Source organism: Nocardia rhizosphaerihabitans (genome assembly GCF_014646295.1).
Lineage (GTDB): Bacteria > Actinomycetota > Actinomycetes > Mycobacteriales > Mycobacteriaceae > Nocardia > Nocardia rhizosphaerihabitans.
Genome location: NZ_BMNE01000003.1, coordinates 762,422 through 872,522, shown reverse-complemented (window position 1 = coordinate 872,522; position 110,101 = coordinate 762,422). Strand labels below are relative to the sequence as shown.

General features: G+C 68.7%; 116 protein-coding genes (1 of these 116 only partly in view). 63 read left to right on the top strand and 53 right to left on the bottom strand.

Annotated features, from left to right (window positions below):
* On the top strand, nt 1-131 hold the 3' end of the coding sequence (locus IEY60_RS16885; RefSeq protein ID WP_189029094.1) for a class I SAM-dependent methyltransferase. 643 nt of this gene lie to the left of the window's left edge; the window shows 131 of its 774 coding nt (coding positions 644-774); the start codon falls outside the window, past its left edge; it ends in the stop codon at nt 129-131.
* A 163-nt stretch (nt 132-294) separates the two neighbouring features.
* Here the strand turns inward: IEY60_RS16885 and IEY60_RS16880 are convergent, their stop codons facing one another.
* The 3 genes from IEY60_RS16880 to IEY60_RS16870 all read right to left on the bottom strand — a co-directional run bounded on the left by IEY60_RS16880 (nt 295) and on the right by IEY60_RS16870 (nt 2,061).
* Nucleotides 295-942 carry a fasciclin domain-containing protein gene (locus tag IEY60_RS16880; RefSeq protein ID WP_189029092.1) on the bottom strand — a complete coding sequence of 216 codons (648 nt, stop codon included), beginning with the start codon at nt 940-942 and terminating at the stop codon, nt 295-297.
* Nucleotides 943-1,060: 118 nt separating this feature from the next.
* Entirely contained in the window at nt 1,061-1,471 is a 411-nt protein-coding gene (locus IEY60_RS16875; RefSeq protein WP_189029090.1) for an FAD-binding domain-containing protein, read from the bottom strand.
* Nucleotides 1,468-2,061, bottom strand: a complete 594-nt coding sequence (locus IEY60_RS16870; protein WP_189029088.1) for a lipocalin family protein — start codon at nt 2,059-2,061, stop codon at nt 1,468-1,470. The genes IEY60_RS16875 and IEY60_RS16870 overlap by 4 nt, the downstream gene beginning before the upstream one ends.
* 181 nt (nt 2,062-2,242) lie before the next feature.
* On the opposite strand from IEY60_RS16870, the gene IEY60_RS16865 reads away from it, so the two are divergent.
* From IEY60_RS16865 to IEY60_RS16850, 4 genes are all read left to right on the top strand, one after another.
* Complete coding sequence (locus IEY60_RS16865) at nt 2,243-3,079, top strand: MerR family transcriptional regulator (protein WP_189029086.1); 837 nt, start codon at nt 2,243-2,245, stop codon at nt 3,077-3,079.
* A 404-nt stretch (nt 3,080-3,483) separates the two neighbouring features.
* Nucleotides 3,484-5,295, top strand: coding sequence for a multicopper oxidase family protein (locus tag IEY60_RS16860; RefSeq protein ID WP_189029084.1), 1,812 nt, complete (start codon nt 3,484-3,486; stop codon nt 5,293-5,295).
* Between the two features lie 148 nt (nt 5,296-5,443).
* Nucleotides 5,444-6,682, top strand: coding sequence for an oxygenase MpaB family protein (locus tag IEY60_RS16855; RefSeq protein ID WP_189029485.1), 1,239 nt, complete (start codon nt 5,444-5,446; stop codon nt 6,680-6,682).
* 17 nt (nt 6,683-6,699) lie between these two features.
* On the top strand, nt 6,700-7,764 hold the full coding sequence (locus tag IEY60_RS16850; protein WP_189029082.1) for a lipocalin-like domain-containing protein: 1,065 nt from the start codon (nt 6,700-6,702) through the stop codon (nt 7,762-7,764).
* A gap of 9 nt (nt 7,765-7,773) precedes the next feature.
* Here the strand turns inward: IEY60_RS16850 and IEY60_RS16845 are convergent, their stop codons facing one another.
* From IEY60_RS16845 to IEY60_RS16835, 3 genes are all read right to left on the bottom strand, one after another.
* Entirely contained in the window at nt 7,774-8,400 is a 627-nt protein-coding gene (locus IEY60_RS16845) for a TetR/AcrR family transcriptional regulator (RefSeq protein WP_189029080.1), read from the bottom strand.
* 121 nt (nt 8,401-8,521) lie between these two features.
* Nucleotides 8,522-8,896, bottom strand: coding sequence for a hypothetical protein (locus IEY60_RS35815; RefSeq protein WP_229739892.1), 375 nt, complete (start codon nt 8,894-8,896; stop codon nt 8,522-8,524).
* 114 nt (nt 8,897-9,010) lie between these two features.
* Nucleotides 9,011-9,160, bottom strand: coding sequence for a hypothetical protein (locus IEY60_RS16835; protein WP_189029078.1), 150 nt, complete (start codon nt 9,158-9,160; stop codon nt 9,011-9,013).
* A gap of 185 nt (nt 9,161-9,345) precedes the next feature.
* Between IEY60_RS16835 and IEY60_RS16830 the strand changes: the two genes are divergently transcribed.
* Nucleotides 9,346-9,513: a DUF4236 domain-containing protein gene (locus tag IEY60_RS16830; protein WP_189029076.1), complete on the top strand. Its 168-nt coding sequence runs from the start codon at nt 9,346-9,348 to the stop codon at nt 9,511-9,513.
* A 1-nt stretch (nt 9,514) separates the two neighbouring features.
* Here the strand turns inward: IEY60_RS16830 and IEY60_RS16825 are convergent, their stop codons facing one another.
* Nucleotides 9,515-9,904, bottom strand: coding sequence for a VOC family protein (locus tag IEY60_RS16825; protein WP_189029074.1), 390 nt, complete (start codon nt 9,902-9,904; stop codon nt 9,515-9,517).
* Nucleotides 9,905-10,085: 181 nt separating this feature from the next.
* Between IEY60_RS16825 and IEY60_RS16820 the strand changes: the two genes are divergently transcribed.
* Nucleotides 10,086-10,949 carry a DNA/RNA non-specific endonuclease gene (locus IEY60_RS16820; protein WP_189029072.1) on the top strand — a complete coding sequence of 288 codons (864 nt, stop codon included), beginning with the start codon at nt 10,086-10,088 and terminating at the stop codon, nt 10,947-10,949.
* A gap of 222 nt (nt 10,950-11,171) precedes the next feature.
* Here IEY60_RS16820 and IEY60_RS16815 read toward each other — a convergent pair whose 3' ends face one another.
* Nucleotides 11,172-12,014 carry an acyl-CoA thioesterase domain-containing protein gene (locus IEY60_RS16815; RefSeq protein ID WP_189029070.1) on the bottom strand — a complete coding sequence of 281 codons (843 nt, stop codon included), beginning with the start codon at nt 12,012-12,014 and terminating at the stop codon, nt 11,172-11,174.
* Between the two features lie 233 nt (nt 12,015-12,247).
* On the opposite strand from IEY60_RS16815, the gene IEY60_RS16810 reads away from it, so the two are divergent.
* Nucleotides 12,248-13,267 (top strand): alpha/beta hydrolase, encoded by a 1,020-nt coding sequence (locus tag IEY60_RS16810; protein ID WP_189029068.1) that lies wholly within the window; start codon nt 12,248-12,250, stop codon nt 13,265-13,267.
* Between the two features lie 23 nt (nt 13,268-13,290).
* Here IEY60_RS16810 and IEY60_RS16805 read toward each other — a convergent pair whose 3' ends face one another.
* Nucleotides 13,291-14,436, bottom strand: a complete 1,146-nt coding sequence (locus tag IEY60_RS16805) for an AI-2E family transporter (RefSeq protein WP_229739891.1) — start codon at nt 14,434-14,436, stop codon at nt 13,291-13,293.
* A gap of 131 nt (nt 14,437-14,567) precedes the next feature.
* Between IEY60_RS16805 and IEY60_RS16800 the strand changes: the two genes are divergently transcribed.
* Nucleotides 14,568-16,172, top strand: coding sequence for an FAD-binding protein (locus tag IEY60_RS16800; RefSeq protein WP_229739890.1), 1,605 nt, complete (start codon nt 14,568-14,570; stop codon nt 16,170-16,172).
* A 55-nt stretch (nt 16,173-16,227) separates the two neighbouring features.
* On the opposite strand, the gene IEY60_RS16795 is transcribed toward IEY60_RS16800, so the two are convergent.
* From IEY60_RS16795 to IEY60_RS16785, 3 genes are all read right to left on the bottom strand, one after another.
* On the bottom strand, nt 16,228-17,772 hold the full coding sequence (locus IEY60_RS16795) for an acyl-CoA carboxylase subunit beta (RefSeq protein ID WP_189029064.1): 1,545 nt from the start codon (nt 17,770-17,772) through the stop codon (nt 16,228-16,230).
* Between the two features lie 124 nt (nt 17,773-17,896).
* Nucleotides 17,897-19,678: a hydroxysqualene dehydroxylase gene (locus IEY60_RS16790; protein WP_189029062.1), complete on the bottom strand. Its 1,782-nt coding sequence runs from the start codon at nt 19,676-19,678 to the stop codon at nt 17,897-17,899.
* The gene (locus IEY60_RS16785) at nt 19,671-21,086 is read right to left on the bottom strand and encodes an NAD(P)/FAD-dependent oxidoreductase (RefSeq protein ID WP_189029060.1); all 1,416 of its coding nucleotides are present in this window, start codon (nt 21,084-21,086) and stop codon (nt 19,671-19,673) included. The genes IEY60_RS16790 and IEY60_RS16785 overlap by 8 nt, the downstream gene beginning before the upstream one ends.
* Nucleotides 21,087-21,288: 202 nt before the next feature.
* Here IEY60_RS16785 and IEY60_RS16780 point away from each other — a divergent pair, with 202 nt between their 5' ends.
* Nucleotides 21,289-21,927, top strand: coding sequence for a TetR/AcrR family transcriptional regulator (locus IEY60_RS16780; RefSeq protein WP_189029058.1), 639 nt, complete (start codon nt 21,289-21,291; stop codon nt 21,925-21,927).
* A 12-nt stretch (nt 21,928-21,939) separates the two neighbouring features.
* Here IEY60_RS16780 and IEY60_RS16775 read toward each other — a convergent pair whose 3' ends face one another.
* Complete coding sequence (locus IEY60_RS16775) at nt 21,940-22,725, bottom strand: alpha/beta fold hydrolase (RefSeq protein ID WP_189029056.1); 786 nt, start codon at nt 22,723-22,725, stop codon at nt 21,940-21,942.
* 184 nt (nt 22,726-22,909) lie between these two features.
* Between IEY60_RS16775 and IEY60_RS16770 the strand changes: the two genes are divergently transcribed.
* The 4 genes from IEY60_RS16770 to IEY60_RS16755 are packed head-to-tail and all read left to right on the top strand — an operon-like array spanning nt 22,910 to nt 24,867.
* Nucleotides 22,910-23,407, top strand: coding sequence for an anti-sigma factor antagonist (locus tag IEY60_RS16770; RefSeq protein ID WP_189029053.1), 498 nt, complete (start codon nt 22,910-22,912; stop codon nt 23,405-23,407).
* A 17-nt stretch (nt 23,408-23,424) separates the two neighbouring features.
* A complete protein-coding gene (locus tag IEY60_RS16765; RefSeq protein WP_189029051.1) occupies nt 23,425-24,120 on the top strand; it encodes a hypothetical protein in 696 nt (231 codons plus the stop codon).
* A gap of 26 nt (nt 24,121-24,146) precedes the next feature.
* Entirely contained in the window at nt 24,147-24,380 is a 234-nt protein-coding gene (locus IEY60_RS16760) for a metallothionein (RefSeq protein WP_189029049.1), read from the top strand.
* Nucleotides 24,381-24,414: 34 nt separating this feature from the next.
* Entirely contained in the window at nt 24,415-24,867 is a 453-nt protein-coding gene (locus IEY60_RS16755; protein ID WP_189029047.1) for an SRPBCC family protein, read from the top strand.
* A gap of 17 nt (nt 24,868-24,884) precedes the next feature.
* Here IEY60_RS16755 and IEY60_RS16750 read toward each other — a convergent pair whose 3' ends face one another.
* The 4 genes from IEY60_RS16750 to IEY60_RS35810 form a co-directional block, all read right to left on the bottom strand.
* Nucleotides 24,885-25,952 carry an NAD-dependent epimerase/dehydratase family protein gene (locus tag IEY60_RS16750; protein WP_189029045.1) on the bottom strand — a complete coding sequence of 356 codons (1,068 nt, stop codon included), beginning with the start codon at nt 25,950-25,952 and terminating at the stop codon, nt 24,885-24,887.
* Nucleotides 25,953-26,053: 101 nt separating this feature from the next.
* A complete protein-coding gene (locus tag IEY60_RS16745) occupies nt 26,054-27,679 on the bottom strand; it encodes an FAD-dependent monooxygenase (RefSeq protein WP_189029042.1) in 1,626 nt (541 codons plus the stop codon).
* 94 nt (nt 27,680-27,773) lie between these two features.
* Complete coding sequence (locus tag IEY60_RS16740; protein ID WP_189029040.1) at nt 27,774-28,247, bottom strand: hypothetical protein; 474 nt, start codon at nt 28,245-28,247, stop codon at nt 27,774-27,776.
* An 88-nt stretch (nt 28,248-28,335) separates the two neighbouring features.
* Nucleotides 28,336-30,045 carry a glycoside hydrolase domain-containing protein gene (locus IEY60_RS35810; protein ID WP_229739889.1) on the bottom strand — a complete coding sequence of 570 codons (1,710 nt, stop codon included), beginning with the start codon at nt 30,043-30,045 and terminating at the stop codon, nt 28,336-28,338.
* Nucleotides 30,046-30,254: 209 nt separating this feature from the next.
* Here IEY60_RS35810 and IEY60_RS16725 point away from each other — a divergent pair, with 209 nt between their 5' ends.
* Genes IEY60_RS16725 through IEY60_RS16710 form a run of 4 tightly spaced genes read left to right on the top strand, consistent with a single transcriptional unit; the run spans nt 30,255 to nt 33,239 of the window.
* Entirely contained in the window at nt 30,255-31,010 is a 756-nt protein-coding gene (locus IEY60_RS16725; RefSeq protein WP_189029038.1) for a prolipoprotein diacylglyceryl transferase, read from the top strand.
* A complete protein-coding gene (locus IEY60_RS16720) occupies nt 31,007-31,414 on the top strand; it encodes a hypothetical protein (protein ID WP_189029036.1) in 408 nt (135 codons plus the stop codon). The genes IEY60_RS16725 and IEY60_RS16720 overlap by 4 nt, the downstream gene beginning before the upstream one ends.
* A 5-nt stretch (nt 31,415-31,419) precedes the next feature.
* Nucleotides 31,420-32,970 (top strand): radical SAM protein, encoded by a 1,551-nt coding sequence (locus tag IEY60_RS16715; RefSeq protein WP_189029477.1) that lies wholly within the window; start codon nt 31,420-31,422, stop codon nt 32,968-32,970.
* Nucleotides 32,967-33,239, top strand: a complete 273-nt coding sequence (locus IEY60_RS16710) for a hypothetical protein (RefSeq protein ID WP_189029034.1) — start codon at nt 32,967-32,969, stop codon at nt 33,237-33,239. The genes IEY60_RS16715 and IEY60_RS16710 overlap by 4 nt, the downstream gene beginning before the upstream one ends.
* A gap of 14 nt (nt 33,240-33,253) precedes the next feature.
* On the opposite strand, the gene IEY60_RS16705 is transcribed toward IEY60_RS16710, so the two are convergent.
* From IEY60_RS16705 to IEY60_RS16680, 6 genes are read right to left on the bottom strand one after another with little or no spacing between them, the layout of a single operon-like run.
* Nucleotides 33,254-34,861: an acyl-CoA synthetase gene (locus IEY60_RS16705; protein ID WP_189029032.1), complete on the bottom strand. Its 1,608-nt coding sequence runs from the start codon at nt 34,859-34,861 to the stop codon at nt 33,254-33,256.
* A 24-nt stretch (nt 34,862-34,885) separates the two neighbouring features.
* Nucleotides 34,886-36,136 (bottom strand): hypothetical protein, encoded by a 1,251-nt coding sequence (locus tag IEY60_RS16700; RefSeq protein ID WP_189029030.1) that lies wholly within the window; start codon nt 36,134-36,136, stop codon nt 34,886-34,888.
* Nucleotides 36,130-36,681, bottom strand: a complete 552-nt coding sequence (locus IEY60_RS16695; RefSeq protein WP_189029028.1) for a Cif family virulence factor — start codon at nt 36,679-36,681, stop codon at nt 36,130-36,132. Before IEY60_RS16695 ends, IEY60_RS16700 begins: the two co-directional genes overlap by 7 nt.
* Entirely contained in the window at nt 36,681-36,908 is a 228-nt protein-coding gene (locus tag IEY60_RS16690) for a ferredoxin (protein WP_189029026.1), read from the bottom strand. Before IEY60_RS16690 ends, IEY60_RS16695 begins: the two co-directional genes overlap by 1 nt.
* Nucleotides 36,905-37,708 carry an SDR family oxidoreductase gene (locus IEY60_RS16685; RefSeq protein ID WP_189029024.1) on the bottom strand — a complete coding sequence of 268 codons (804 nt, stop codon included), beginning with the start codon at nt 37,706-37,708 and terminating at the stop codon, nt 36,905-36,907. Before IEY60_RS16685 ends, IEY60_RS16690 begins: the two co-directional genes overlap by 4 nt.
* Nucleotides 37,708-38,913 carry a cytochrome P450 gene (locus IEY60_RS16680; RefSeq protein ID WP_189029022.1) on the bottom strand — a complete coding sequence of 402 codons (1,206 nt, stop codon included), beginning with the start codon at nt 38,911-38,913 and terminating at the stop codon, nt 37,708-37,710. The genes IEY60_RS16685 and IEY60_RS16680 overlap by 1 nt, the downstream gene beginning before the upstream one ends.
* A 181-nt stretch (nt 38,914-39,094) precedes the next feature.
* On the opposite strand from IEY60_RS16680, the gene IEY60_RS16675 reads away from it, so the two are divergent.
* The 9 genes from IEY60_RS16675 to IEY60_RS16635 are packed head-to-tail and all read left to right on the top strand — an operon-like array spanning nt 39,095 to nt 47,789.
* Nucleotides 39,095-40,126, top strand: coding sequence for an ABC transporter permease (locus tag IEY60_RS16675; protein WP_229739888.1), 1,032 nt, complete (start codon nt 39,095-39,097; stop codon nt 40,124-40,126).
* A complete protein-coding gene (locus IEY60_RS16670) occupies nt 40,126-40,992 on the top strand; it encodes an ABC transporter permease (protein ID WP_189029020.1) in 867 nt (288 codons plus the stop codon). The genes IEY60_RS16675 and IEY60_RS16670 overlap by 1 nt, the downstream gene beginning before the upstream one ends.
* 4 nt (nt 40,993-40,996) lie before the next feature.
* Complete coding sequence (locus tag IEY60_RS16665) at nt 40,997-42,055, top strand: MlaD family protein (protein ID WP_189029018.1); 1,059 nt, start codon at nt 40,997-40,999, stop codon at nt 42,053-42,055.
* Nucleotides 42,055-43,053 carry an MlaD family protein gene (locus IEY60_RS16660; protein ID WP_189029016.1) on the top strand — a complete coding sequence of 333 codons (999 nt, stop codon included), beginning with the start codon at nt 42,055-42,057 and terminating at the stop codon, nt 43,051-43,053. Before IEY60_RS16665 ends, IEY60_RS16660 begins: the two co-directional genes overlap by 1 nt.
* Nucleotides 43,041-44,063 carry an MlaD family protein gene (locus tag IEY60_RS16655; protein WP_268241477.1) on the top strand — a complete coding sequence of 341 codons (1,023 nt, stop codon included), beginning with the start codon at nt 43,041-43,043 and terminating at the stop codon, nt 44,061-44,063. The genes IEY60_RS16660 and IEY60_RS16655 overlap by 13 nt, the downstream gene beginning before the upstream one ends.
* 2 nt (nt 44,064-44,065) lie before the next feature.
* Nucleotides 44,066-45,166 carry an MlaD family protein gene (locus IEY60_RS16650; protein ID WP_189029014.1) on the top strand — a complete coding sequence of 367 codons (1,101 nt, stop codon included), beginning with the start codon at nt 44,066-44,068 and terminating at the stop codon, nt 45,164-45,166.
* Nucleotides 45,163-46,239 (top strand): MlaD family protein, encoded by a 1,077-nt coding sequence (locus IEY60_RS16645; protein ID WP_229739886.1) that lies wholly within the window; start codon nt 45,163-45,165, stop codon nt 46,237-46,239. The genes IEY60_RS16650 and IEY60_RS16645 overlap by 4 nt, the downstream gene beginning before the upstream one ends.
* Nucleotides 46,236-47,192, top strand: coding sequence for an MlaD family protein (locus IEY60_RS16640; protein ID WP_189029012.1), 957 nt, complete (start codon nt 46,236-46,238; stop codon nt 47,190-47,192). The genes IEY60_RS16645 and IEY60_RS16640 overlap by 4 nt, the downstream gene beginning before the upstream one ends.
* 18 nt (nt 47,193-47,210) lie before the next feature.
* On the top strand, nt 47,211-47,789 hold the full coding sequence (locus IEY60_RS16635; RefSeq protein WP_229739885.1) for a hypothetical protein: 579 nt from the start codon (nt 47,211-47,213) through the stop codon (nt 47,787-47,789).
* 5 nt (nt 47,790-47,794) lie between these two features.
* Here IEY60_RS16635 and IEY60_RS16630 read toward each other — a convergent pair whose 3' ends face one another.
* Nucleotides 47,795-47,941 (bottom strand): DUF1059 domain-containing protein, encoded by a 147-nt coding sequence (locus tag IEY60_RS16630; protein ID WP_189029009.1) that lies wholly within the window; start codon nt 47,939-47,941, stop codon nt 47,795-47,797.
* Nucleotides 47,942-48,028: 87 nt separating this feature from the next.
* Here IEY60_RS16630 and IEY60_RS16625 point away from each other — a divergent pair, with 87 nt between their 5' ends.
* Nucleotides 48,029-48,685, top strand: a complete 657-nt coding sequence (locus tag IEY60_RS16625; RefSeq protein WP_189029007.1) for a class I SAM-dependent methyltransferase — start codon at nt 48,029-48,031, stop codon at nt 48,683-48,685.
* Between the two features lie 7 nt (nt 48,686-48,692).
* On the opposite strand, the gene IEY60_RS16620 is transcribed toward IEY60_RS16625, so the two are convergent.
* From IEY60_RS16620 to IEY60_RS16595, 6 genes are all read right to left on the bottom strand, one after another.
* Nucleotides 48,693-49,718: a prenyltransferase/squalene oxidase repeat-containing protein gene (locus IEY60_RS16620; RefSeq protein ID WP_189029005.1), complete on the bottom strand. Its 1,026-nt coding sequence runs from the start codon at nt 49,716-49,718 to the stop codon at nt 48,693-48,695.
* Nucleotides 49,715-50,434 carry a class I SAM-dependent methyltransferase gene (locus IEY60_RS16615; protein WP_189029003.1) on the bottom strand — a complete coding sequence of 240 codons (720 nt, stop codon included), beginning with the start codon at nt 50,432-50,434 and terminating at the stop codon, nt 49,715-49,717. The genes IEY60_RS16620 and IEY60_RS16615 overlap by 4 nt, the downstream gene beginning before the upstream one ends.
* Complete coding sequence (locus IEY60_RS16610) at nt 50,428-51,684, bottom strand: glycosyltransferase family 4 protein (protein WP_189029001.1); 1,257 nt, start codon at nt 51,682-51,684, stop codon at nt 50,428-50,430. Before IEY60_RS16610 ends, IEY60_RS16615 begins: the two co-directional genes overlap by 7 nt.
* Complete coding sequence (locus IEY60_RS16605; protein ID WP_189028999.1) at nt 51,684-52,940, bottom strand: cytochrome P450; 1,257 nt, start codon at nt 52,938-52,940, stop codon at nt 51,684-51,686. The genes IEY60_RS16610 and IEY60_RS16605 overlap by 1 nt, the downstream gene beginning before the upstream one ends.
* 41 nt (nt 52,941-52,981) lie before the next feature.
* Entirely contained in the window at nt 52,982-54,334 is a 1,353-nt protein-coding gene (cyp51, locus tag IEY60_RS16600) for a lanosterol 14-alpha demethylase (RefSeq protein ID WP_189028997.1), read from the bottom strand.
* Nucleotides 54,335-54,435: 101 nt separating this feature from the next.
* Nucleotides 54,436-55,029 carry a TetR/AcrR family transcriptional regulator gene (locus IEY60_RS16595; RefSeq protein ID WP_189028995.1) on the bottom strand — a complete coding sequence of 198 codons (594 nt, stop codon included), beginning with the start codon at nt 55,027-55,029 and terminating at the stop codon, nt 54,436-54,438.
* A gap of 118 nt (nt 55,030-55,147) precedes the next feature.
* Between IEY60_RS16595 and IEY60_RS16590 the strand changes: the two genes are divergently transcribed.
* From IEY60_RS16590 to IEY60_RS16570, 5 genes are all read left to right on the top strand, one after another.
* Nucleotides 55,148-56,617, top strand: coding sequence for an aldehyde dehydrogenase (locus IEY60_RS16590; protein WP_189028993.1), 1,470 nt, complete (start codon nt 55,148-55,150; stop codon nt 56,615-56,617).
* A 31-nt stretch (nt 56,618-56,648) separates the two neighbouring features.
* Nucleotides 56,649-57,398: an SDR family oxidoreductase gene (locus IEY60_RS16585; RefSeq protein ID WP_189028991.1), complete on the top strand. Its 750-nt coding sequence runs from the start codon at nt 56,649-56,651 to the stop codon at nt 57,396-57,398.
* A complete protein-coding gene (locus IEY60_RS16580; RefSeq protein ID WP_189028988.1) occupies nt 57,395-58,282 on the top strand; it encodes an NAD(P)-dependent oxidoreductase in 888 nt (295 codons plus the stop codon). Before IEY60_RS16585 ends, IEY60_RS16580 begins: the two co-directional genes overlap by 4 nt.
* Nucleotides 58,279-58,659: a carboxymuconolactone decarboxylase family protein gene (locus tag IEY60_RS16575; RefSeq protein ID WP_189028986.1), complete on the top strand. Its 381-nt coding sequence runs from the start codon at nt 58,279-58,281 to the stop codon at nt 58,657-58,659. Before IEY60_RS16580 ends, IEY60_RS16575 begins: the two co-directional genes overlap by 4 nt.
* A gap of 63 nt (nt 58,660-58,722) precedes the next feature.
* On the top strand, nt 58,723-59,316 hold the full coding sequence (locus tag IEY60_RS16570) for a TetR/AcrR family transcriptional regulator (RefSeq protein ID WP_229739884.1): 594 nt from the start codon (nt 58,723-58,725) through the stop codon (nt 59,314-59,316).
* A 38-nt stretch (nt 59,317-59,354) separates the two neighbouring features.
* Here the strand turns inward: IEY60_RS16570 and IEY60_RS16565 are convergent, their stop codons facing one another.
* Both IEY60_RS16565 and IEY60_RS16560 read right to left on the bottom strand, forming a co-directional pair.
* Complete coding sequence (locus IEY60_RS16565; protein ID WP_189028984.1) at nt 59,355-59,912, bottom strand: TetR/AcrR family transcriptional regulator; 558 nt, start codon at nt 59,910-59,912, stop codon at nt 59,355-59,357.
* 67 nt (nt 59,913-59,979) lie between these two features.
* Nucleotides 59,980-60,504, bottom strand: coding sequence for a hypothetical protein (locus IEY60_RS16560; protein WP_189028982.1), 525 nt, complete (start codon nt 60,502-60,504; stop codon nt 59,980-59,982).
* Nucleotides 60,505-60,584: 80 nt separating this feature from the next.
* Between IEY60_RS16560 and IEY60_RS16555 the strand changes: the two genes are divergently transcribed.
* Nucleotides 60,585-60,977 (top strand): PPOX class F420-dependent oxidoreductase, encoded by a 393-nt coding sequence (locus tag IEY60_RS16555; RefSeq protein ID WP_189028980.1) that lies wholly within the window; start codon nt 60,585-60,587, stop codon nt 60,975-60,977.
* Nucleotides 60,978-61,217: 240 nt separating this feature from the next.
* Here IEY60_RS16555 and IEY60_RS16550 read toward each other — a convergent pair whose 3' ends face one another.
* The gene (locus tag IEY60_RS16550) at nt 61,218-62,999 is read right to left on the bottom strand and encodes a thiamine pyrophosphate-requiring protein (protein ID WP_189028978.1); all 1,782 of its coding nucleotides are present in this window, start codon (nt 62,997-62,999) and stop codon (nt 61,218-61,220) included.
* A 212-nt stretch (nt 63,000-63,211) separates the two neighbouring features.
* Here IEY60_RS16550 and IEY60_RS16545 point away from each other — a divergent pair, with 212 nt between their 5' ends.
* Both IEY60_RS16545 and IEY60_RS16540 read left to right on the top strand, forming a co-directional pair.
* Nucleotides 63,212-63,484, top strand: coding sequence for a hypothetical protein (locus tag IEY60_RS16545; RefSeq protein WP_189028976.1), 273 nt, complete (start codon nt 63,212-63,214; stop codon nt 63,482-63,484).
* Nucleotides 63,485-63,849: 365 nt separating this feature from the next.
* The gene (locus IEY60_RS16540; protein ID WP_189028974.1) at nt 63,850-64,371 is read left to right on the top strand and encodes a DUF2231 domain-containing protein; all 522 of its coding nucleotides are present in this window, start codon (nt 63,850-63,852) and stop codon (nt 64,369-64,371) included.
* Nucleotides 64,372-64,665: 294 nt separating this feature from the next.
* Here the strand turns inward: IEY60_RS16540 and IEY60_RS16535 are convergent, their stop codons facing one another.
* Both IEY60_RS16535 and IEY60_RS16530 read right to left on the bottom strand, forming a co-directional pair.
* Nucleotides 64,666-65,202 carry a DUF488 domain-containing protein gene (locus IEY60_RS16535; protein ID WP_189028972.1) on the bottom strand — a complete coding sequence of 179 codons (537 nt, stop codon included), beginning with the start codon at nt 65,200-65,202 and terminating at the stop codon, nt 64,666-64,668.
* Between the two features lie 9 nt (nt 65,203-65,211).
* Nucleotides 65,212-65,970: a uracil-DNA glycosylase gene (locus tag IEY60_RS16530; RefSeq protein WP_189028970.1), complete on the bottom strand. Its 759-nt coding sequence runs from the start codon at nt 65,968-65,970 to the stop codon at nt 65,212-65,214.
* Nucleotides 65,971-66,049: 79 nt separating this feature from the next.
* On the opposite strand from IEY60_RS16530, the gene IEY60_RS16525 reads away from it, so the two are divergent.
* Entirely contained in the window at nt 66,050-67,576 is a 1,527-nt protein-coding gene (locus tag IEY60_RS16525; protein ID WP_189028968.1) for a carboxylesterase/lipase family protein, read from the top strand.
* On the top strand, nt 67,573-71,076 hold the full coding sequence (gene car, locus IEY60_RS16520; RefSeq protein WP_189028966.1) for a carboxylic acid reductase: 3,504 nt from the start codon (nt 67,573-67,575) through the stop codon (nt 71,074-71,076). Before IEY60_RS16525 ends, car begins: the two co-directional genes overlap by 4 nt.
* Here the strand turns inward: car and IEY60_RS16515 are convergent.
* Together IEY60_RS16515 and IEY60_RS16510 are read right to left on the bottom strand one after the other, a co-directional pair.
* Nucleotides 71,033-72,457 carry an NAD(P)/FAD-dependent oxidoreductase gene (locus IEY60_RS16515; RefSeq protein ID WP_189028964.1) on the bottom strand — a complete coding sequence of 475 codons (1,425 nt, stop codon included), beginning with the start codon at nt 72,455-72,457 and terminating at the stop codon, nt 71,033-71,035. The two genes, car and IEY60_RS16515, sit on opposite strands and share 44 nt — an antisense overlap.
* A gap of 97 nt (nt 72,458-72,554) precedes the next feature.
* A complete protein-coding gene (locus IEY60_RS16510) occupies nt 72,555-73,481 on the bottom strand; it encodes an oxygenase MpaB family protein (RefSeq protein WP_189028961.1) in 927 nt (308 codons plus the stop codon).
* A 118-nt stretch (nt 73,482-73,599) separates the two neighbouring features.
* Here IEY60_RS16510 and IEY60_RS16505 point away from each other — a divergent pair, with 118 nt between their 5' ends.
* Nucleotides 73,600-74,271, top strand: a complete 672-nt coding sequence (locus IEY60_RS16505; protein WP_189028959.1) for a TetR/AcrR family transcriptional regulator — start codon at nt 73,600-73,602, stop codon at nt 74,269-74,271.
* Between the two features lie 2 nt (nt 74,272-74,273).
* Here the strand turns inward: IEY60_RS16505 and IEY60_RS16500 are convergent, their stop codons facing one another.
* The gene (locus IEY60_RS16500; RefSeq protein WP_189028957.1) at nt 74,274-74,882 is read right to left on the bottom strand and encodes a GDSL-type esterase/lipase family protein; all 609 of its coding nucleotides are present in this window, start codon (nt 74,880-74,882) and stop codon (nt 74,274-74,276) included.
* A gap of 36 nt (nt 74,883-74,918) precedes the next feature.
* Entirely contained in the window at nt 74,919-75,482 is a 564-nt protein-coding gene (locus tag IEY60_RS16495) for a TetR family transcriptional regulator (protein WP_189028955.1), read from the bottom strand.
* Nucleotides 75,483-75,574: 92 nt separating this feature from the next.
* Here IEY60_RS16495 and IEY60_RS16490 point away from each other — a divergent pair, with 92 nt between their 5' ends.
* From IEY60_RS16490 to IEY60_RS16480, 3 genes are read left to right on the top strand one after another with little or no spacing between them, the layout of a single operon-like run.
* Nucleotides 75,575-76,045 carry a DUF4334 domain-containing protein gene (locus IEY60_RS16490; RefSeq protein WP_189028953.1) on the top strand — a complete coding sequence of 157 codons (471 nt, stop codon included), beginning with the start codon at nt 75,575-75,577 and terminating at the stop codon, nt 76,043-76,045.
* Nucleotides 76,045-77,133 (top strand): NAD(P)-dependent alcohol dehydrogenase, encoded by a 1,089-nt coding sequence (locus IEY60_RS16485; RefSeq protein WP_189028951.1) that lies wholly within the window; start codon nt 76,045-76,047, stop codon nt 77,131-77,133. Before IEY60_RS16490 ends, IEY60_RS16485 begins: the two co-directional genes overlap by 1 nt.
* Nucleotides 77,134-77,164: 31 nt before the next feature.
* A complete protein-coding gene (locus IEY60_RS16480; RefSeq protein WP_189028949.1) occupies nt 77,165-77,803 on the top strand; it encodes a TetR/AcrR family transcriptional regulator in 639 nt (212 codons plus the stop codon).
* 12 nt (nt 77,804-77,815) lie between these two features.
* On the opposite strand, the gene IEY60_RS16475 is transcribed toward IEY60_RS16480, so the two are convergent.
* Entirely contained in the window at nt 77,816-78,475 is a 660-nt protein-coding gene (locus IEY60_RS16475) for a TetR/AcrR family transcriptional regulator (RefSeq protein WP_189028947.1), read from the bottom strand.
* Between the two features lie 141 nt (nt 78,476-78,616).
* Here IEY60_RS16475 and IEY60_RS16470 point away from each other — a divergent pair, with 141 nt between their 5' ends.
* From IEY60_RS16470 to IEY60_RS16450, 5 genes are all read left to right on the top strand, one after another.
* Complete coding sequence (locus IEY60_RS16470; RefSeq protein ID WP_189028945.1) at nt 78,617-79,417, top strand: alpha/beta fold hydrolase; 801 nt, start codon at nt 78,617-78,619, stop codon at nt 79,415-79,417.
* A complete protein-coding gene (locus IEY60_RS16465) occupies nt 79,414-80,862 on the top strand; it encodes a flavin-containing monooxygenase (RefSeq protein WP_189028943.1) in 1,449 nt (482 codons plus the stop codon). Before IEY60_RS16470 ends, IEY60_RS16465 begins: the two co-directional genes overlap by 4 nt.
* Nucleotides 80,859-82,523, top strand: a complete 1,665-nt coding sequence (locus IEY60_RS16460) for a GMC oxidoreductase (RefSeq protein WP_189028941.1) — start codon at nt 80,859-80,861, stop codon at nt 82,521-82,523. Before IEY60_RS16465 ends, IEY60_RS16460 begins: the two co-directional genes overlap by 4 nt.
* A gap of 20 nt (nt 82,524-82,543) precedes the next feature.
* A complete protein-coding gene (locus tag IEY60_RS16455; RefSeq protein WP_189028939.1) occupies nt 82,544-83,077 on the top strand; it encodes a DUF4334 domain-containing protein in 534 nt (177 codons plus the stop codon).
* Nucleotides 83,078-83,153: 76 nt separating this feature from the next.
* The gene (locus tag IEY60_RS16450; protein WP_189028937.1) at nt 83,154-83,456 is read left to right on the top strand and encodes an NfeD family protein; all 303 of its coding nucleotides are present in this window, start codon (nt 83,154-83,156) and stop codon (nt 83,454-83,456) included.
* A gap of 56 nt (nt 83,457-83,512) precedes the next feature.
* On the opposite strand, the gene IEY60_RS16445 is transcribed toward IEY60_RS16450, so the two are convergent.
* The gene (locus tag IEY60_RS16445) at nt 83,513-84,160 is read right to left on the bottom strand and encodes a TetR/AcrR family transcriptional regulator (RefSeq protein ID WP_189028935.1); all 648 of its coding nucleotides are present in this window, start codon (nt 84,158-84,160) and stop codon (nt 83,513-83,515) included.
* 100 nt (nt 84,161-84,260) lie between these two features.
* Here IEY60_RS16445 and IEY60_RS16440 point away from each other — a divergent pair, with 100 nt between their 5' ends.
* The 4 genes from IEY60_RS16440 to IEY60_RS16425 all read left to right on the top strand — a co-directional run bounded on the left by IEY60_RS16440 (nt 84,261) and on the right by IEY60_RS16425 (nt 87,741).
* Nucleotides 84,261-84,635 (top strand): nitroreductase family deazaflavin-dependent oxidoreductase, encoded by a 375-nt coding sequence (locus IEY60_RS16440; RefSeq protein WP_189028933.1) that lies wholly within the window; start codon nt 84,261-84,263, stop codon nt 84,633-84,635.
* 49 nt (nt 84,636-84,684) lie between these two features.
* On the top strand, nt 84,685-85,941 hold the full coding sequence (locus tag IEY60_RS16435) for an MFS transporter (RefSeq protein WP_189028931.1): 1,257 nt from the start codon (nt 84,685-84,687) through the stop codon (nt 85,939-85,941).
* Nucleotides 85,942-85,979: 38 nt separating this feature from the next.
* Nucleotides 85,980-86,171: a hypothetical protein gene (locus IEY60_RS16430; RefSeq protein WP_189028929.1), complete on the top strand. Its 192-nt coding sequence runs from the start codon at nt 85,980-85,982 to the stop codon at nt 86,169-86,171.
* A gap of 91 nt (nt 86,172-86,262) precedes the next feature.
* Nucleotides 86,263-87,741 (top strand): hypothetical protein, encoded by a 1,479-nt coding sequence (locus IEY60_RS16425; RefSeq protein WP_189028927.1) that lies wholly within the window; start codon nt 86,263-86,265, stop codon nt 87,739-87,741.
* Nucleotides 87,742-87,952: 211 nt separating this feature from the next.
* On the opposite strand, the gene IEY60_RS16420 is transcribed toward IEY60_RS16425, so the two are convergent.
* Entirely contained in the window at nt 87,953-88,351 is a 399-nt protein-coding gene (locus tag IEY60_RS16420; protein ID WP_189028925.1) for a MerR family transcriptional regulator, read from the bottom strand.
* A gap of 50 nt (nt 88,352-88,401) precedes the next feature.
* Here IEY60_RS16420 and IEY60_RS16415 point away from each other — a divergent pair, with 50 nt between their 5' ends.
* Complete coding sequence (locus tag IEY60_RS16415) at nt 88,402-89,286, top strand: NAD(P)-dependent oxidoreductase (protein ID WP_189028923.1); 885 nt, start codon at nt 88,402-88,404, stop codon at nt 89,284-89,286.
* Nucleotides 89,287-89,337: 51 nt separating this feature from the next.
* Here IEY60_RS16415 and IEY60_RS16410 read toward each other — a convergent pair whose 3' ends face one another.
* Together IEY60_RS16410 and IEY60_RS16405 are read right to left on the bottom strand one after the other, a co-directional pair.
* Entirely contained in the window at nt 89,338-89,994 is a 657-nt protein-coding gene (locus tag IEY60_RS16410; RefSeq protein WP_189028921.1) for a CPBP family intramembrane glutamic endopeptidase, read from the bottom strand.
* Nucleotides 89,995-90,037: 43 nt separating this feature from the next.
* Nucleotides 90,038-90,763, bottom strand: a complete 726-nt coding sequence (locus tag IEY60_RS16405) for an SIR2 family NAD-dependent protein deacylase (protein ID WP_229739883.1) — start codon at nt 90,761-90,763, stop codon at nt 90,038-90,040.
* Nucleotides 90,764-90,855: 92 nt separating this feature from the next.
* On the opposite strand from IEY60_RS16405, the gene IEY60_RS16400 reads away from it, so the two are divergent.
* On the top strand, nt 90,856-91,599 hold the full coding sequence (locus IEY60_RS16400; protein ID WP_189028919.1) for an SCO6745 family protein: 744 nt from the start codon (nt 90,856-90,858) through the stop codon (nt 91,597-91,599).
* A gap of 1 nt (nt 91,600) precedes the next feature.
* Here IEY60_RS16400 and ppk2 read toward each other — a convergent pair whose 3' ends face one another.
* A complete protein-coding gene (gene ppk2 / locus IEY60_RS16395; RefSeq protein ID WP_189028917.1) occupies nt 91,601-92,536 on the bottom strand; it encodes a polyphosphate kinase 2 in 936 nt (311 codons plus the stop codon).
* Nucleotides 92,537-92,717: 181 nt separating this feature from the next.
* Between ppk2 and IEY60_RS16390 the strand changes: the two genes are divergently transcribed.
* Nucleotides 92,718-94,196: a sugar porter family MFS transporter gene (locus IEY60_RS16390; RefSeq protein WP_189028915.1), complete on the top strand. Its 1,479-nt coding sequence runs from the start codon at nt 92,718-92,720 to the stop codon at nt 94,194-94,196.
* 4 nt (nt 94,197-94,200) lie between these two features.
* On the opposite strand, the gene IEY60_RS16385 is transcribed toward IEY60_RS16390, so the two are convergent.
* Nucleotides 94,201-95,145, bottom strand: a complete 945-nt coding sequence (locus tag IEY60_RS16385) for an AraC family transcriptional regulator (protein ID WP_189028913.1) — start codon at nt 95,143-95,145, stop codon at nt 94,201-94,203.
* A 262-nt stretch (nt 95,146-95,407) separates the two neighbouring features.
* Here IEY60_RS16385 and IEY60_RS16380 point away from each other — a divergent pair, with 262 nt between their 5' ends.
* From IEY60_RS16380 to IEY60_RS16365, 4 genes are all read left to right on the top strand, one after another.
* Nucleotides 95,408-96,628 carry a hypothetical protein gene (locus IEY60_RS16380; protein WP_189028911.1) on the top strand — a complete coding sequence of 407 codons (1,221 nt, stop codon included), beginning with the start codon at nt 95,408-95,410 and terminating at the stop codon, nt 96,626-96,628.
* Between the two features lie 37 nt (nt 96,629-96,665).
* Entirely contained in the window at nt 96,666-97,751 is a 1,086-nt protein-coding gene (locus IEY60_RS16375; protein WP_189028909.1) for a metallophosphoesterase, read from the top strand.
* A 39-nt stretch (nt 97,752-97,790) separates the two neighbouring features.
* The gene (locus IEY60_RS16370; RefSeq protein WP_189028907.1) at nt 97,791-98,402 is read left to right on the top strand and encodes a class I SAM-dependent methyltransferase; all 612 of its coding nucleotides are present in this window, start codon (nt 97,791-97,793) and stop codon (nt 98,400-98,402) included.
* A 65-nt stretch (nt 98,403-98,467) separates the two neighbouring features.
* Entirely contained in the window at nt 98,468-98,980 is a 513-nt protein-coding gene (locus tag IEY60_RS16365) for an OsmC family protein (RefSeq protein WP_189028905.1), read from the top strand.
* Here IEY60_RS16365 and IEY60_RS16360 read toward each other — a convergent pair.
* The 5 genes from IEY60_RS16360 to IEY60_RS16340 are packed head-to-tail and all read right to left on the bottom strand — an operon-like array spanning nt 98,884 to nt 104,046.
* Nucleotides 98,884-99,828, bottom strand: a complete 945-nt coding sequence (locus tag IEY60_RS16360) for an STM4011 family radical SAM protein (RefSeq protein ID WP_189028902.1) — start codon at nt 99,826-99,828, stop codon at nt 98,884-98,886. The two genes, IEY60_RS16365 and IEY60_RS16360, sit on opposite strands and share 97 nt — an antisense overlap.
* A 2-nt stretch (nt 99,829-99,830) precedes the next feature.
* Nucleotides 99,831-101,168: an STM4012 family radical SAM protein gene (locus IEY60_RS16355; RefSeq protein WP_189028900.1), complete on the bottom strand. Its 1,338-nt coding sequence runs from the start codon at nt 101,166-101,168 to the stop codon at nt 99,831-99,833.
* Nucleotides 101,165-102,001: an STM4013/SEN3800 family hydrolase gene (locus IEY60_RS16350; RefSeq protein ID WP_229739882.1), complete on the bottom strand. Its 837-nt coding sequence runs from the start codon at nt 101,999-102,001 to the stop codon at nt 101,165-101,167. Before IEY60_RS16350 ends, IEY60_RS16355 begins: the two co-directional genes overlap by 4 nt.
* On the bottom strand, nt 101,998-103,059 hold the full coding sequence (locus IEY60_RS16345; RefSeq protein ID WP_189028898.1) for an STM4014 family protein: 1,062 nt from the start codon (nt 103,057-103,059) through the stop codon (nt 101,998-102,000). Before IEY60_RS16345 ends, IEY60_RS16350 begins: the two co-directional genes overlap by 4 nt.
* Nucleotides 103,060-103,065: 6 nt before the next feature.
* The gene (locus IEY60_RS16340; RefSeq protein ID WP_189028896.1) at nt 103,066-104,046 is read right to left on the bottom strand and encodes an STM4015 family protein; all 981 of its coding nucleotides are present in this window, start codon (nt 104,044-104,046) and stop codon (nt 103,066-103,068) included.
* 154 nt (nt 104,047-104,200) lie between these two features.
* Here IEY60_RS16340 and IEY60_RS16335 point away from each other — a divergent pair, with 154 nt between their 5' ends.
* Nucleotides 104,201-104,527, top strand: coding sequence for a DUF8820 family protein (locus IEY60_RS16335; protein ID WP_189028894.1), 327 nt, complete (start codon nt 104,201-104,203; stop codon nt 104,525-104,527).
* Between the two features lie 20 nt (nt 104,528-104,547).
* Nucleotides 104,548-105,549: a DUF6745 domain-containing protein gene (locus tag IEY60_RS16330; protein ID WP_189028892.1), complete on the top strand. Its 1,002-nt coding sequence runs from the start codon at nt 104,548-104,550 to the stop codon at nt 105,547-105,549.
* Between the two features lie 6 nt (nt 105,550-105,555).
* Here the strand turns inward: IEY60_RS16330 and IEY60_RS16325 are convergent, their stop codons facing one another.
* Nucleotides 105,556-106,398: an alpha/beta fold hydrolase gene (locus tag IEY60_RS16325; protein ID WP_189028890.1), complete on the bottom strand. Its 843-nt coding sequence runs from the start codon at nt 106,396-106,398 to the stop codon at nt 105,556-105,558.
* A 56-nt stretch (nt 106,399-106,454) separates the two neighbouring features.
* Between IEY60_RS16325 and IEY60_RS16320 the strand changes: the two genes are divergently transcribed.
* Nucleotides 106,455-107,069, top strand: coding sequence for a TetR/AcrR family transcriptional regulator (locus tag IEY60_RS16320; RefSeq protein WP_229739881.1), 615 nt, complete (start codon nt 106,455-106,457; stop codon nt 107,067-107,069).
* 3 nt (nt 107,070-107,072) lie between these two features.
* On the opposite strand, the gene IEY60_RS16315 is transcribed toward IEY60_RS16320, so the two are convergent.
* A complete protein-coding gene (locus IEY60_RS16315) occupies nt 107,073-108,020 on the bottom strand; it encodes an endonuclease/exonuclease/phosphatase family protein (RefSeq protein ID WP_189028888.1) in 948 nt (315 codons plus the stop codon).
* 143 nt (nt 108,021-108,163) lie between these two features.
* Here IEY60_RS16315 and IEY60_RS16310 point away from each other — a divergent pair, with 143 nt between their 5' ends.
* A complete protein-coding gene (locus IEY60_RS16310; protein WP_189028886.1) occupies nt 108,164-109,525 on the top strand; it encodes a M20/M25/M40 family metallo-hydrolase in 1,362 nt (453 codons plus the stop codon).
* A 27-nt stretch (nt 109,526-109,552) separates the two neighbouring features.
* Nucleotides 109,553-110,080 (top strand): YbhB/YbcL family Raf kinase inhibitor-like protein, encoded by a 528-nt coding sequence (locus tag IEY60_RS16305; RefSeq protein WP_189028884.1) that lies wholly within the window; start codon nt 109,553-109,555, stop codon nt 110,078-110,080.
* Nucleotides 110,081-110,101: the final 21 nt, after the last annotated feature.

Here is a 110,101-nt window from a genome sequence, read left to right as displayed (position 1 = left end):
TTCCCGGCTTCTCCGTCGCGGCTTATCACGATCGTCTCCGTGAACTCCACGACCAGATCGTCGCCGACGGCCCGTTCATCGCCCACTCGGCGCGCTTTCTCATCGAGGCCCGCAAGCCACAGATCCGCTGAGCCGGCGCGAGCTGACACCGCCGGTCAACGGACCGTCACGACGCGGGAGTGCCTGTCGGTTGCCCCGTCGAGGGATTTCGGACAGCCCGCGGGTCCGGATGGGCGCCGCCGGGACAATTCTCGCCCGACTCTACGGTCCGCGGCGGCGCGACCATCGTCGACATCACGCCGCGGGCGGCATGAGCACGCTGTCGATCATGTACACGGCGGCGTTCGCGGTGCGGACACCGCCGCAGACCACGTTCGCGTCGCCGACCTTCAGCGCGTCACCGGACCCGGTGACCGTGACATCGGCGCCCTCCACGGTCTGGTGGGTGCCTGCGATGCTCGATGGCGCGATCTGGCCGGGCACCACGTGGTAGGTGAGGATCGCGGTGAGGGCGGCCGAGTCGGTCTTCAACGTCTCGACGGTCGCCGGATCGATCTTCGCGAAGGCCGAGTCGACGGGCGCGAACACGGTGAACTGGCCGTCGTTGAGGGTGCCGACCAGGTTGACGTCGGGGTTGAGCTCGCCCGAGACCGCCGACACGAGGGTGGTGAGCATCGGATTGTTGGACGCGGCGACCGCCACCGGATCCTGAGCCATCCCGCTGATCGAGCCGGGACCGCTCGGAACCTGGGCGGCGTATTCCGCGCACCCCGGCCCGACCAGGCCGGACGCGGCGTCCGCGCCGATGGTGTTCGGTGCTGTGGGCATCGGTGCGGAGGAGGTCGCCGTGGTGGTGCTCGCGTCGTCGTCGGAACAGGCCGCCACGCCGAGCGTCGAGCCGAGGAGCATGGCCGCTACGAGGGTTCTGCGCAGATATCGCATGATCTTTCCGTCACTTCCGTCGGCGTGCGGCACGATGCCGCACGGTGTGGATGCCACAAAGTTCGGCTGGCCCGGCCGCTCGGATGGCTACCTGTTTGCGCTCAAAGAATTGCCGGCCTCACCGCCCGACAGCATCGATGATCGGCACGGGATAGGTTGCCGGATCGACGTTCTCGCGCCAGGGACGATGAATTCGCGCGCCGGGCAGGTGTGCCGGCTCGGGCAGCCATCGCCGCACGTAGGTGCCGTCGGGGGCGTAACGGTCGGCCTGGCGCAGGGGATTGAGGACCCGGTTGGGGCGGGTGTGGGTGTGGGTTCCGGTGCCCGCGACCCACTGCCGCTCGCCGTCCAGCTCGGACAGTGCCGCCGCGAGGAAGTGTGCGCGATTCGGCGGGCAGCGTGGGGGTACCAGTGCCTTGTCGACGACGAACAGCGGTACCACTTGGTCGGCTGTCCTGGCCGCTGCCGCGAGTACCGGGTTGTCGTGCACCCGCAGGTCACGGGTGAACAGTGCGATGGCGACGCTCATCGCGCGCAGAGGGGTCGTATATCGCCACGGCCGCCGGTTGTCGGCGAGGTGAGATACACGCACGGGTCCTGGCCCGCTGCCCGGATCGCGTCGTCGACCTGCTGCCAGGTGGTGCCGTCCAGTGCCGGGGTGCGCGAGAGCACGAAACCGGACAGCCTGCTCGGGGAGGTGACCAGGGCCCACGAGTAGTCAGGGCCGAGCGCGGTCACCACATAGTTGGTGGGGCCCTCACGCCCGTCCTGGCCGGGAACGCCGGGGAAGCTCACGTGCAGTTGTGCGTTCGTCACCGGGTCGTTCACTGTGGCGGTGCCACGGATCTCGTCGACGCCGCCGGTCCAGGTGTGGCAGCGGTTGTGGACACCGATATCGCCCTGGGGGTCGAGGGTGTAGACGGCGGTCGTGTCGCGGGCGCAGTTGAGGTTGAACACCTGCGGAATCGCCGCGAGCTGTCGCCATTCGCCGAGATAGCGATCCAGATCGAGCCGCGGTACGGGGGCGGGTGGTGCGGCGGCCGCGGCGCCCGCCCCGGTGAGGCTCGCGGTCGCGGCGAGTGACAAAGCAGCGATCCATGGGTTACGTCGAGTGCGCACGGGAAGCTCCTCGCGATCGTTGGTGCTGCCAGACTATCAGAAAACGATGCATAATTGATTCATGAATCGGACGGTTCGCCGGGATGCCCCGGCGCTGGACCGGCCTACCGGCGCGGCCACGCCGATGCGCGCGGACCCGGCCGTGGCCTGCCGGGCGGGGTGTTCGGGGCGGAATGAACCGATGCCCGTCGGTTCTGCTCCCGCCTCTGCCGTGGCCGGTTACACGGTGCGCGCGGTGGCCGAACACCTCGGCATTCCGACCGCCACCCTCCGGAGCTGGAACCGCCGCTACGGGATCGGGCCGGCGCAAGATCGCCCGGGTCGCCATCGGCTCTACTCCGACGCCGACATCGCCGTGCTCGAGCACATGCTCGAACTGATCGGCGGCGGCGCCAGTCCGGCGGGCGCGGCCGCGGCGGCGCGTGGGCCCGCGCCGGTGCTCGGAGACCGGGCGGCCCTGCTCGACGCGGCGTTCGGATTGGACACCACCGCCGCCTGCGCTCATCTGGACGCACACGTGCGGGCCTACGGTGTCGTGCAGACCTGGGAAGCGTTGTGCCGCCCCGCCTTTGCCGACATAGTCGCGCGCCAGGGTGCAGGCGAGTCGTGTATCGATGTCGAGCACCTCCTGTCGTGGTCGATCGCGGCGGTCATGCAGCGGGTGACGCCCGCGCCGGGTGGTGCGCCGGTGCTGCTGGCGTGCACCAGCGGCGAAACGCATTCGCTGCCACTGGATGTTGCGCGCGCCGCGCTGGCGCAGGCCGGGGTCGGGGCGCGCACGCTGGGCGCCGACGTTCCCGCCGATGCGTTGTCCGGCGCGCTGGCCCGGCACGCGAGCGCGCCTACCGTGCTGCTGTGGTCCCAGCGTGAATCGACGGCACTGACCTCGGCGGTGCTGGCCTGTGTAGCGGCTGGGGCGCGGGTGCTCGTCGGCGGGCCCGGCTGGGACGCGGTGATGCTGCCCGAGCCGGTGGAGCGAATCGATGGCCTGGCCGCCGCAATCGATGCCCTCAGCTGACTAGCCCCGATGGTTCGACAGGTCGGTAAACGATGCATAATTGATGCAACGTGGAGGGGTGGCTCGGCGCCGCGACACTCACCCTTCCTGCGCCCTTCGAGCTTGTAGATCCGGCGGCACCGGGGAGTTGGGTGCCCGGAAGTGGGATTCAGTCGCCACCGGTGGATGTCGTGGTCCGGCCGAGAAGATGACGCAGGGTCTCCTCCAGTCCCGCTGTGCGGAAGGTGCCCGGCGTTGGTCGGCCGTGACGGAATCACCCGCTGTTTCGCCTCGGCGAGTGTGGCTCCACAGTAGCCATCACCTTCGGTCGCGGAACCGCTACATCCAAGGGGGTACTGCCAACTGTACCCGATGGTATGGTCGCCCATCGTGCATGCAACGGTGCAGCACGGAAGGGCTCGACCATGGAACATCCGATCGAACGCCGCCGGTTTCTGCGTGCCGCCGGCGCGGGTCTGCTCGGCGCGGTGCTGATCGAGGCGCCTGCCTCCGCGGCCCCCGTCGCACCGCCCGGGGTACGCAGTCCACTGCTGTTCCACTCCCCAGCAGTCGAACCGTTCGTCGACGAAATGCCCCGAATTCCCGTGGTGCGCGGCGACCGGCTCGACCTCGTCGCCGCGACCACCACCCACCGCTTCCACCGTGACCTGCCGGAATCACCGGCGCTGGGCTACAACGGGATGAGCTATCTGGGGCCGACGATCGAGCATCCGGTGGGGTCGCCGCTGCGGGTGCGCTTCGAGAACCGGCTGACCACACATCCGCTCGCCGCCGACATGGACACGAGCCTGCACGGTGTCGCCGAGAGTTTCCGTGCCGCGCCACCCTCCTCGCTGCATCTGCACGGTGGTGTGACACCGCCGGACAGCGACGGGCATCCCGAGCAACTCGTCTACCCGGGCGGCGGCATCGACCACGATTTCCCGTTGGCCCAGGATGCCGGTCACCTCTGGTACCACGACCACGCGATGGGCATCACCCGCGTGAACGTCTACGCCGGGCTGGCCGGAATGCTGCTGCTCCGAGACGAATTCGACACCGGCGAACCCGGCAACCCGCTGGGTCTGCCCGCGGGGGAGTTCGAGCTTCCCCTGGTGTTGCAGGAGAAACTGTTCACCGCCGACGGGCGTCAATCGGTCCGGTCGACACCAGTGGTGCCGGAAGGCGGCTGGGAAGGCGGGGCGGTCGGCGACATCGGCCTGGTCAACGGCAAGATCTGGCCGTATCTGCCGGTCGCGCGCGGTCTCTACCGCTTCCGGGTGCTGAACGCCGCGTCGTTCAGTGTGTGGAATCTGTTCTTCGGCAACCGGATGCGGTTCTGGGTGATCGGCAACGATCACGGCCTGCTCGACGCGCCTGTCGCGGTGCACGAGCTGCGGTTGTCCCCGGGCGAACGAGTGGATCTGCTGGTCGATTTCACCGAACTGGACCCTGGCGAGACGGTCGAACTGCGCAACGACGAGGCGCCGGTGTTCCAGGCCGCGATCCTCGGTGAGGTCGCGATGCCGCTGTTCTGCCAATTCCGGGTGCAGGATCGGCCGGGCTTCTCCGGTGGTGTGCCGGAGCGGTTGCGCGGCGGCACATTCGGGCCGCCGCTGCTGCCCCCGATCGAGACGCCGACGGTGATTCGCACCGTCACGGTGAGTCAGCCCTACGAGTTGCGGGTGCCGCCCGCGATCATGTCGCTGAACAACCTCACCTTCGCCAGCCCCGACATCGAAATGCCACGCCAGGGCACCGTCGAGCAGTGGGACATCGTCAACATCACGCCCGACCCGCACCCGATCCACCTGCACCTGGTCACTTTTCGCATTCTCGGCCGGACGCCACTGCGGACGGTCGACTATCAGCTGGCCCATCCGCAGCCGCCGGTCGGGCAGAAATGGGCGCCGTCGCCGCACGGCTTCCTGGCCGGTCCGAGGCAGCCGCCGCAGCCATGGGAAGCGGGTCGCAAAGACATCGTGCGGGTCGACGGCGGGACGGTCACCAGCATCATCGTCCGGTTCCCGACCGCGGCGGAACTCGGCTTCGATCCGGATGCGACCTTCCCGCGTCGGTCCGCGACCGAACTCGCAGGGGCGGACGGCCATGGTGGGCACCGCGTCGCCGACCACGCGGGGCATCACCCCGATGACCTGCAGGGTTACGTCTGGCACTGTCACCTGCTCGATCACGAGGACCACGACATGATGCTGAAATTCCGCATCGTGCCCTAGGAGCGCAGGCATTCCATACTTTCGGGTACGGATATGTGTGCTTAGTAGTATGGTCGGTGCATCGCGACGCCGATCGCAGTCGATGAGCGAATTGAACGTCAGGAGGCCGACAGTGGCCGATATCGTCGAAGATCATGTCCAGCCACCCGTGAAATGCCCCACCGCTTTTCGCTATTGGCAGGCACGCGGCACGCCGACGGTGCGCCGGATCGAACGCATCTTCACGGCCGTGACCCGGCAACCGCTGTTCCCCAGCGACGAGCAGGCCGCTGCCCTGTCTGAAGACCTGTTCACCGGCGACCCGGTGGCCGAACGGTTCGTCGCCGAGGTCATGCACGGCGCGATCGGCTCGAAAGCCGGTCGCCGGATGCTGGACACGGCCCTCGCCGAAGGCATCGATGCGGTGCCGGACGCACCGGAATCCATGCGCGCGCTGTTCGCCGAGTTCGAGACGGTGCCCGACTGGGTGGTGCCCGAGCTGGTGGAACAGGGCGCGGCGATCTGGCGGCGCTGGGGGACCATGCTGTTCAGCTTCGCCGGCGCCGAAACCCTCGAGATGTACACCGAAGCCGCGGTCGCGACCCCGCTGTCGCTGGCGGGCGGGTACGCCGGGGACAGCGCGCTGCGCCGGTTCCTGGAGACCACCCGCTTCTGGATGGACGTCTCCGCCCGCGACGCGCTGCTCACCCCCGGCTCGGCGGGCCGGGCCACCGCGCTGAAGGTGCGGGTCATGCACGTGTCGGTGCGGGCCAAGGTCGCCGACCATCCCGAGTGGGACATCGAACGCTGGGGCCTGCCGATCAGCCAGACCTACCAGATGCTGACCCTGCTGGGCGGCAGCGTGACGCCCGGCCTCGGATTGTGGGCGCTGGGCTATCAGACGACACCGTCGGAAATCCGTGCGCTGCTGCACTTTCAGAAGTACATGGGCCATCTGCTCGGCGTGCGCTTGCGCTGGTACCCGGAGACCGTCCTCGACGCGCTGCGGGTGCTGGCCATGACGATCGCGTCGCGGTCCTACGACGCGGGGCAGCACGGGACCGAACTGATCGAGTCCTATCCGGCGGCGTTCGCCCCTCGTGACGGTCACCGTGGCCTGACCCGGTTGCGCGAGATGTACAACTACCGGATCAATTCCGTCTACTCCGCCATGTACATGGCGCCCGGCACCCGCCGCCACTACACCATGCCGCCCGCGTTTCCGTGGATCGTCATTCCGATCGTGCGCTTTCCGCTGATCACCACGATGGAGATCGTGCGTCGGGTCTGCCCGCCGTTCGCGCGCGTGCACGAGAAGCTCATGCTCGCCCATCGCGAGAACTGGTACCGGGCCCAGATGCAGGGTCGCGAAGCGGCCTTCGACGCCAGTGGCGCACTGCGCCGATGAACCCACCGAAAGCAGCCATGACTACCGCAGACATCGTCGAAGTATGGAACGGGCCGGGACGCCAGGACGGCGTGCTGACACCGGTCGAGCCCCGGCACAACGGATTGCATCCGTCCCCGAGCAAACTGGCCTTCGAACACTGGTATTTCGACGCGCACCTCGACACCGGCCATGTGGTGATCGGCTTCCTGACCAAACGCCGCCCCGAGGATCTGCCCTTCGCACGGCCGTGGGTGGAGATGATGGTCTACGCGCCCGACGGCACCCGTCGTCAGGTGTCGCAGCGCTATCCCCGCTCGGCCACCTCGTTCTCCACCGACGGCTGCGACGTGCGCGTCGGCCACAACACCGCGCGCACCGAATTCCGGACCGACGGACTCCCGACCCACCACCTGCGCATGGCCGAGGACGACCTCGTCTTCGACCTGCAGTTCCACAACGAGGTGCCCAGCTGGATGCCGGGCAAGGGCGAAACCCGCTTCGGCACCAAGGATTCCTTCGGCTGGATGGTCGGCGCCCCGCGGGCGCGGGTAACCGGCGCGATCGAACTCGACGGTGTGCGGCACGAGGTCACCGGGCGTGGGTATCACGACCACAACTGGGGCGTCGGCGACATGAAGAAGATCATCGAGCGCTGGCATTGGGGACGGCTGTACGTCGAGGACTACTCGTTGCTGTTCGCCTCGGTCCTGACCCAGCAGCGCCGAGGCGGACACGAGATCAGCCCGCTGATGCTCGCCCACCACGACGAGATCGTGCTGTCCACCGGCGAGACCAGGCTCACCGAGGGACCGGCGCGTTTCGACACCACCGCGGGACGGACATACCCCGAGTGGGTCGAGCTGCACGTGCCGGACCGGCTCGAGCTGCGCCTGGACGTGGTGCGGGTCATCCATGCCCACGACCTGCTCGACGATCTTCCCGTGGTGCGGTCCGGCCTGGTCAAGCCGCTGGTGCAGCGGCTGGTCGGGCATCCGGGCTACTTCCGGTTCGAATCCACCTTCGATCTCACGGTGCGCACCGAGGCGGGAACCGAGCGTCGAACCGGTTCGACCCTGCACGAACTCGTCGCGCTGACGTGAACCGGCGCGTCACCGGGGCGTTTCCTTGCTGGTGATGAAGCGGAAGAACTCGCGGCGCTGATCCTCGGTCGGCACGGGCAGATTCTGGTTCCCGTGGACGAAGCCGATCCCGGCGAAGCACATCAGACCGGCCCGCATCTCCGCTTGTTCCGCGGAGAACCCCATGTCGACGAGGGTGTCGGACAGTGCGTGGAAGATCCGCTGATCCAATGCCTTCACAGCCTCGGCGACCTTGGCGTTCGTGCGGGCCCAGTCCCGGACCGCGAGTTCGACCTGCCATACCCGCTCCGCGGTGAGCAACTCACCCATGCGGGCCAGGCGTTCCTGCGGGGGGAGCTCGTCGAGGCCCTGGAAGCCGCGGGCCGCGTCGTTCTGATCGGCGCACCAGAACTGGGCCGTGGTTTCCAGGAGTTGATCGATGCCGTCGAAGTGCCAGTAGAAGCTGCCTTTGGTCACCCCGAGTTCGTCGCACAGCTTGGCGATGGTGATCGCGGCGACGCCGTCGCGCAGGAGCACGGTCAGTGCCGCGGTGGTCCAATCCTCGACTCCGAGCCTGCGGGCGGCGCGGCCGGCTGCCGCTGCCTTGCGCTTGGACACCGGTGCGGTCGGTCGCGGGTTGCTGGCACCTTCGGTCATGGTCGCCTTCCGTGTCGGCACCGCGCCAGCCTATCGCCCAGCGGAGCTGTGACCGGGGAGCGGGCAGTTGGCCGTACACCATAGTACGGCCAGACCTACCTGAAGGTATGGATTGTCGTCGTTACGCGCCGAGGAGGCCGATATCGGTGTCGAGAACGGCCGCCTGTTCGACGAGTACGCGGGCCTCCGGCGCGTCGCCGACGCGCTCGATGAGGTCGGCGCGCGAGATGACGAGCAGACCACCGTCGTCGTCCCCTGGACCGGATCGGATACCGACGCGGCCTTCCGAGAGCACCAGGCGTGCGTCGGGCGCGTCGTCGCCGAGCAATCGGCGCAGGGTGGCTTCGGTGACATGGCCGCCCGACCCGGGGGCGCCGGTGTCGTCCATGGCCTCCGCCAGTTCGCGGCGCAATCGTTGAACCGCTTCTTGGTCGCCGGCGTCGCCGGCGGTGGTGATGTCCTGTCGCAGTTGAGCGACGATGTCCCGAGATACCACGGCGTTCTCCTTTGCTGCCGGCATGGCCATCGATGGTGGCCGTCGGAGAGCGGCCACATGGTGGCGGTACCGCGGAATCCAGGTCCTAAACAGACTTGGTGCCGGTTCGGCGCGTCAGGTCGTCACCCGGGTCGTGATGACCATGGCGGCCGCGAGTCCGAGACTTCCGGCGGCGGCGAGCAGGAGGGATTCGGTGAGGACGGACAGGCCGGCAAGGAAGAACACGCAGGTGGCCAGCACGATGGCGATGCTGGGCAGATCCATGCTCGTCGTACTCGGATTCCGACTACGTGAGTTGGTCATGGCTATGGCATGCCCGGATGACCAGTGGGCAAACGTCATTCGCACGGACGGTTGTTTTGCCATCTCATTGCGAACCGGCTCGCGCGGTGAAAGCCATGGGGCTCAACCGGATCGGCTATCCTGGGTACGATTCAGGAAGGCTTCTCATGCCCATCAGATTTCGTCAGCGCAAGTCCTTCGGCCCGCTGAAGCTCAATTTCACCCAGTCCGGACTGTCCTCGTGGAGCATCAAGATCGGTCCGTGGACCTGGAACTCCCGCACCAGGAAGAACAGCGTCGACCTTCCCGGCCCGCTGAGCTGGCGTCAACGCTGAGCTAGGTGCTCTTCACCGCCTCGACCCGGCGCCGCAGCAGGCAGAATTCGTTGCCCTCCGGGTCGGCCAGCACGTGCCACGTTTCGGCGCCGGTCTGTCCGATGTCGACCTTGCGCGCACCCGCGTCGAGCAGCCGCTGCAACTCCGCATCCTGATCGCGGTCGGTGGGACTCACATCCAGGTGCAGCCGCAGCTTTTCGCGCTTCGGCTCGGTACCGGGGCCGAACACCAGGGTCGGTTGCGGCCCGCCGGATCCGGTCCCGGGTGGCCCGATCTCCACATAGCCGTCCTCCTGGTCGATTTCGACGTAACCGAGGACTTCACACCAGAAGTCCGCCAGCAGTCGCGGGTCGGCGCAGTCGATGACGAATTCGGTGATCCGGCAGGCCATGCCTGCGACAGTACGCGCGCACGCCGTCCGACACGGCGAATCTCTCCGACATCGTGGGGACGAGCCCACGACGGAATGCGGGTAGTCGACTACTCGTGAGGTTGTCGATCGGCGCGGTGACGATGAGGTGCACGCGCGGTGCGCGTGCAGACAGCATTCCGTCACGTCGAAAGGGCTGACGATGACCGCCGACATGAATACCAGCCGGATCGGCGACTCCGTCGTGGTGAACGAAGCGGTGTCGACCGGGTATGACCGTGGCTTCCTCGGGACCGGCATCGCGGTGCCGGAGCTCGATGCGGCGGTGCGCGGGGACGCGGTGCGCCTCGATGGTTCCGAAGTCATCGAGTACACGCATTTCTCGTTGGCACTGAGTGCCGTGCGGCGCTTCGCGTTCTGGGTGGGCTGGAATATCGATGGCGGGGCGATGAAGCGGATCGGGCGTCGAGGTATCGACTTCGTCAAAGACTCGCGCATCCCGGCCGACATGCAGGTGGGTAATGAGCTCTACCAGGGCAACCGGCTCGACCGTGGGCACCTGGCGCGGCGCGCTGACCTGCTGTGGGGCACCGAGAGCGAAGCGGAGCGGGCCAATATCGACTCGTTCTTCTACACCAACATCACCCCGCAGATGGACGACTTCAACCAGAGCAGCCGCCGCGGGGTATGGGGTCAGCTCGAAGACGCGGTGTTCGCCGATGTCGACGTCGACGACCTGAAGGTGACGGTGTTCGGGGGACCGGTCTTCCGCGCCGATGACCGCGTCCACCGCGGGGTGGCCTTGCCGCGGGAGTACTGGAAGGTGATCTGCTTCGTCGAGGCGGGCAGGCTCACCTGCCGGGCATTTCTGCTCACTCAGCAACTCGACCTGCGCGAAGCGCTCGAACTCGACGAGTTCCGGGTATTCCAGGTCGCGCTGACCGAGATCGAAGAGCGGACGCGGCTCCATTTCCCGACTGCACTGCACGATGCCGACACCCTCGCGACCACCGAGCTGACAGGTGTGCGCGAACCGCTGGAGTCCACCGCCGATATCCGGTGGTAGCCCTCGAACGGCTGCCGGGTCGTCCTGGCAGCCGTTCGAGGGCGTGGTGGTGGCGGTTGCCGGCCCGGTATGAGCAGCGCCCGGTGGGCGCGCTGGGTGCGCGGCAACCGCCTGCCTGCCGGTCCAGGAGAACGGCCATCCCGTCCCCGGCGGCGGTCTGTGGGTTGATCCAGATCGGCGATACCCTGCCGTGCTGACTCGAAACAGGCAGTGGTCACGAACCTACAACGACGCGTTCGGCTTTGCCCCGATGACAGTGAGGTCGGCGGGGCCTCGCGCGTTGGCGAGTGAACTGACCGTCGTGGTGCCGAACACACCCTTGCGGTCGTAGACCGCCGCCGTGCCGATCACGATGCCGTCCTGGGCGATCCGGTCGAGGCAGATCAGCCCGGCCTCGCCGCCCTCCGGTAGCCGGGTCAGGGTGAGCGTCGCGTCGGCATTGATGTATTCGAGGCCGTTGCTGCCGAGATTGGTGATCACGTTCGTCACGTCGGCCAGTCCCGCGACGAACTGGAACGGCGTCGGTTGCTCACCGGCCACGACCGTGATCGGCTGGTGCCAGATTCCGGTGCGCCCGGTGTTGTGGTGGGTGCGCGGATCCGGACCCCAGCCCGTGTCCTCGCTGAAATACACCCGATCCTGGCCGGGGGCGGGAAGTCGATCGGTCGGCGGGGGATCGGCGGTCGTGTCGGGTGACCAGCAGAGGCCGTCCGGCGCTGGCCCTGGGCGCAGATACAGCGCGCCGGCGCGGGCGACCGGTCTGTCGTCCTGGATCAGGACGGCGTCGAACAGCGCCAGTCGTCGCCCGTCGCGAACCACGGTGAGGCGAGTCCGGCAGGGGCGCATGAACACCGGGCGGAACAGGTCGAGGGTCCACCGGACCGGGCGCAGGTCGGTGCGGCCCCTGGCCGTGACCTCGCGTTCGACCGCACGTGCCAGCGCGGCGCCGACGGCCATGCCCCGCAATTGGCCGCCGTCCCAGCCGCTGCCCGCCTGCGGCTCCGGGATCAGCACCTCGGCGTGTGTGCGCGAATCGGATATGGCGCGAAAGAATGCGTGGCTCACCGGCGGACTCCTTTGCGGTATCGGCAGTCTCGCCTGACACGCGGCGTCGGTGGCGCGCGACTCACAGCAGGTCCCCGTGGTGGTGAGTCGGCGAATACTTCATCTTGCGCCCGATCTGCACGGTTCGCTACCCGGGCGACCGAAATCATCGGTGCCGGTCGGTTCGGTGGGACAGAATCAGGTCCGAGCGCGCTGGAACGATCAGCGGGCCGGACGAAAGCCATGGTGGAGTTGTGTCGTTGCTGGAAACCGTTGTTCGTGGTGCCGCCGGGAAGGTGTTGTCCGCGCCCGGCGCGGTCTTCGACCTGCTGCCGATTCGCCGTCCTGTCGTCGACGGGCAACGGCTCAGCGGCCGGATGCAGATGTTCTCCGCCATCGGCAAGCGCGACCTGCTGGCGCTCACGCCGCCGACCGCTGCTCGGCGCCGACGGCTGGACTGGTTCATGAGCCTGGCGACCGCCGTGCCGACCGGCCCGGTCGAAACCTCCGAGATCGCCATCCCCGGTGCCCTGCGCGCGCGGATCTACACGCCACACAGCGCGGACGGCGGGCTGCTGGTGTTCATCCACGGCGGCGGATGGCATGTGGGCAGCATCGACGGCTACGAGGGGCTGGCCCGATTTCTGGCCGACCGGTCCGGTGTCACGGTGCTGGCGGCCGATTACCGGCTCGCCCCGGAACACCCGTTCCCGGCCGCCTACGACGATGTCACCGCGGTGTTCCGCTACGTGGTCGACAATCCCGAAGCGCTCGGTGTCGACCCCGCCCGGATCGGCATCGGCGGCGACAGCGCGGGTGGGAATCTGGCTGCCGCGGTAGCGTTGCATCTGCCTGCCCGGTATCGCCCGGCACACCTGTCGCTGCTGTACCCGGTCGTGGACGGTGACCTCGAGCGCCACGTCTCCAGCGACCTGTTCACCACCCCGCTCGACAAGGGGTGCGTCGAACGGGCCATCACCTGGTACGCCGACACCGAGCAGCATCGCGGGGACCCACGCTTCTGCGTGCTGTCCGCCGACGATGTCGGCGCGCTGCCGCCGACCTATGTGGCCACCGCCGGGATGGATGTCCTGCGCGACCAGGGGACGGCCCTGGCGGATCGGCTCCGCACCGCAGGCGTCCCGGTCCGGCTGCGCCAGTTCGACAACCTCCCGCACGGCTTCGCCAGCACGCTCGTCGATCCGCAAGCACGCTCGGCGGCCACGGAATTCGCCGAGGCCGTTCGCGCCGGGCTCGGGTCGAGCGAGGCATAGACCGCGCTGAGCGCCGGAACGGTTCAGTCGTCGGCGGGTGCTTTCGCTGACCGTTTCCGGCGCGCTGTCGTCTGGTCGATGCGCGGATCCTCGGTCACCGCATAGTGTTTCACGTACTCGGACAGGAACGCCTGGACCGTCGCGGTGGCCGGGATGGCCAGCAACGCGCCGACGGCGCCGAGCAGCGCGCCACCGGCCAGCACCGCCAGCAGCGCGATCGCGGCATTGACGTCGACGGTGCGCGCGGTGATCCGCGGCTGCAGCAGATAGTCCTGGACCCACTGGTACACCACCGCGAACGCGATGACCCAGACCGCATCGAGCGGATCGACCGACAGTGCGACGAACACAGGCAGGATCGCGGCGATGTAGGTGCCGATGGTCGGGATGAACGCGGAGATCACGCCGAACCACACGCCGAGCGCGATGGGGTTGGGCAGGCCGAGGATCGCCAGGAACGCACCGTGCACGATCGCGGAGACGATGGCGAGCAGTAGCCGCGAATACAGGTAGCCGCCGGTTTTGTCGATGGCGAGATCCCACGCGTGCAGGAAGGTCCGCTGATGGGCGGGTGGCAGCATCGAGCAGACGGCGCGCCGCACCTTCGGCCCGCCGGCGGTGAGGTAGACGCTGAACAGCGCGATGGTCAGGACCTGCGCCAGCCCGCCGAGCACGGTCGTCGACACGCCCCAGACATTGTCGGCGGCGGTGCGGGCGTAACCCTCGATCAGGTCGGATTCGCGCAGCAGCCGCTGACTCAGCTCGTGCATCGTGAAGTGCTGGCCGAAGGCGCGATTGACCCAGTCGATGCCCTCCTCGAGCAATCGCGGTGTCTCGTGGGCCAGATTCGTCGTCGTCTCCACCAGCAGCGTCACCAATGCGGCGAGGAAGGCCAGCACACAGGCGAAGGTGCCGATGAACACCAGGCCGGTGGCGAGTCCGCGCGGCAGGCCTCGCCGCACCAGCACCGCGACGGCAGGCTCCATCGCCAGGGAGATGAAGAAGGCGACCACCAGGATGATCAGGATGCCGAGCAGCCGGTGGAACGCCCAGTCGGCGAGCAGGAACAGCCCGAAGAAGACCAGGGCCAGCGCCATCGCCCGGGGGAGCCACGGCGGCATCCCGGTGCGCGTGCGCGGCGGCGGCTGCTCCGGGGAATCGTTGTCCACGGCTTTCAGTGTCGCCCGGGACGGGCCGAGTCCCCGGCACCGACGCGGCCCTGGAAGCATTTCTAGAACACGTTATAGTTTTCTCGGGCGGCGACCATGTCGACGACACGTCCGCCCGGAAGGTGGTACAGGTGCGGACCTGGGATTTGTCAGCCGACGTCGTTGTCGTCGGATACGGCGGCGCCGGTGTGGTGGCGGCGCTGGCGGCGCGGGAGGCGGGCGCCGACGTTCTCGCGATCGACCGCTATCTGGGCGGCGGTGCGACGGCGCTGTCCGGTGGCATCGTGTACGCGGGTGGCGGCACCTGGGTGCAGCGTGCCGCGGGCATCGACGACGACGTCGAGAACATGCTCGCCTATCTGGAGGCCGAGGTCGGTGACGCGGTGAGCCCGACGACGCTGCGCCGATTCTGCGAAGAATCCCCGGCGTTGATCGACTGGCTGTCCGCGCACGGCGTGCCGTTCGAGCCGTCGGTGTGCCCGTACAAGACGTCGTACCCGACCGACGACTACTACCTCTACTACTCGGGCAGCGAGAACTCCGGCGGCTACCGGGAACTCGCGAAGCCGCGGCAGCGCGGCCATCGTGCGCACGGCCCCGGTGTGTCCGGCAAGGCGCTGTTCGGACCGCTGGCCGAGTCGGCGGCCAGGCGTGGTGTTCGCGTCCGAACCGGTTCCAGGGCAACCCGTCTCGTTGTCGAGGACGGGCAGGTGACCGGTGTCGAGGCCGTCACGATCGACGGTGCGCCCGCTGCGGTGCGGCGCCGGTTCGCCGTACTGGCGCGCATCTCGGCCAAACCCGGTGTGTACCACCCGGGTCTGCGCCGGGCTGTGGAGTCGCTGCTGGCCCGCATCGAGCGCAAGCACGGACGGCCGGTGCGGATCCAGGCGAGATCCGGGGTGGTGCTCACAACGGGTGGGTTCATCGCCAACCAGGCGATGGTGGCCCAGCATGCCCCCGCGTACCCGTGGTCGCAGGGGCTGCCGCTTGGCACCGCCGGTGACGACGGCAGCGGCATCACCATGGCGCAGGACATCGGCGCGGCGAGCGGCAAGATGGCGGCGATGTCGACCTGGCGCTTCATCGCACCGCCCAGTGCGCTGTTCGGCTCGATCGCCGTGAATCGCCTGGGACAGCGGATGATCGACGAATCCCGCTACGGTGCGGCACTGGGCGCGGCGATCGCGACCAGTCCCGGCAACCGGGCCTGGCTGCTCGTCGACGCCGAGCTGGAAGCCGAAGCCCGCACCCAGATCGGTCCGCAGTCGGTGTGGTTCCAGCGTATGCAGACCGAGCGGCTGTGGCGGATCGGGCGAGTCTCCGGCCGTACCGTCGAGGAGGTCGCCACCCGCGCCGGCATCGACCCGGTCGCCCTGCGCGACACCGTGGACGCGCACAACCGGGCGATCGAGCACAACCTGCCCGATCCGCTGGGCAAGCCCGACGACATCCGCCGCCCGATTCGCACCGGACCCTTCGTGCTGCTGGACATCTCGTTCACCGCACGGCTCACCTACCCGATGCCGATGCTCACCCTCGGCGGCCTGCTGGTCGACGAGGACACCGGCGCCGTCCGCGCGGAATCCGGCGGCGTCGTCCCCGGCCTCTTCGCGGCGGGTCGCGCGGCGGTCGGTGTCTGCTCGAACTCCTACGTCAGCGGCCTGTCCCTGGCCGACTGCGTCTTCTCCGGCCGCCGTGCGGGCGCACACAGCGTCCAGCCTGCCCCGCGCAGCTGACCGGAACCGCGAATCAGTCTGGGCAGGTGCGTGATTCGCACCTGCCCAGACCGGTTCACAGCGGCAGGAGGTGGTGCTTGCGCGGGTAGCGCACGACCTTCTTGTCGCGCAGCAGATGCAGGGCGCGGCGGATTTCCAGGCGGGTGGTCGACGGCTCGATGACGCGGTCGATGTAGCCGCGCTCGGCGGCGATCCACGGAGTGGCGATGGTCGCGTTGTAGAAGTCGATCATCTGCTGCCGGATCGCGCCGCGCTGGTCCTCGGGGGTCGCGTCGAGGATCTTGCGCTGGGTCAGGCCGACGGCACTCTCGGCGCCCATGACCGCGATGCGCGCGGTCGGCCAGGCCAGGTAGGCGTCGCAGCCCAGCGCCTTGGCGCCCATGACGGCCCAACCGCCGCCGTAGGCCTTGCGGATCACGACGGTCACCTTGGGGACGGTGGCCTCCACGTAGGCGAACAGGAACCGGCCGCCGCGCTTGATGACGCCCGCCTTCTCCTGCTCCACGCCGGGCAGGAAGCCGGGGGTGTCGACCACGAGCACCAGCGGGATCTCGAAGGCGTTGCAGATGTGGATGAAGTGCGAGGCCTTGTCGCTGGCCTTCGCGTCGAGCGCGCCTGCCAGCACGGTCGGCTGGTTGGCGACCACGCCGACGGGCCTGCCGTCGACCCGGGCGAAGCCGGTGATGATGTTCTCGGTGGCGGCCGCGCCGATCTCGTGGAACTCGCCGTCGTCGAAGATCCGCAGCAGCACGTCGTGCATGTCGTAGACCATGTTGTCGGAGTCGGGGACCAGCTTGTTCAGCGTGAGGTCGGATTCGGTGACCTCCGGCTCCAGACCGGGATTCACGACCGGCGGGAGTTCGGTGGAGCTCGACGGCAGGTAGCTCAGGTAGTTGCGCACCCATTCGAAGGCGGCGGGCTCGTCCTTGGCGACATGGTGGATGTTGCCGTAGGCGGCCTGGTTGTAGACGCCGCCCAGTTCCTCCATGTCGACCTTCTCACCGATGGCGTCCTCGATGATCTTGGGACCGGTGACGAACATGTGCGCGCTCTCGGTGGCGACCACGACATCGGTGCAGATCGGCTGGTACACCGCACCCGCCGCGCAGTTGCCCAGGATGAGCGAGACCATCGGCACCGCACCCGAGAGCGGCTCCATCATGGTCGCCAGCTCGCCGTACCAGCGCAGCGACGACACGGCCTCCTGCACGCGCGCGCCGCCGGAGTCGTTGATGCCGACCAGCGGACAGCCCATCTTGCCCGCGAGATCCATGATCGCGGCGACCTTGCGGCCGAACATCTCACCGATGGTGCCGCCGTAGACGGTCTGGTCGTGGGAGAACACGGCGACCGGACGCCCGTCGACCAGGCCGTGCCCGGTGACCACACCGTCGCCGTAGAGGGCGTTCTTGTCGGTGGGGTTGCGCACGAGGGCGCCGATCTCGATGAACGTGCCCGGGTCCATCAACATGTTGATGCGATCGCGGGCGGACGGGATGCCTTTGCGAGCTCGCTTGGCGGCCCCCGCCTCTCCGGCCGGTTCCTGCGCAAGCGCCAGCTTTTCCCGCAGGTCGGCAAGCTTTTCGGCAGTAGCACTCATCTATTACATCCAGATTGTCGCAGTGGGCGCCGTCACCGCGTCCGGTGGGCGTTTCGCCACACTACCGGGGCCGCCGGGGAAGGCCCAGTCGCCCGGGGTTGTGAGCCTTCACCACCACGCATGCTCAGCCGTCGAGCAAGTGGGGGAGGCCGGCTCGAAAGCGGTCTGCGTCGATGGCTTTGGCCGCGGCGAAGGCAGGCGGGGAGACCAGCGGGAAGATCTGGGCGCGGGGCGCGGGGTCGTCGGCGGCGTCGAGGATGGCGTTGGCTGCGGCGCGGCCGGATTCGTTGGCGCCTTCCATCGTGGCCAGGTCGATATGGCTGCGAACGTGGTCGCCACCGAAGTAGAGGTTGGGAATCGCGCAGTGCGCGTCGGGGCGGTTGTCGTACGAGCCGACGGTGTTGACCAGCAGTGGGGTCTCGTTGTGGATGCCGCCGCCGGACCAGGTGATGCCGGGATCCAGGTGCCAGGAATGGATGTCCTCGCCGCGCAACCAGCCGGTGCCGGTGTTGAGCCAGGCCTCGAGCTGGGCCCAGGTTTCGGCGGCGATCTCGTCCGCACTGCATTGCTTGGCGGTGCGGCCGTAGAGGATTCCCGGTGTGTCCCAGTCGGAGATGTCGACCGACAGGCATTCCAGCACCGAGCCGTCGCCGTAGGTGGCGGGGAAATCGCCGACCCACATGGGGGCTTGGCGCAGCGCGGTCAATGCCCAGGGCGAGCCGAGCGCGGCGATGTGTCCTTCGGGAATGTCGGTCGGGCGGCGCAGGTAGTACTGGATGCCGACCATCCAGTCGGTGACCAGGTTTCGCATCCCCTCCAGGCGCGGATCGGCGTCGAGGATCGACCCGTCGAGCAGGTCGACGGCGCGGTCGACCGGCATGGCGCACAGGTAGTGATCGGCGGTCACCGTGGCGGTGCCACGCGTGCCGGTCACCGTCGCCGAGGCGATGCGGCCGCCGGCCAGCTGCACTGCGGAAACCCCCTGTCCCATCACGAAACGCACCCCGAGCGAGCGCAGGTACTCCACCCACGGATCGATCCACGCGGCGTTGGTCGGGCGGTTGAGGATCCGGTCGACGCCACCGGAGAACTGCGGGACCGTGCCGGAGGCGGCCAGGACCAGTGCCTCGCCGATCGTGCCGATGGTGCGCGCCGAGCTCGTCTGCGGCTTCGCGGCGACGGTGATCCGGGTGAGCGCGTTGACCAGGTACTTCCGGTACGCGGGCGACTTGCCCTCGGCGTGCATGATCTGTTCCCAGGTCACGTATTCCCACTGGCCGAAGCGCCGTTCGGTGCTCGAGGTGAACCACACGAGCATCTGTTTGGCGAAGAACGACAGCTCGTGCGCCGGCAGGTCGGGGACGAAGCCGAGCGCGCCGATGATGCTGTTCTGCACCAGTTCCGGCGTCAGCTGGCCCAGTCCACCCAGCTCGACGGGTGTGAAGATCGGCGGCAGGCCCCGGAATCCGGCGACCGTGCCCTCGACCCGCACCAGGTTGTCGAGCACGCCGTTCGGGTTGCCGGGGAACGGAATTCGGCTCATGGTGTCGGGAACGTGCTGATAGCAGCCGGGGAAGAACCGGAATCCGTGCTCGCCCGGCAACTCCGCGCGACCGGGTGACGCCGTTCCCGGCACACCCATGCTGCGGGCCTTGCCGCCGAGGAACGCCGGTTCGTAGACGGTGACCTCGTATCCGCGCTCGGCCAGTTCGTGTGCCGCGCTCAGACCGGCCATGCCGCCGCCGAAGATGGCGACCGCCTTGCCGCCGGATCGCAGCAGTGGCGAGCGGCGGGCGGCCGAGGCGCCCGGGGGAGCGGCCGCGAGTGCGGCTCCGGCGACGAGTCCGGCGCGCAACGCGGTGCGCCGGGTGATCGGTGCTGACAACGGTGTCGGCTGATCAGGCATGGTGTTCTCCTGGACCTGCGGTGGTGAGGGTGGCGCGCGGCGGGAACGGTGCCGCGGAGCGAGGTACGGTGCCACGCAGGGTCGTTCGCGTGGTGCGCCATTCGCCGGTCGCGTCGCGAAGCTCGCGGGCCAGATCGGCGAGGACGGCGGGAGTGGACTGATGGCGCAGCGCGCTCCCGGCCAGGCGCAGCGCCCGGGCCGGGGTGTACAGCTCGGCGGGCCTGCGGGTGCGGGAGAAGATGCCCGTGGTGATCTCCGCCAGTTCCGGATCGTCGACGGCTGTGCGATAGAGCTCGATCTCCAAGGGCCGCATGGCCTCACCGCGTGCGAGGCGATTGGTCCAGTGGAAGATCTCGCGGCACTCGGTGATGCGACGGCGCTCCCACTCCGTCAGCGCCGCATCGAGGGCGCGCGGGTCGTCGAGGACCTCGACGACCGACTCGGCGAGCGTGCGTCCGTAGTGCAGTGCGTCCCGGATGCCCTGCGCCGTGACGGGATCTTTGAAATGTCCCGAGTCGCCGGGCAGTGCCCACCCTGAACCCGCGGAGCGCCGGAAGTAGGAGGAGATGCCGGTGGCGGAGCGGACGCGACCGACCCGCGCACAGCCGCGTAGTCGCTCGGTCAGGTCCGGAATCCGTGCCAGGGCTTCGGCATAGCGACGTTCCGCTGCACCGGGCCCGCGTGCGCCACCGGCGACAGCGGGCGGCTGCACCAGACTGAGTACCAGTCCGTCGTCGCACGGGAAGGCGGTGCCGAGGTCGGCGCCCTCGCGCCACTGGGCAGCGATGTGGCGCGCAGCGTCGGCGGTGTCACGCCAGTAGGCGAAGTAGCAGTCGCGCCCACTGGGCACGGTCAGGAACGGTTGCTCGGCGCCCACCGCCCGCGCGATGGTGCTGCGCCGCCCGTCCGCCCCGACGACGAGCGCCGCGCGGATCTCCACGACCCGGCCCGCGCTGTCGAGATAACGCACACCGGCACAACGGTTTCCGTCCCACACCACCGAGGTGACCCGGCAGCGCGGCCGAACGTCGGCGCCTGCGGCCACCGCCGTGCGCACCAGCGCCGCGTCGAGTCCGGTCCGGCGCACGCACATCGCGTAGTCGATGCCGTCGACCGCGGGAAATGCCGAACCGACGCCGTAGCCGGCGCCCTGCGCGAAGGCCGTCGTCAGCCGTGGCGCACCGAGGGCTTCGACGGCGGCCAGCGCGTCGAGACGCTGTAGTTCGGCCAGACCGGCGGGCCAGAGCAGATGGGTCGACAGCGTGTCCGAGGGAAAGGCGGCGGCATCGAGGACGACGACATCGCGACCCGCCCCTGCCAGCGTCGCCGCCGTCGCCGACCCGGCGCAGCGCGCGCCGACCACGACGACATCAGCCCGTTCGACCGCTGTGGCAGGGGAATCGACCATGAGAACCGCCTCGGTCAGCAAGTCTCGGACAGTGTGTCCGATTGATGATGAGCTGACCGGCGCGACGGTGTCAATAGCGAACCCGCGCAACGGGATTGCCAGTGCCTGTACCCGGCCGCCGAACCGGCCCGGTACGCGACGGGCACAATGGGCACATGGTCAATGCCAGCGCACCAGCCTCGACACCGGCAACGGTCCGCCGATGCCTTCGCTGACCCGGGTCCCGCGATCAGCGCGCAAACCCGCCGACGACCGGCGCGCCGAATTCGAGCGCCGCGTCCTGACCGCGGTCGAAGACCTGCTCGCCGACGGCACGCCGTTCACCGAGATCGCCGTGCAGAAGATCGCCGCCGCCTCCGGTGCGGCCAGATCCACCTTCTACCGCTACTTTCCGGACAAGAGCCAGTTGCTGATCCGGATGGCGGAGCTGGCGACCACCGATCTGTTCGCGGCGGCGGAACTGTGGTGGAGCGCCGAGCACACCGATCAGCAGGCCGGTGTCGTGCAAGCGATGCGGGCGATGATCGGCGGTTTCCGCGACCACCGCTATCTGCTGCTCGCCCTGAGCGAAGTCGCCTCCTACGACCGGGAAGTCGGCGCCTACTGGCGCTCGCGGGTGACGACCTTCGCCGAGCTGGTGCGCGCGCGGCTCGAGGCCGAGCGGGCAGCGGGCCGCGTCGGGCAGCAGCTCGATCCGCGGGCCACCGCGCTGGTGCTCACCTCGATGGTCGAGCGCACGATTTCCGTCGCGTTCGCCGCCGAAACCGGTATCGGCGACGAGGAATTGGCCGAGGCGCTGGGCCGCGCGATCTGGCTCGTCATCTACGGCGACGCGCCCTAGCCGGGATGCCGGTCAGGCGTTCACCGCCGCTTCCCGCAGAATCGGCAGCAACGCCCTGGCGCCGACCATGTGGTTCTGTCCGGCCAGCAGGCGATGGGTCGCCTGGGGGATGGCTTCGGCCAGCTGACCGGCCACCTGATGCAGGCCGGGCGGGCTCTTCTCGCCGACCGCGACGAGCACGGGCGCGTCGATACTGGTGAACCGCTCGAGCGGTGGCAGAACCTCGGTCAGACCGATGTCGTACATCAAGGTCGGCGCGAGGGCCTTCATGGTCTTCCAGCCGGGGAACAACGGCAACAGCGCGACGAACGCGCGCGGCATGCCGATTCCTCGGAGGAAGACTTTCAGCGCCCGCGCGTTCTTGTCGGCTGCGAGAAGGGCGCCCACCTCCTCGGCCAACCGGGCGTAGGAGACCCGTTCGGCCTCGTCGTGCACGTAGGACGCGTCGTAGATCGCCACCGCGGCGATCTTGTGCGGCATCCGCGCCGCGGCTTCGAGAGCCAGGGCAGCGCCCGAGGAATGGCCGTAGAGAATCGCGGTGCCGCCGGCGGCATCGACCAGCGCCTCGATATCGTCGACCTCCCGCTGCTTCGCGTACGGCATCGTGTTCCCGCTGTCGCCGCGGCCACGGCGGTCGTAGTTGTAGACGGTGAACTCCGTGGCGAACACCGCGGCGTCGGTGGCGATGGGCCGGAACTTCCGGAAGCACGTCGCGCCGGTGATGTAGATCAGCGCTGGACCGTCGCCGGCGACGTCATAGGCGAGTTTCGTGCCGTCCTGCGATGTAGTCGTCCTCATGGTGGTGATGACGGGCCCGAACGCCGAAACTCATCGGATCCCGCGATTCCGGTGCTCCGCATCAGGTGGATCACAACCGATGACAGCGCCGATCCGGCGTGCTGGAATGGGGAATCCAGCCGATCTCGAGCAGCCAGGACCGGTGGGGCCGTGCGAGCTTGCCGGTGCCGAGGAATGGGTACGTGTGGACACCACCAATTCCAGCCGCGGTGACGACCAGCCCGTCGACCTCGCGACACGCTTGCGCGCCGAGACTGTCCTCGGCGGCGCGGCCACTGTGCTGCGGGTGTACGGGGAGATCGATGCCTGTACCGCGGCTCGGTGGCGGGACATCCTCGACGACGCGGTGCGGACCGCGGGGGATCGCGGGCACCTGGTGGTCGACATCAGCGACGTGACATTCATGTCGTGTCGTGCCATTTTCGACATGGCCGCCTGCGCCAAGGCCTACCGCTGCGGCGGCGCGCGGATGAGCGTGATCAACCCCGCGCCCTCGACGATCGATCGCATCGTCACCGCCGCCGGCCTGACCGAATGGTTGCCGCTGTACACGGACCTGGCCGATGCCACGGGTGCTCGTCCCGCGCTCACGGACCCGGCTGCTCGGCCACCGTCGGAGTACCCGACTCGGCCCGAACCCGGTGTGCCGAAATCGGCGACAACGCGATTCGGGTTCCCGTGATCGGGTACGCGCGCGATGTGACTGACATGAACCTGCTCGAGATAGCGGAGCGGCGCGGGCCGTTCGCCGTCGTGTACATGGACGCGTCACCCGACACCGAGGACTCCGCACAGCCGTGGGACCTGCGCTGCCGATCCATCCGGGAACGGCTGGTGACCGCGGGCGCGGGCCAGGGAATGCTCGATCAGTTCGACCGCGCGATCACCGACAGCCCGCCGGGGCGCGGCCGGGCAGGCAGGCTGCTGATCCTGGACGAGAACACCGTCCACGTCGACGAGTACCTGCCCGAACCACCCGCACGGGAGGTCGTGCGAGTCTCGGCGCTGCCGTATTTGATACCGCTGCTGCCTCAGCACGCGGTGCAGCAGGAGGTCCTCGACACCTTCGCCGCCGAATTCGGCCGCGAAGGCGGCTTGGCTGTCACCGGCCTCGGCGCGACTGCCGAGGCGCTGCGAATGGCCAATGTCGATCGCCTGCTGATCGACCCGGACCGGCTCGGTGACCGCACCGTACAGGTCGGCGCCGACCGCGCGCAGGTGGTCGCAGGCCCGGACGGTCCGGCGAGCTGGACCGCGGGCACAGCACCACACCAGACCTGCCGAGCCGATGAAGCTCTTCCCGTCGCCGCGCTCCTGATGGGGGCCGAAGTGACCACGGTGTCCGGTGGCTTACCGTCGGAAGACGGCGTAGCCGCGCTCGTCCGTCAACGCTGACATCGATCCGAGAGAGGTGATCACCCATGGCCATTTGCGAAACCTGCGGTAACGACTACGCCCGATCCTTCACCGTCAGCCGTAATGGCGACAGCTGGACCTTCGACAGCATCGAATGTGCCGCATCGAAACTCGCACCGAGCTGCGCGCACTGCGGCTGCCGGATCCTCGGCCACGGCGTCGAGGCGACCGGCACCGTGTACTGCTGCGCCAGCTGTGCCCGCATGGCAGGCCACAACGAACTGGTCGACAGCGCGTGAGAAGAGCGAGGACCTCCCGGAAATCGGAGGAAACATGGTCGAGGTGACGCACAGGGCGCAGGCCTCTGTGAACGACGTGTTCGCCGTGCTCGCCGACGGATGGCTGTATTCGGGCTGGGTGGTCGGCGCTTCGCACATCCGCGAGGTCGACGATGCGTGGCCCGCGGTGGGCGCGCGGATCCATCACAGTGTCGGACCGTGGCCGTTGACCATCGAGGACACGACCTCGGTCCGATCCGTCGACCCGCCGCACACGCTGGAACTCGAAGCCAGGCTCTGGCCGGTCGGCGCCGCCGTCGTACGGCTGGAGTTGCGCGAGACCGGCCCGGCGTCGTGCGAGATCACGATGAGCGAGCGCGCGGTACGCGGGCCCGGCCGGTTGATCCCGCATGCGGCCCAGGCGGTTCTGCTCGTGCCGCGCAACCGCGAATCCCTCACCCGCCTTACCGACCTGGCGGTCGGCCGTAACCCGAGCACGACGCCGTAGCCGCCCTGCGGGATACCTCAGACCCGCAGAGCGGCGTCCTCCCGGCTCCCCATTCCCGTGGTGAATTCGTGGATGCGCAGCGGTCCGCCCGCATGCGGATCGAGCGGCGGTGTATCGCTGCCCGCACCGCTGCGCAGCCCGCCCAGCATGTGGTGGATCGCCTCTTCGGAGCTGAAACGGGGCTGCCACCCGAGTTCGGCCCGTGCCCGGCCGGTGTCCATCAGGGGCAGATGCAACATCGCGTCGAACAGGTCCGGTGAGGCCGGGACCAGGCGTGCGTGCCATCCCGTCGCCAGCGCGGTGCGCACCAGCATCGGCGGGATCTCCACGGTGCGGGCTCCGAGAGCGGCGCCCAGCGCGGCTCGGTCCACCACCGGCTCGGCCGCCAGATTGAACGGGCCCCGGGCCTCGGTGGTGACGGCGAGCGCGTAGGCCTTCCCGACATCGCGGCTGTGCACGGCTTGGAACCGCAGCCCGCGAGGGAGTAGCAGGATCGGCATCATGCCGGGCCGGACGAGTCTGTTCGGCAGCAACGGGCCGAGGAACAGCCGCCGCTGTTCACTCGCGGCCTCCCGCCGGAAACTGAACGCCGGTCGCATCCGCACGACCCGGCGGTCGGGATATTCGGCTTCGAATCGGTCGAGAAGCCGTTCCACATAAGCCTTTTCGCGCATGTATCCGGCGGCGGGCCAGCCGTCGGTCGGCCAGCTCTCCGGCACCCTGCGGTCGTCGTCGCACGGTGAGTACGCCCCGACCGAGGAGGCATAGACCAGTGCGGGAACCTGCGCCGCGGCGACGGCACGCAATACCCGTTCGGTTCCGCCCACATTGGCGCGCCAGGTCGTGAGCGGTTGATGGGACGGCTGGAACAGCCAAGCCAGGTGCACGACCACGTCCGCGCCGTGGAACAACGACTCCAGGTCGTCGGTGCGAACGTCGGCGTGCTCCCACCGCACGCCGGGCCGCTCGTCGGCGGGTATCCGGCGGGCGACACCGACTATCTCGTCGACCTGTGCATCCCCTGCCAGCGCTTCGATGACGCTGGTTCCGATATTTCCGGTGGCTCCGACAATCACGACACGCATGCTCACTCCTCACGTCGTCAGCGAACCCCCTCTTTCCTGCGCGCCTACCCGCAGCGGCCGAGGCGAAACCGGCTCCGCGTAGGGCCTCGCGCGGGGGCGGGTCAGGCTGTTCTCAGCGGGGCGAAGATCGTTTCGAGGTGGTGGGTGACGTCGTCGGACGAGACAGGGCAGGCGGCGTATCCCAGGTAGCCGTCGGGGCGCACGACGTAGACGGCGCCCGGACCCGCGTGGTACCGACGGGCAAAGTCGCCGTCACGGTCACGGATGATCGGCAGCGTCGTCTGCGCGATGACGGCGTCGGGTGCGGCGACCAGGTAGGTATCGAGCCTGCCCCCGGTCACCGTCCGGATGCGCTCGACCCAGGCTTCGACGGTGTCGATCGCCGTCGCGTCGCAGGTGCCGTCGACATAGGCGAGGACGGTGTGGTCCGGGCCGGTGAGCAGGGTGAACAGCCGGAAGGGGTCGGTCACCGCCGCACGGGTCAGGCCGGTCGCGTCCGGGGCGCGGCTGCCCGCCGACGGCGCCGGTGCGCCGGCGGCGGATTCGGCCACGACGGGACTGTCGCGATAGTCGATCAGCAGTTGAGCTTCGCGCCGCAGCACCTGGACGGGGTCGGTTTCCCCGGCACCGATGCCCTCCCTGGCATGGCGAACCGTGCGGCCTACGACTTCCTCCCCGACAGGCCTGCGTTCCGCGTCATAGCTCGCCAGCAGGTCCGGCGCGGCCACCCCCGCGACCGCGAGCGCGAGTTTCCAAGCGAGGTTGTGCGCGTCCTGGATGCCGGTGTTCATGCCCTGAGCGCCCGTGGGCGGGTGAATATGGGCCGCGTCGCCCGCGACGAAAACCCGCCCCCGCGAATAGGAGTCGACAATGCGGTGGCTGATCCGGAACACCGACGACCAGCGCATCCGCGACGCCGTCGTCGGCTCGGGTGCCAGCCGGTCCAGGACCGCCTGGATGTGTGAGAGTTCGGGCGCCGGCCCGCTGCTGATGCCGTGCGCCACCTTGTCGCCGTCGGCGATCTCGAGCTCCGGCGGAACGCGCATGGACACCCGGTAGCGACGGTGGCCCGGCAGCGGGATGCAGACCAGCACGTCGTCGGTGACGCCGTCGGTCCGGTGCATCGCCCGCACGCCGTAGCCACGCGGTTGCGACCAGTCCAGTTCCACATCGCCGAGCATGTACTGCTCGGTGAACGCGGCACCTTCGAAGTTCAGGCCCAGTGTCTTGCGGACGGTGCTGTGCGCGCCGTCGCAGCCAACCAGATACCGCGTCCGGACGGTGTGCTCGCCGTCGGGCCCGCGGAGTGTGGCTTCGACGCCGTCGTCGTCCTGGGTGAACCCGGTGAGCGTGACGCCACGCTCGATACGCGTCCCCATCGACGCCAGCCGCTGCCACAGAATGCGCTCGGTCTCGTACTGGGGGATGCCGATGAACCCGAACGGCACGTCGGGCGGCAAGCTCAGCTCCAACCGATCCGCTTCGACCCCGTTGACGTAGACGATCTGCCCGCGCAGCCGGATCGAGGCGTCGAGGATCTCCCGCAGGACACCCATCGCCTCGAAGAGTTCGAGCGTGCGTGGCTGGATTCCGACCGCTTTCGCATACCGCGGTGGACTGGCCAGCGCGTCGACGATCCGGCAGCGCACCCCGCGCCGAACCAGTTCGACGGCCGCTGCCGATCCCACCGGACCGGCGCCGACGATGAGGACTTCGGTGTCCACCATGCGACATCACCTCGTGCTGGAAGAATCCGCGTCAGTGTTGTGTGCCGATCGTACGCCGGGGGGTCGTGGGGACACTACGACCGAATTCGGCCGCTCAGGGCATTTCGACCGTTTCGGCCCTGGCGATCTCGTCGATGGCCCGCCGAACGCTGTCCTGTGCGGGTACCCGTGCGAGCCCGGCCAGGTAGGCGATGAGCAGCACCGCGGCAGGCTGCGGGTTCGGCGCGGCGTGGTCGGGTTCGTTCGCGTCGTCGACCCCGAGTGCGCCGGTGAGCGCGCCGACGACAGCGGTGGCGTCGATGCGGGAGAACCACGTCGCCGACTGCCGCACCACCGTCTCCAGCACGGCCCGCACGTCGTCGCCGGTGAGCCCGTCGGGATGCGCGATCTCCAGCAGTTCCCGCACGATCGCGGCCAGCACCGAGCTCACCTGGTCGGCGGGGAGCTCGGCGAGGTCAGCGACGGCCTCGGTGAACGCGGGTTCGTCGGCCGCGTGGGCCGCGGCGACGGCGGCCTCGACGGCGGAAGCGATCGTGCGAGCTGACGACGGCCAGTCGGTCGGCCACATGGCGCGGTTCTCCTCACGGGTCGGCGTGCCACGTCCGTGCGCGGCACGCCGCCAGCGTAGTCAGTGCGGCGACACCGTTGCTCGGCTGTCACGCGGGACGCTCGAGCGGTGTGTCGGGGTCGCCGGAATTGCGCAGCGCGAGAATCTGTTCCGGCACCCAGTAGATGCGGCCGAACTCGAACTCCTGGTAGACGCCGTCGTCGTGGGTGATCTCGTCGGAGGCGGGCCAGCCGAGCTCACCTTTCTCGAATCCGGCCGCCGACCACCGCGCGCCGATCGCGCCGTGGACGCGATACCCGGGTTGCCCGGCCCGGCGGTAGACGGTGCCGCCCTGGAAGGTCTGCGCGAGACCGGGACCGGTGCCGCGCGGGTCGGGCAGTTCGGTGTGCTCGGCGACCGGGTAGCCCAACGGGCCTGCCTCCCAACCCAGTTCGGCGTACTTGGTCATGATCGCCGTCGGGATCGCGTGGGCGTCGGTGTCCGGGTGCCAGTAGACGTACCCGTGTTCGAACTCGGCGAAGCGGCCGACGCCGTCGGGAGTCGCGAGTTCGCCGTCGGTGCGCCGGGCGCCGAGCCAGGGCGATGCCGCCGCCCTGTCATCGATGGCGTTGGGGGCCGTGCCGGCGAAGGCGGCGACATAGCCCGCGAAGACGTCCCAGGGAAAGTTCGGGCCTACGTCGGTGTGCGTGCCGATGCCGAGCGCTCGGGTCACGTACTGGTGATCGGCGATGCCGTCGCCCACGTGGTAGTCCGGGGCGATGACCGCCGTCGAATAGCCGTGCCGGTGTGCGCTGCGGACGGCGAGGTAGGCCGCGATACGCAGGTCGTCGTCGATGGCCAGCCAGGCCGCCCGCGACCACGCGACCCGGCTACCCGCGAAGCACAGGTTCACCGTGAACGGATTGGCCGAGAGCACCGACCAGGAAGCCAGTTCCTCCGGCACGACCCGCACCACGATCGCGTCACGCAGCGTGTAATGGTAGGAGACGCCGTTGGCGGGGTTGTTGAGATAGGCGGCCAGCGATTCGGCGGTGCCGTTGCCCTCCTGGGTGTGCAGGAGGAAGTTGGTGATCCGCGCTCCGTCGCGCGATGAGTGCGAAGGCCCGAGCCGGTCGAGCTCGGTGAACTGCGGTATCGGGACCGAGCGATCCAGGTTCCACTGCCCGAAGTCTGGTGCCAGGACGTCGTTGACATCGACATGGGTGCCGTCGATCAGCGGGCCGGGATTGCTCGGTGTGTCGATGATCCGCTGGTAGAGCACCGCTCTGGGCTCGCGCTCGGTGCCCGACCAGGCGCGGGTCTGCCACACCCAGCTGAAATCACCGCGACGGCCGACCACGTTGTCCTCGATCGCCCACGCGCATACCCGCGAATGCCCGTAGATGCCGGTCCATTCCGTGCCGAGCACCGCGTTGACACCGCGGAAGAACTCGACGGCCGTCTGATTCCACTGCGCGAGCGAGATGTCCTCGTCGACGGCGAAGAAGATCGGGGCCTGCCGCGGCCCGCCCACGCTCAGATGGGTGGACAGCGCCTGCTCGGCCATCCGCCTGCCGCCGTCGAACCCTGTCGTCCAGTCCGACGGGGTGGCATTGCCCGGTTTGCCGTACTGCCAGATGGATACGACATCCAGGCCGGCCGCGGCGAGTGCGCGTGCGTATTCGGCGGTGATCGGTTTGGCGCCGAAATTCGCACCCGGTCTGCTCGGTGCGACGTAGGCGAGGACCGCCGAGTGCCCCGCGGCCGCGATCGCGGCGGGATCGATGAGACGGGCGGCGAAATCGACAGCAGTCGACATGATTGACCCCCTGCATGACTTCATCATTGTTGGCATGGCTCACGCTGGTGCCCGAGAATCGGCACCGGGTGACCGAGGATCTCACCCAGCACCCATTCTAATCGAAACATTCAGCACCGCATCAAGATTCATAGACGATCCGTCTGACACTGTGGACTTACGTAGTTTCACTCACGCGCCGCCGCGGTGCCGACGGCTAACCTTTCGCCATGGTGCCGCAGCTGATGTGGGGGATCCCGACCCACGGGTTCTTCGTCGCCCTCGGGGTGGCTGTGGCGGCGGTGGTCTTCACGCTGGAGTGCAGGCGTCGCGACGCGCTGCGGGAGGAGTCGCTGGTCGCGGTGACCGGCGCCCTGGTCGGCGGGGCGATCGGGATGCGGTTGTCGAGTCTGGCCGAGACCCTCGATCCGGTCGAGAGCTGGATGTTCGGTGCGCGCAGTGTGCTGGGCGGGCTGCTCGGCGCGTATGGCGGGGTGCTCGTGGCGAAGCGGATCATCGGCTACCGGGAACGAACCGGTGACCTGTTCGCGCCCGCGGTGGCCCTCGGCATGGCGGTGGGTCGCGTCGGCTGTCTGCTCACCGAGGCGCCGGGTCGTCCCACCGACCTGGCGTGGGGGATTCACGCGCCCGGCACCGTGCCGCAATGCCCCGGCTGCGCCACGGGCGCGGCGATGCACCCCAGTTTCGCCTACGAGATCGCTTTCCAGCTCGCGGCATTCGCCGGGCTGTGGTGGTTGCGGGATCGGATCACCACACCGGGGGAGCTGTTCACCCTCTACGTGGGGGCGTACGCGACCTTCCGGTTCCTGGTCGAGTTCACCCGCGCGAACGACACAGTGTGGCTCGATCTGACCCGCCCGCAATGGTTCCTGCTGCCCGGACTGGTCCTGGTCGCGGTTCGCTGGACGATCGGCTACCGGCGCGGGAACTACGACGGAGTACTTCGACGAAAGGTCGCGGCATGAGCTTGCCCCCTGGACCGCCACCGAACATGCCACCGCCACCACCGAACGTGCCACCGCCGGGCGGGAAGCCGCCGGGACAGGGCGGTCAGGTCGCGGCGATGGCGCTGGCCGGGGCGACGACCTTCATCGTGGTGAACGCGATCGCCGGGTTTGCCGTGTTCCTGATCGCCGCGTCGTCGAACGACACAACCGTGGCCAAGGTCCTGCTCGCCCTGACCGCGGTGGTGAGCGCGGCTTCGGCATTCGGGGGTGGTTGGCTGCTGATCCGGCGCAAACGCCCCATGCCCAAGGGATTCGGGATGGGTCTGATGATCGGGTGGTCGTTGGTGACGGTGTGCACGGCGGGACTGTGCACCGCCATCAATCCGGAGCTGTACACCTCCATGTTCGGGATGGCGCGATGAGCGGCATGCCGCTGCGCGGCGACCGGATCCTGCGGTATGTCACCGCGTTCTGCCCGCACTGCCACGACGACGACCCGGAACGTCCACTGGCCGAGGTACCACGGCTGTCGGGCTGGCTGGCCGAGCGGGACGGCCGGGTGTTCCTGGAACGCGGGTGCGCCCGGCACGGCATGGTGCGCACCCTCTACGACGAGGACCCCGAGATCCTGGCCTACCTCGAGCAGTGGACCGCGCCGACCAAGGCGCACCTGCCCGACGTGGCAGGCAACTTCGACCCGGTGCCCTCGGCCTACCTGCGTGGTCTCCCGGAAATGCAGACCCAGCACACCTGCATCCTGCTCGAAGACATCATCGACAGCTGCAATCTGCGCTGCCCCACCTGTTTCGCCGATTCGTCCCCGGATCTGCGCGGCGTGGTGGCCGTCGAGGACGTGCTCGCCAATGTCGACCAGCGGCTGGCGCGGGAGAACGGCAAGCTCGACGTGCTGATGCTCAGCGGCGGCGAACCGACCCTGCACCCCCACCTGTCCCGGCTGCTCGGTGAACTCACCGCCCGGCCGATCACCCGAATCCTGCTCAACACCAACGGCTTGCGGATCGCCGTCGACGACGCGCTGATGGCCCTGCTGCGCGACCATCGCGACCGGGTCGAGGTGTACCTGCAATACGACGGCGTGTCGGCGGAGGCCTCACGCCATCATCGCGGCGGCGATCTGCGTCTGCGCAAGACTCAAGCGCTGGAGCGGCTCTCGGCAGCGGGCATCTTCACCACACTGGTGATGACGGTCGCGCTCGGCGTGAACGACGACGAGATCGGCGCGGTGCTGCGCACCGCGATGGACACGCCGTTCGTCGGCGGGGTATCCATCCAGCCCCAATTCGGTTCGGGGCGTTCGGGTGCGCTCGACCCGATGAACCGGCTCACCCACACCGGTGTGCTGCGCAGGCTCGGCCCGCAGACCGACGGCCAGGTCACCTGGCGCGACCTCACCGCGCTACCGTGCTCGCACCCGCACTGCTGTTCGGTCGGCTATCTGCTGCGCGACGACGCCGGACAGTGGCGGTCCCTCGTTTCGCTGATCGGACACGAACAGCTCAAAGAACAGCTGGGGCTCGTGTCGAACCGGATCGCGGACTCGGCGCTGCCCGCCGAACTACGCCTGGCCGTGCGGGAATCGCTGCTCGGCCTGCTCTCGGATCAGTCCTCGCTGTCGCATCCGGAGATCGGGCGGGTGTGGCAGAACATCTGCGAGAACTGCGATCTCGGCATGTCGACCCTGCTGACGCTGGCGTCCTCGGCGCTACCGGGCCGGCGCAAGCGGCTGCGGGCCCTGCTCGGGGAACGGGTCGTGCGGATCACGGTGAAACCGTTCATGGATATGTCGACCATGATCGAGGAACGGCTCACCCAGTGCTGCGTGCACGTCGGCACCAAGGCAGACGCCGACCAGTGCGCGCCGTTCTGCGCGGTGCAGGCATGGCCCGCGCTGTCGCGGCAGCGGCTGTCCGCGGCGGCGCCCGCGGGCCGGGCACTGCTGCCGGTGCAGGTGCGATGAACGAGCAACGCGGCGTCTACTACGAGGAGGCGGTGCGGCGGCAACCGCACGACCCGCTGACCCTGTGTGTGGTCGCGACCGTCGCCCTGCTGACGTGGTTGATCGGACCGTGGGCCGTGCTCGGCTTCGGTGTTCTCGCCTTCGTCGGTTACTGGCGGGCATGGCGGGCGGGGTTGCGGCGCAGTCGATGCTGGCTGCGCGACACCAGGCTCGTCCTCGTCTACCTGGCGGCGATTGTCGCGATCGGGATGTTCGCCCTCCTGCGGTAACCAGGCGCAGTGGGTCAGTCGGCCGCGTGATCGGCCGCGCGCCCGGCGACGTACTCCTTGGCCCACCGGTAGTCCGGTTTGCCGCTGGGCGAGCGCGAGATGCTCTCGACCACCCAGATCCGCTTGGGCACTTTGTATCCCGCGAGATGCGAGCGTATGTGAACCCGCAGGGCGTCGAAGTCCACCGACCTGCCTGGACTCGCGGAGATCACGGCGGCGACCTGCTGACCCCACCGCTCGTGCGGAACCCCGACGACGACCGCGTCGTAGACGTGGTCGTGCGATTTCACGACCGCCTCGACTTCCTCCGGAAACACCTTCTCGCCGCCGGTGTTGATCACCATGTTGCCCCGGCCGATCAGCGTGATCGAGCCGTCCGACTCCGCGCGCGCCCGGTCGTCGGTCACCACGATCCGCGCCCCGTCGACCGTCTTGAACAGTCGCGCCGTGCGCTCCGGGTCCTTGTAGTAGCCGAGGGGAACCGCGCCGGTCTTGGCCAGCCAGCCCTCGTCACCGGGCGCCACGACGCGGCCGTCCGCATCGACGACGACCGCGCCGCGCCCGGTCTGCACTCGAGGTCCCCGCGCGGGATTGTCGTCCTTCTGCGCGAAACCGATACCGCCGAAACCGGTTTCGGAGGACCCGATCGAGTCCGAGACCATCGTCGACGGAAACTTCTCCAGCAGCGCGTTCTTCACCGGCTGCGACAGCAGCGCCGCACCGGAGGCGATGACCAGCAGCGAGGAGGCGTCCACCGGTTCGGCGTCGAACGCGTCGATGAGCGGTCGGGCCATGGCGTCGCCGGTGATCACCATGACGTGTGGACGCTGGGCGGCGACAGCACGCCACACCCGGACCGGGTCGAAACGCGGCTCGAACATCACCGCATTGCCCGACCACAGGGCGGTGAAGGTGGGCATCATCGCCGCCGCGTGGATCAGCGGCGGCAACACGAACCAGATGCTCGGCACCGCCTGCGCGCCGGTCTCGGACTGCTGGAATTCGTCGCGCACCGGTTCCCCGGAGTAGAAGTCGACACCGCCGCCCAGGACCCGCCACATGTCCTCTTGGCGCCACATGACTCCCTTGGGCATGCCGGTGGTGCCGCCGGTGTACATCATGAACAGGTCGTCGCCGGTGCGCTGGACGGCGGGCCGGAACGGTTTGCCTGCGGCAAGCAACGACTCGTACGGGATCGCGTCAGGGGCGGGCGCGTCGAGGAGATCGTCGTCGACGCAGATGGACCGGCGCACGGTGGGGGTGAGTGCGAGGGCGGCGCCGACGGCGTCGGCGTAGGTGGCGTGATACACCAGCACGTCGAGGTCGGCATTGTCGTAGACGTAGGCCAGTTCCGTCGGCTCGTAGCGGTAGTTGATATTGATCGGGACGGCGGCGAGTTTGAAACAGGCGATCAACGTCTCCATGGTCTCGATGCTGTTGTGCATCTGGAAACCGACGTGGGTGCCGCGCCGGACACCGATCTCGGCGAGCCGGCCGGCCAGCCGGTTGGCCCGGATGTCGAGCTCGCGGTAGGTCGTTCGGCGATCGCCCTGGATCAGCGCCACCCGGTCGGGCATGGCGTCGACGGAGTGTTCGAACAGGTCGGCGAAGTTGTTGGCCATGTCAGTCCATCTCTCGGCGACCGCTCACACGACGGTGAGCGGCAGGGGCTTCCCGCGGTCGGTGAAGGCGAAGCCGGCGCCGGTGCTGAACCGGGTCACGGCCACCTCGGACGCTTCGCGGAAGGGTTCGTCGGCCAGGTCGATCGCGACCGTCCAGCCGTGCTCGTCCACCGCGCCTGCCTGGGCGACGAAGCGCGGGTTCACCCCGCGGACCAGAGCATTCAGGGGGCGCAGGTCGTCGGGCGTCAGCAGGGCGGGCCATGCGCCGTCGTCCAGTGCGCCGCTCGCGCGCGGAAAGCGCAGGCGCACACCCGAGGACACGACCGAGATGTCGATTCCCGTGTAGCTCACCGGGTTCAGTGCGGGATGGACGCGCAGGACGGCGGCGAGCGCGACTGGATCGTCACCGAGCGCCAGGCAGCGCCGGATCCGTTCCGAGGTGAGTCCGGCGATCCCGGCGAACTGTTTGCGCCCGATGCCGAGGGCGGTCGCCGCATCGGCGCGTTCCCGGATCGCGACCAGGAAGCCGAGGGTCAGCAGATGCTGCTGCAGGCAGACCTCGTCGGCCATCCGCCGCAACGCGGAATGCGAGAAATCGGTGAAGCGCAGGTCGCTCAGCAGCGGGCCGGTGTAGTCGGCCATCCCTTCGTCAGCCGGGTCGATATCGGCCAGTTCCAGCTTCGCCGCAACGGAATTCGCCAGGATCGCGGCATTGCGGGGGACAGCGGGCGGAACGTGGGCGGGGTCGATGACGACCGTCCACGCACACACCGGAGTGCGGTCGGCGGGTATGCGAGGAGGGCGGTGCACGGGCCGTACCTGGGCGCGCGGGTTGGTCGCCAGTGCCGTCGCGTCGAAGGTGGGGTCCTCGATGTCGTGGCACATCGCCACCACGAAGTCCTCGCCCATCGGTTCGACATCGGCCAGCGCGCCACAGTGGTCGAGCCAGAACTCGCCGTGATCGTGGTCGTCGACCCGGAAGCGGAAATCCATGAACTGCGGCGGCGCACCGATATCGAGTTGCAGCCCTTTGAAGATCGTCTCGACGCCGTCCCCGGTGATGCCGAGAGCACTCCGCATCCGGCGCGTGTAGACGGGACTGGCCAGCTGCCATTCCTCGATGGCGACCGCGGTCATCCCCTCCCGGCCGAAGGCGGCGATGGTGTGCGCCATGCCGGACCGGTCGATGAGGTGACCGCTCAGTAGCAACTCCGGGACCAGCGCCGCCAGCTGGTCCCGGGACAGGTCGGCGAACCTGCTCACGGGTGTCACCACAGAGACGCGGGAGATTCGCCGACGCGGTACCACCCGGGGAGCGGGTCACCCGACACCGAGCGCTCGATGCGCTTCTGCATGCCGGGAGACAGGGCCCGGTCGGTGATCATGTCGAGGAACAGGGCCGAGACATTGCCGAAGTCGAAGAAGTCGCGCTGCCACGACCATTGGAAGTCGCCGCCGTAGCGGAACCAGCTGCCGCCGATGCCCTCGGGGGAGTAGTGGCGGCCGTCGGGCCGTATGCCCTCGTTGATCTGCTTCCAGAACCCGATGACGGTGCCGCTGCGGTCGTCGACGACGAATTCCTGGTACGGATAGGTCCAGCCCTCGAGGCCCGCCATCTCCTGGCCGAGCGCGAGGTCACGGATCTCCTCGCGCCCCACGGCCATGAACTCCTGCTTGGGGCCGTAGTTCCACCCGTAGGTCGCGTCTACCGTGTACATCTCGGCGAGGGGCTTCCAATCACCCTTCTCCTCGCACCGCTGGTTCTCCACCACCCAGCGCCGAACCATCTCGTCGAGTTCGGCCCGCTCGAAACCTGCCATCAGACTGTGCCTTTCGATGTGGAGTCGGCATCGCCACCGTCGGCGATCGACAACGCTTGCGTGGGACACCAGCGGATCGCGGCCTGGACGGCATCGCGTTCGGCAGGCCCCGGGCTGGGATCGGTGATCTGAACCGTGCCGCGCTTGGGCACCGTGAAGACCGCGGGTGCCTCGTCCTGGCACACCCCGTGCCCCTGGCACAGGTCCGCGTCGACCACGATTCTCATGACGAGCTCCCTTCCTCGGTCGGCAGCGGACGCAACGGCGCCTCGGGCTGCACTTCGACGAGCACCATGTGGGCGCCACGCGGCACCGAGACCACGGTCGCGACCGCGTCGGCCAGATGCTCGGGCCGCAGCATGTACGGGTGACGGGCGAAACCCCAGTCCTTCCAGTCCTGCAGCAGGGGCCCGACGACCTCGGGTGTCGAGTCCATGCCCATGCCCGTCAGGGTGGGGCCGGGGCGCACCAGGGAGGCCCGGATGCCGGAGCCCTCGAGCTCCATCCGCAACTGCCCGACCATGGCTTCCAGGCCGTTCTTCGCCGCGCTGTAGGCGCCGCTGCGCGGGCGCGGATTGTCGGCGCAGTCGGAGCTGATCACCACGAGATCACCGCGCCTGCGCGCCGTCATCCCGGGCAGCACCCGGTGGATCAGTCGCTGCGCGCCGACCAGATGGACCTGCACCTGGTGCAGGAATCGTTCCGGATCCATCTCGCCGACGAGCGCGAATTCGATGTCGCCCGCACCGGATACGAGGATCTCGGTGGGCCCGAGCGCGTCCTCGGCGGCGGTCACGAAGGCGTCCACGGACGCGGCATCGGTGACGTCGAGATGATGGGCGAAGGCCTCGCCGCCACCCGCGCGGATCTTGGCGGCGAGGTCTTCGCACCGCTGTACCCGGCGGGCGCCCAGCGCCACCGGATGGCCGAGCTCGGCCAGGGCCACCGCGGTGGCGGCGCCGATGCCGGAGGACGCGCCTGCCACCAGCGCGGGCCTGCGTTCGGGGTTCGGTTCGAATCGGGGCACTAGCGGACCTCTACTGTGATGGGGAGTTTGGCGAAGCCACGGACATTGGTCGAATGCACGCGCACGATCCCGTCGGGGTCGACCGCGAAACTCGCGACGCGGGTGGCGAATTCACCGAGCACGACGCTCGCCTCGAGCCGGGCCAGGTGCGCGCCGAGGCAGAAGTGCACGCCCGCACCGAAACTCGCGAGGGTGCCACCGTCGTTGCGGTCGATGCGGTAGCTGTCGCCGTCGGTGAAAGCCGCCGGATCCCGGTTGGCCGAGCCGATCAGCAACAGCACCTTCGCCCCGGCCGGGATCGTCCCGCCGTGGTAGTCGAGATCGACCGCCGCGGTGCGGGCGACGATCTGGCTCGAGGTGTCGTAGCGCAGGGTCTCCTCGACCCAGTCGGCGACCAGGTCGGGGTCGGCGGCGACCTTGGCGTATTCCGCGGGGTCGGCCGCGGCCCAGTAGAGGGCATTGCCGAGAAGCTTTGTGGTGGTCTCGTTTCCGGCGACGACCATCAGGAACATGAAGCCGATGATCTCGTCGTCGGTGAGGGTGTCGTCGTCGATCTCGGCTTCGAGCAGCGCCGAGGTCAGGTCGTCCTGCGGCTCGGCCCGGCGCTGGGCGACCATGTCGGCGTAGTAACCGAACAGGCGGATCGAGGCGTCGATCGCGTCGGCGGGCACGTCGAGGACGCCCTCTTCGCGGTGCACCACCAGATCGGCCAGCCTGCGGATCTCGCTGCGATCCGGCTCGGGGACGCCCATCAGTTCGGAGATGACATCCATCGGCAGCTTGCCCGCGACCTCGTCGATCCAGTCGAAGCTGCCGCGCGCGAGGGCGGGTTCGAGATGCTCCAGTGTGATCTGCCGGATCCGGTCCTCCATCTCGGCGACGCGTTTCGGGGTGAATCCCTTGAAGACGAGTCTGCGCATGCGCATATGCCGTGGATCGTCCATTGCCAGGAACGACATCACCCGATGCGCGTGTGGTCCCCACGCCGCCGGATCCAGGGAAACGCCATTGGCGCTGGAGAGCCGATTGCTGTCCCGAAAAGCCGCGATCACATCGGAATGGCGGGAGAGCGCCCAGAAATCGAGATCCGGATTGTGGTAGAGCGGCGCTTCGGTGCGCAACCGATGGTAAGTCGGATACGGATCCTCGTGGAATCGATAGTCGTACGGGTCGAAATGCACGGGCTCCACAGCGGCGCTGGTCATCGCGAACACCCCGGTTCCGATCGGACGTCCCCGACAGCATCGGGACTGATCGGACCCGAAAGAGACACGTAGCTGGACATGTGTCTGGACGCTACCACCGACATGCGCGCGACACAACGGTTTCGGGGGGAGGGTGGCCGGAGGGCCTGCGTGGGTGCCGGGCCGTCGTCTGTGATCAAAAGTGCTGGTACTGAACATATTCTCGCTCACGAGGCGAGGCTGGATTCGGGTAGTTGCGCTCGATCTGGAAGCTGGTCAGCAATCTGGAACAGTGTCTAGAATGTGGTCTAGATCATATGGTACGGTCACCGGCATGGCACGCGTAGACGGCGAAGTCGCACCGGCCGGCGGCGGTGCGGCGGGGCACGGTGGCCTGGATGTGCCGGAGCCGGATCAGGGCAGCGCCGCGCAGATTGTCCGGCGGAATTTCTCCGTCACCGTCCTTTCCAGCGTGGCCACTCTCGGCCGTGCACTGCGAATCGGAGCCGGTGCCGTCTACATCGGTACCGCGGATGCGCTGCGGTGCCGTTTCCAGGTCCACGAAACCCTCGCGCAGGCCTGGTTTCTGATCAGGGTCACGGCGGTACCGAGCATTTTGATGGCCATTCCGTTCGGTGTCATCGTTTCCGCACAGGTCGGCAATATCGTGTCCGAACTCGGCGCCGATTCGATGATCGGCGCGGCGGGCGGGCTCGGTGTCATCAAACAGGGTGCGCCGATGGCCAACGCGATGCTGCTCGGTGGTGCGGGCGCCGCCGCCATCGCGGCCGATCTGGGCGCGCGGACCATCCGGGAAGAGGTCGACGCACTGCGGGTGATGGGGGTCGACCCGGTGCAACGCCTGGTCGTGCCGCGCATCGCGGCGATGATGCTGGTCGCGCCGCTGCTCAATATCCTGATCATCTTCATCGGCGTCGCTTCCGGTTTCGTGGTCGCGGTGTCGGCGCTGAACGTCACGCCGGGCAGTTACTGGCAGTCGTTCGGGTCCTTCACCACGCCGGTCGACCTGTGGGTGTCTCTGGTCAAAGCGGTGATCTTCGGTTTCCTGGTCGTGGTCATCGCCTGTCAGCGGGGGCTGGAGGCCACCGGTGGGCCGCGCGGTGTCGCCGACGGTGTCAATGCCGCCGTCGTGATGTCCATCGCCGCGGCCGTCGTCCTCAACACGGTCATCACGCAGGTGGTCACCATGTTCTTCCCGGTGCGGATGGCGTGATGACAGCGGCTCCCTACTATCCCGTCGGCCTGCGCTGGGTCGGTCGGCTGCGGCGTGCCAGGATCCGGCCGCTCGGCCCGATCGAGTCCCTCGGCTTCGTGCTCGGATTCGCTTGGCAGGTGCTGTCTTCGGTGCCGTACACGCTCATGCACTACCGCCGTCAGACGCTCACGATGGTGACGGACATGACCTGGGGCCGCGGCTCGGTGATCATCGGCGGCGGTGTGGTGCCGCTGATGCTGTTGCTCGGCGCCGCCATGGGCGCCTCCATCGGCATCGAGGCCTTCAGCGCGCTGAACCTGCTCTCGCTCGGTCAGCTCAGCGGACTCATCTCGGCCTTCGGTGTGACGCGGGAGCTCGCGCCGATCGCGGCCGGGATCGGGTTCGCGGCACAGGCCGGATGCCGGATGACCGCCGAGATCGGGTCCATGCGTATCTCCGAGGAGATCGACGCACTCGAATCGCTCGGCATCCGGTCGGTGCCGTTCGTCGTGACCACCCGGGTGATCGCCGGAATCATCGCCGTCGCACCGGCATTCGTCGTCGCCCTGATTCTGAGCTACGCCTCCTGCGCGCTGATCGTCACCACGATCCACGGCACGCCGACGGGAACCTACGACCACTACTTCGATCAGTTCGTGGTCGGCTGGGACGTGTTCGCCGCGACCGTGAAGGTGATGGTGTTCGCGGTGGCCGTCGTGCTGATCCACTGTTACCAGGGCTATTTCGCCACCGGCGGACCAGAGGGTGTCGGGATCGGCTCGGGGCGGGCCATCCGGGCCAGCCTGGTGGCGATCATCGCCCTGGACATGGTCGCCACCATCGTCCTGTGGGGATTCCAGTCTCCCGTCACGTTCACCGGATGATGCCATGCCTGCCTATACCCTGCCCGGAACCGAAGTGGGGCCACGTCGCGCCCGGATACTCGGCGCGAGCGCTGTCGTCCTCGCGTTGCTGGCTCTTGTCGCCTGGCGCGTCGCGCCCGACAGCCGCCCCCCCGACGAGATCCGGGTCGCGCTGCTGGTCGGCCAGATCGGTGCCGGCGTCGGACCGGGGACCGATGTCCGGCTCGACGGTGTGCGGGTCGGATCGGTCGACGCGATCGAGTTCGCCGGACGCGGCACCCAGCGCATCGGCCTGACACTGGACGGGTCTCAGCTGTTCGGGCTGACCGACAAAGTGACCGTCGACTATGCGCCGGGCAACCTCTTCGGCATCAGCGCCGTCGAACTGCATTCCACCGAGGGTGGCGCCGCCTTGGTCGACGGATCGACCGTCGACCTGACCGACCGCGATGCGGGCCGGGTACGCGATGCCACGCTCTCGGCGCTGCTGACCGCCACCGGGCAGCTCACCGACGAGGTTCTCACACCGAAGCTCGTCGAACTACTCGCCAAATTCTCACGCGACCTCGACGCATTCACCCCACTGTTGCAGGCCATCGGCGCGACCGCGCGCTCGTTCGCCGAAACCCAGCAGCTGCCACCGTCGTTCCTGTTCGAACAGTTCGGCTCGGCACTCACGGGCCTCCCACCGATGCTGACGGGCGGTTTGACGCTGCTGTACGCCGACTACACCAACGAGTATCTGAGTACACCCGAGCACCTCGAGAAATTCGGCCGGATGTTCTCCGACATCCAGTACCAGCTGCTGCCCACCGTGACCCAGCTGCTCAGCACCTCCCGGGTGCATTTCGGCGGATTGCTACCCATGGCGACCCTCGTCCTGGACCAGCTGTCCGGGTCGGTCAGCACGCCCGAGCGTTCCGCCCAGCAGCTCGCCGAACTCCTCGCCCGGCTCGGCACGTCCTTCCAGGACACCCCGCGGGGACCGGTGCTGCGCGCCGCGGTCGAACTCGAGGTGGTGCCCGGACTGACCGCGCCGCTGGCCGCCACCCTCGGACTGCCTCCCGTGGCGGGTGGTCGCTGATGACGACACGATCGCTGCTGCTTAGGGTCGCCGTGGCGACGGCGCTGATGGGCCTCGTGCTGGTCGGCGTGCTCCGGGTGATCGAGCGGCCCGTCGACGGCGAAACCGACACCTACACAGCGATGTTCACCGATGCGAACGGGCTGCGTCGCGGCGACGACGTGCGCCTCTACGGCGTGCAGGTCGGCAAGGTGCGTGAGGTCGAACTCGACGGTGCGCTGGCCCGCGTCCGTTTCACCGTGGTGCGCGACCGGGTGCTGTACACCGACGCCACCATCGCGATCCGCTACCAGAACCTCACCGGTTTCCGGTACCTGGAGATCCGGCAACCGGCGCAACCGGGTGGTCGCCGTGACCCCGGGGCGGTCTTCGGCACCGCCGAAACGGTGCCGGACTTCGACATCACCCGATTGTTCAAGGGACTCCAGCCGGTCCTCGCGCAGCTGTCACCGGATGACCTCAACCGCTTCGCGACGAGCATTCTCGCCGTGATCCAGGGTGACGGTACGGGTTTGGGGCAGGCGCTGGGCGCCATCGACACGTTGAGCCGCTACGCGTCCGACCGGCAGGCCGTCCTGTCGACGCTGGCCGCGAACCTCGCCCAGGTCGCCGATCATCTCGGCGGAAAGTCGGGCAACGCGATGAAGCTGCTGACCAATCTGACCAACCTGTTCATCACCATCACCGAGAAACTGCCGGGCCTCGTCGACTTCGCCGCCGGGATTCCCGTGGTGCTGCAACCACTGCGCAGCATGCTCACCGTGCTCGGGGTCACCGGTGAGCGGGACAGAGATCTCGATGCTGCCCTCCAGCGGGCCTTCCCCGATCCGCACGACGCGGTCGCGGCGTTCGAAAGCCTGCCCGGCCTGATCCAGGCCATGGCCCAGGCCGTTCCGCAGACCGGGCCCGACCTCGTCTGCACGCACGGCAACACCGCGACGCCGGAGCCACTGCACGTGCTGCTGGCCGGGCAGGGAGTCGTGCTGTGTCGCCGATAACGTTGCGCAGGAACGGTTCCCGATGTGTTACCCGTGACCCACACGCCGGCGATCTGCGCTGGGGGATCGCCGGACTGTGCGCGGCCGCGCTCCTGTTGATCGCGATCGGCGCGGTGTACCTCACCGGAACCTCGCCCGAGCGCACATATTCCGCAGAGATGACCCAGGCAGGTTCGGTGCGTCCCGGCGACGACGTCCGCATCGCGGGCATCCCCGTCGGCAAGGTAACTGCACTGACGTTGCTGCCCGATCGAGTCCGGATGGATTTCACCGTCGCCGCCGACGCGTTCCTCGGCGATCAGACCACCCTCGACATCCGGATGCTGACCTTCGTCGGCGGCTACTACGTCGCCGTTCTCCCGGCCGGCACGAAACCGCTCGGTGCGGCCGTGATCCCGCAGGAGCGAGTCAACCTGCCCTACAACCTCACTCAGGCCTTCCAGGACGCGGTGGACCCGGTGCGCCGCATCGACGGGAACGTGCTGCGTCAAGACCTGGCCGCACTGTCCACCTCGATCGACAAGAGCCCGCATGCCGTGCGGGCCGCGGTGCGGGCGGCAGGCGATGTGGTCGCCATCCTGGACGAGCAGAACGCCGACATCTCGCGCACCCTGGCCATCGCCGACGAGTACCTGACCGCCCTCGACACGAACGCCGATGTGCTGGCCAAGCTCCTCATCACCCTGGGCACTTTGGAACAGATCATCCAGACCAACAAGGTGCAGGTGGCCCAATCGCTGCGAGACCTGGCGGTGGTCCTGCAGGACGTGACGCCGCTGGGCCGGGCCTGGGATGCCTCGTTGAAGCAGCGCGCGCAGCCGCTGGCCGACGCGATCCCCGCGCTCGAACAGCTCGGCGGCCGGCTGGGGGAGCTGCTGGATGCCGTTCGCGCGCTGCAACAGCGGTTGCTTCCGCTGCTGCCCGCCGACGGCGGAGTGACCGTCGACCAGTCCGGTGCGACCATCCCGGTCCCCGCCGTGTGCATTCCCCTACCGGGAGGCGGGTGTTGACGATGAAGTCGATCCTGGGATCGCGGGGATTCATGTCGGTCGCCGTGGTGTTCACGCTCGTGCTGGCGGGTGCGCTCGGTCTGCGGCTGAGCACGCCGAGCCCGCCGATGCGCGGCTACTGCGCCGACATGCCCGACAGCATCGGGCTCTACGAGGGCAGCGCGGTCACCGTCATGGGCGTCCCGGTCGGCCGCGTCACCGACATCCGCATCGCCGGAGCGTCGGCCCGCGTCGAATTCACCGTCAGGGCCGACCGCAAGCTGCCACCCGATGTCGGGGCGGTGACAGTCAGCGACACCTTGATCGCCGATCGGCGGCTCGCGCTCATCGGCGCCGAACCGGCGGGACCCGGCCGCCCGCCGGGGGAGTGCATCACCAAGACGCTGACACCCAAGAGTCTGTCCCAGACCTTCGACGCCATCGCCGGACTGGCCGATCAGCTCAACGGCGCAGGAGATCCGGCGCAGCGCAACGCTTTCGGCGCAGGACTGGATGCCTTGGATCGTGCCACCGCGGGGTCGGGCGAGCAGATCAACGACATGATCATCGCCCTGAGCCGGGCACTGGCGGCACCCGACGCGGCGATCGGGCACCTCGGTCAGCTCCTCGACGCCCTCGCCGAACTCGCCCACCGAGCGCGCGGTGGCTGGTCGCAGGCCCAGACCACGGTCACCGGGCTGCCGCAGACGTTCGACGACATCGTCACCATCGCGTTCCCGCCCATCATCCAGATCGTTGCCACCCTCGCCGACCTGCTGCCACAGCTCAACGACGTGATCATGATGTTCGGCTCACCCGCCCTGCGCGCCCTGGACAGTGTCCCCGACCTGTCGCGCATGATCGCGGCAGGCGTCGCCTCGCTGGCCGACGTGATCGCGATGACCCCGGCCGTCGCCACCGGATTCGCCGGAGCGATCGACCCGGTGAGCGGACAGCTGAGCATCGGTTACGCACCACCGAAACTCGCACTCGCCCAGCAGGACACGATCCAGATCTGCGCGGCGGTGCAGGCCGTCACCGGTCAGCGATGCGAAGCCTCCGCCGACGGCACGGCGACGATTCCGGCGCTGCCGGTACTGCTGGCGGGGGTGAGCGCGCGATGACACGTCTCCGGCGCACCGCGGTCCACGGCATGCTGGTGCTCGCGATGATGTTCGCGGGCACCGGATGCGCGTTCCAGCCCGCCGATCTGCCGATGCCGGGTTCCGGTGTCGGCGGCCCGGCCTATCACCTGCGGATCGAGTTCGCCGATGTGCTCAATCTGCCGCAGGGCGCCAAGGTTATCGCGGCAGGCGTCCGGGTGGGCAGGCTGACCGGTGTCACCCTGGTCGACCCTGTCGCCGCCACCTCGGGGCCGGGCTATGTCGTGGCCGAGGTCGAGATCCGGCAGTCGGTGCAGCTGCCGGTGGGCACGACCGCCGTGCTGCGTCAGGAGACACCGCTCGGTGACGTGCACATCGCGCTGAGCGAACCGGCCGACGCGACCAGAGGCACCCTGAAACCCGGCGCGACCATCCCGCTGTCGGACACCACCCAGGCGCCCCCGATCGAGGACATCCTGGCCGGGCTGTCCACCTTCATCGGCAGCGGCGCGGTCAGCGACTTCCAGAGCATCATCCGCACGGCGAACGGCATCATGCCCGAGGACCCACGCGACACCGCGCGCATCGCAGGCATTCTGGGCGCCGACCTCACCGACCTGGGCACGCACCTGGGCTCGGTCGACGCCCTGCTCGACGGAATGGAAGCCACCGTCGAGGAAGGGATGCAGCAGAACCTGCCGATGCTCGACGAACTCCTCACCCCCTACGGTGTCGACCACACCACCGACGCCGTGAACGCTCAGATCGGCGTCATCTTCGTCCTGACGGCACTCGGGCCGGTCGCGCCCAGCGCGCAATGGCTCGGTCCGCTGCTGTCCTCGCTCGACGACACCACCCGCGCTGTGGTACCGATGCTGTTCGGCAGCAGCGTGTTCGACACCGGCTCGCCGTCGAACATGAAGACGCTCGTCGACCTGATCAACACCAAGCTCGTGCCCTTCGCGGCGCGCGGTCCGAAGGTGGACCTGGTGCACATCGGTATCGCCCCCACACCGGGCCAGACCGCGATCACCTCGGAGGAACACACCGCCCGCATCGTCGACACCCTGCGGATGATCGGAGCGGTGCGATGAATCTTCGTGCGGCGGTATCACTCTCCGCGATCGCGGCGGTCCTCGTTCTCGGCGTCGGGTACATGTCGGTCGGAGTGCTCGGCTTCGATCCGCGACAGAACTTCATCACCGCCGACATGCACCTGGACAACTCGGGCGGTCTCGGCCCGAACTCCCCGGTGCTGCTCGCCGGAGTCCGGGTGGGCCGGGTGGAGTCGGTGCGCACCCGATCGGCCGGTGTGCTGGTGCGCCTGCGGATCGACAGCAGGCATCGCATCCCGATGTCCAGCGGTGTCCGGATCGAACAGTTGTCGGCGCTCGGCGAGCCGTATATCGCCTTCGCGCCGGAATCCGATGCCGGGCCGTATCTGGAAAACGGACAGGTCGTGCCGACGAACCGAATTCAGCTGCCGATGACGATCACAGCCCTGTCCGCCAAGCTGGTCGCCCTGCTCGACCAGATCCGGCCCGAGGCGATCGCGAACCTGGTGGACACCTTCGACCGCGCGCTCGCAGGCACCGACACGGCGATGCAGACGCTGCAGCGGTCCTCGAACCTGCTCGCCGCCACGCTGCTCAGCCGCACCGACGCCATCCGCCGCCTGTTCGCCGACATGCAAGCACTGGGCGCCGACATGGACTGGCTCGGACCGTCCTTGGGCGCGGCGGGCCCGAAGTTCGGCGAGTTCGGCGTCACGCTGAGCGCCATCGTCGAATCGGGGTCGGTGCTCGTCGAAAGCCGTCCGCTCGACGACTACGTCACCGGCGACGGACTCGTCCCGTTCCTCGCCCGGCTGACGGACCTGATCAACGAGATCGGGCCGAGCATCGCCCCGCTGGGACAACTCCTGGGACCGGTGGTGACCGACGCCGTGGCGCGGGCACCCGCCCTCGACATCAGCACCCTGATCGACCAAGCCCTGCAGAGCGTGGGCGCCGACGGCACCGTGCATTTCCGCATCGCCGTCAAGTAGCCCGACGAAGGACAGAACATGAGCACAGCGACCGCCGAAGCCGCCACCACGACCGACACCGGCGACCGGCAGCCGCGCACGGTGTCGTTCCGGCTCTCGACCGTCCTGGTGGTCGTCACCATCGCGGTACTCGCGACCGCGGCCGTGACATTCGCGTCGCTATACCTCTCGGCGCGGTCGACGATCGCCGAGCGCGACGCCCGCGTGGCCGACCACCGGCACGCGGAGCAGATCGCGACGGACTACGGCGTCGGCGCGTCGACCATCGACTACCGCGACGTCGCCGCGTGGTTCGGCCGGCTGCGATCCGGCACCAGCCCGCAATTGGCCGCGAAGTTCGAGGCCACCGCACCGCAGCTCGAACAGATTCTGCTGCCCCTGCAGTGGACCTCGACGGCGACTCCGCTGTCGGCGACCGTCACCTCGGAGTCCGGCGGAATCTACAAGGTCAACGCGTACTTCACCGTGGTCTCCACGAGCGCGCAGACGCCCGGTGGATCGGCGACCACCGTCACCTATTCGCTGACCATCGACCGCAATGCGGGGTGGCAGATCACCGAGGTCGGCGGGCTGCAGAACACGCTGCCGGCGAAATAGCCGGATCAGTAGGCGATGAAGAGGATCTCGTCGCGGGTGTAGTCGTGGTCGGGATGGTTCTCGCGGAGGTGCGCCTGGGTCTGCGTGACCAGGTGGTCTTCGTCGACGCCGGTGATCAGGGCTCCGCAGGGGCAGTTGAGGCGGGTCTTCATCGGTGTTCTCCTGTGCGGTTCGACGTGTCCGGCGATCTGCTGGACAGTAGTCCGGATTGTATTCCAGTTCCTGTGTTAGCGTGAGGCATGGGACCTGTAGACGAGATTTCCGCCGAGGCCGGTGCCCTGTTCGCCCTCGCCGAGCAGGTCACCGGATTCATGCCTGCGGAGGAGGGGCGCGCGCTGTACGCGGCCGCCCGCGACTACGTCGGCACCGGAACCATCATGGAAATCGGCACCTACTGTGGCAAGTCGGCGATCTACCTGGGCGCCGCTGCCAGGGAAACCGGCGCCACGGTGTTCACCGTCGATCACCATCGCGGTTCCGAGGAGCATCAGCCGGGCTGGGAGTATCACGACACCACGCTGGTCGACCCGGAGACCGGCGTCTTCGACACCGTGACGGCCTTCCGGCGCACCATGGTTCGCGCCGGCCTGACCGATACCGTCATCGCGATCATCGGTTCCTCCTCGGCCGCCGCGCGCATCTGGCGGACACCGCTGCGCATGCTGTTCGTCGACGGCGGGCACACCGAGGAGGCGGCCCAGCGCGACTACGACAACTGGGTGCACTGGGTGGCAGGCGGTGGGCTGCTGGCGATCCACGACGTCTTCCCCGATCCGGCCGACGGTGGCCGCGCCCCGTTCAACATCTATCGCCGCGCCCTCGACAGCGGAAAGTTCCGCGAACTGTCCGTGACCGGCTCCCTGCGGATCCTGCAGCGCACCGCCGCCTGCACCTGACCCGAGGTCAGTCGCAGCCGCCGTCGCGGAAGATGCCGTTGGCGGCCGAGGTTCGGCTGAGCGCGTCGGCCGCCAGCACGACCGCCGCCGCGGTCCAGGTGGTGCGCTCCTCCGGCCAGCGTTTGCCGTCGGTGAAGACCAGTCCGGTCCAGTAGGAACCGTCGGAGTCGCGCAGATGCTGTACATCGGTGAAGAGTCTAGTGGCCGTGACGGTTTCGCCGATGGCGTCGAGGGCGAGCACCAGTTCGCAGGTCTCCGCGCCGGTGACCCATGGTGCGTCGGACACGCACCGGATGCCGAGGTCGGGGACGACGAACTCGTCCCAGTGCCGGGCGATCCGCTCCTGGGCCGCCGTGCCGCGCACCGCGCCGCCCAGGATCGGGTAGTACCAGTCCATCGAGTAGCGGCTCTTGTCCAGGAACGCCTCCGGGTGATGGCGTAGAGCCTGGCCGAGCCGCCGGCGCGCCGCCACCCAGTCCGGGCGGGGGTCGCCCATCCGCTCGGCGAGCGTCACCGCGCAACCCAGACTGTGATAGATGCTCGAGCATCCGGTCAGGAGTGCTTCGCCGGAGGTCCCCGATTCGTTGGCGGACCAGTGGATCTCGCCGTGGGTGCCCACTTGCAGGCTGAGCACGAAGTCGATCCCGGCGCGGACGGTCGGCCACAGCTCGGCGGCGAACCCGGTGTCGCCGGTGATCGTGAGCGCGTGCAGCACACCTGTCGCGAGGTAGGCGCAGAAGTTGGCGTCGGCGTCATGGTTCTCGACCACGCCTTGGCGCACCTGCATCGGCCACGAGCCGTCCGAGCGCTGCGATTTCGCGGACCAGATGTAGGCCTCGCGTGCCTCGTCCCACAATCCGGCCACCGTCAGCGCCATCGCGGACTCGATGTGATCCCACGGATCGGTGTGGCCACCGGTGAACCAGGGGATCGCGCCGTCGGGTTCCTGTGCGGCGGCGATGGTTTCGGCGGTGCGGCGGATCTCCCGCGATGAGACGGCGCCGGGAACGGCCGGTAGGTCGGTGGCCATCACCGGACCGTCGGCTTCGTGAAGTAGAGGGCCACCGACTTGCCCACCAGCGGATTCAGCAGCCGTTCCGTCGTGCGGGTCAGCGCGGGCGCGGACATCATGTCCCACACCAGCAGACGGTGGTAGGCGCGCACAAGGGGGTTGTCGTCGTCGCGTACGCCCACCGCGCACTTGAGCCACCAGTACGGCGAGTGCAGCGCGTGCGCGAAATCCTGGTGGTCGTAGCGCAGGCCGTGCGCGGTGATCTTGTCGCGGAGCTCGTCGGCGCGATAGATCCGGACATGGCCGCCCTCGTTGGCGTGATACTCGTCCGACAACGCCCAGCAGATGCGTTCGGGCAGCCAGCGCGGCACCGTGACAGCCAGCGAGCCACCGGGTTTGACCACCCGTGCCAGCTCGGCGACGGCCCGGTCGTCCTCGGGGACGTGCTCGAGGATCTCCGAGGCGATGACCACGTCGAATTCGCCGTCACCGTAGGGCAGATCGAGGGCGTCGCCGCGCACCGTCTCGGCTTTCGCGAACTCCGGTGCCTCAGCCGCCGCGGCCATGGCCTCGAACATGACGTCCACGTCCGCCAGATCGGCGGCGTTCTGGTCGAAGGCCACGACGTCGGCGCCACGACGGTAGGCCTGGAACGCGTGCCGTCCCGCGCCGCAGCCGACGTCGATCACCCGCGTTCCCGGGCCTACGCGCAGGCGGTCGAAGTCGACGGTCAGCATGGGGTCACCTGTCGGTTGGGGGAGTCGGGGGAGTGGTAGCGCTCGATCGCGCGCTCGTAGACGGCGACGGTCTGCGCGGCGACGGCCGCCCAGCTGAACAGGTCGAGGACCCGCCTGCGGCCCGCCGCACCCATCCGCTCCCGCCGGTCCGGGCTGTCGAGGAGTTCGCCCAGTACCCGGGTCAGCGCGTCGACGTCGCCGGGTTCGATCAGTTCCGCGCAGTCGCCGACCACCTCGGGCAGCGCACCGGCCCGGCTGGCGACCAGCGGGGTCCCACTCGCCATCGCCTCGACCGCGGGCAGCGAAAACCCTTCGTACATAGAGGGAATGCATGCGATCTCGGCGGAGGCGAGCAGCTCCGCCAGCTGTTCGTCGCTGACTCCGCTGACGGGTGTGACGATATCGGCGAGGCCGAGTTCGGCGATCAGCTTCTCGGTCGGCCCGTTCGGCTCGAGCTTGGCGACCAGGCTGAGCTCGACCTCGTGGTGATGACGCAGCCGGGCAAGGGCATTGAGCAGATGCGCGATGCCCTTGAGCGGCTTGTCGGCACTGGCGACCGCGACGATCCGCCCGCGTACCCGGGGCGTTTCGCGGGGCCGGAACAACGTGGTGTCCACGCCGAGGGGGACGGTGCGCAACTGGCCGGGCGCCACCCCGAAGTCCTCGGCGATGTCCGCCGCGGACGAGGAGGACACGGTGATCAGGTCCGGGATCTGACGTGCCACCTGCTGTTGCATGCCGAGGAACCCGTACCAGCGCCGGACGAAAGGCCGCCGCCGCCACGGGGTCGCGGCGAGGTCCACCGCCCGGTCACGGGTGATCGGGTGATGGACCGTCGCGACCAGCGGTAGCAGGCGGGCGATGTCGAGCAGGCCGTAGCCGAGGCACTGGTTGTCGTGCACGACGTCGAAATCCTGTGCGCGCGTGGCCAGCAGCCGGGCGGCACGCAGGCTGAACGTGCGGGGCTCGGGGAAACCCGCGGTCCACATGGTGGCGAGCTCGAGCAGGTCGATCCGGTCGCGGATCTCGCGGGGATGCGGCGTGCGGAACGGATCGTCGTCACGGTAGAGGTCCAGGCTCGGCACCTCGGTGAGCCGCACCCGGGGATCGAGGTCCTCGGGATAGGGCTGACCGGAGAACACCTCGACCTGATGGCCGAGCTCGACGAGCCCCTGGCTCAGGTACCGGATGTACACCCCTTGCCCACCGCAGTGGGCTTTGCTCCGGTAGGACAGCAAGGCGATCCGCATCAGCGCGCCCCGGTCCCGTAGTCGACCTGCCAATGTTTGATGCCGTTGATCCAGCCCGATCGCAATCGCTGCGGCTCGGCCACCTGGGTCAGGTTCGGCATGGCCTCGGCGATGGCATCGAAGATCAGACCGATCTCGAGCCGGGCCAGATTCGCGCCGACACAGAAGTGCGCGCCGGTGCCGCCGAAGCCAAGATGTGGGTTGGGGTCGCGCAGGATGTCGAAGCGGAACGGCTGCTCGAAGGCGTCTTCGTCGAAATTGGCTGAGCTGTAGAACAATCCGACCCGATCGCCCGCGCGGATCCGCTGTCCACCGAGCTCGGTGTCCGCGGTCGCGGTGCGCTGGAACACCGTCACCGGCGTCGCCCATCGCACGATCTCGTCGGCCGCGGTGGCGGGACGGTGCTGTCGGTAGAGCTCCCACTGCTCCGGATGGTCGACGAAGGCTTTCATGCCGTGGGTGATGGCATTGCGGGTGGTCTCGTTGCCCGCCACCGCGAGCAGGATGACGAAGAACCCGAACTCGTCCGAGCCCAGCGCCTCCCCGTCGAGATCGGCGTGCACGAGCCGGCTGACGATGTCGTCGCGCGGGTCGGTGCGGCGCTGTTCGGCCATGTTCCAGGCGTAGCCGAGGATCTCCATCGCCGCGGTCGAGGAGGAATCGGTGGTCGTGGCATCGCCGTATTCGGGGTCGTCGTAGTTGAGCATCTGGTTCGACCAGTCGAACAGCTTGCGCCGATCCTGCTGCGGGACACCGAGGAGCTCGGCGATGGCCTGCAACGGCAGCTCGCACGCCACCTGCTCGACGAAGTCGCCGCCGCCCGTCTTCGCGGCCGCGTGCACGATGGCGGCCGCCCGCTCGGCCAGGGCCGCGCGCAGCCCCTCGACCGCGCGCGGCGTGAAGCCCTTGGCGACGATGCGCCGGATCTTGGTGTGCTTGGGCGGGTCCATGTTCAGCAGCAGCGCGCCGGTGAGCTCGATCTGCTCGGGCGTCACCTCACCGGGCAGCCGGATGACCGAGCCCTTGCGCTGCGAGGAGAACAGGTCGGGATTGCGTGAGATCTCTTTGATGTCTTCGTGTTTGGTGACCACCCAGTAGCCGCCGTCACGGAAGCCGCCCGACTGCGCGTCGGTCTGCGGGTTCCACCAGACCGGTGCGGTCCGGCGCAGTTCGGCGAATTCCTGGACGGGGTTGCGGGTTTCCCAGAGTGCCGGATCGGTGAAATCGAATCCGGCGGGTAGCGACGGCGCTGACACGTTTCCTCCTGGAGGCCGACGACGGTGTGGACCCGGGGCGTTCAGCGGTGCCTGCGGCGGTAGCGGACGCGGCAGGGCTGTTGCAGCTGGACGACCATCTTGGAATGGTCGTTGCGGTAGGTGTCCGACGGCTGCGCCAGTTCGAATTCCCAGTCCCGCAGCAGGATCGAGAAGATGGCCTTGAGCTGCATGAGCGCGAACGGCGCCCCGACGCAGCGATGCCTGCCCGCGCCGAAGGGGATCCAGGTCCACCGGTTGACGATGTCGTCTTGGCGCGGATCGAGATAGCGGCCGGGATCGAAGGCGTCCGGGTCGGGAAAATCCTCCGGAATCCGGTTGGAGATCGCGGGCGTTGCGGCCACCATGTCACCCGGTGCGATCCGGTGCCCGCACACCTCGAACTCACCGCGCGCCAGGCGCATGAGCACGATCAGCGGCGGATGCAGTCGCAGGCTCTCCTTGAGCGCGGCTTCCAGATACGGAATCTGGCGCAGCGCATGGTGACTGACCTCCGACCCGTCGGCATACAGCTCGTCGAGTTCGGTGACGACATCGCGCAGCGTCTCGGGATGGCGCAGCAGTTCGATGATCGTCCAGGCCGCGGTCCCCGAGGTGGTGTGATGACCGGCGAACATCATCGAGATGAAGATGCCGGTGATCTCGCTCGCCGGGAATCGCGGGCCGCCGTCCTCGTCCGTGACCGACATCAGCACATCGAGCATGTCGCGTTCGGCCTTGCCGGTCGGCGGGTTGGCCGCCCGCTGATCCATGATCGCCTGCACCAGCTCGACCAGCGCCGCCCGAGCGGCATCGCGCCGGGCGAAACTCTCGATCGGCGCATACGGGTCGACGTAAGCCAGCGCGTCCGTGCCCTGCTCGAGTTCGTGATAGAGGTGCGCGAAGCGAGCATCGAGCTGATTGCGGAACTTCACGCCGATCAGGCAGGCCGAGGAGGTGTAGATGGTCAGCTCCGCGAAGAACTCGAGCAGATCGATCTCGTCCTCGTCGTCCCAGCCCGCGATCATCCGATCGACCTCGCGGGAAATCGTCCCCGCGTGCCCGCGCATATGGTCCGCGCGCAGCGCCTGATTGTGCAGCATCTCCTTGCGCCGTTCGGGCGGCGCGTCGAAAACCACCCCCTCACCGAAGATCGGCTTCATGAACGGGTAGGCCGCGCCCTGATCGAGATCGTCGTCTCCGGCCCGGAAGAAGAACTCGTTGGCCTCGGCCCCGGACAGCAGAACGACAGTGCGTCCCGCGAGCTCGAACGTCCCGACATCACCACATTCGGCACGCACCCGCCGCATGAGCGCGATCGGATCGGTACGGAACTCTGCCAGGTGCCCGTGCTCGTCTTCGCCTCCGGACACGCGCCGCGGTATGACCAGCGTCATTGGGGAATCCTTCCGGAACACTGTCCAGATATTTAATGGACACGTGTCTGGACAGTACTACGGTTGACGCTGTGCGACAAGGAGTGGCGGAGCCGGACGTGCTAGTCGCCGACCGCCGGATCGGCGAGCATCCGGCGGGCGCAGACCTCGAGCAGGTCGGCCACTTCCGCGTAGGAGAGCAGGCCCATGCCGCCCTGGAGTAGTGCGCCGGAGTACAGAAGTTCCAGCGCTGCAAGCTGTTCCGGGTCCTTCGTGCCGAGGGCTTGCGCGAGTCGGTGCCGGATCTCCTTGCCGATACGCAACCGCAGGTGCTGTACGTCGGGATCGTCGCCGAGCAGGGCGCTGCTGACGGCGCCTGCCAGTGCGGGTTCGTCGGCCACCAGCATCGAGACTTGCCGCAGGACGGCGACCACCCGCGTGGTCGGGTCGGCGTCGCTGTCGTCCAGGGGTGGCATGGCGACGAGGCGACGCCAGAAGACCTCGGAGATGAGGTGCTCTTTGGAGGAGAAGTATGTGTAGGCGGTGGCGGTGCCGACGCCGGCCGCCGCGGCGACGAGCCGGATCGTGGTGCCGGAGTAGCCCTCCCTGGACAGCACCTCGACCGCTGCCACGGTGAGGCGGTCCACGGTATCGGCCTGTTTCTCGGTCAAGCGTCGTCGAGTTGCTTCGATGCCGGTAGGCGCGATTTCGGACATGTGTCTGGATGCTACTACAGCCTGGTGTATGGACAAATCGCCGCGCTGACCCTTGCGCCTGTTCTAGACTCCGAACTATATTCCGTACACCTGTCCAGACATGTATCGGAGCCTTGCTATGAATGGCCTCGTCCCTGCCGAAGGCACGCCCCTGCTGATCGGCGGCAAGCTGATCCCGGGTGGCTCCGGCGTCTTCGCGACGATCAACCCGGCGACCGAGGAGGTGCTCGGCTACGCCGCCGACGCCTCGGCCGACGACATGGACGCCGCCATCGGTGCGGCGCGCACCGCCTTCGACGAGACCGAATGGTCGCGCGACCCCGCGTTCCGCGCCCACTGCCTGCGGCAATTGCGTGACGTCCTGGGCGAACACCTCGAGGAGCTGCGGGCGATCACGATCGCCGAGGTCGGCACCCCGGTCATGCTCACCAGCGGACCGCAGCTGGAAGGCCCGATCGCCGATCTGTCCTATGCCGCCGATCTGGCCGAGAACTACACGTGGGAAACAGATCTCGGCACCAGGGACCTGATGGGAGTCGCCAGCCGCCGGGTGATCCGGCGCGAGGCCGTCGGTGTCGTCGGCGCGATCACGCCGTGGAACTTCCCGCACCAGATCAACCTGGCCAAGATCGGTCCCGCACTCGCCGCAGGAAACACCGTCGTGCTCAAGCCCGCACCTGATACACCGTGGTGCGCAGCGGTTCTCGGCCCGCTCATCGCCGAGCACACCGACATCCCCGCGGGCGTGATCAATATCGTCACCTCCGCCGATCACGGCATCGGCGCACAGCTGGTCGACGATCCGCGCGTCGACATGATCACCTTCACCGGGTCGACCAGGACCGGTCGCTTGGTGATGGCAGGCGCCTCGGCCACCCTCAAGCGCACCTTCCTCGAACTCGGCGGCAAGTCGGCGGCGGTCGTGCTCGACGACGCCGACATCGCGGCGGCCGCGAGCTACACCGCGTTCACCGTCGCCGTTCACGCCGGCCAGGGCTGCGCCCTCACCACCCGGCTGCTGGTGCCGCGCGCCGCCTACGACGCCGCGGTCGCCGCGGCGGCCGGGACGCTGTCCGGGCTGGCGGCCGGTGATCCGACGAACGCTGGAACCGTCTGCGGGCCGGTCATTTCCGCGCAGCAGCGCGCCCGGGTGGAGCGCTACCTCGAGATCGCCGAAGCCGAGGGTGGGCAGATCGTGGTCGGCGGTGGCAGGCCGGCGAACCAGGACCGTGGCTTCTTCATCGAGCCGACGCTCATCAGCGGACTCGGCAATACCGCGACCGTCGCGCAGGAGGAGATCTTCGGGCCGGTGCTCGTCGTGATTCCGCACGACGGCGACGACGACGCGATCAGGCTGGCCAACGAATCGCCCTACGGTCTGTCGGGTTCGGTCTGGGGCACCGATCCGGATCGCGTGGAGCGAGTGGTCGCGGGAGTGCGGACCGGGACGCTGAGCGTCAACGGCGGGCTCTGGTACCACGCCGACGCGCCGTTCGGCGGCTACAAGCAGTCCGGCATCGGCCGGGAGATGGGCGTCGCGGGCTTCGAGGAATATCTCGAGACCAAGCTCGTCGCCACTCCCGCCTGACACCGACACCATTCACAGGAGCTGAACAACCATGGCACGTTTCACCGGTCGCACCGCGATCGTCACCGGCGCGGCACAGGGCATCGGCGCGGTCTACGCCGGCGCACTCGCCGCTGAGGGGGCCAATGTCGTCGTCGCCGATCTCAATGCCGAGCGCGGAGCCGAGGTCACCGCGAAGATCGTCGCCGAGGGTGGCACCGCCGCCTTCTGCCGCGTCGACGTTTCCGATCCCGAATCCGCCGTAGCGCTGGCCGAATTCACCGTCGCCGAGTTCGGCGCCATCCATCATCTGGTGAACAACGCCGCGATCTACGGCGAGATGAAGCTCGACCTGCTGCTCACCGTGCCGTGGGACTACTACAAGAAGTTCATGGGCGTGAACTTCGACGGCGCGCTCAATGTGACGCGCGCGGTGTGGAAGCCGATGATGGCGGCGGGCGGCGGTTCCATCGTCAACCAATCCTCCACTGCCGCCTGGCTGTACTCCGGGTTCTACGGCCTGGCCAAGGTCGGGATCAACGGGCTCACCCAGCAGCTGGCGACCGAGCTCGGCGGTTCGAAGATCCGGGTGAACGCCATCGCGCCCGGCCCGATCGACACCGAGGCCACCCAGACCGTCACGCCAGGAAACCTGGTGAAGGAGATGGTGTCCCGCATTCCGATCAAGCGGATGGGCACGCCGCAGGACCTCGTCGGCGCCTGCCTGTACCTGCTCTCGGACGACGCGAGCTGGGTCACGGGACAGATCCTGAATGTCGACGGCGGGCAGATCATCCGATGACGACCGAAACGGACTGTCTCCCGGTCGGATTCATCGGACTGGGCAATATGGGCACGCCGATGGCCCGGCGACTGCTGCAGTGGCCGGGCGGTCTCACCGTCTGTGACGTCCGCGCCGAGGCCACCGCGCCGTTCGTCGAGGCGGGTGCGCGGGCGGTCGCCGATCCGGCGGCGCTGGCGACGGACGCGCGGGTCATCTGCGTGACGGTGGTGGACGACGCGCAGGTGCGGGAGGTCGTCACCGGCCCGGCGGGCATTCTGCGCACCGCGGTGCCCGGCACCGTCGTCGCGGTGCATTCGACCATCGGCGACCGGACCGCGGAGGAACTCGCCGCGCGATGCGCCGAGCAGGGGGTCGATTTCGTCGATGCGCCGGTCAGCGGTGGCGCGCCCGGCGCCACCCACGGCAGCCTGGCCGTGATGGTCGGCGGCAGCGCTGCCGCGGTGGACCGGATCAGGGCGCCGTTCGGGTGCTTCGCCGACCTGATCGTGCACGCCGGCGAGGTCGGCGCGGGCACGCGAATGAAGCTGGCGCGCAATCTGTTGCACTTCATCTCGTTCACCGCCGCCACCGAGGCCCAGCGCCTGGCCGATGCCGCCGGGCTCAGTCTCACCGCGCTCGGCAAGGTGGTCCGCCACTCCGACGCGGTGACCGGCGGACCGGGCGCGATCATGCTGCGCGACACCACCGCACCGCTGGACCCCGACGACTTCTGGTTCCCCATCCTCGGCCATGTGCGCGACCTCGGCGAGAAGGACCTGTCCCTTGCCCTGGAACTCGGTGACCGGCTCGGGGTCGATCTACCGCTCGCGCAACTCGCCATCGTCCGGCTTGCCGGTGGGCTCGGCGTCGCCGGTTCCGTGCTCGACAAGGAGACATCATGACCACCAACGGAAATACCCCGACCGATGCCAGGCAGCGTGGGCTGGCCAAGATGAGCGAGGTCTACGGCTGGGACTTCTCCGACGGCCCCGGTGACTACTTCGCGGTCACCGCCGACCACCTGTTCGGCGAGATCTGGTCGCGCCCCGCGCTGACCGTGCGGGAACGGCGACTGCTGCTGCTCGGCGCGCTGACCGCGCAGGGGCATCTGGATATCGCCGAGATCCAGATCGGGGCGGCGCTGCGCAACGGTGAGCTGTCGGAGGAGCAACTCCGCGAGATCGCGCTGTTCCTGTGCCATTACGTGGGGTGGCCCGCCGGCACGAAGCTCGACGGCGCCGTCGGCAAGGTAGTCGCGCAGGAACGCCGCAAGAAGTAGCCGACGGCGCCGGCACGGTGTGGTCGGACGACGGCGCTGGATCGCCGAGTAGCATCCAGACGCATGTCCGAAAGCGATTCCATCAGCCTCGAAGCGACCCGGCGGCGTTTGACCGACAAGCAGGCCGACACGGTCGACCGGCTCACCAAGGCCGCGCTGCGGGTGCTGGCCCGCGACGGCTTTTCCGGCATGACGATCCGGCTGGTCGCGGCCGAGGCCGGCGTCGGCACGGCGACCGCGTACACCTACTTCTCGTCCAAGGAACACCTGGTCGCCGAGATCTTCTGGCGGCGGCTGCTCGCTTCGCGGTCACCTGCCAGCGAGGATCCGGACTCGACCGTGCGTGTCCTCGCCGAGCTCCGCAATATCGCTTTGCTGGTAGCCGACGAACAGGAGCTGTCGGGCGCGGTGACCAGCGCGCTGCTCGGAGGCGACCCGGATGTCGAGCACCTGCGCACCCGCATCGGGATCGAGATCCGCGGCAGGATCGCGCGAGCACTCGGCCCGGACGCCGACGAAGAAGTGATCGAATGGCTCGAAATGATCTACGCGGGGGCGCTGGTGCGGGCCGGGATGGGCTACGAGTCGTACTCCAAGATTGCCGACCGGATCGAGCGGGCCGCCCTGCGGATTCTGCAGAGCCCGGCTGCCGATTGATCTGATTCGGCGGTCACGTTCAGTTGCCATGCGTGTGCTCACAGGAGGTGACGTACGGCTTCGACGATCGCGCGGCGGCGGTCGTCGGTGCTCTCGGCCTCGGTCGCGGAGGCCGGCATGCTGGTGGCGTTGCTCGGGTTCCACGCAAGAGCAATGCTCAGAACGAGGGTCAGCAGCGCTGTGGGGGAGAAGTCGGAGCCTAGACCGCTCTCCTTCTGCACTGCGGCAAGCGCTTCCAGCTTTGCCTCGCGCGCCGGCGACGTGCCGGCCGGGTCCCGGTCGGGACGTTCCAGGCGGTGCCAGGTGGCTAGTCGGATGACCTCGGGGTGCTGCTGGCAGTAGTCGAAGATCTGTCCCGCGTATTCGGGGAGGTTGTCGGGGGTGAAGGGGACCGAGTCCAGGCCGTGGGTGACGTGGGCGTCGAGGACCGCGTCGAAGAGTTGCTCCTTGCTGCAGAAATAGACGTAGATGAGGTTCTTGTTGGCCGCCGCCGTCTTGGCGATCCGGTCCACCCGGGCTCCGGCGATTCCGTACATGGCGAACTCGTCGGTGGCGGCCTGGAGGATGCGGGCCTTGGTGGCGTCGGCTCGGGACATAGGGGCCATCGTATTGGGACCAACTAGTTAGTTGCGCGCTCCTGGGGTGCCCCGTCAGTCCGCCGTGTCAGCCGATCCCGAAGACGGCGAAGGCTGCATCCGACGCGAACAGCAGCACCGTGCACCACAGGGCGATCCCGGTCATCAGTGCGCGGATCAGCCGCCAGCGGGGGATGCCCAGCGCGGCACCGAGCAGGGCTGAGCCCCAGGTGCCGAAGAGGGCGGGTCCCGCGATACCGAAACCCACCACGCCGTACCGGTCGAGGACCCGCCGTGCCCGTCGCCCCGCGCGGCCGGAGAGGCGGGCGTCGTCGGCGGGCGTGCCTCCGAGAGCCGCACCGACGGCGAATGCGCCGTCCGCGCCCTTCGCCGAACCGGCTGGTACTGCGGCCGAATTCCGGCGGGCACGCCAGGACTGCCAGTGCAGCCGGACGCGTTCCATGGCGAACACCGCGAAGACGACACAGCACGCCGCCCCCAGCAGCACCGCGAACAGCGCGACCGGGCCAGGCAGGGAGAGCGAGAGGCCGATGGGGACCGCGGGGGTGCCGAGCGCAAAGCCTGCGAGCAGGGTCCAAACGAATCGCCCCATACGGATTCCTTTCAGCTGCATCGTGCACCGTTGAGCGGCTCCGACGACCACTTACTTTACTAACTGGTTAGTATCTTTCCATGGAACACATCGACACGGTGCTGAACGAGTTGGCGGCCGGCAAGTACCTACTCCTCACCACGTTCCGCCGGGACGGTAGGGCGGTCCCTACCCCGGTCTGGGTGATGCGCGACGGCCAGGCGCTGGCGGTGTGGAGCGCGGCGGACACCGGCAAGGTGAAGCGGATCCGCAACGGGGGCCGGGTGACGGTCGCCTCCTGCGACTGGCGCGGCAAGCCGCTCGGCGCCTCCGTACCTGGATGCGCCGAGGTGCTGGCGCCGGACGCCAGTGCGCACTTCATCGTTCTGATGAAGCGCAAGTACGGGCTGGCCGCTCGGGTCGGACTGCTGGGCAGCATGCTGCGCGGGGGCTCCGAGCGCATGGCCGGCATTCGGATCCGTCTGGACGGGTAACTATGCGGTTGGTTGCTGCGACGGCGGTGCCATGGTCGGGATCGGGGGAATGGGGTCTGGGCTCGGGCCGGGTGGGGCCGGGTCAGGGGCAGGCCCGGGTGGGACCGGTGCGGGGGGAACGGGGTCGGGGCGGGGCGGGGGAGGCTGGGCGGGCTCCGGTGGTGTCGGCGGAATGGGTTCCGGCGGGTTGGGGAGTGGGGGTTGGGTCATCGACATCGGCCTCCTAGGGGTGGTGGGCGGTCAGCGGAACAGTTCTCGCGCTTTGGTTTTCGCGCCCTGGACCAGCAGGTGCCAGGCGTTGGGGTCACCGCGCAGGACAGCCGCCGCGGTGTGCTCGATTTGTTCGAGGGTGGCGTGTGGCGGGATCGGTGGCACTTCGGGGTCGCAGCGCACGTCCAGCAGGACAGGTTCGCCTGCGCTGAGCGCCTGGCCCCACGCCGGTCCGACCTCCTCCGGACGGTCCACCGCGATCGCGGTCAGGCCCTCCGCGCTGGCGATCTCTGCATACGACACATCCGGAAGCGCCTGTGAATCGGTGAATTTCGGTGCTCCCGACATCGCGCGCAGTTCCCAGGTGACCTGGTTGAGGTCGTTGTTGTGGAAGACACAGACCACCAGCCGTTGGTCGGGCCAACGGTCGCGGTAGCGGCGGATGGTCAGCAGTTCGGTCAGTCCGTTCATCTGCATCGCGCCGTCACCGACCAGTGCGATCACCGGGCGATCGGGATGGGCGAATTTCGCGCCGATCGCATAGGGCACCGCCGCCCCCATCGAGGCCAGTGTGCCCGACAGTGATCCGCGCATTCCGTGCCGCAGCCGCAGACAGCGGGCGTACCACGTGGTCGAGGACCCGGAGTCCGCGGTGACGATCGCGCCCTCGGGCAGCCGGTTCGACAGCTCCCACACCACCCGCATCGGATTGACGGGGTCGGCATCGATCATGGCCTGGCGTTCGACGGTCTCCCACCAGCTCGCCACGTTCTTCTCGATCTGGTCGCGCCAGCTCGGGTCGCGATCGGTGGAGAGCTGTTCGGTCAGTGCGGACAGGGTCGAGGCGGCGTCGCCGATCAGGTTCACCTCGGTGGGATAGCGCATGCCGATGCGGGTTCCGTCGGCGTCGATCTGGACGGCCTTGGCGGTGCCCGGTTCGGGCAGGAACTGGGTGTAGGGGAAGTTCGAGCCGACGATGAGCAGGGCGTCGCAGTCGCGCATCATCTCGTAGCTGGGCCGGGTGCCGAGCAGGCCGATCGAGCCGGTGACGAAGGGGATGTCGTCGGGCAGGACGTCCTTGCCCAGCAAGGCTTTCGCCACGCCTGCGCCGAGTCGCTCGGCGACGGCGAACACCTCGTCGGCCGCGCCGCGTGCGCCCTGGCCGATCAGTATCGCGGGCCGGGTGCAGTGGTTCAGTAGTTCGGCGGCCGCGGCGATGTCCTCCCTCGGCGGCAGGGCGCGGGCTTCGTGCAGATCGCCGGGCGGGCTCGAACCGACATGTCCGAAGCCGACTTCCGGCGGTCGGAACTGCTCCTGCTGCACATCGGCGGGCACGATCACCACCGCCGGTGCGGACCGGGTCATGGCTACCCGGATCGCGCGGTCGAGCGCGGCGGGCAGCTGGTCCGGTGCATCGATTTCCACGAGGTATTCGGAGGCGACGTCCTTGAACAGGCTCTGCAGGTCGATCTCCTGCTGGAAACCGACGCCGCGGGCGCCGCGTGCGGTCTGGCCGACCAGCGCAAGCACCGGTGCGTGATCGAGTTTGGCGTCGTAGAGGCCGTTGAGCAGGTGGATCGCGCCCGGTCCGGAGGTGGCCGCGCAGACACCGATCCGGCCGCTGAACTTGGCGAAGCCGGTCGCGGCGAACGCCGCCATCTCCTCGTGCCGGGTCTGCACGAACGCCGGGCGGCCTGCCCGGCCGAACGCGGCGACCAAGCCGCCTATCCCGTCACCGGGATAGGCGAACACCTGCTCGACTCCCCACTCCTGGAGCCGGGCGACTATGTGGTCGCCCACTTCGATACCCATGGCCACCTCCAGTTGTTCGGGAGCCGCGTCGGCAAGACCCCATCGGCCGTCTACGGATCGGCATGTCTTCTGGTGCCGATATGCCCAGGTCGGCGCCGACGAAACCGCAGGCCCCGAGCGGGGTGGGTGATTAGGCGACGGCCGCCCGGGTATGTGCCGGTTGCTGAATCGCCGACAGCGAATGCCGATCTTCGGTGCCCGAAAGGATTTCCATGAGCACTCAGGAACCCCCGAACGATCATTTCCCCGACGACGCGCGAACCGCACGCCCCCATGCCGGCGAATCGATCGAAGACACCCGCAACTGGCCGGGCCTGATCCTCGTCGCCCTCGGCATCGTCCTCCTGGGGGTGACCCTGACCGGCGCAGGCTACGGATTCGAGGGCTGGGCGTTCATCACCGGCGCCCTCACCGCCGTCTGCCTGATCGGCGGCGCCCTCCTGGTCTATGGCGAACACCGCCGGGTAAAGGCCCGCGAACGGTGACAGACCAGCTAGGGACACCGCCGCGGAGTCCGCGACCCTAGCCCCATGCCCGCCCAGCCTGAACATTGCTCGGCCGCTCGGATCAGCAGCCGATGTAGCCCGATCAAGGGTTGCTGTCGACGCCGCGCGAGGCCGTCCGGAACCGCCCGATCGAGGCGGTGCGCGGTGCATGATCGCATCGATTCGGGGTAGGTCGAAGGTGGGCTGGATTTGGGGTTAGGAGGTGATCCTGATGATGATGCCCGAGATGTGTATGCAGATGATGAACATGTTCATGGGGCTGTTGAACATGCTTCCCGGCATGCCGATGATGTGATCCAGAGCGCCATCAGTCGCAGCATTCACCGACGAATACGGAGGTTGTTGTGAACACTGATTCCGGGCAGGCCAAGCGGCCGGTCAATGCGGTTCTTGCGGGTCCGTATGGGCACCCGTTTCATCCGATCCTGGTCACGGTCCCGATCGGGGCATGGGTGGCGAGTCTGATCTTCGACGTGGGTTCCCGCATTGTGGATGATCCTGCGTTCCTGGCTCAGGGCGCACGGTGGTTGATCGCCATCGGGGTGCTCGGTGCTCTGGTCGCCGCCGCGGTCGGCTTGCTGGATCTGCTGGCGATTCCGACCGGCACGCCCGCGTTCCGCACCGGCCTGGTTCATATGGGTTTGAATCTGGTCGTGACGATCGCTTTTGCGATCGGTTTCTGGTGGCGAGCGTCAGAGGTGTACGGGCCGGTCCCCGTCGGTCAGCTGGTGCTGTCGGCGGTGAGCCTGGCGGTTCTTGGTGCCTCCGGCTACCTCGGCGGAAAGCTGGCCTATCACTACGGCGTTCGTGTGGCCGACGAAACCACCCAGGCCGCCGGATTCAGACGGGACACACCACTGCACTGACTGTCGACCTGCACCGACCGCAACTACTTCATAAGTCTGCTTGCACATTCCAGAACCCCTGGGGGAGTGGGGGAGTGGCGACGGGCGTTCAACTTCGGGGGAGGGTGGGGTGTGGCGGTCGCGGGCCGGGAAGGCGCGCGCCGTGCAGCGACCCGTTGGTACCGGGAGATCGACCCGGGCGACCGTACGGATGACGGACACTAAAACATATTGATACGTGGATATGCGCATCTACTTATGAAAATCCTATTCAGCCCGGTCGCCGACAAACAGACCAACCGACACAAAACAAGCTCAGGACGGCAGGGGGTCAGCCGGGGAAGGGTAGGTGATGGTTGTCCCCTCGACATGGGCGAAGTTCGTCAGCTGATGTTCCGGTGCGCGGGTGGCCGACATGATGTCGAGCACGCGCACGTCACGGACCAGCAGCGCATCGCCGACGAGCGAGCGATGACACCGCCACGGAACGGCTTCGGCACACATGATCGCCGTCGGCGCGACCCCGGCCAGGTCGACGAGTTCGTCGATGCCCGCGGCGAACTCCGGTGTCTGCATGTAGTCGGCGTAGGCGCGGAACGATGCGTTTCGCCAGCCGGCATTGACGTCGCTGCGCGGTCCGTGCCGGAGGCCGCCGAGCGCGGCGAGGTAGATGTAGTGGATGCCCGCTGCGCGGAGGGTGCCGGGGAGTTCCTCGCGGCCGAACTGCGGATTGTGCCGTGATCGCGGCACGGTCCTGATGTCGACCAGCTGCGTGACGTCGTAGTCGTGGAGCAGGCCGATGAATTCCTCCGCGGACCGCGTTGAATGGCCGATCGTGTACACAGTCAGCACTGGTCGATCCTAGGCGACGGTGCGCTCGGATTCGGCGATCCGTTTCGCTGTCAGGAAGACGTTCTCCAGCATGGCTGGGGTGAGCCGTCCGGTGAACGTGTTGTGTGGGCTCACGTGATAGCAGCCGAGGACGGGGATCGCGCGTCCGTCGGGATGGGTGATGGTGACCTGCGCGCCGTGGGCGAAACGTGGTCGCGGCCTGGGTACATGCCAGCCGCCTTCGGTCAGGACGGTGAACAGCGCCTGCCACCCGAAGGCGCCGAGCACGACAATCACCTTCGCCGACTGCCGGAGCAGTTCGAGTTCTCGGCTCAGGTACGGCGCGCACCGATGCCGTTCCTCGCTGGTCGGCTTGTTCGCCGGCGGTGCGCAGTGCACGGGCGCGGTCAACCGGGTGTTCACGAGTTCGATGCCGTCGTCGACACTGACCGGATGCGCGCCGGTCGCCAGGCCGACGGCGTGGAGTGCGGCGAACAGGACGTCGCCGCTGCGGTCGCCGGTGAACATTCGTCCGGTGCGATTGCCGCCGTTGGCGGCCGGTGCCAGGCCGACCACGAGGATCTCGGCGTCGTCGGGTCCGAATCCGGGTACCGGCCGGGCCCAATACTCTTCGTCGCGGTAGGCGGCCCGTTTCACGCGGGCGGCTTCTTCCCGCCAGGCGACGAGGCGAGGGCAGGCGCGACAGGTGGAGACCAGGCAGTCGAGTTCGGCGATGCTCTGGGTGTTCCCTGCTGCGAGCGGGGCATTTTCCGGGTCCTCGCCGGCCATCGGCCCAGTCTAATCCGCGCAGACCGTTAGACGACCGAACCGCCTGCGCGGTACCGCTGGTACCACGTACTGTGAGGACATGGTGTCCACCGAGATCGTGACCGCCGACGGAGTCGTGCGCGGTCGTGCGGGCCGTCGAGTCCTCAGCTGGCGTGCCCTGCCCTATGCGGCCCCGCCCGTCGGGGAACTGAGGTTCCGCGCCCCGCAGCCAGTGCAACCATGGGCGGGGGTGCGTTCGGCGACGGAGTTCGGTTTCGCCGCGACGCAGCATCCCAATGGTGCCCGCACCGGGCCGCGCACCTGGCAGCCGATCGGCGAGGACTGTCTCACCCTGAATGTGACCGCTCCCGCGACGCCGTCGACGACCCCGCGGCCGGTCATGGTGTTCATTCACGGCGGCGGCTACCTCATCGGTGCGGCCAGCATGTATTCCGGTGCGCGGCTGGCGACGCGTGGTGATGTCGTGGTGGTGTCGGTGACCTACCGGCTCGGGGCGATGGGCTACGTCGACTTCAGCGAGTTCTCCACGGCGGGAAGGCCGTTCGAGTCGAATCTGGGCCTGCGTGATCAGGTAGCTGCACTCGAGTGGGTGCAGCGCAATATCGCCGCGTTCGGCGGTGATCCCGACAACGTGACGATCTTCGGTGAATCGGCGGGTGCGCACGCGGTGATCACGCTGCTGGCGACGCCCGCGGCGCGTGGCTTGTTCCACCGTGCGATCGCCCAGAGCGCACCGGCGGATTGGACGGCACAGCCGGAGGAAGCTCGCCGGTTCGCCCGCAGTTGCCTGCAACGGCTCGGAGCCGATCCCGCCGACGCGGCGACCGTCCTGACCACGGCCAAGGCGAGTGAGTTGTGCCGGGCGGCCGACCGGGCGCTTGGCCGGTCCCTGCGTGAGCTGCCGGGCAGCTTCGCTTACTCCCCCGTGGTCGACGGTGACTTCCTGCCGGAGGCGCCGATCGATGCGATCACCGCGGGCCGTGCGCGTCCGGTGCCGCTGATCATCGGCACCAACCGGGACGAGGCGACGCTGTTCCAGCGGTTCGCGAAGTCGGTCCCGCATACTCCCGAGCAGCTGACGACGATCTTCGGGCGCTGCGAGCCCGGCGCCGAGCAGCGCGTGATCAGGAGCTACCCCGGCTATCCCGCGGCAAGGACCGCGGTGCGGATCGGTGGTGATTTCATGTTCTGGCGTCCGACACTGGCCGTGCTGGAGGGCCACAGCAGGTTCGCGCCGACGTATGCCTATCGCTTCGACTTCGCGCCGCGCGCGGTGCGGCTGGCCGGTTTCGGTGCGACCCACGCGCTCGACCTGGTTCCGGTGTTCGGATGGGTCGACACCCCGGTCGGCCGGGCGATGACGTCGGCGGGTGGGCGGCGCGCGTTCCGGTCCGTGCAGAATCTGGTTCAGGACAACTGGCTGAGTTTCGCCCGGACGGGCCGACCTCTGCCGCCCTGGACGCCATACACGGCCGAGCGTAGGGCGACCTGCATCATCGACCATCCGTCCCGCGTGCTGATCGACCCTGATGCCGCGCAACGGGAAGCGTGGCAGGGTGTTCGGATCGCGCTGCCGGGTGCCGCGGATCGGAAGACCGAGGCATGACCGTCGATCTCGACGCCGGTCAGCTGGCTCACCGCATCAGGACGCTCTACGCCGAAGACGCGCAGATCCGCGCGGCGGCACCCGACGAGGGCGTCTACGCGGCCGTCACCACGCCCGGTCTCCCACTGACCGAGATCGTTTCGACGGTGATGACGGCGTACGCGGACCGGCCCGCGCTGGGAGTCCGGCGCACCGAACTGGTGTCGGCGGGCGGGCGCGCGACGCGGCGACTGCTGCCGGAGTTCGAACTGCTGACCTACCGCGAGGTGTGGGAGCGGGCCCGCGCTCTCGCTGCTGCCTGGCACGCCGACGGTGTCGCGGCGGACGACTTCGTCGCGACCCTCGGTTTCACCGGCGCCGACTACACCGTGCTCGATCTGGCGACGATCCATCTGAGTGCGGTGGCTGTTCCGTTGCAGGCGGGTGCGGGTCTGTCGCAACTGCGCTCGATCCTGGACGAGACGGGGCCGCGGGTGTTCGCGGTGGACACCGCGCATCTGTCGATCGCGGTCGATGCTGTTCTCGCCGGTGCGTCACCGTGCACGCTGCTGGTGTTCGATCATCATGCCGACGACGATGATCACCGCGACGCACTCGCCGCGGCTCGCGCTCGGCTGCGCACGGCAGGCTCCACGGTCGCGCTCCACACCATCGACGAGACGGTCGACCGCGGCCGGACGCTCGATCCCGCACCACTGACGGTGCCTGCGGCGGGCGAGGATCCGCTGGCGATGCTGATCTACACCTCCGGCAGCACCGGCACACCCAAGGGCGCGATGTACACCCATCGCCTCGTCGCGGCGGGGTGGCAGCATGCCCGTCCGAATGCCGTCATCAATCTCAATTTCCTGCCCATGAGTCATATCGCCGCCCGGCTGACTCTCAACGGTGTGCTTGCCCGCGGTGGGACCGCGTATTTCGCTGCGGTAGCGGATATGTCGACCCTGTTCGAGGACATCGAACTGGTGCGGCCGACGGAGATCTTCCTGGTGCCGCGGGTGTGCGAGATGATCCTGCAGCGCTACCGGCGCGAGGTCGATCGGCGTTCGCGGCCCGGCGTGGATCTGGACGCGCTCGGCGACGTGGTGAAAACCGAACTGCGCGAACAGTTGCTGGGTGGCCGTCTGATGACGGTGTTGTGCGGGAGCGCGCCGATCGCGCCGGATCTGCGCGGTTTCGTGGAGTCGGTGCTGCAGTTGCGGCTGCACGACGGGTATGGCTCCACCGAGACCGGTGGGGGCGTCATCTTCGATACCAAGGTGATGCGGCCGCCGGTGCTGGACTACAAGCTCGTCGATGTGCCGGAGCTCGGCTATTTCCGCACCGACAAGCCCTATCCGCGTGGTGAGCTGCTGTTGAAGACGACGACCATGATCGCGGGCTATTACCGGCGACCCGAGGTCACCGCCCAGGTGTTCGACGAGGACGGTTTCTGCCGTACCGGGGATGTGGTCGCCGAGCTGGCACCGGACCGGCTGGCCTATGTGGATCGCCGCAACAACGTGCTGAAGCTGTCGCAGGGCGAGTTCGTGACGGTGTCGCGGCTGGAGGCGATCTTCGCCGGTGCCGACCTGATACGCCAGATCTATGTGTACGGCAGCAGCGAGCGGGCGTATCTGCTGGCTGTTGTCGTGCCGACCGAGGCGGCACTGGCCGGACCGGCCGACGAGTTGCGGGCGGCGGTGGGTGCGTCGTTGCAGCGTGCCGCCGCCGTCGCGGAGCTGGAGCCGTACGAGATCCCGCGTGACTTCCTGATCGAGCCCGAACCGTTCTCGATCGCCAACGGTCTGCTGTCCGGTGTCGGGAAGTTGTTGCGGCCCAAGCTGAAGCAGCACTACGGTGAGCGCCTGGAGGCGCTGTACGACGAGGTGGTGCGGGACCAGGAGGCGGAGCTGGCGAGTTTGCGCCGCGACGCTGCGGGCCTGCCGCTGTTCGACACGGTCGCTCGGGCCGCGCGGGCGGTGCTGGGCTGCGCGGCGTCGGATCTGCGCCCGGATGCGCGGTTCGGTGACCTGGGTGGGGATTCGCTGGCAGCCCTGTCGTATTCGACGTTGCTGCGGGAACTTCTCGACGTCGACGTTCCAGTGAATGTTCTGCTCGGACCGGACAGCGACCTGGCCCGGATCGCCGATTACGTCCGTCGGGAACGCGAACCGGGCACGCGCAGAGTCGACAGCGACGCGGTGCACGGCGCGCACGCGACGTCGATCCGTGCGGAAGACCTGACCTTGGCACAGTTCATCGACGCCGCGACGTTGGCCGCGGCGCCGGGCATTCCGGCGGCGACGGCACCGGCGAACACGGTGCTGATCACCGGCGCGAACGGCTATCTCGGCCGGTTTCTCCTGCTGACCTGGCTTGAACGGCTGGCGCCGGTCGGCGGTCGGGTGATCTGTGTGGTCAGGGGCGGCGATGCCACTGCCGCCCGCGCGCGACTCGATGCGGCCTTCGATACCGACAGGGACCTGGGTGAGCGTTTCCGTGCGCTCGCGGCGGGCGGGCTGGAGGTGCTGCCCGGCGATATCGGGGAACCGAATTTCGGTCTCGACTCGTCGAGTTGGCAGCCCTTGGCCGAGGATGTCGACCTGATCGTGCACTCGGCGGCATTGGTGAATCATGTTCTGCCCTATGCGCATCTGTTCGGCCCGAATGTGGTCGGGACCGCGGAGGTCATCCGGCTCGCGTTGACGGCTACGCGCAAGCCGGTGAGCTATTTGTCGACGGTGGCGGTCGCGGCGCAGGGGGAGTCTTTCGCCGAGGACGGTGACGTGCGGATCATGAGTCCCGTGCGCCGCCTCGACCAGACCTACGCCAACGGATATGGCAACAGCAAGTGGGCGGGGGAGGTGTTGCTGCGGGAGGCGTCGGACCGTTTCGGGTTGCCGGTGGCGGTGTTCCGTTCGGACATGATCCTGGCGCACAGCGTCTATCCGGGTCAGCTGAATGTGCCCGATGTGTTCACGCGCTTGCTGCTGAGCGTGCTGGTGACCGGTGTCGCGCCGATGTCGTTCTACGTCACCGATTCCCGTGGTCGGCGGCAGCGCGCACACTATGACGGGCTGCCCGCCGATTTCGTCGCCGCTGCGGTCACCGGGCTCGGTGCGGCGGCGACCGACGGATATCGCACCTACGATGTCGTCAACCCGCACGACGACGGGATTTCGCTCGATGTGTTCGTGGACTGGCTGATCGAGGCGGGTTATCGGGTGGACCGCATCGAGGACTACGGCGAATGGTTCGCTCGCTTCGAGACCGCCTTGCGGGCACTGCCCGAGGAACAGCGCAAACACACCTTGCTTCCGCTGCTGCACGCGCATCGGCGTCCTGGCCGGCCGCTGCCCGGTTCGGCGTTGCCTGCCGACGGTTTCCGGGCGGCGGTGCGGGCGGCACGGATCGGGGCCGATCACGATATTCCGCACCTGGGTCCGGAATTGATCGAGAAGTATGTCAGCGACCTCACCGGCCTCGGGTTGCTCGACTTTCGGGAACAGTCGGGGTAGGTCGCCGGACGCGTGTGGGGGGCGGCAGGGGCGGCGTGTTGCCGCGCAAAGCAGTTCGATCCGTGAACCAGTTGCGGGCGCCCGTGCGGATCTCCAGGGCAAGGTCGAGGAGCACGGCACGGGTGTTCGCGCGCTGGTCGCGCACCGCGTCGACGACCAGCCGTGCGGCGCGTGAGGGGGTGTACAGCTCGGCGGGTCTGCGGGTGCGGGAGAAGATGCCGGTGGTGATGCGGGCCAGTTCCGGGTCGGTGGCGGCGCTGCGATACAACGCGATCTCCAAGGGGCGCATGGCTTCTCCGCGTGCGAGCCGGTTGGTCCAATGGAAGATGTCGCGGCATTCGACGATGCGCCGTCGCTCCCATTCCAGCAGTGACCGGTCCAGTGCGCGTGGGTCGTCGATGACGGCGGTGACGGCTTCGGCGAGTAGTCGGCCGTAGTGCAGGGCGTCGCGGATGCCCTGCGCGGTGACGGGATCTTTGAAGTGGCCTGCGTCGCCCGGCAGCGCCCAGCCGGGGCCCGCGGATCGCCGGAAGTAGGAGGCGATGCCGGTGGCCGCGCGGACCCGGCCGACACGTTCGCATCCGCGCAGCCGGGCGGCCAGCGCCGGAATCCGGTCCACCGCTTCGGTATAGCGTCGTTCGGCTTCGCCCGGTCCTGATCGGCCCGGTACCGCGGGTGGTTGCACGAGGCTCAGGACGAGGCCGTCGTCGCAGGGGAACGCGGTGCCGAGGTCGGCGCCGTGGCGCCATTGGGCGGCGGTGTGGCGTGGGTTGCCGGTGGTGTCACGCCAGTACGCGTAGTAGCAGTCGCGTCCGCTGGGCGTGGTGAGGAAAGGCTGGTCGGCGCCGACCGAGCGAGCGACGGTGCTGTGGCGGCCGTCCGCGCCGACGACCAGCGCTGCCCTGATCTCGACGACGGCACCGGACCGATCGGTGTATCGCACACCGGCACACCGGTTCTGCGCCCAGACGATGGAGGTGACCCGGCATCGCGGCCGGACGTCGGCACCGGCCTCGATCGCGGCCCGTGCGAGGACGCCGTCGAGGCCGGTGCGCCGCACGCACATCGCGTAGTCGATCCCGTCGACGGCGGGAAACGGCGATTCGATGCCGTACCCGGCGCCGTCGGCGTAGGCCCGGGTCAGCCGGGGCGCGTCGAGTGCCTCGACCTCGGCGAGCACACCGAGTCGCCGCAATTCGGCGAGCCCGGCCGGCCACAGCAGGTGCGTGGACAGCGTGTCCGACGGTAGGGGAGCGGCGTCGAGGACGACGACCCGGTGACCAGCTCGTGCCAGCGTCACGGCCGTCGCTGAGCCGGCGCAGCGGGCGCCGACTACGACGACGTCGGCCTGTTCGACCGAGGTGACGGGGGAATCGAGCATGGGTACCGCCTCGGGCATCGAGTCTCGGACAAATGTCCAAGAAGATGATCCGGTGGTGGTCAGATGCTGTCAACAGGGCCTGATTCGGCCCTGCCGCTCACGACCTGACGGCGGGCTCGGGCGCGAACGAGGTCAGTCCGACCTCGCGATACTGCGCCACCAGCTTGCGGTACTTGCGCCGGTTTCGTGCCATCGGGGAATCGGTGACCGAGGTGGGCAGCCGGTCGAAAGCGACGCGCAGCACGGCGGTGATCGCCGCGAATTCGCGGTCGTGGCGGCGGGTCCAGGTGATGGGCATGCGGGCGCGCACGTCGGGATGCATGATGCCGCAGCCGAGCACCATCACCACATGGCTGAGTATCGGGGAGCTCAGCCGCCACAGCGGGCCTGCCACGGCGGGGAAGAAGTCCGGTAGCGGCGCCTGCCGGACCGAGTCGGTGGCGGCGGCGAGTGCGGGGGTGGCGCGGAGTTCGTCGGCGGCCATGCGCTCGTAGTGGGCGACCAGTTCGGTGTAGTCCTCGATCGGCCGGGACTTGCCGGGCAGGTGCAATCCGTCGGTCTTGTGCCGGTAGTGGTCCCAGATCGCCTGGTTCTCGGCAGGGGTGGGTTCGGTGCCGGTGAGGGCGATGTAGGCGCCGCGCTGGACGAAGAACGCCGAGTAGAGGATCCAGTTCCATGCCTGCGGGTTGAGCGCGGAATACCGTTCGCCGTCCGGGCCGATGCCTTTGACGTCGCGGTGCAGCACCATGAGCCGGTGTGCCTCGGCGGCGCGTTCGGGGTCTTCGCCGTGGTAGATCAGCTGGTCGGCGGCGGCGGTGCGGACCGCGCGTGCCCACGGCTGATTCCGCGAACGGCCGGTGGCTTCCAGTGCGGCCGAGACCGGCGGCAGCATCGGCTGGTCGAACAGGCCTACCGCGAACAGGCCGAACAGCACCGATCCGCCCACTCGCTCGAATCGTGCGACGGCACCGGAGAGGTGTTCGGGTGCCGTGGATTCGGTGATGTGTGGCACGGGACAGGTCATCGGGAACTCCTTTGTTCCAGCGTCGAGGACATGCGAGCCCGGTCGACGCCTTGGCGCCAATCTGGTGCCGTGCGACACCAGAAACTCGTGTGGTGTCAGAGTGCACCAAAATTGTGAGATGGTCAAGAGCATGGGTGAGCACTCCGACAGCACGACCACGCCGCGCGCCTACGCGGGGGTGGCCGCCGACGAGCGGCGATCCCGGCGTCGTGCCGCACTGTTCGACGCGGCGCTCGACCTGCTTGCCGAGGGTGGCGCGCCCGCGGTGACCAAGCGGGCGGTCTGCACCCACGCGCGTCTCAACGACCGTTACTTCTACGAGCAGTTCGCCGACCGCGACACCCTGCTGTCGGCGCTGGTCGACGAGCTCACCGCCGAAGGCATCGCCACCGTCGTCGCGGCTACCCACGCGGCGGCCCCCGATATCCACAGTCAGGTCCATGCCGCCGCCGACGCCGCGCTGGGGTTCCTGATCGCCGACCCCCGCAGGCACGCGCTGCTGCTGACCGCCCACAGCACCGAAGCGCTGCAAGCCGCGCGGCTGTCCACCCAGCACTCGATCGCCGCGGCGATGGCCGCGGTCGCCAGGGAACTCCTCCCGGATTCCTCGGACGACGTGCTCGACTCGGCGATGAATGCCTACGTCGTGGTCAGTGGCACCCTCGAGCTGGTGGCGGCGTGGATGCGCGGGGAATTCGACACCACGCGCGAACACCTCACCGACCTCATCGCCCGGCAGCTACTCCAGGTCCCGCGCACCGAAAGCCCCCGCGCGACGCCCGCGCACTGAGGTCACCGGCGTGGCTGGGCGATCCAGTCGTGCCACCGGTCGGCCAGGACGATCTCGGCCAGTCGCCGGTAGCCGCCGCCGGCCGGATGGGCGCCGTCGCCGGCCAGCACCTCGGCCCGCCAGATCGGGTCCTCGGCCAACGTCGTTGTCGTGGCGATGAACGGCACGTCGTGGGTGTCGCACAGGGCCGCCATGCGTTCGGCGAGCGCGGTCGTCCTGCGCAGGTGGGGTTCGCCCGCGTCGACCACCGGCGGCGGGCCGACGATCAGCGGTGCGATCGCGCGCTGCCGTGCCCCGTCCAGGATGGTCGCGAGATTGTCCAGGCAGCGGTCCGGATCGACCCGGACCACACCGTTCTCCTCCACCGCGTCGTTGCTGCCGAAGGACACGACCAGCCGGTGATCGGCATCGGGCGCCAGGCGGGGTTCGATCTCGGTCCAGCAGCGTCGCAGGACATCGTCGGAGGTGTTGCGGCGGATCCCGAGGTTGAATGCCGTGATCCCCCTACCGGTTTCGGCGAGGACGCGCCCGACCCAGCCCCGGAACTCGGGATCACCGATGCCTTGGACGAAGGAATCGCCGAAAAAGAAGATGCGCAGGTTTTCGTTCACCGGACGACAGTACGAGGACGCGAAGACTGTGCTCGATCACGGAGCGACGATGCGGGTGGCGGCGCAGACAGTGGCCGCGCGGCGTGTCGCCAGTTGGTCGCTGTCGCCCTTCTCGGCGGCGAACCTGGCCTGCATCGCGTTGGTGCGGGCCAGGTCGGACAGCATGCGGAGCAGGATCGGCGCCGGGATGTCGGTGGTGATCAGGCCTTCGCGTTGTCCACGGCGCAGTTCGGTGAGTTTCGCGTCGATGGTGTCGCGCAGGATCGCGCCGAAGAAGGCGCCCGCCGGTTCGAGATCGGCCCAGGCCTGCAGGCGCGCGTTGTCGGGGTGGGCGATGAAATGGTCGAAGAGGCGGCCGACGTAGGCGGGCAGGTCGTCGGCGCTGAGAGCGGTTTCGACGGCTGTGTGGCTGGTCCAGCGCTCGGTGACGGCCGCGTAGAGCTCGTTCTTGCCGGGGAAGTAGGCGTAGAGCCGGTCTTTGCTGGCGTTGGCGGCGGCCGCGATGCGGTTGATCCTGGCTCCGGCGATGCCGAATTCGGCGAACTCGGCCTTCGCTGCGGCGAGTATTCGTTCCCTGGTCGCCTCACCCGCTGCCCGCATGATCGGATCGTACCTCTTGCCGAACCATCTGGTTCGGAACTATGGTCCGTTCTGGAACCGGATGGTTCTGAAAACGGCGAGACGAGGACACCATGAGCGCGGACAAGCCACGCTGGCAGCAACTGCGGGACGAGACCGACGGCGTCTCCACCGCGGAACTGGACGCGCTCTGGACCCGGCTACGGCCTGCCCGCGCCGAGGACATCCTCGGCGAGTGGCGCGGCGGGGCGTTCCAGACCGGGCACCCGCTGTGCCGTGCGCTGCCCGCCAGCCGCTGGTACGGCAAGACCTTCCTGGCCCTCGACGATGCCAAACCGCTGATCTGCCGCGCCGAGGACGGCACCCTGTTCTCGAATGTCGAACTGGGACAGGGCGAGGCGACGCTGTGGAATATCGAGTTCCGCGGTGAGGTCACCGCGACGATGGTCTACGACGGTCGCGCCGTGTTCGACCACTTCAAGTGGCTCGACGAGCGGACCCTGATGGGGATCATGAACGGTCGCCCGGAACTGGTGCTGTCCCGCGGCGAGTACTTCTACTTCCTGCTGGAACGGGTGTCCTGATGCGGACAACGGCGGTCCTCTCGCGCGACCCGTCCGCGGCATTCTCGATCGAGCCGGTCGAGATCGACGAACCCCGGGCCGGGGAGATCCTGGTGCGGATCGCCGCCGCCGGGATCTGTCACACCGACCTGGTGACCCGGCGTGCGGGCGCCGCGGACCGGCCGATCCTGCTCGGCCACGAGGGAGCCGGCGTGGTGGCCGCGGTCGGGCCCGGCGTCGGCACTGTCTCGCCCGGTGATCATGTCGTGCTGACCTTCCGGCATTGCGGCGCGTGCGCGACCTGCCTGGCCGGTCGCCCCGCGTACTGTCATCGCTCGGTCGCGCTCAACCAGTTCGGGCGCCGCGCCCACGACACTCCGCGGGTACTGCGCGACGGCTCCCCGGTGCTGGACGGATTCTTCGGCCAGTCGAGTTTCGCCGGGTACGCGCTGACGACCGAGGACAACACCATCGTCATCGACCCCGCGATCGACCTGGCGGCGGCCGCGCCGTTCGGGTGCGGATTCCAGACCGGCGCCGGCGCGGTGCTCAATGCTTTGCGTCCCGAATCGGGCGCCTGGCTGGCGGTCTACGGTGCGGGCGCGGTCGGGATGGCCGCGCTGCTGGCCGCACGCACCGTGGCCGGGGTGCGGGTGGTGGTGGTCGAAACGTCGGCTGCCCGGCGCGAACTCGCGCTCGAGCTGGGCGCCGAGGTCGCGCTGGATCCGGCCGAGGGGCCGACGGTGCTGCGGATTCGTGACCTCACCGGCGGTGGGGTGACCCACGCGCTGGACACCACGGGCGTCCCCGCGGTCCTGGCGGATGCGGTGGCGGCGCTGACCACCGGGGCGACGGTGGTCGCGGTCGGTCTCGGTGCGGGCGCACCGCCGGTGGATGTCAGCGATATCGTGTTGCGCGGCAAGACCATTCGGGGGTGCCTCGAAGGCGACAGCGTGCCCGCCACCTTCATTCCGCACCTGCTCGACCTGCACGCGAGCGGCCGGTTCCCCGTCGAGCGGCTCATCGGCCGCTATCCGCACACCGAGATCGGTGCCGCGCTGGCCGATCAGCGGGCCGGGCGCGTGGTGAAACCGGTGCTGACATGGTGACCGAACGACCCTGCGAAGGAGGGCTGGTCTCATGACAGTCCTGCACAGCGACATCCTGCTCCCCGAGGACGACGCCGACGACACCGGCGGCGGCACTGTCGCGGCCCGCGCGGAACGGCTCCTCGCGGCGCTGAACGCGGCGCGCGAGGTTTTCGTCGCGCACGGCTATCACGGCGCGAGCATGGATCAGATCAGCGCACGCGCCGGGATGAGCAAGCCGGTCATCTACACCCTCTACGCCAACAAGCTGGACCTGTATCTCGCTGTCCTGCAACACCATCTGGACCGGATGGTGCGCGGTATCCGCGATGCGCTGGCCGGCGCGACGGGCCAGGAGGACAAGGTGCGGCGGGCGGTGCAGGCCTATTTCGACTTCGTCGACGAGGACCCGGACGGGCACGTCCTGATCTTCGAGTCGCCGGTGCCCAGTGAACCCAGCGTGCGCTGGCGCTCGCGGCACGCGTTCGGCGAGTGCGCGATGCTGGTCAGTGCCGAGCTGCGGGCGGCGGGCATGGACGATGCGCGGGCGTACACGTGCGCGTTCGGTGTCGTCGGGGCCAGCCATCTCGCGGCCCGGCAGTGGCTGGACACGGGCCGCCCGATTCCCAAGCGTGATGCCGTGGCGACGACGGTGGCGCTGTGCTGGCACGGGTTGTCCGGGATCAGCTGACCCGGGGTCCGCTCAGCTCGCGACCGCGGGCAGTGCGCTGCCGTCGAGCAGTTCGTCGCTGGGCAGCCTGCCGATCAGGACGGCGAGCGCGCGCTTCCAGCGGCGCACGACCGCTTCGCGCTCACCGAGCGTTCCGGTGAGCATGGCCGTCATGGACAGGCCGGTCAGCAGGTCGATGGTGAATTCGACCAGGATCTCGGCGCGCGGATCGGAGGCGTACGGTTCGCCGACGACTTCGAGGTAGAGCCTGCGCATCTCGGCTAATACCCGCCGTTCCTCGTGGACGAGGCGCTCACGCAGTTCGGCGTCGGTGCGTGCGGCGACCCACAGGTCCAGCGCGGTGAAGAAGGCGGGACTGTTGAGGTCGCGCCAGGCCAGGTCGACGACCGATTGCAGCCGGTCGCGGCCCGGTGGCAGGAGTTCGGCCTCGCGGCGGAACTGTTCGAGCCGCAGGTCGACGACGCGGGTGGTGGCCGCGATGAGCAGTTCGGTGCGGGTGGGGAAATGGTGCTGCACGGTGCCGCGCGCGAGGCCGGCGCGTTCCTGGACGGCGCTGACGGTGGTCGCCGCGTAGCCGCGTTCGAGCAGGCATTGCGCGGTGCAGTCGAGGATCAGGGCCCTGGTGGAGGCACGGCGTTGCGCCTGGGTACGGCGCGGTTGTTGCACGGTCACCCGAGAAATCGTACGCCGTGACGGTAAAGATTGGCGATCCCACGCGTCTTGTTGTCCGATTGCCTATTGACGCAGCAGCGATGACCTGGTGCAATCAACAAACCGTACGCAGTAACTGTTTCTTCTGGATGAAGGGCTGCGATGACGCAGATCTCTCATGTTCGCCGGGGCACCGGCTCGCCGATCGTGCTCGTGCACGGGCTCGGCAGCCGCTGGCAGATCTTCGCGCCGGTCATCGACCTGCTGGCCGAACAGCACGAGGTGATCGCCGTCGACCTCCCCGGCTTCGGCGCCTCACCGCCGCTGCCCGGCATCCGGCCCGGACCACGCGGGTACGCGAGCTGGCTGACGCAATGGTTCAGCGACAACGAGATTCGACGGCCGCACGTCGTCGGTAGCTCGATGGGCGGTGGTATCGGCATCGAACTGGGCCGCACCGGCGTCGCTTCCGCCGTCACCGCGTTCTCGCCCGTCGGCTTCTACGGCAAGCCGGGCCTGCGCTGGGTGCAGGGCTCGCTGACCGCGATGCGCACCGTGGCGCGGTCGGCGGGTCCGGGGCTCGATCGCGCGGTCGAGCATCGCCTCGGCCGGGCCGCGCTGCTGTCGGTCATGTTCGGGCGCCCGACGCGCGTGGATCCCGACGCCGCGCGCGTCGCGCTGGCAGGCCTGGCGGGCGCGAGCTCGTTCACCGACGCGCGTGACGACTTCGCCACCTACGTTCTCGATCCCGACGACGACCCAGGGGCGCTGCGCGATATCCCGGTGACGATCGCCTGGGGTACCCGCGACGTGGTGCTCATCCATCGCACCCAGAGCGCTCGCGCGCGAGAAGTCCTGCCGTTCGCCCGGCACCTGGATCTCCCCGGCTGCGGTCATCTGCCGTTCAGTGACGACCCGCAGCTGTGCACTCGGACCATCCTCGACAACCGGAGGACCTCATGACACCGTCGATCGCGGTCATCGGAAGCGGTTTCGGCGGGCTGGCCGCTGTCATCGCGCTGAAGAAGCGGGGCTTCGACGACATCGTCGTCTTCGAGAAGGCCGACGACGTCGGCGGCGTCTGGCGGGAGAACACCTATCCCGGGGCGGCCTGTGACGTGCCCTCGCCGTTCTACTCGTACTCCTTCGAACCGAATCCGCGCTGGCCGCACCGGTTCTCGCGGCAACCGGCGATTCTGGACTACATCCGCAACGTCACCGACAAATACGATGTGCGCCGCCACATCCGCTTCGGCACCGAGGTCACCGCCGCGGAGTACGACGACGCGACCGGCAAGTGGACCGTGCGGTTGAGCACCGGCGACAGCGTGGTCGTCGACGTCGTGGTGTCGGCGGTCGGCCAGCTCTCGCGGCCCGCGCTGCCGGCCATCGAGGGCCGGGACTCCTTCGCGGGAGACAGTTTCCACTCCGCCGAGTGGAATCACGACGTCGACCTGACGGGCAAGCGGGTCGCGGTGATCGGAACCGGGGCGAGTGCGGTCCAGTTCGTTCCCGAGATCCAGCCCGAGGTCGCGAAGCTGACCGTCTTCCAGCGCAGCGCGCCCTACATCATCCCGCGCCCGGACCGTGAGTTCTCCGCGTTGCACCATCGGGTGTTCGAGAAACTGCCGGTGACCGCGCTCGCCGAACGCGGCACCTGGTACGGCGTGACCGAGGGTCTGAGCATCGCCTGGGTGTATGCCAAACCGCTTGCCGCCATGGTCAAGTCGATGTCCAGGCAGCACATGCGCAGGCAGACCAAGGCCAAGCCCGGCCTGTTCGAGCAGGTGTGGCCCGACTATCCGATCGGCTGCAAGCGAATCCTGTTCTCCGACGACTATCTGCCCGCGCTGGCCGCGCCGAATGTGGAGGTCACCGGGGAGAAGATCACCGGGATCACCTCGGCGGGGGTGCGCACCGCCGACGGACGCGAACACGATGTCGACGTCATCATCTGGGGCACCGGGTTCAAGACGACCGAATTCCTGGCGCCGATGACGATCACCGGCGCGGAAGGTCACCCGTTGGAGCAGGAGTGGAAAACCGGGGCGCACGCCTATTACGGCATGACGGTGCCGCGGTTCCCGAACCTGTTCATCATGTACGGGCCCAACACCAATACCGGCGGCGGTTCGATCATCTACTTCCTCGAGGCGCAGGCCGCATACCTCGGCGACTACGTCGCCCATCTCGCCGCGACCGGGAAACCGCTGACGGTGCGCCGGGAGGTGGAACAGGCCTACGACGCGCAGATCCAGGCACGGCTGTCGGGCAGTGTGTGGAGCCAGTGCACGTCCTGGTACCGGCAGGCCGACGGCCGGATCACCACCAACTGGCCACTGCTCGGATTCCAATACAAGAAGCAGGCGCGGTTCGACCCTGCCGACTACGAGGTGATCTCTGCATGACTGCGTACGACTACGACGTGATCGTCGTCGGCTCCGGATTCGGCGGCAGCGTGACCGCGCTGCGCCTGACCGAAAAGGGTTACCGGGTAGGTGTTCTCGAATCCGGCAGACGCTGGAACGCCGAGGACTACCCGAAGACCAACTGGAACATCCCCAAGGCCATCTGGGCGCCGCGCCTCGGGCTGACCGGGCCGCAGCGGATCAGCGTGCTCGGCAAGTGCCTGGTGTTCAGCGGTTCCGGTGTCGGCGGTGGTTCGCTGATCTACGGCAACACGCTCTACGAGCCGCTGCCGGAGTTCTATCGCGACCGCGCGTGGGCGCACATCACCGACTGGAAGACCGAGCTGGCGCCGTACTACGACCAGGCCAAGCGGATGCTCGGCGTCGTCGAGAACCCGCGGCTCGGCCCGAAAGACGAAGTGCTGCTGGACGTCGCGCGTGGGCTGAACGTCGCCGACACCTTCCATCGCACCCAGGTCGGGGTCTTCTTCAACGAGGGCAACGAGGGCACCGAAGTCGACGACCCCTACTTCGGTGGCGCCGGACCGCGCCGTGCCGGTTGCATCCACTGCTCGGATTGTTTCACCGGCTGCAAGCACAACGCGAAGAACACGACTACGGTCAACTATCTGCATCTCGCGGAAAGCCGTGGCGCGCAGGTACATCCGCTGACCACGGTCACCTCGGTGGCGCCCGACGGTGCGGGCGGGTACCGGGTCGAGACCGTCGCGTCCAACGGCTGGCTGCGCAAGGAGCGGCGCACGTTCACCGCCGGGCAGGTGGTGTTCGCCGCGGCCGCGCTCGGCACCCAGAAGCTGCTGCACAAGCTGCGCGCCGACGGCACCCTGCCGCAGCTGTCGCCGCGCGTGGGTGAGCTGACCCGCAGCAATTCCGAGGCGATCATCGGCGTCACCAGCAAGTCCCGCAAGGACTTCGCCCAGGGCGTGGCGATCACCTCCTCCATCCACCCCGAACCGCAGACCCATGTGGAGGTGTGCACCTACGGGTCGGGGCAGAACGCGCTGTTCCTGCAGACGGTGCCGATGGTCGACGGCGGAGCGTTCCGGTTCCTGCGGCTGCTGCTGACGATCCTGTTGCATCCGCTGCAGTTCCTGCGCTCGCAGAACGCGCACGGCGCCTCGGACCGGTCGGTGATCCTGCTCGTCATGCAGTCGCTGGACAACTCGCTCACCTCGTATCTGAAGGGGCGCAGACTGGTCACCAAACAGGGCAGCGGGGAACCGAATCCGGCGTGGATCCCGCTGGCGCACGACATCGCCCGCAAGTACGCGGCCGAGATCGACGGCATCAGCGGCAACGTCGCCACCGATATCTTCAACATTCCCGCGACCGCGCACTACATCGGGGGCTGCACGATCGGTGACTCCCGCGAGACCGGCGTGATCGACCCGTATCAGCGGATCTACGGCTACCCGGGTCTGCACGTCGCCGACGGTAGCGCCATCACCGCGAATCTCGGCGTGAACCCCTCGCTCACCATCACCGCGCAGGCGGAACGGGCGATGGCGTTCTGGCCCAACAAGGGCGAGGCTGATCCGCGACCGGACCTGGGGGATCCCTACCAGCGGATCAGCCCGGTCGCCCCTGCCCAGCCCGCGGTGCCCGCGTCGGCGCCCGGCGCGCTGCGCCTGCCCGCCTGACGTTTCCGAAAGAGGAATTCATGACCGCCACCGCTCAACTCGCCCTCCTCGAACCGGCCTGTGGCCGGGACGCGGCGCTGGCATTGTTCGACAGCCTCCCGCCCGTGCCTGCGACCGAGCTCACCGGCCGCTGGCACGGGCGTGAACTGGCCACCGGCCACCCGCTCGACGGGCTGCTCGCGGCGTCGGGCTGGTACGGCAAACAGTTCGACGGCCTCGACAGTGTCCATCCGCTGCTGTTCCGTGACCCCGCGGGTGAAATCTTCGCCGTCGACCCGAAAAGGGTGCCACTGGGGATCGCCGACAAGGTGCCGCACGCGCTCGTCGAGCGGGTGCGCGGTCTGCTCGGGGTGCTCGAGCCCGCGCTGCGCACGCGCAGGTACCGGGCACGATTGCGCGGGGTGGAGCATCGTGGAGTCGTGACGGCGGCGATGGTCTACGACCACCTGCCGATCATCGATGTGTTCCGCCGGGTCGACGACGACACCGTGCTCGGTTTGATGGACTTCCGTGACATGCCGGAGCCGTACTTCTTCGTCCTGGCCCGCGACTGACGGTCAGGGGTGGTGCATCGCCGGGATCGGGAGTACTCATGAGATATGGAACGGCTGGTCGAAAGGACGGCAGGCCATGGCTACACACCACGATCCGCATGTACACAAGTTCCCCGATACCGAGCGCACGTTCCGTTCCCACGCGGGTGAGTCCATCCAGGACTCGCTCAACTGGCCCGGACTGTTCCTCATCGGTGTCGGCATCGTCTTTCTCGCCGCGACGCTGACCGCCGCGGGCTCCGGCTTCGTCGGGTGGGCAGTGATCGCAGGCCTGATCTGCGGCGTGTGCTTGCTGTCGGGAGTGATGATCGTGCTCGCGGAACATCGCCGTATCAAGCTCGGTGAGGGACTGCACCTGAGTGACCCGGGCGGCCACTGAGGTGACCGGCTGGTCCTCGCCCGGGCAGCACCGTCTGCCCGGGCGATAGTCGTGTGTCAGGTCCGGCGGGATTCGAGCGCGTCCAGGATCAGGTCGAGGCCGTAGGCGAATTCGGTGGTGTGGTCGTAGCCAGGTCGCAGGGCGTGGTCGACGATCATCTCGGTGAGATAGGGCAGTTCGCCGGTGGGCAGGCTGTCGAGGATGTCGCCCGCGACCTCCTCGACGTCGTCGGGTGTGGTGATCGGCAGCGCTGTCTCCTGCAGGACGTAGCCCCCGATGTAGCTGTCGATCAGTGAGATGGCGTGGGCTGCCATCGGCAGCGAGAACCCGGCGGTGCGCAGGACGCCGAGGACGGCGTCGTGGTGGCGCAGCGTCGCCGGGCCGGGGTTGCGGCGTGAGTCCATCAGGCCCAGCGCCCAGGTGTGCTGGGACAGGACCGTGCGCGCGGAGGTGGCGCGGACGCGGATCGCGTCACGCCAGTCGGTGCAGTCGGGGTCGGGCAGGTCGATTGCCGAGAACACCGCGTCGACCACGCCGTCGAGAATCGCGTCCTTGTTCGGGACATGGTGGTACAGCGACATCGCCTCGACGCCCAGCTCCTGAGCCACCCGTCGCATCGTGATCGCTTCGACGCCGCCGCGATCGGCTACCCGGATGGCGGCGTCGAGCACGCGCGTTCGGCTCAGGGGTGGTCGGGAGGTCATCGGCGGCTCCATGGTGTGGGAACAGTGTTGACAAGCTTACATGCGTAAGTCAGCCTTACAAGTGTAAGAAGTGCCTGGTTGTCACCGTGAGGAGAGCCCGATGCCGATGCCACTGTGGTGGGGCCACATCAACAAGCGGGTGTTCAATCCGCGTGCCGTGCAGGGGGGAAAGTGGCCGGTCCTGACTCATGTCGGGCGGTCATCCGGGAGGACCTATCAGACGCCGCTGGACGCCTACCCGGTCGACGGTGGTTACGTGTTCGTGCTGGTCTACGGGTCGGGCTCGGACTGGGTGCGCAACGTCCTCGCCGCGGGACGTGCCCGGCTGCGGATCGACGGGCAAGAGCTGGAACTCGCCGCACCCGCCGTCATCGGGGAAACCGAGGCGTTCCAGGCACTCGCCGACGATGTCGCGCGCCCACCCAAGCTGCTGCGCATCACCGAGTTCCTGCGGATGGACCTCGTCGCGCCCTGACCGGAAACAGATTGGACCACTGTCCATCTTTGGCGCAGTGTTGACGGTCATGAGCCAACATCCCGCCCAGCGGCGCACTCTCACGGTGCTCGTGGCCGCCCAGATATTCAGTGGCGCCGGCCTGGCCGCCGGCATCACCGTCGGCGCGCTGCTGGCACAGGACATGCTCGGGTCGACCGGGCTGGCCGGGTTGCCCAGTGCGATGTTCACCGCCGGGTCGGCGGCGGCCGCGGTCGCGGTGGGGCGGATCTCGCAGCGCGCCGGACGCCGCGCGGGGCTGACCTTCGGCTATCTGATCGGCGCGCTCGGCAGTTTCGGTGTGGTCGTCGCGGCGGTCACCGGGAGCATCGCGTTGTTGTTCGCGTCGTTGCTCGTCTATGGGGCGGGCACGGCGACGAGCTTGCAAGCCCGCTACGCCGGCGCCGATCTCGCCACCCCGGCACACCGGGCGCGCGCGATCAGCACGGTCCTCGTCGCGACGACGGTCGGCGCGGTCGTCGGTCCCAATCTGCTGCACCCGATGGCCGATCTGGCCACGGCGTGGGGAATCCCGCCGCTGTCAGGGCCTTTCGTGTTGTCGGGTGCGGCGTATCTGCTCGCCGGGATCGTGCTGTGGGTGCTGTTGCGGCCGGACCCGCTCGTGCTCGCCCGCGGCATCGCCGTGGCGGAACAGCCCGCCGAATCACCTGTCGCGCCTGCCGCGAAGACGTGGTCGGGACCGATCGTGGCCGGGGCGACGGTGATGGTGGTGACCCAGCTCGTCATGGCGGCCGTGATGACGATGACGCCGATCCACATGCAGCACCACGGTCACGGTGTCGGGGCCGCTGGCTTCGTCATCGCGGTGCACGTCGCCGGGATGTATCTGCCGTCGCTGCTGTCGGGCCTGCTCGTCGACCGGTTCGGGGCCGGGCTGGTCGCCGTGGCCGCGGCAGCCACCTTGGTCGCGGCGGGGCTGGCCGCGGCCCTGGCCCCGCCGAGCTCGGTGATCGCGCTGGCGGCTGCGCTCGGGCTGCTCGGACTCGGCTGGAATCTGGGCCTCGTCGCGGGCACCACGATGATCGCCGACGCCACCCCGGTCGCGACACGCGCCCGCACCCAGGGCACCGTCGACGTGGGCATCGCCATCGCGGGAGCCGGCGGCGGACTGGGGTCCGGAGTGATCGTCGCGGCCGCCGACTTCCCCGGCCTGGCCTACCTCGGCGCGGCGATCGCGCTGCTCATCGTCCCGGCGTTGGCATGGAGTACCCGCCGCTCGCGGGTGCGCGACGAGGTTCGCTCCGTCGACGCCCGCGTCGACGGCTGACCGGCGGTGGGACCGGTAGCCGTGCGATGATCTGCCGCATGAAAGGTCAAGCGAACACCCCGCGGCTGCTCGGCTTACTCGGTGGCGTCGCTGTCCTACTGCTGATCACCAACTGGAGCCCGATGCGTGCCGTGGCCTACGCCGTGATCTGGTCGATCGCCGCCGTGGTCCTCGTCGTCCGGGACCGGCGCCGCTCCGCCGAGACGGTAGTCCCCGAATCGAGGTCGTGAACGGGAGCTGAGTGCCCGCGAAACGCCTGGACTCGGTGCGGGGGCGACCCTAGGATCGGCGGATCATGTTCGGGCAGTGGGGGGATTTGCCGTGTCGACCGTACTCAGGGGCTCGAGCTGGGTCGTGTCCTTCGTTCCGCTGCTCTCGCTCGGCTTCCTGACCTGGCCGCTGTTCACGGTCCTGGCGGTGCGGGCCCGGTCGTGGCCGGTGGCGGGCGCCGCACTCGGCTATCTGGGGTTGTTCGCCCTGGAGCTGTGGACGTTCCGGACACACGAGACAGTGTTCGACATCAGCTTGTTCCTGCTGATGGTCGCCGGCACCACGCACGCGGTGCTGGTGCGGCACTTGTGGTTTCGTCGGGTCTGGCGGCGGCCCGCGCCGGTGGAGGCCGACGTCATGGCAGTCGACTACGCCATGGTGTCGGCCGGCGGTGTCGCACCGGAACCTGTTCTGGCCGAACCTGTCACGGTCGAGGAGCCGGTGCAGCGGCTGCTCGACGAGATCGATGAGCTCGTCGAGCAGAGCATGCGCGACGGCGAGCCGCAGGTCGGCTACGACTACGACGATCCGACCTACCCGGACTGCCCGAACCCGTACTGCGACGAGCCCTGGCACGGGCTCGCGATCACCACGCGCATGGAGCGGATGCGCACCTACGGCGAGGTGGATCTCGACTACGACTATCGCGACGACGACAGTTCCGTGCTGTGTCCGGGATCGGCGTTCGAGGGGGAGTGGGAGCAGCCTTCCCATGAAGTGACGGCCGACCGGTGGGAATCGGCACCGGCTCTCCCGCCACCGGATCCGGAACCCGACCCCGTGGTGGCGCTGCGCGCTCGCGCCGACACGCTGTGGACGGCCGTCGCTCGGCCGGCGGTGCTGATCGTGGTGGCGAGCTGGCTACTCGCGATGGTGTCGATGTTCCTGGCGCCCGCGCAATGGCGCTGGCTCACCGTCGTCGTCGGTGTCATGGCGCCCCTGTGGGCAGGCTGGGTGTACGGGTGCGAGAAGCGCCTGTTCCCGGACGGGTATGCGCGGAAAAGGCTGCGGGCGCGACGATCCGCCCTGGCGGCGGTCGTGCTGATGGTGTGGGGCGGGTGGCTGCCGATGCGATGGGCGTGGGAACCACCACTCGACCCAGCCGAGGGATACTTCGCCCTGGTCATCGCGTGCGCGGTGGCCTGCCTCGGGCATGCGGTCGTGCAGATCGGCCGGGTCCGCCCGGTAGCCGGTGCATCGATGGAGGAGATGACCGAAACCGATCCGACGGCGCACGGTGAGAACCTGGTGGTCCTCGGCTTCGGCTGGATGCTGTTCGGGCTGCCGATCACCTTGCTGTTCGGCTGGATCCTGGGCTACTTGGCGTATCAGCCCGGCGCGATGTGGGCCGCGGTGGCGGTGAACGCGGTGCTCGTGCTGGCCTTGTTCATCGAGTCGGGCGCGGTGAAGATCATGACGAAAACCCGTGAGGACGGCGATCTTCCGATGATCGTGTTCCTCACGATCGGTGTCGGCGCCCTGCTGGTCTGGTCGCTGCTGCGGATCGGGGCGACACAGTTCCAGCCGTGAACTGCCCCGGTGCGGGAGGATGGTCTGGTGCTGGTCCGCATCGTGGGGACCGGGTTGCCCGGCTCGTCCTGCCGACCCGCCGGCGCCCCGGCATACACGAACATCCATGTCGGCGTGCAACGCAGGAACCGGCCGTCGGACTGACCGACGTCACCGGAAACCCGGTGTACGCGAGGGTGAAACCACCGGCCATCCGGTGGACCGCGGAATCTCAGGCGAGAACAGCTGCGCGGTCGAACGGGGGATAGCTGTCACCGCCGGTCTGCTCGGCCGCCGCGATATAGGCCGCCAACGCGTCGCGGGACCGCGCGAGCCGCTCGATCTGGTCGGTGAGGCGCTGCATCCGTGACTGCATGGCCGCCAGGAGTTCGGGGCAGCCGGGCAGCTCGGGGACTTCGCCCTCCGCGCAGGGCAGCAGGTAGGCGATGTCCTCCGAGGACAGGCCCGCGCCGAGCAGGTGCCGGATCTGGGTCACCCGCAGCACGGAATGCTCGGGGTAGTCGCGATAGCCGTTGGCGCTGCGGTCGGCCTCGAGTAGTCCCTGGGCCTCGTAATAGCGCAGCTGATGGGCGTTGACGCCCGTCCGATGACTCAGTTCCCCGATTCGCATCGAATCCCTCACTTGACCTTCACACCGGTATCAACGTTGACGATGCTCCCATGAACAACACCACCGACACACCTGTGACCGTCATCGGGCTCGGCCTGATGGGCCAGGCACTGGCCGGCGCCTTCCTCGCCGCCGGGCATCCCACCACCGTCTGGAACCGCACCGGCGCCAAGGCCGACGACCTGGTGTCCCGAGGCGCGCGACGGGCGCCGACGGTCGGTGACGCGCTCGCAGCGAGCCCGCTGACCATCGTCTGCGTCACCGACTACACAGCAGTGCGCGAACTGCTCGGCACCAGCGGTATGCCCCTCGACGGCACGACCGTTGTCAATCTGACCTCGGGCGATTCGGCGCAGGCCAGGGAAGCCGCGCGGTGGGCCGAGCAGCGCGGCGTCCGCTACCTCGACGGCGCCATCATGGGGATCCCGTCGACGATCGGAACAGCCGAGGCCGTGATCCTGCACAGCGGGCCGCAAGCGGACTTCGACGCACACCGGCCGACACTCGAAGCGCTCGGCGCCGTCAGCTATCTGGGCGCCGACCACGGGCTCGCGTCCCTCTACGACGTGGCGGGCCTGGCCATGATGTGGAGCGTGCTCAACGCCTGGCTGCAGGGCACCGCGATGCTGCGGACCGCCGGTGTCGACGCCGCGACCTATGCGCCGTTCGCGCAGCTGATCGCCACCGGCGTCGCCGAGTGGCTGCCCGGCTATGCCGAGCAGATCGACCGCGGGGAGTTTCCCGCCGAGGTGGCGGCGCTGGCGACCGATGCGCGGTCGATGGCACACCTGGTCGAGGAAAGCGAGGCACTCGGTGTCAACGCCGAGCTGCCTAGGCTGATCAAGGCGATGGCCGACCGGTCGATCGCCGCCGGACACGGCGGCGAGCAGTATCCGGTGCTCATCGAGGAATTCTCCAAGCCCTACCACAGCTGACCGTGGCCGGTGTGCCGCCCGGAGCGTGTGGGCGGCACGCCGATTCGCGGGTCACGCCGTCACAGCGCCGTGAAAGAAGAAGTCACCGAGGCCGATGGTGAACACGAGGCACCCGTAGAGCGCGTGCTCGACCGAGACGGTCAGCAGGGATCGGGTTCGGCGGTACCGTTCGGCGAACAGCCACCCGGCAGCCGCACTCAACGCCACCGACAACCAGCTGCCGAACATCAGATGCACGAACCCGAACGCGGCCGCACTGGCCACGACCATCCCGACACCGTCACCGAACACCGGCGCATAGCGGTGGAACAGGAAGGCACGGAACAACAATTCCTGCGGATACACGCTGATCAGCGGATAGAACACCAGCACCAGCAGCCAGATCAGCGGGCGCTCCCGCGGCAGATCGAACAGTGAATCCGGGCGCAGCACCGCGACCGCGACACCGAGCACAACCGCGGCCACCGCCCACAACCCGAGCATGCCGGGCAACGCGGCGCGCAGGGCATCGGCTCGCCGGAAATCGCGACGGTCGAACCCGGTCCGGGTCAGATACACCACCACACACCCGGCCACGACCAGCAGGAACGGCAGTGGGCTGACACCGCGCAGGAACACCGCGTACAGGCCGGCGATGCCGAAGAACAGTCCGACGAATTCGACTGTGAGCCATGTCTTCCGGCTGCCGAGGCCGGTATCGACGGTCATACCCCGAGACTAGCCGCGACGCCGGGATCGCGCCGCCGGCGAGTCAGGTGAGGGTGGCCAGCAGCGCGGGGAGCGCCGTGCCGATGGGTTCGCGGATCACCTCGTCGGCGAGCGCGTCGTAGGGCGTCGGCTCGGCGTTGACGATGATCAGTCGCGCGCCGTGCTCGGCGGCGATGCCTGCCAGCGACGCGGCGGGCTGGACCTGCAGACTGGTGCCGACGGCGATGAAGACCGTGCAGGCCTGCGCGATCGTCATCGCCTGACCGAGTACCTCCGGATCGAGCGCTTGACCGAACATGACCGTCGCGGTCTTGAGGATCCCACCGCAGCGCAGGCACGCCGGATCGTCCTCGCCCGCCGCGATCCGGTCCAGCGCGGCCTCGGTGGTCGTGCGGTCCTCGCACGCCGTGCAGACCACCGCGCGGGCATTGCCGTGCAGTTCCAGGACCTTGCGGTCGGGCAGCCCGGCGAGCTGGTGCAGCCCGTCGACATTCTGGGTGATCACCCGTACCGCCACCCCGGCCTCGGCCAGGGCGGTGACGGCCAGATGCGCGGCATTGGGCCGGGCGCGCCAGGCCGGGTGTTCGCCGCGCATGAGCCAGGAGCGGCGGCGGATGTCGGGGTCACGCATGTAGTAGTCGTAGGTGACCAGCTTCTCGGCGTCGGGATCGCGCTGCCACAGGCCGTTCGGCCCGCGATAGTCGGGGATACCGCTGTCGGTGGAGACACCGGCGCCGGACAGGATCGCCACGAGGGGTCGGTCGTTCACGAGTTCAAGCGTAGGTCAGCTGGGGGCTGCCCAATCTGGCTATTGCACGCTAAAGTCTGCCTGGAAGGGCACACAGTGGAAGGTGGCAGACGATGACGGCGACAGCGGTCAAGCAGCAGGTGCTCGAGCTCGGTGGGGCGTTCATGCTCTCGCGCGAGGTCAGGGACTTCGGGGACACGGTCGGGGTTCCCGGATTCCACGGCACCTACACGCGCGGGCGCGGCGGCGTTCTCGGTGACGTCGACGCCGATGTGGTCTCGGCGGCCTTCGGCTTCTTCGAACCCGGATGTGTCCGTGCCGCATGGGAATCGGTGCCGATTCCCGCCGCCGAAGCCGCCGCGGCCTACCTGGCCGCCTGTCACGACTTCGGGCGCCGCAAGCTCGCCGCCTTCGACGAGGCCGACGCCGACCGCCTCGCGCAGCTGCTGGGCCGCGTCGTCGACGCCGCGCCTTCGGCGGGGCTGCCGTTGTTCGCCGGCTGGCGCGCGATGCCCCGGCCCGGCGACGGCAGGGCCGCGCTCGTGCAGGTGAGCCACGTTCTGCGCGAACTGCGCGGTGGTCTGCATTTCATCGCCGTGACCGCCAACGGGCTGACCCCGCTGCAAGCGATCCTGATCGCGGGCTCACCGATGTCGGACGGGCCGACCCACGCGCGCCTGCTCGGCTGGTCCGAACCGTTCGACGAGGTCACCGACGAGATGCGGGCGCGCTGGGACGCCGCCGAGGCGTTGACCGACGAACTCATCGCCCCCTGCTTCGAGGTACTCGACACCGGCGAGCGCGACGAGCTGGCGACGCTGCTCACCGCTGCTCACCGGGTGATGCTGGTGCGCTGAGTCAGGAACCGATGACGTCGCGACCGCGGCCCACGATCAGCGGGTCCGCGGTGCCGACGATCGCGTCGTCCTTGTTCTCGTAGTCGAAAAGATTGAGCACGTGGCGCATCGCGTTCAGGCGCGCCCGCTTCTTGTCGTTGCTCTTGACCACGATCCATGGCGCGTAGTCGGTGTCGGTGTGCTCGAAGTTCTCTTCCTTGGCCGCGGTGTACTGATCCCACTTGTCCAGCGAGGCCAGATCCATCGGCGAGAGCTTCCAGTGCCGCACCGGGTCGACCTGACGGATCGCGAAGCGGGTCCGCTGCTCCAGCGGCGACACCGAGAACCAGAACTTCACCAGATCGATGCCGTCGTCGACGAGCATCCGCTCGAACAACGGCACCTGCGCGAGGAAGCGCCGATGTTGTTCGGGCGTGCAGAAACCCATCACCCGCTCGACACCGGCCCGGTTGTACCAGGAGCGGTCGAACAGCACGATCTCACCCGCCGCGGGTAGGTGCTCGACATAACGCTGGAAATACCACTGGGTGGATTCGCGGGCCGAGGGCTTCTCCAGCGCCACCACCCGCGCACCACGCGGATTCAGATGCTCCATGAACCGTTTGATGGTGCCGCCCTTGCCCGCGGCGTCGCGGCCCTCGAAGACGATGACGATGCGCCGGCCGGTCGCCTTGGCCCAGTTCTGCAGCTTCAGCAACTCGATCTGCAGCAGCCGCTTGTCGAGCTCGTAGTCGGTGCGCGAGAGGCGTTCGTCGTACGGGTAGCCCTCCCGCCACGTGTCGACGATCAGGCCACCGGGCTCGGTGAGCAGGACAGGATCGTCGTCGTCGCTGTCGTCGACGGAGAAGGCCGTGGTGTCGGCGAGATTCACCGCGGTGGCGAGATCGGCGATCTCGCTGAGATCGCGGGGGATCGTGCGCGTCTCGACATCGGTCATCTGCCGGACGCTAATCGACGACCGTGTCGCCGAGGTGAACACACGGTGTGGGGCGCCGGGGGCGCGGTTCCCGTGTGCGTGTCCTCGACGACATCGGCGCGCAGGTCAGGGCATACTGCGACCTGACCCACCCAGTGCTCAGCGTGGCATCCGGTGCCGCGCCGCGGAGAGGACGACGCCGATGTCCGACGGAGGTTCCTTCACCGATCAGTCCGCTGCTCCCGACGAGGAAGGCGCGCCGGGCAACCACATCATCCGGATCGCGTGCGTCGCGGCGCTGGGCGGTCTGCTGTTCGGCTTCGACAGTGCGGTGATCAACGGCGCGGTCGCCGCGATCCAGGGTGAATTCGGTGTCGACGACGCCGTTCTCGGTTTCGCGGTGGCCTCGGCGCTGCTCGGTGCGGCCGCGGGCGCGATGACCGCCGGCCGCATCGCCGACCGGATCGGCCGGGTCAAGGTCATGAAGATCGCGGCCGCGCTGTTCTTCCTCAGCGCGGTGGTGACCGCGTTCGCGCCCAGCGTCTGGATCCTGGTGATCGGGCGCATCATCGGCGGCCTCGGTGTCGGCGTCGCCTCGGTCATCGCCCCCGCCTACATCGCGGAAACCTCACCGGCGCGCGTCCGCGGCAGACTCGGATCGCTGCAGCAGCTCGCGATCGTGCTCGGCATCTTCCTGGCACTGCTCGTCGACTACGTCCTCGCCGAGATCGCGGGCGGGGCCAGCGCGACACTGTGGTTCGGTCTCGAGGCCTGGCGCTGGATGTTCCTGTCGATGATGGTGCCCGCGGTGGTGTACGGCGTACTGGCGTCGACGATTCCGGAATCTCCGCGCTACCTCGTCGCGACCCACCGCATCCCCGAGGCGCGCAAGGTGCTGACGCTGCTGTTCGGCGAGAAGAACCTCGAACTCACCATCGGCCGGATCGAGGACAGTCTCAAGGGCGACGTGAAGCCGTCGTGGAAGGACCTGCGCCGCCCCACCGGCGGGCTCTACCCGATCGTCTGGGTCGGACTGCTGCTGTCGGTGTTCCAGCAGGCCGTCGGTATCAACGTGATCTTCTACTACTCGAACGTGCTCTGGGAAGCCGTCGGATTCGCGGAGTCCCGGTCGTTCCAGATCACCGTGTTCACCTCGGTGGTCAATATCGCCACCACCATCGTCGCGATCCTGCTCATCGACCGGATCGGGCGCAGGCCGCTGCTGCTGACCGGTTCGATCGGCATGACCATCACGTTGGCCACGATGGCGGTGTGCTTCGGCACCGCCGAGCAGGTGCCGAATGCCGAGGGCACACTCGAACCGGAGTTGAGCGGCGTGAGTGGCCCGATCGCGCTGGTCGCGGCGAATCTTTTCGTCGTCTTCTTCGGCATGAGCTGGGGCCCGGTGGTGTGGGTGCTGCTCGGTGAGATGTTCCCGAACCGGATCCGCGGCGCCGCGCTCTCGCTCGCCGCGGCCGGACAGTGGGCCGCGAACTGGGCGATCACCGTGTCGTTCCCGAGCCTGAAGACTTTCTCCCTCGGCTTCGCCTACGGCATGTACGCGGCGTTCGCCCTGCTGTCGCTGCTGTTCGTGTCCCGGTTCGTGCACGAGACCAAGGGCATGTCGCTCGAGGACATGGATGCCGCGACCGGTGTCGGGAGGCCCACCTCGGCCGCGTGATCGCCTACGGGCGCACCATCTGCCGGTAGTCGGCCGGGGTCGCGCCGACCGACTCCCGGAACGCGCGATGGAACCCGGACTCGCTACCGAAACCGCAGGCCGCGGCGATCGCCCCCATCGACTGATACCGCTCCCGCTGCAGCAGCTTCTTGGCGCGATCGATCCGGATCTCCCGGATGTGGTGGGCGACACCGCCACCGCCGACGATCCGGTACAGCGTGCGCCGGGACACCCCGCACGCCGAGGCGACCGTGTCGGCGCCGAGTTCGGGATCGCACGCGTGACTGCGCAGGAAGTCGAACACCTGTTGACGCAGCACCGCCGTGATCTCCTCCGGCTCGCTCTTGCGCCGCGCCGCGGTCGCGACGGCCGCGCCGAACAAGCCGAGGGCGTGCGGGACCAGCGGGGCTGCCTGGGCAGGGTCGGTGGAGACGAGGTCGAAAAGGGAAGTGAAACACGAGGTCACGACCGGCGCGACGGTGCCGGGCCCGAAGGCCTGGGCGGTCAGTGAGCGGGTGTCGGTGACCGAGATGCTGCGCGTGGGGACCTGCACCACCAGTTCCTCGAACATCGACGTCCAGGTCGCGGTGTAGGGGCGGGTGCTGTCGAGGAAGATCAGCGTGCCCGGCTTCGCGTCGACGGTGCGGCCGTCCTGTTCGAGCACCGCCTGTCCGTCGAGGGTGATGACGCCCAGGATGCAGTCTTCGGCGTCGGCCTGCAGGTCGACAGGGCGGCGACGCGCGCGCTGGGCGTCGGCCCTGACTCTCGACAGGCCGACGGAGTTCTCCAGCGTGGCGTACTCGATCCGGGCGTGGAAGTCCGCCGAGGTCAGCGGATCGACCTGCATCCGGACATACATCGCGCAGACGCTGTCGCGCCAATAGTCGAAAGCCTCTTGGGTGGAAACGCTCTCGGTGCTGAGCACGAGGGGAGACATCCGGTCGGGCATCGGCCCAGTATCCAACGGGCAACCGCCCTTGTCGCCTGATCGTCGTGATGGCCACGATCCGGAGCGTGTCGCGCCCAGCGCACACTCACCATGCGGTGCACTCCAGTGATCGGGCATTAACTGAACGTATGTCCAAATTGGTCGATTGTTCACTTGAAGAGCACCGTTTCGGAAACTGTGTGGCCCTAGGTTCGGTTCGCACCTTCCATCCGATGCCCTCGGCGGTGCGCCGGGCGGCCGTCCCTGCCGGAGATCACAGCGCATGCCCCTGTCACGCCTCGTCGCGCCCTGCGTCGGTTCCCTCGCCGCGCTCACCCTGGCCTCCGGTGTCCTGCTCGCACCAGGGACCGCGCATGCCACGGCCGAGGACACGCTCGCGGCCACGCCGATCAGTGACGCGGCGCAGCTGTGCACCACGGGCGCACCGACATTCGACGACGTGGTGACCGCCGCGGCCTCGGTGCTGCGCGGCATGGTCGGCCCTGCCCAGCTGGCCGCCTACGACCTGCGGGTCGCCGACTTCCGGGCCGGGCTGGCGGCCGTGCGGGTGCATCGGGACGGGCTTCCGGTCCAGCCGGACAAGGTCGGGACCCGACCCGCCGAGATCGACGATCCGATCGTCACCTACCTCGTCAACGGACTCGACGCGGTGCGCACCGGCCGCATCGACCAGACGATGTCGGTGTCGCGGCTGACGGTCAGCGACGCGATCGAGGTGTTCATCCTCGCCACCGGCATCGTGAAGATCCCGGCCAGACTCGCTGCGGGCATGGTGCCCACGGTCGGGTTCTTCCTGAAACCGATTGTCGGCGCGGCGTTCAGCGGCACCAAGGCGCTGGCCCGCGCCGTACAGGGTTCCCTCGATGCCGGTTGTGTCGCGCCGAACGTCTATCCGCCGCTGGAGCTGGGTGCCGCGACCACCGAACTCGTGCAGGTACCGCAGCCGATCGTGGACCTGGCCGCGATGGTCATGACCGCCGACGGCACCTGCACGCCGATCGCCGACCTGACCCTGGCCACCGTCGTCGAGCGTTCGCGGGCGTTCCTCGACAGCGGCGCCGTGCAGATCGACACGGCGGCCATGCACCGGGCCGCCGACGATCTGCAGGTCTTCCTGGCGAGCAACCGGGTCGCCGCGGTGATGCTGATGCGCCGCTCCGACGAGCTCGGACCGCTGGTCGAAACCCTCGACATGGGCCCGGTGACCTTCCTGGCCGACCTCGGCGCCGACCTCGCCGAAGGCACCGCCCTCGACACCGTGCCGCTGGCCCAGGTGCAGGTCGAGAACGCCTTCGACCTGGCGACGCTGACGCTCGACATCACCAGCCTGTTGTTCTCCGCGGGCACCTCGATCGCCGGGTACGCCGGGGTGGCCGACGCGGTCCTCACGCCGCTGTCGATCGTGCAGAAACTGGCCTTCGCGCCGACCGATTACGGCGCACCGATCGTGCGTGGCGTCATCCAGTCGATGTGCGCGGTGTAAATTTCCCCCGATCCCTGACCAGAAGGTGAGTATCCACGTGTCGCACTCCACCACCGATTCCGCTCCGGCCGGGCTCAGCCGACGGGAAGTTCTGGCCGGCGCGGCGGGCGTTGTCGCGGGCATCACGCTCGTCGGGCTGACGCCGGCGGCGGCCGTGCCCGCCGAGGTGCCCAAGTTCGCGCCACGGGCGGGCCGCAACGCCCGGATCCTGATCACCGGTGACGCCGGGACGGGCAGCCGCACCCAGTGGGCAGTCGCCGACGCCGCTCGCGCGTTCCACGCCCGCGAGCCGTTCACGATGGCCGTCGGCCTCGGCGACAACATCTACGAATCGGGCCCCGCCGGTCCCGACGACGTGCAGTTCGCGACGAAGTTCGAGGATCCCAATGCGGGACTGGACTTCCCGTGGGCGATGGTGCTCGGCAACCACGACACCTCCGGGGTGTTCCCCGGTGACGGCGGCTGGCTGGTCCGCGGCAACCACGAGGTCGAGTACCACGCGAAATCGCCGCGATGGTGGATGCCGAGCCGCTACTACTCGGTGCGGGTGCCCGAACAGAACCCGGTGGTGGAGTTCTTCGTCCTCGACGTCAACCCGCTCGCGGCCTACATCCCGCCGCTGCTCGACCCGTACTGGTCGGTCGACGGGCAGTACATGAACGAACAGCGCGCCTGGCTCGACCGTGCCCTCGCCGAGTCCACCGCGCAGTGGAAGATCGCGTGCACCCACCACCCGTACCTCAGCAACGGCCCGCACGGCGACGCCGGAAACTACGAGGGCCTGCCGATCGAGCCGATCAACGGTGTGCACGCCAAACGGTTCTTCGAAGACCACGTGCTGGGCAAGGTGTCGTTCCTGCTCTCGGGCCACGACCACACCCTGCAGGTGCTCGAACCGACCACCGCGTCGAAGGGCACCCGCCAGATCATCTCCGGCGCGGCGGGCAAAACGGCGAGCGGCCACGCCGCGGCCGGATCGGGACACCCTGCCCTGTACGAGACCCAGCACGAACTGGGCTTCATGGTCATGGACCTCACCCCGGACAAGGTGAACCTGCGCGTGGTCACCGTCGACCCTGGTTCGGGCGCGGGCACCCAGGTCTTCGACCGCCGACTGGCCTGATCGACGGCGATCCGCTGCCCGCAGGAGGATGATCGGGGGATGGGCTTCTACACCGACCGGATCCTGCCCCACATCGTCGACACCGTCTGCGGGGTGGCCAACAACGACTCCTTGCGCCGCCGCGCCTGCGCCGGCCTGCACGGTGAGGTACTCGAAGTCGGGTTCGGGTCAGGGACCAATGTCGGGTTCTACCCGGACGCGGTGGAGCGAGTCCGTGGCGTCGAACCCGCGGACACCGCGTGGAAGATCGCGGCGAAGCGGGTCGCGGCGAGCCGGGTGCCGATCGAGCGGGCCGGACTCGACGGTCAGGCGCTGCCGTTTCCGGACGCGACCTTCGATACCGCGCTGTCGACGTTCACCTTGTGCACCATCCCCGATGTCGCGACCGCGCTGGCCGAGATCCGCCGCGTGCTCAAGCCCGGCGGAACACTGCACTTCGTCGAACACGGCCTCGCTCCCGACGCGTCGGTCCGGACCTGGCAGCATCGCCTCGATCCGATCCAGCAGCGGATCGCGGGCGGCTGTCATCTCGTGCGGGACATCCCCGGATTGATCAGCGACGCCGGCTTCGAGACCGTCGAACTCGACCGGTTCTATCACCCCGGCGCACCGAAAGCCTTCGCCGCATTGTCGTTGGGTGTCGCGCGCTGACACCGGTTGAAATCACGCCGAACGCATGACTGGGCGCGGGGACCGGGCGGCGATAGCGTCCGGGCATGACCAGTCAGCTCACGACGTTGAACGAGATCTCCCATGCCACGGCGAAGGCGGTGGCGACCGATCCGGCCAACGCGCACTTCGTGTTCCGGGCGGCGGGCGTCACCGAGGGCGCGGTGGGCAGCGTCGTCACCGCCCGCTCGCACACCGTGCGCGTCGACGAGCCGCCCGCGCTCGGCGGCGCGGATGCCGCGGCCAATCCGGTGGAGGTGTACCTGGCGGCGTTGATCTCGTGCCAGGTCGTGACCTACCGGTTCTGGGCGCAGCGGCTCGGCATCGCCGTCGACGACATCGCGATCACCGCCGAAGGTGATCTGGATGTTCGCGGCTTCTTCGGCATCGACGACGCGGTGCGCCCGGGATTCCAGGCGGTGCGGGTGACTGTGCGGATCAGCGGTCCCGAAACCGAGCAGCGCTACGCCGAACTGCAGCAGGCGGTCGACGCGCACTGCCCGGTGCTCGACCTGTCGACCGGTGTCACCCGGGTGAGTACGACGCTCGAGATCGGCTGAACCGCAGGCACGGCCGGGATTCGTTCCAGGACGCCACCGGCGAACACATCGTAGAGCGGCAGTGTTTCGAGGTGGACGTAGCCGATGTGGCAGTCGCACACCGCCAGCGGGCACGGTCGTGGTGTCAGTGCCGCGCGGTAGGAGCCGTCGTAGAGGTTGCCCAGCGGGGTGCGGACGAAATGGCAGCGTCGGACCTCGCCGTCGCCGTCGACCGAGATCACCGAGGAACCGGTCCGGCAGGCGGCGCCTGCCGAGCGGTGCGGGTGTCTGCTGAACGGGAACAGGGCATCGATGGCGGTCCACCGCGCGGCGTGGTCGTCGGTGTAGGTGTGGCCTTCGGCGGCGTTGACCCAGAGATAGACGTGGTCGGGGAGGTCGGCGCGTAGGCGGCGGGCGTGGTCGAGGTGTTCGGGCAGGCCGACGATGCCGACGCTGAACCGGATTCCGGTCTCGGCCAGGCGTTCGGCCTTGTCGAGGAACCGGCGATACGGCGTCTGGCCGGGGTGATAGGTGCACCAGAGGGCGAGCGTGTCGGGGTCGGCGTCGGCGGTCCAGTCGATGCGGCCGCTGAGATTGGTCTGGATGGCGACGCGATCGATGTGCGGGCGGTGGGACAGCTCGATCAGGGCTTTGCGGTACCACGACCGCACCAGGCCCTCACCCCACGGCGTGAACAGCACCGACAGGCGGTCGTCGGTCTGTGCGTGCGCCCAGTCGGTGAAACGGCGCAGGGCGGCGCGGTCCGCGCGCAGTTGCCCGGTGGAGTCTCTGCGTTTGGCGAACGGGCAGTACGGGCAGTCGTAGTCGCAGGACGAGAGCGGGCCGCGGTACAGCAGTGTCAGGTCCACGGTCAGCGCAGCTCGTAGGCGGCCATGGCGGCACGGACCGCGGGGGAGAAGAAGTCCGGGCCGATGGCATCGGAGTAGGCCAGTCCCTCGGCGGACAGTTGCAGCAGGTCGGCGCCGGAGTCGGCGAGCCAGCCACGCTCGGCGAGTGTGTGCAGCTGGTCGCCGAAGTCTTCCCAGGGATCGGTGCCGAAGCGGTGGCGGTAGTCCGCGACCGAGAGGCCGTCGGCTTGCAGCAGTGACTGAAGCAGGTGCCTGCGGGCGGCTTCGTCGCCGTCGATCACCCGGCCGTGCAGCGCCGAGCCGAAATCGGTTGTCGCGACGTAGGTGTCGATGATGCCGCGGACCTCGCGCATGTCGACGGCGTAGTCGAAGGAGTAGTGCAGGGTGCTCGTGTAGGAGCGGGCGCCGCAGCCGAGTCCGATCATGCCGTCGGTCTGGCAGGCATAGTCGTCGGGGCCCTGCGGCGGGGCGTCGCGGCGGCGGAACATGCGCATGGACACCTGCTCGTAGCCGGCGGCCAGCAGGTGATCGCGGCCCTGGGCGTAGCGGGCGAGCCGGTCGCGATCCCAGTCCTGTTCGGCGACAGCGGGATCGGCGTGCCTGGCCAGCCCGGTCAGCGGACGCACGTACAGCGGGTAGAGGTAGATCTCCTCCGGTCGCCATGCCAGCGCCGCGTCGAGGGACACCTGCCAGCTCGCGGCGGTCTGACCGTCGATGCCGTAGATGAGGTCGATATTGAGCACGGGAATGCCCGCGTCGCGGATACGGCCCAGTGCGGCTTCGACATCGGTGCGCCGTTGCGGGCGCACCGCCGCGCGGGCCTCCTCGTCGATGAAGCTCTGCACGCCCAGACTCAGGCGGGTCGCGCCGCGATCGGCCAGCACGGCCAGGCGGTCGGCGGTCGAGGTGGCGGGGGATGCCTCCACCGAGAGCGGGATCGCGCGCAGGTCGGCGCCCATGATCTGTTCGGCGATATCGCACAGCCTGGTCAGCTCGTCGGCCTCGAGGAAGGTCGGGGTGCCGCCGCCGAAGGCCGCGTTCGCGAACCGCAGGGGTTCGGCATCGCCGAGGCCGTCGCGGACGGCGGTGGCTTGGCGGGTGAGGGCGTCGAGGTAGCGGCCGGTGAGGCCGTCCGGGGCGCCGACCCGGGTGAACAGATTGCAGAAGCCGCAGCGCACCTCGCAGAACGGGATGTGCAGATACAGCGAGAGCGCGGACCGTGATTCGCCCGCCCACACCTGCGACAGTGCGGGTCGTGCGGGCAGTGGGCGGTAGGCGGTCTTGTGGGGGTAGGCGTAGACGTAGTTCTGGTACGGCCGGGGTAGCGCGGTGTCGATCATGGGGAAGGCTCCAGGAAGAAGTGGCTGTAGGGGACCGTCCACACGGACTCGTGACCGAGCCGGTGACCGGTGTACCCGTCGTCGCCGTAGGCGGTGCCGTGATCGGAGCACACGATCGCGAAACATCGGCGGCGTGCCCGCATCGCGTCGAAGAGCCTGCCGACATGGGCATCGATGTATTCGAGTGCCGCCGCGTGAGTTTCGCGGCTGTCTCCGGCGTCACGGGTGGCGCCCGGGAGGTGGAACCAGTTCGGCTGGTGCAGCGCCGACGCGTTGAAGAACAGGAAGACCCGCTGATCGGCGGGCACCGCCGCGACCGCGCGTTCGGCACACGCCACCTGAGCTTCGAAGGACGTCGGTGACGCGACGGAAAACTCAGGCTCCCAATGGCTTTCGGCGAACAGGCTTGGCAGCACACTGCCGAGCGCGCCCCGCTTGTTGAAGAAGCCGACGCCGCCGACGCACACGGTGTGATAGCCGCGGGCGGCGAGGGCGGTCACCAGGTCGGGTTCGTCGAAGACGAAGGTGCCGTCGGCGGTGGTCTCGCTGCCCGCGAAACGGGCCGCGAACAGGCGCGGATGCGGGCCCGGTGTGGCCGGGGTCGGCAGGAAACCGGCGAAGATGGCGTGATGGGAGGCGTAGGTGAAACTGCCCGGTGCGTGGCGTTTGTCCCAGCGTCCCTGCGGCAGATACGCCGACAGGGTGGGCAGTCTGCCCGCCGCGGCCAGTTCGGTCGCGACGTCGTAGCGCAAGGTGTCGAGGGTGAGCAGGAGTAGGTCGTCGCGGCCGACGACCTCGGTCATGTCGGGGCGCGAGAGCGGGGTGTGAGTCATCGAGACGCTCCGATCGTGGCCGCGGCGGTGAGTTGGGCGGTGTAGGTGTCCATCCCCTCGGCCGGTGTGCCCGGTAGTCCGGTCAGGCCGGGCAGCAGGTCGCCGAACGCGTTGACCTCACCGACAGCGAACCGCTGCCAGCCGAGACCGGGCAGCAGATCGACCCCGACGCACAGGGTTGCGGGAAAGCAGGCCGCGGCGCGTTCACAGATCTCCATCGCCTCGGCCCAGTGCTCGCCCGCCGCGGCACGGACCGCGGCCAGATCGCCGCGGGCACCGCCCAGATGCAGGTTGGTCAGCGGCTCCTTGCTGGTGCGGACCACGACATGGGTGGCGCGGCCCGCGATGACAACAACCCGCAGGTCGGCGGACCGTCCGCCGATGGTGGCCTTGGGGATCCAGCGTTCGAGGTGCAGGCCGTCGGGTGCGAGCCGGTCGACGATCGCGGCGATCTCGCGTTCCTCGCGGTACCGGCGCACCCGCAGCGAATTGTGCAGCGCCCCATCGGAGCTCACCTCGACCGAAGTGGTCGCCTGCCAGCGGCCCGACGCGGTCGACTCGATCGCCAGCACCCCGGAAGCCGACGAGCCGTGCGCGAGTTTGACGAACACCCGCGCCATCCCCGCCTCTCGCATCCGAGCCCGCACGTCGGACCAGCCGCGCAGCGGCCCGGCAGGTGACGACGGCACCGGCACCCCCGCCTCGGTCAGGCGTGCGTGACAGCGCCGCTTGTCGAACAGGACAGCGAGATCGGCCGGGTCGTCGAGTCGATACCCGCCACGCAGCGAACCCACCGCCGCGAGGAATTCGGCGTACCAGCGCGCCGAACCTTCCACGCGGGTCGGCTCGTCCACTCCGCGCAGCAGCGCGTCCACCGCCGGGTTCTCGCCCGGCGAATCCAGCCGGACGAATTCGTCGTCGGCGAAATCATGACCGCCGTCGGTCAGGACCGAAAGCCACTCCACGACTCGCGGAGCGCGAAACCCGGCGGCGAGTGCCGCCTCGGTGAACAGCCGGACCCGCCGGTTCTCGGCGTTGCCGACCACCACCCATCGCACGTCAGCTCACTCGCCGACCGAGACGAATCGCCACACCGAACCGTCGTCGTCCTCGTCGGAATAGGCATCGTCGGTATCGAGGTTCAGCTCGACACCGGCCGCGGTGAGGGTGTCGGCGAGGCGGGCGCCGATCTCCTTGCTGACGTAGTTGTGGTGCAGGTCCAGCGATTTCAGATGGGTCAGCGGCTGGCCGCCGAGCAGGGCGGCGGCGCCGTCGTCGGTGAGCACACCCATCGACAGGTCGAGTGCGTCGAGGCGGGCGACCACGGGCGCCGAGGCCACCGCTGCGCAGACGGCGTCCTGGATCTCACTGTTGCGCAGGGCCAGCCGCTTCAGACTGGGCAGTTGATCGCCGGCCAGGATCGGCGCGAGATCGGTGACATCGGCGTCGCCGCCGTATTCGGAGGTACCCAGCCACAGTTCGAGGTCGCGCAGCGATGGCAGCTCGCTGGCGGCGACACCGCGGACCACCGCGACCGGCAGACCACCTGCCTGCACCTTCAGGGTGCGCAGGTTCTCGTGGCGGACCGCGGGGAATTCGAGCCGCTCGCCACCGCGCACGCCGAATTCTTCGAGCTGGGGGAACGCGTCGAGCAGCCTGGTCACCTCACCCTGGTTGATCCAGGAGATCTCGCACTCCTCGCCGATGATGTCGCCGACGAACAGCGCGCGCAGGGCCGGAAGCTGTTCGCGGGCAGCGATGATGGCGTCGATGACGTCATCGGGGCGGTTGTCGTAGGCATCTGCCCACGAACCGACGATGATCGCGCGAACCTGCGCCGGGTCGACGGTGTCGAGGAACCGGCCGAATGCCTCCGGCCACGTCTCCTCGGCGTCGTAGGGGTTGACGCTGATCCGCCATGCGACCCCGTCCGTGGCGGGCAATCGGCTCAGGGCGACCGCCTGCGCAGCGGCGTCCTTCGCCGGGTCAGGGAACTGGTATGCGGGCAGACCGCCCAACCCGCGCAGATGTTCTCCGATGGACATGTATGTTCCCGCCCCTTCTGGCGTGGTGACCCCGTGTGACAGCTGCGTTTCTACCAAGCGCCACCGACAATCCGCGCGCCGGGCCGAGTTGTCGGCACCTGCCGCTACCGTCCACGCCACGGCAGCAGTCGCGGGCCGTGACGGGAGGAAATTCATGTATCGACAAGGCGATGTGCTGATCGTGCCGCTGACCGAGACCGCGGTGCCCGACAGCGCCCGCGCGGCACACGGGGAGAAGCGTGACGGCCGGGGCAGGCTCGTCCTGGCGCTGGGTGAGGTGACCGGGCACGCGCACGCGATTCCCGGGCCCGGCCGGTTGATCAGGGAGGCAGGGGTTTTCGGCCCGATGCTGCTGCACCTGCCCGAAGGCGGGCGCGTGGTGCACGAGGAGCACGCGGCCATCGGCTTGCCCAAGGGCTGGTACCGGGTGGTCCGGCAGCGCGAATACGTGCCCGGTTCCGTGCGGGTGGTGGCCGACTGATGATCGAGGGGAATACGACGATGGCAGAGCTCGACTGGCGCGCGATCGCCGCCGCCACCGGCCCTGGTGACCGTGCCACCGCCGAAGCGGGTGTGCGGCTCGCCTATTCGCGGGCAGGGCTGCCCGAACCGGAGCAGATCCTGTGGGCCCGATCGCCGTTGGAGGCGGTACGGATACTGATCGCGGGAATCGAAACCGGTGCACCGGTGCGGGAAGCCGTGCGCAGCGGACCCTGGGCGGCCGAACGCGCCCGGCTGCACACCGAACTCGGCGCGCACGGCTACAGCGCGCACTGGCGGGCGACCGGCGCCGACCTGTGGGAACTCACCACCACCGTCGTCGACCGTATCCGCGCCGGCGTCGTCGAGACGGCGGCCGGTGATCGCAACCAGGAACGACAGATCCGGGTCCTGCTGCTCGATGCCGTGCTCGGCCAGCACGAGGCGGCCTGGCTCAGCGCCTACGACACCGCGCCCGGACGACCGCTCGACGGCGTCGCCGCCGTCGCCGCGGAAGCCGGCTGGTGGTGGCCCTACGAGAAGGTCGCGATCATCTCCGAACGTCCGCTCGCGCTGCACCGGGACGAAGCCGGACGCCTCGATCGCGCCGACGGCCCCGCCCTGGCCTACGCCGACGGCTTCGCGCTGTACGCCTGGCGCGGCATGCCGGTGCCCGCCGAATTCCTCGACAGTCTCGACTCGTTGACGCCGCAGCGGATCCGCGACGAGGACAACGCCGAACTGCGGCGGGTCATGCTCGAGCACTACGGCTACGACCGCTACCTCACCGAATCCGACGCCCGCCCCGTCCACCGCGACGACACCGGCATCCTGTGGCGGATCGCCCTCGACGGCGACGAGGACGTGGTGATGGTCGAGGTGGTCAACTCGACACCGGAGCCGGACGGGACCAACCGCACCTACTGGCTGCGGGTTCCACCGACGACCCGCACCGCGCGGGAGGGCGTCGCCTGGACGTTCGGGCTCGCCGCCGACGTGTACGAGCCTGTCCAGCAGACCTGAGCGGCGTCAGCGTGCCGCTGTCGTGGTGAGGAATTCGCTGATTGCGGCCGCGACGGCGGCGGGCTGGTCGAGCATCGACAGGACGTAGGCGTCGTCGATCTCGACCAGCCGGGCGTGGGGGATGAGGGCGGCCAGGCGGCGGCCGTGCTCGCGCGGCATCACCTTGCCCGCCGACGACCAGAGAATCAGGGCTTCACCCGGGAAGTGCTGGAGCGCTTCGGTATTCGCGATCAGGGTGTGTTTGTCATAACCGGAGCGCATGTAGGCGAGCACGTCGGCGCGGATGCCGGGGTCACGCAGGCCGGGTTCGGTCCACCTGTGGACGAGGTCGTCGGGGAGAGGGAATTTGGCCATCCAGCCGAACAGGAGGGGATTGCTGCGGAGCCGGCGGATGCGGAGCTGGCGCAGTGCGAGGCTGACACCACCGGGCAGGATCGAGGCGAGGATCGCGGTCTTGCCGGGCAGGCCGGGCGGGAAGTTGTCGAACGCTTCGCAGGGCAAGACGATCAGGCGGCCGACGCGCTTGTCCAGGCCGTAGGCGGTGAGGAACAGGGCACCGCCCCAATCGGAGTGGACGAGGGTGACATCGCTCAGGTCGAGGGCGGCCAGGAAGTCGGCGATGAGCTGGTTGAGGCCGCGCAGGCTCAGGTCGGTGCCGGGGCGCAGCGGTTCGGGATGTGCGCCCAGCGGCAGGTCGGGCAGGACGTAGCGGAAGCCGGCCGGCAGCAGGTCGATGACCGAATCCCAGACGGTGTGGTTCATCAGCAGGCCGTGCAGCAGGACGACCGGCGGGCCATCGCCGTGTTCGCGGTAGTGGATGCGGCCCGCGGGCAGTTCGACGGTCGGCATGGAAACCTCCAGACGTTAGAGCGAATGCTCTAGTGCGTTTGCTCTATTCTGGAGCGGTGAGCGAGAAGATGTCAACGACGACGCGGGATCGCCTGGTCGTCGCGGTCGGGGAGTTGATGCGCACCCACGGGTACAGCGCCATCACCGTCAAACAGATCACCGCGGCCGCCGCGGCGCCGATGGGGTCGCTCTATCACCACTTTCCGCACGGCAAGGTGCAGATCGCGGCCGAGGCGCTGCGCAGCTCGGGCGCGGCCTATATCCAGTTGCTGCCGCTGCTGATGGACCCGCACGACGACCTGCGCGCCGCCGTGCCCGCCGCCTTCGCCGATGCGGCACGCACACTCGAGGAGTCCGGGTGGATCAACATGTGCCCGGTCGGCACCGTCGCGGGCGAGATCGCCGACAGCGAACCCGCGCTGCGTGAGGTCGCCGCCGAGGTCGTCACGGACTGGATCGACAAGGGCACAGCGTATTTCGTGGGCCGCGGGCTGGATGAGCCGCAGGCGCGTGACCTGATCCTCGGTGTGCTGAGCAGCTTGGAGGGCGCGTTCGTGCTGGGCCGGACACTGCGTTCGACCGAACCGCTGCTCGCGGCGGGTCAGGCGATATCGTCTCGGATCGACACGCTGCTCGCCGCCCGCGACCGCACCGCATCCCGGCCGGGGTGAGAGTTACTCGAGGATGATGCGGGCCACCAGCGCGTTGTGGTCTGCACCGGGCAGAGCGACCGTCTCCACGGATGTAGCGTGTGCGCCCGCGAGCAGGACATGGTCGATGCCGACCAGCGGTGGCAGCCGTTTGTCGGTCGGATAGGTGACCAGGTGTCCGGCACCGGCCTGCTCGGCGGCATCGGCGAAACGACCGGACGCCATCGCGCGGAAGCGGGTGTGGTCGTAGGTGGCATTGAAGTCGCCGCCGACGATCACCGGGCGATCCGCGGGCGACCGGCGCAGTACGGCGTCGAGCCGGGACAATTCATCGGCCCAGACATCGGTGTCGTACACCGGCGGGACGGGGTGGAAGGCGTAGACCGAGACCGGCCCGACCTCCGGCACGGTGGCGGTAGCCGAGATCTGATTGAGGACGTAGCCGTCGTATTCGACGGTGTCCGACAACGGATACCGGCTCCAGATCCCGGTCCCGCTCGCCGTCTGGCCGGGCGCCAGATAGCGATACGGCAGCAGTTGGTCGAGCCCGGCGGCGCCGAGGGCGGTGACGGCGGCGCGGGTGAGTTCGTTGACGGTGAGCACCGCGACATCACGGGACCGCACCGCCTCGACGAGCGCGGACGGGTCGGCGCCGTCGAACAGCAGATTGGCCTGCATGACCGTGATCGGGTGCCCGTCACCGCCGGCACCGGCGATATACAACGGCGCCTGCGTCGCCACCCCGACCGCCGCCACGACCACCGCGACCCCGGTCGCGACCCACTGCCGGGTCGCCGCGAACCCCACCGCACCGACGATCGCACCGATCATCAGATACGGCGAACCTGATGTGGCGAGCACCAACGGCTCCGCCGACCATCCGGTGTAGTGCAGCGCGACACCGAGCGCGCCCGCCAGCGTCGCGGCGCCTGCCAGCACGGAGGTACCGACCCGAACGACCCGCGATCTCATCGCCACAGCCAAACACGCGGCCCGGTGGACGCGCTAATCCGGAATTCCGCTCAGCGCGAGTTGTAGTCGCCAGCAGCGGCGGAATCCGCGCGCGCCAGGGGAGATGGCGCGGGGGAGGCGGCAGGGGTGGTAGGAAAGGGGACGTGTCGGCATCTGGCGAGAGTTCTGGTTCGAACGAACGGTCCCGCGCGGTGGACGAGGTGGTGGAGCTGGTCAGTGCGCTGATCCGGTTCGACACCTCCAACACCGGTGAGCTGGCGACCACCAAAGGCGAGCGCGAGTGCGCCGAGTGGGTGGCCGCGCAGTTGCAGGAGGTCGGGTACGAGACCGAGTACGTCGAATCGGGCGCGCCCGGCCGCGGCAATGTGTTCGCGCGGTTGAAAGGCGCCGACTCCAGCCGCGGCGCCCTCATGATCCACGGACACCTCGACGTCGTGCCCGCCGAAGCCGCCGACTGGAGTGTGCACCCGTTCTCCGGCGCGGTCCGCGACGGCTACGTATGGGGTCGCGGCGCGATCGACATGAAGGACATGGTCGGCATGACGCTGGCCCTGGCCCGCCAGTTCAAGGCCGAGGGCACGGTGCCGCCGCGCGATCTGGTGTTCGCGTTCCTGGCCGACGAGGAGAATGGCGGCAGGTGGGGGTCGCAGTGGCTGGTCGACAACCGGCCCGATCTGTTCGACGGGGTCACCGAGGCGGTCGGCGAGGTCGGCGGGTTCTCGCTGACCGTACCGCGTCCCGACGGCACCGAACGCAGGCTCTACCTGGTGGAGACCGCGGAGAAGGGGCTGGGCTGGATGCGCCTGCGGGCCAAGGCTCGCGCCGGGCACGGCTCGTTCCTGCACGACGACAACGCCGTCACGATCCTCGCCGAGGCCGTCGCCCGGCTGGGCAGGCACACGTTCCCGGTGGTGCTCTCGGATTCGGTGGCCGAGTTCCTCGCCGCCGTCAGCGAGGAGAGCGGGCTGCAGTTCGACCCGGAAGGCCCCGATATCGAGGGCCAGCTGGCCAAGCTCGGCACCATCTCCCGCATCATCGGCGCCACCCTGCGTGACACCGCCAATCCGACGATGCTGCAGGCGGGATACAAGGCCAACGTCATCCCGCAGACCGCCGAGGCCGTCGTGGACTGCCGGGTCGTGCCGGGGCGCCAGGCCGCGTTCGAACGCGAGGTCGACGAACTGATCGGCCCCGACGTCGAACGCGAGTGGATCACCAAGCTCGACTCCTACGAGACCACCTTCGACGGTCACCTCGTCGACGCCATGAACGACGCGGTGCTCGCCCACGACGCCAACGGGCGCACCGTGCCCTACATGCTCTCCGGCGGCACCGACGCGAAAGCGTTCGCGCGGTTGGGTATTCGCTGCTTCGGCTTCGCGCCGCTGCAGCTGCCGCCGGAGCTGGACTTCACCGCCCTGTTCCACGGGGTGGACGAGCGGGTGCCGGTGCAGTCACTGGAATTCGGCACCCGGGTACTGGAACACTTCCTCCTGCACAGCTGAGCACCGACGCCACGAATCGGAGAACCCATGAGCTACAACCCGTATGACGCACTGCCGCAGGTTCCGTCGTTCACCGTCACCTCCACCGACATCACCGATGGTCAGCCGCTGGCCAACGACCAGGTGTCCGGGGTGTTCGGGGCGGGCGGCAAGGACATCTCGCCGCAGCTGAGCTGGTCCGGCTTCCCGGAGGGCACCCAGAGCTTCGCGGTCACCGTGTATGACCCGGACGCCCCGACCGCGTCGGGCTTCTGGCACTGGGCCGTCGCCAACATCCCGGCCTCGGTGACCTCCCTCGACGCCGGTGCGGGCAGCGAAGGCGGGACACTGCCCGCCGGTGCGGTCACGCTGCGCAACGACGGCGGCTTCCCCGGCTTCGTCGGCGCCGCGCCGCCGCAAGGCCATGGGCCGCACCGGTACTTCGTGGTGGTGCACGCCGTCGACGTCCCCGAGCTCGAGGTCGGGCCGGACGCGACACCCGCCTACCTCGGATTCAACCTGTTCGCCCATTCCCTCGGCCGGGCCACCCTGATCGGCACCTACGAGCAGAACTGAACGCAAACGGCGGTGGGCCCC

Bases quoted from the DNA above. Each gene is read 5' to 3' on its own strand.
- IEY60_RS16880 (WP_189029092.1), bottom strand. From the start codon at position 942: ATGCGATATCTGCGCAGAACCCTCGTAGCGGCCATGCTCCTCGGCTCG.
- IEY60_RS16875 (WP_189029090.1), bottom strand. From the start codon at position 1,471: ATGAGCGTCGCCATCGCACTGTTCACCCGTGACCTGCGGGTGCACGAC.
- IEY60_RS16865 (WP_189029086.1), top strand. From the start codon at position 2,243: ATGCCCGTCGGTTCTGCTCCCGCCTCTGCCGTGGCCGGTTACACGGTG.
- IEY60_RS16860 (WP_189029084.1), top strand. From the start codon at position 3,484: ATGGAACATCCGATCGAACGCCGCCGGTTTCTGCGTGCCGCCGGCGCG.
- IEY60_RS16850 (WP_189029082.1), top strand. From the start codon at position 6,700: ATGACTACCGCAGACATCGTCGAAGTATGGAACGGGCCGGGACGCCAG.
- IEY60_RS16845 (WP_189029080.1), bottom strand. From the start codon at position 8,400: ATGACCGAAGGTGCCAGCAACCCGCGACCGACCGCACCGGTGTCCAAG.
- IEY60_RS16835 (WP_189029078.1), bottom strand. From the start codon at position 9,160: ATGGATCTGCCCAGCATCGCCATCGTGCTGGCCACCTGCGTGTTCTTC.
- IEY60_RS16830 (WP_189029076.1), top strand. From the start codon at position 9,346: ATGCCCATCAGATTTCGTCAGCGCAAGTCCTTCGGCCCGCTGAAGCTC.
- IEY60_RS16825 (WP_189029074.1), bottom strand. From the start codon at position 9,904: ATGGCCTGCCGGATCACCGAATTCGTCATCGACTGCGCCGACCCGCGA.
- IEY60_RS16820 (WP_189029072.1), top strand. From the start codon at position 10,086: ATGACCGCCGACATGAATACCAGCCGGATCGGCGACTCCGTCGTGGTG.
- IEY60_RS16795 (WP_189029064.1), bottom strand. From the start codon at position 17,772: ATGAGTGCTACTGCCGAAAAGCTTGCCGACCTGCGGGAAAAGCTGGCG.
- IEY60_RS16790 (WP_189029062.1), bottom strand. From the start codon at position 19,678: ATGCCTGATCAGCCGACACCGTTGTCAGCACCGATCACCCGGCGCACC.
- IEY60_RS16785 (WP_189029060.1), bottom strand. From the start codon at position 21,086: ATGGTCGATTCCCCTGCCACAGCGGTCGAACGGGCTGATGTCGTCGTG.
- IEY60_RS16780 (WP_189029058.1), top strand. From the start codon at position 21,289: ATGCCTTCGCTGACCCGGGTCCCGCGATCAGCGCGCAAACCCGCCGAC.
- IEY60_RS16775 (WP_189029056.1), bottom strand. From the start codon at position 22,725: ATGAGGACGACTACATCGCAGGACGGCACGAAACTCGCCTATGACGTC.
- IEY60_RS16760 (WP_189029049.1), top strand. From the start codon at position 24,147: ATGGCCATTTGCGAAACCTGCGGTAACGACTACGCCCGATCCTTCACC.
- IEY60_RS16755 (WP_189029047.1), top strand. From the start codon at position 24,415: ATGGTCGAGGTGACGCACAGGGCGCAGGCCTCTGTGAACGACGTGTTC.
- IEY60_RS16750 (WP_189029045.1), bottom strand. From the start codon at position 25,952: ATGCGTGTCGTGATTGTCGGAGCCACCGGAAATATCGGAACCAGCGTC.
- IEY60_RS16745 (WP_189029042.1), bottom strand. From the start codon at position 27,679: ATGGTGGACACCGAAGTCCTCATCGTCGGCGCCGGTCCGGTGGGATCG.
- IEY60_RS16740 (WP_189029040.1), bottom strand. From the start codon at position 28,247: ATGTGGCCGACCGACTGGCCGTCGTCAGCTCGCACGATCGCTTCCGCC.
- IEY60_RS35810 (WP_229739889.1), bottom strand. From the start codon at position 30,045: ATGTCGACTGCTGTCGATTTCGCCGCCCGTCTCATCGATCCCGCCGCG.
- IEY60_RS16725 (WP_189029038.1), top strand. From the start codon at position 30,255: ATGGTGCCGCAGCTGATGTGGGGGATCCCGACCCACGGGTTCTTCGTC.
- IEY60_RS16720 (WP_189029036.1), top strand. From the start codon at position 31,007: ATGAGCTTGCCCCCTGGACCGCCACCGAACATGCCACCGCCACCACCG.
- IEY60_RS16715 (WP_189029477.1), top strand. From the start codon at position 31,420: ATGCCGCTGCGCGGCGACCGGATCCTGCGGTATGTCACCGCGTTCTGC.
- IEY60_RS16710 (WP_189029034.1), top strand. From the start codon at position 32,967: ATGAACGAGCAACGCGGCGTCTACTACGAGGAGGCGGTGCGGCGGCAA.
- IEY60_RS16705 (WP_189029032.1), bottom strand. From the start codon at position 34,861: ATGGCCAACAACTTCGCCGACCTGTTCGAACACTCCGTCGACGCCATG.
- IEY60_RS16695 (WP_189029028.1), bottom strand. From the start codon at position 36,681: ATGGCAGGTTTCGAGCGGGCCGAACTCGACGAGATGGTTCGGCGCTGG.
- IEY60_RS16690 (WP_189029026.1), bottom strand. From the start codon at position 36,908: ATGAGAATCGTGGTCGACGCGGACCTGTGCCAGGGGCACGGGGTGTGC.
- IEY60_RS16680 (WP_189029022.1), bottom strand. From the start codon at position 38,913: ATGACCAGCGCCGCTGTGGAGCCCGTGCATTTCGACCCGTACGACTAT.
- IEY60_RS16670 (WP_189029020.1), top strand. From the start codon at position 40,126: ATGACAGCGGCTCCCTACTATCCCGTCGGCCTGCGCTGGGTCGGTCGG.
- IEY60_RS16665 (WP_189029018.1), top strand. From the start codon at position 40,997: ATGCCTGCCTATACCCTGCCCGGAACCGAAGTGGGGCCACGTCGCGCC.
- IEY60_RS16660 (WP_189029016.1), top strand. From the start codon at position 42,055: ATGACGACACGATCGCTGCTGCTTAGGGTCGCCGTGGCGACGGCGCTG.
- IEY60_RS16650 (WP_189029014.1), top strand. From the start codon at position 44,066: ATGAAGTCGATCCTGGGATCGCGGGGATTCATGTCGGTCGCCGTGGTG.
- IEY60_RS16645 (WP_229739886.1), top strand. From the start codon at position 45,163: ATGACACGTCTCCGGCGCACCGCGGTCCACGGCATGCTGGTGCTCGCG.
- IEY60_RS16640 (WP_189029012.1), top strand. From the start codon at position 46,236: ATGAATCTTCGTGCGGCGGTATCACTCTCCGCGATCGCGGCGGTCCTC.
- IEY60_RS16635 (WP_229739885.1), top strand. From the start codon at position 47,211: ATGAGCACAGCGACCGCCGAAGCCGCCACCACGACCGACACCGGCGAC.
- IEY60_RS16630 (WP_189029009.1), bottom strand. From the start codon at position 47,941: ATGAAGACCCGCCTCAACTGCCCCTGCGGAGCCCTGATCACCGGCGTC.
- IEY60_RS16625 (WP_189029007.1), top strand. From the start codon at position 48,029: ATGGGACCTGTAGACGAGATTTCCGCCGAGGCCGGTGCCCTGTTCGCC.
- IEY60_RS16615 (WP_189029003.1), bottom strand. From the start codon at position 50,434: ATGCTGACCGTCGACTTCGACCGCCTGCGCGTAGGCCCGGGAACGCGG.
- IEY60_RS16610 (WP_189029001.1), bottom strand. From the start codon at position 51,684: ATGCGGATCGCCTTGCTGTCCTACCGGAGCAAAGCCCACTGCGGTGGG.
- cyp51 (WP_189028997.1), bottom strand. From the start codon at position 54,334: ATGACGCTGGTCATACCGCGGCGCGTGTCCGGAGGCGAAGACGAGCAC.
- IEY60_RS16595 (WP_189028995.1), bottom strand. From the start codon at position 55,029: ATGTCCGAAATCGCGCCTACCGGCATCGAAGCAACTCGACGACGCTTG.
- IEY60_RS16590 (WP_189028993.1), top strand. From the start codon at position 55,148: ATGAATGGCCTCGTCCCTGCCGAAGGCACGCCCCTGCTGATCGGCGGC.
- IEY60_RS16585 (WP_189028991.1), top strand. From the start codon at position 56,649: ATGGCACGTTTCACCGGTCGCACCGCGATCGTCACCGGCGCGGCACAG.
- IEY60_RS16580 (WP_189028988.1), top strand. From the start codon at position 57,395: ATGACGACCGAAACGGACTGTCTCCCGGTCGGATTCATCGGACTGGGC.
- IEY60_RS16575 (WP_189028986.1), top strand. From the start codon at position 58,279: ATGACCACCAACGGAAATACCCCGACCGATGCCAGGCAGCGTGGGCTG.
- IEY60_RS16570 (WP_229739884.1), top strand. From the start codon at position 58,723: ATGTCCGAAAGCGATTCCATCAGCCTCGAAGCGACCCGGCGGCGTTTG.
- IEY60_RS16565 (WP_189028984.1), bottom strand. From the start codon at position 59,912: ATGTCCCGAGCCGACGCCACCAAGGCCCGCATCCTCCAGGCCGCCACC.
- IEY60_RS16560 (WP_189028982.1), bottom strand. From the start codon at position 60,504: ATGGGGCGATTCGTTTGGACCCTGCTCGCAGGCTTTGCGCTCGGCACC.
- IEY60_RS16555 (WP_189028980.1), top strand. From the start codon at position 60,585: ATGGAACACATCGACACGGTGCTGAACGAGTTGGCGGCCGGCAAGTAC.
- IEY60_RS16550 (WP_189028978.1), bottom strand. From the start codon at position 62,999: ATGGGTATCGAAGTGGGCGACCACATAGTCGCCCGGCTCCAGGAGTGG.
- IEY60_RS16545 (WP_189028976.1), top strand. From the start codon at position 63,212: ATGAGCACTCAGGAACCCCCGAACGATCATTTCCCCGACGACGCGCGA.
- IEY60_RS16530 (WP_189028970.1), bottom strand. From the start codon at position 65,970: ATGGCCGGCGAGGACCCGGAAAATGCCCCGCTCGCAGCAGGGAACACC.
- IEY60_RS16525 (WP_189028968.1), top strand. From the start codon at position 66,050: ATGGTGTCCACCGAGATCGTGACCGCCGACGGAGTCGTGCGCGGTCGT.
- car (WP_189028966.1), top strand. From the start codon at position 67,573: ATGACCGTCGATCTCGACGCCGGTCAGCTGGCTCACCGCATCAGGACG.
- IEY60_RS16515 (WP_189028964.1), bottom strand. From the start codon at position 72,457: ATGCTCGATTCCCCCGTCACCTCGGTCGAACAGGCCGACGTCGTCGTA.
- IEY60_RS16510 (WP_189028961.1), bottom strand. From the start codon at position 73,481: ATGACCTGTCCCGTGCCACACATCACCGAATCCACGGCACCCGAACAC.
- IEY60_RS16505 (WP_189028959.1), top strand. From the start codon at position 73,600: ATGGTCAAGAGCATGGGTGAGCACTCCGACAGCACGACCACGCCGCGC.
- IEY60_RS16495 (WP_189028955.1), bottom strand. From the start codon at position 75,482: ATGCGGGCAGCGGGTGAGGCGACCAGGGAACGAATACTCGCCGCAGCG.
- IEY60_RS16490 (WP_189028953.1), top strand. From the start codon at position 75,575: ATGAGCGCGGACAAGCCACGCTGGCAGCAACTGCGGGACGAGACCGAC.
- IEY60_RS16485 (WP_189028951.1), top strand. From the start codon at position 76,045: ATGCGGACAACGGCGGTCCTCTCGCGCGACCCGTCCGCGGCATTCTCG.
- IEY60_RS16480 (WP_189028949.1), top strand. From the start codon at position 77,165: ATGACAGTCCTGCACAGCGACATCCTGCTCCCCGAGGACGACGCCGAC.
- IEY60_RS16470 (WP_189028945.1), top strand. From the start codon at position 78,617: ATGACGCAGATCTCTCATGTTCGCCGGGGCACCGGCTCGCCGATCGTG.
- IEY60_RS16465 (WP_189028943.1), top strand. From the start codon at position 79,414: ATGACACCGTCGATCGCGGTCATCGGAAGCGGTTTCGGCGGGCTGGCC.
- IEY60_RS16460 (WP_189028941.1), top strand. From the start codon at position 80,859: ATGACTGCGTACGACTACGACGTGATCGTCGTCGGCTCCGGATTCGGC.
- IEY60_RS16455 (WP_189028939.1), top strand. From the start codon at position 82,544: ATGACCGCCACCGCTCAACTCGCCCTCCTCGAACCGGCCTGTGGCCGG.
- IEY60_RS16450 (WP_189028937.1), top strand. From the start codon at position 83,154: ATGGCTACACACCACGATCCGCATGTACACAAGTTCCCCGATACCGAG.
- IEY60_RS16445 (WP_189028935.1), bottom strand. From the start codon at position 84,160: ATGACCTCCCGACCACCCCTGAGCCGAACGCGCGTGCTCGACGCCGCC.
- IEY60_RS16440 (WP_189028933.1), top strand. From the start codon at position 84,261: ATGCCGATGCCACTGTGGTGGGGCCACATCAACAAGCGGGTGTTCAAT.
- IEY60_RS16435 (WP_189028931.1), top strand. From the start codon at position 84,685: ATGAGCCAACATCCCGCCCAGCGGCGCACTCTCACGGTGCTCGTGGCC.
- IEY60_RS16430 (WP_189028929.1), top strand. From the start codon at position 85,980: ATGAAAGGTCAAGCGAACACCCCGCGGCTGCTCGGCTTACTCGGTGGC.
- IEY60_RS16420 (WP_189028925.1), bottom strand. From the start codon at position 88,351: ATGCGAATCGGGGAACTGAGTCATCGGACGGGCGTCAACGCCCATCAG.
- IEY60_RS16415 (WP_189028923.1), top strand. From the start codon at position 88,402: ATGAACAACACCACCGACACACCTGTGACCGTCATCGGGCTCGGCCTG.
- IEY60_RS16410 (WP_189028921.1), bottom strand. From the start codon at position 89,994: ATGACCGTCGATACCGGCCTCGGCAGCCGGAAGACATGGCTCACAGTC.
- IEY60_RS16400 (WP_189028919.1), top strand. From the start codon at position 90,856: ATGACGGCGACAGCGGTCAAGCAGCAGGTGCTCGAGCTCGGTGGGGCG.
- ppk2 (WP_189028917.1), bottom strand. From the start codon at position 92,536: ATGACCGATGTCGAGACGCGCACGATCCCCCGCGATCTCAGCGAGATC.
- IEY60_RS16390 (WP_189028915.1), top strand. From the start codon at position 92,718: ATGTCCGACGGAGGTTCCTTCACCGATCAGTCCGCTGCTCCCGACGAG.
- IEY60_RS16385 (WP_189028913.1), bottom strand. From the start codon at position 95,145: ATGCCCGACCGGATGTCTCCCCTCGTGCTCAGCACCGAGAGCGTTTCC.
- IEY60_RS16380 (WP_189028911.1), top strand. From the start codon at position 95,408: ATGCCCCTGTCACGCCTCGTCGCGCCCTGCGTCGGTTCCCTCGCCGCG.
- IEY60_RS16370 (WP_189028907.1), top strand. From the start codon at position 97,791: ATGGGCTTCTACACCGACCGGATCCTGCCCCACATCGTCGACACCGTC.
- IEY60_RS16365 (WP_189028905.1), top strand. From the start codon at position 98,468: ATGACCAGTCAGCTCACGACGTTGAACGAGATCTCCCATGCCACGGCG.
- IEY60_RS16355 (WP_189028900.1), bottom strand. From the start codon at position 101,168: ATGATCGACACCGCGCTACCCCGGCCGTACCAGAACTACGTCTACGCC.
- IEY60_RS16350 (WP_229739882.1), bottom strand. From the start codon at position 102,001: ATGACTCACACCCCGCTCTCGCGCCCCGACATGACCGAGGTCGTCGGC.
- IEY60_RS16340 (WP_189028896.1), bottom strand. From the start codon at position 104,046: ATGTCCATCGGAGAACATCTGCGCGGGTTGGGCGGTCTGCCCGCATAC.
- IEY60_RS16335 (WP_189028894.1), top strand. From the start codon at position 104,201: ATGTATCGACAAGGCGATGTGCTGATCGTGCCGCTGACCGAGACCGCG.
- IEY60_RS16330 (WP_189028892.1), top strand. From the start codon at position 104,548: ATGGCAGAGCTCGACTGGCGCGCGATCGCCGCCGCCACCGGCCCTGGT.
- IEY60_RS16325 (WP_189028890.1), bottom strand. From the start codon at position 106,398: ATGCCGACCGTCGAACTGCCCGCGGGCCGCATCCACTACCGCGAACAC.
- IEY60_RS16315 (WP_189028888.1), bottom strand. From the start codon at position 108,020: ATGAGATCGCGGGTCGTTCGGGTCGGTACCTCCGTGCTGGCAGGCGCC.
- IEY60_RS16305 (WP_189028884.1), top strand. From the start codon at position 109,553: ATGAGCTACAACCCGTATGACGCACTGCCGCAGGTTCCGTCGTTCACC.